At 59.6% G+C, this 115,343-nt stretch carries 100 protein-coding genes (1 of these 100 running past the window's edge); 41 read left to right on the forward strand and 59 right to left on the reverse strand.

The annotated features are described in order from the left end of the window. Positions 1-412: 412 nt before the first annotated feature. Positions 413-649 carry a hypothetical protein gene (locus tag AA105894_RS00005; protein ID WP_267309961.1) on the reverse strand — a complete coding sequence of 79 codons (237 nt, stop codon included), beginning with the start codon at positions 647-649 and terminating at the stop codon, positions 413-415. A 195-nt stretch (positions 650-844) separates the two neighbouring features. Next, positions 845-1,423 carry a hypothetical protein gene (locus tag AA105894_RS00010; protein WP_267309962.1) on the reverse strand — a complete coding sequence of 193 codons (579 nt, stop codon included), beginning with the start codon at positions 1,421-1,423 and terminating at the stop codon, positions 845-847. A gap of 834 nt (positions 1,424-2,257) precedes the next feature. Between AA105894_RS00010 and AA105894_RS00015 the strand changes: the two genes are divergently transcribed. After that, positions 2,258-5,257: a glycoside hydrolase family 99-like domain-containing protein gene (locus AA105894_RS00015; RefSeq protein ID WP_267309963.1), complete on the forward strand. Its 3,000-nt coding sequence runs from the start codon at positions 2,258-2,260 to the stop codon at positions 5,255-5,257. A 57-nt stretch (positions 5,258-5,314) separates the two neighbouring features. Here the strand turns inward: AA105894_RS00015 and moaB are convergent, their stop codons facing one another. Beyond that, entirely contained in the window at positions 5,315-5,845 is a 531-nt protein-coding gene (gene moaB / locus AA105894_RS00020) for a molybdenum cofactor biosynthesis protein B (protein ID WP_267309964.1), read from the reverse strand. A 230-nt stretch (positions 5,846-6,075) separates the two neighbouring features. Between moaB and AA105894_RS00025 the strand changes: the two genes are divergently transcribed. From AA105894_RS00025 to AA105894_RS00035, 3 genes are all read left to right on the forward strand, one after another. Beyond that, positions 6,076-6,879, forward strand: a complete 804-nt coding sequence (locus AA105894_RS00025) for an NAD kinase (RefSeq protein WP_267309965.1) — start codon at positions 6,076-6,078, stop codon at positions 6,877-6,879. Between the two features lie 46 nt (positions 6,880-6,925). Further along, positions 6,926-8,305, forward strand: coding sequence for an amidase (locus tag AA105894_RS00030; RefSeq protein WP_267309966.1), 1,380 nt, complete (start codon positions 6,926-6,928; stop codon positions 8,303-8,305). Between the two features lie 165 nt (positions 8,306-8,470). Further along, a complete protein-coding gene (locus AA105894_RS00035) occupies positions 8,471-9,649 on the forward strand; it encodes an arabinose transporter (RefSeq protein WP_267309967.1) in 1,179 nt (392 codons plus the stop codon). A 44-nt stretch (positions 9,650-9,693) separates the two neighbouring features. Here AA105894_RS00035 and AA105894_RS00040 read toward each other — a convergent pair whose 3' ends face one another. After that, positions 9,694-10,134: a hypothetical protein gene (locus AA105894_RS00040; RefSeq protein WP_267309968.1), complete on the reverse strand. Its 441-nt coding sequence runs from the start codon at positions 10,132-10,134 to the stop codon at positions 9,694-9,696. 424 nt (positions 10,135-10,558) lie between these two features. Between AA105894_RS00040 and AA105894_RS00045 the strand changes: the two genes are divergently transcribed. The 10 genes from AA105894_RS00045 to mtnK all read left to right on the forward strand — a co-directional run bounded on the left by AA105894_RS00045 (position 10,559) and on the right by mtnK (position 22,613). Next, positions 10,559-12,892: a TonB-dependent receptor gene (locus AA105894_RS00045; RefSeq protein WP_373316700.1), complete on the forward strand. Its 2,334-nt coding sequence runs from the start codon at positions 10,559-10,561 to the stop codon at positions 12,890-12,892. After that, entirely contained in the window at positions 12,892-14,061 is a 1,170-nt protein-coding gene (locus tag AA105894_RS00050; protein WP_267309970.1) for a phosphotransferase enzyme family protein, read from the forward strand. The genes AA105894_RS00045 and AA105894_RS00050 overlap by 1 nt, the downstream gene beginning before the upstream one ends. Beyond that, the gene (gene pnuC, locus AA105894_RS00055) at positions 14,061-14,633 is read left to right on the forward strand and encodes a nicotinamide riboside transporter PnuC (RefSeq protein WP_267309971.1); all 573 of its coding nucleotides are present in this window, start codon (positions 14,061-14,063) and stop codon (positions 14,631-14,633) included. The genes AA105894_RS00050 and pnuC overlap by 1 nt, the downstream gene beginning before the upstream one ends. A gap of 112 nt (positions 14,634-14,745) precedes the next feature. Then, positions 14,746-15,252 carry a GtrA family protein gene (locus tag AA105894_RS00060; protein WP_229719782.1) on the forward strand — a complete coding sequence of 169 codons (507 nt, stop codon included), beginning with the start codon at positions 14,746-14,748 and terminating at the stop codon, positions 15,250-15,252. A gap of 90 nt (positions 15,253-15,342) precedes the next feature. Then, positions 15,343-17,994 (forward strand): alanine--tRNA ligase, encoded by a 2,652-nt coding sequence (gene alaS / locus AA105894_RS00065; RefSeq protein WP_267309972.1) that lies wholly within the window; start codon positions 15,343-15,345, stop codon positions 17,992-17,994. A 135-nt stretch (positions 17,995-18,129) separates the two neighbouring features. Continuing rightward, positions 18,130-18,804, forward strand: a complete 675-nt coding sequence (locus AA105894_RS00070; RefSeq protein ID WP_188426388.1) for a carbonic anhydrase — start codon at positions 18,130-18,132, stop codon at positions 18,802-18,804. Then, positions 18,773-19,654: an endonuclease/exonuclease/phosphatase family protein gene (locus AA105894_RS00075; RefSeq protein WP_267309973.1), complete on the forward strand. Its 882-nt coding sequence runs from the start codon at positions 18,773-18,775 to the stop codon at positions 19,652-19,654. The genes AA105894_RS00070 and AA105894_RS00075 overlap by 32 nt, the downstream gene beginning before the upstream one ends. Before the next feature lie 87 nt (positions 19,655-19,741). After that, on the forward strand, positions 19,742-20,722 hold the full coding sequence (locus AA105894_RS00080) for an aldo/keto reductase (protein ID WP_267309974.1): 981 nt from the start codon (positions 19,742-19,744) through the stop codon (positions 20,720-20,722). Next, on the forward strand, positions 20,719-21,423 hold the full coding sequence (locus AA105894_RS00085) for a hypothetical protein (protein ID WP_267309975.1): 705 nt from the start codon (positions 20,719-20,721) through the stop codon (positions 21,421-21,423). The genes AA105894_RS00080 and AA105894_RS00085 overlap by 4 nt, the downstream gene beginning before the upstream one ends. Then, the gene (gene mtnK / locus AA105894_RS00090; RefSeq protein WP_267309976.1) at positions 21,420-22,613 is read left to right on the forward strand and encodes an S-methyl-5-thioribose kinase; all 1,194 of its coding nucleotides are present in this window, start codon (positions 21,420-21,422) and stop codon (positions 22,611-22,613) included. Before AA105894_RS00085 ends, mtnK begins: the two co-directional genes overlap by 4 nt. A gap of 23 nt (positions 22,614-22,636) precedes the next feature. Here the strand turns inward: mtnK and AA105894_RS00095 are convergent, their stop codons facing one another. Beyond that, positions 22,637-23,131 (reverse strand): flavin reductase family protein, encoded by a 495-nt coding sequence (locus tag AA105894_RS00095; protein ID WP_188426383.1) that lies wholly within the window; start codon positions 23,129-23,131, stop codon positions 22,637-22,639. A 199-nt stretch (positions 23,132-23,330) separates the two neighbouring features. On the opposite strand from AA105894_RS00095, the gene AA105894_RS00100 reads away from it, so the two are divergent. The 3 genes from AA105894_RS00100 to AA105894_RS00110 are packed head-to-tail and all read left to right on the forward strand — an operon-like array spanning position 23,331 to position 25,703. Then, positions 23,331-23,648 carry a DUF2849 domain-containing protein gene (locus tag AA105894_RS00100; protein WP_267309977.1) on the forward strand — a complete coding sequence of 106 codons (318 nt, stop codon included), beginning with the start codon at positions 23,331-23,333 and terminating at the stop codon, positions 23,646-23,648. Next, positions 23,645-25,315 carry a nitrite/sulfite reductase gene (locus AA105894_RS00105; protein ID WP_267309978.1) on the forward strand — a complete coding sequence of 557 codons (1,671 nt, stop codon included), beginning with the start codon at positions 23,645-23,647 and terminating at the stop codon, positions 25,313-25,315. Before AA105894_RS00100 ends, AA105894_RS00105 begins: the two co-directional genes overlap by 4 nt. Continuing rightward, positions 25,302-25,703, forward strand: a complete 402-nt coding sequence (locus AA105894_RS00110) for a DUF934 domain-containing protein (RefSeq protein ID WP_267309979.1) — start codon at positions 25,302-25,304, stop codon at positions 25,701-25,703. The genes AA105894_RS00105 and AA105894_RS00110 overlap by 14 nt, the downstream gene beginning before the upstream one ends. 5 nt (positions 25,704-25,708) lie before the next feature. Here the strand turns inward: AA105894_RS00110 and AA105894_RS00115 are convergent, their stop codons facing one another. The 6 genes from AA105894_RS00115 to AA105894_RS00140 form a co-directional block, all read right to left on the reverse strand. After that, positions 25,709-26,035: an AtuA-related protein gene (locus AA105894_RS00115; protein WP_267309980.1), complete on the reverse strand. Its 327-nt coding sequence runs from the start codon at positions 26,033-26,035 to the stop codon at positions 25,709-25,711. Between the two features lie 3 nt (positions 26,036-26,038). Continuing rightward, entirely contained in the window at positions 26,039-27,382 is a 1,344-nt protein-coding gene (locus AA105894_RS00120; RefSeq protein ID WP_267309981.1) for an acyclic terpene utilization AtuA family protein, read from the reverse strand. 107 nt (positions 27,383-27,489) lie between these two features. Beyond that, positions 27,490-29,016 (reverse strand): alginate export family protein, encoded by a 1,527-nt coding sequence (locus tag AA105894_RS00125; RefSeq protein WP_267309982.1) that lies wholly within the window; start codon positions 29,014-29,016, stop codon positions 27,490-27,492. Between the two features lie 18 nt (positions 29,017-29,034). After that, positions 29,035-30,381, reverse strand: a complete 1,347-nt coding sequence (locus AA105894_RS00130) for a dicarboxylate/amino acid:cation symporter (RefSeq protein WP_267309983.1) — start codon at positions 30,379-30,381, stop codon at positions 29,035-29,037. Positions 30,382-30,691: 310 nt separating this feature from the next. Further along, positions 30,692-31,666, reverse strand: a complete 975-nt coding sequence (glk, locus tag AA105894_RS00135) for a glucokinase (protein ID WP_188426548.1) — start codon at positions 31,664-31,666, stop codon at positions 30,692-30,694. 125 nt (positions 31,667-31,791) lie between these two features. Continuing rightward, the gene (locus AA105894_RS00140; protein ID WP_267309984.1) at positions 31,792-32,598 is read right to left on the reverse strand and encodes an SDR family NAD(P)-dependent oxidoreductase; all 807 of its coding nucleotides are present in this window, start codon (positions 32,596-32,598) and stop codon (positions 31,792-31,794) included. Positions 32,599-32,677: 79 nt separating this feature from the next. Between AA105894_RS00140 and AA105894_RS00145 the strand changes: the two genes are divergently transcribed. Next, on the forward strand, positions 32,678-33,988 hold the full coding sequence (locus AA105894_RS00145; RefSeq protein WP_373316692.1) for a hypothetical protein: 1,311 nt from the start codon (positions 32,678-32,680) through the stop codon (positions 33,986-33,988). Positions 33,989-34,048: 60 nt separating this feature from the next. Here AA105894_RS00145 and thiL read toward each other — a convergent pair whose 3' ends face one another. Genes thiL through nrdR form a run of 3 tightly spaced genes read right to left on the reverse strand, consistent with a single transcriptional unit; the run spans position 34,049 to position 36,016 of the window. Beyond that, complete coding sequence (gene thiL / locus AA105894_RS00150; protein ID WP_267309985.1) at positions 34,049-34,993, reverse strand: thiamine-phosphate kinase; 945 nt, start codon at positions 34,991-34,993, stop codon at positions 34,049-34,051. A 1-nt stretch (position 34,994) separates the two neighbouring features. After that, positions 34,995-35,507, reverse strand: a complete 513-nt coding sequence (nusB, locus tag AA105894_RS00155) for a transcription antitermination factor NusB (protein WP_267309986.1) — start codon at positions 35,505-35,507, stop codon at positions 34,995-34,997. Beyond that, positions 35,504-36,016, reverse strand: a complete 513-nt coding sequence (nrdR, locus tag AA105894_RS00160) for a transcriptional regulator NrdR (RefSeq protein ID WP_188426372.1) — start codon at positions 36,014-36,016, stop codon at positions 35,504-35,506. Before nrdR ends, nusB begins: the two co-directional genes overlap by 4 nt. A 74-nt stretch (positions 36,017-36,090) precedes the next feature. Between nrdR and AA105894_RS00165 the strand changes: the two genes are divergently transcribed. Further along, entirely contained in the window at positions 36,091-36,573 is a 483-nt protein-coding gene (locus AA105894_RS00165) for a copper chaperone PCu(A)C (RefSeq protein WP_267309987.1), read from the forward strand. Between the two features lie 228 nt (positions 36,574-36,801). Further along, positions 36,802-38,019: a porin gene (locus tag AA105894_RS00170; protein ID WP_267309988.1), complete on the forward strand. Its 1,218-nt coding sequence runs from the start codon at positions 36,802-36,804 to the stop codon at positions 38,017-38,019. A 219-nt stretch (positions 38,020-38,238) separates the two neighbouring features. On the opposite strand, the gene recQ is transcribed toward AA105894_RS00170, so the two are convergent. The 16 genes from recQ to AA105894_RS00250 all read right to left on the reverse strand — a co-directional run bounded on the left by recQ (position 38,239) and on the right by AA105894_RS00250 (position 57,447). Further along, positions 38,239-40,074, reverse strand: a complete 1,836-nt coding sequence (gene recQ / locus AA105894_RS00175; RefSeq protein ID WP_267309989.1) for a DNA helicase RecQ — start codon at positions 40,072-40,074, stop codon at positions 38,239-38,241. Between the two features lie 29 nt (positions 40,075-40,103). Further along, on the reverse strand, positions 40,104-40,502 hold the full coding sequence (locus AA105894_RS00180) for an OmpA family protein (protein ID WP_188426369.1): 399 nt from the start codon (positions 40,500-40,502) through the stop codon (positions 40,104-40,106). 95 nt (positions 40,503-40,597) lie between these two features. After that, positions 40,598-42,298: a thiol reductant ABC exporter subunit CydC gene (gene cydC / locus AA105894_RS00185; RefSeq protein WP_267309990.1), complete on the reverse strand. Its 1,701-nt coding sequence runs from the start codon at positions 42,296-42,298 to the stop codon at positions 40,598-40,600. Further along, positions 42,295-44,001, reverse strand: a complete 1,707-nt coding sequence (gene cydD / locus AA105894_RS00190) for a thiol reductant ABC exporter subunit CydD (protein WP_267309991.1) — start codon at positions 43,999-44,001, stop codon at positions 42,295-42,297. The genes cydC and cydD overlap by 4 nt, the downstream gene beginning before the upstream one ends. Positions 44,002-44,332: 331 nt before the next feature. Next, positions 44,333-44,662 carry a hypothetical protein gene (locus AA105894_RS00195; RefSeq protein ID WP_188426367.1) on the reverse strand — a complete coding sequence of 110 codons (330 nt, stop codon included), beginning with the start codon at positions 44,660-44,662 and terminating at the stop codon, positions 44,333-44,335. A gap of 130 nt (positions 44,663-44,792) precedes the next feature. Next, positions 44,793-45,254 carry a type II toxin-antitoxin system RatA family toxin gene (locus AA105894_RS00200; protein WP_188426366.1) on the reverse strand — a complete coding sequence of 154 codons (462 nt, stop codon included), beginning with the start codon at positions 45,252-45,254 and terminating at the stop codon, positions 44,793-44,795. Continuing rightward, positions 45,255-46,238 carry a lipoyl synthase gene (lipA, locus tag AA105894_RS00205; protein WP_371869853.1) on the reverse strand — a complete coding sequence of 328 codons (984 nt, stop codon included), beginning with the start codon at positions 46,236-46,238 and terminating at the stop codon, positions 45,255-45,257. An 8-nt stretch (positions 46,239-46,246) separates the two neighbouring features. Then, positions 46,247-47,650 (reverse strand): dihydrolipoyl dehydrogenase, encoded by a 1,404-nt coding sequence (lpdA, locus tag AA105894_RS00210; RefSeq protein ID WP_267309992.1) that lies wholly within the window; start codon positions 47,648-47,650, stop codon positions 46,247-46,249. A 3-nt stretch (positions 47,651-47,653) separates the two neighbouring features. Further along, positions 47,654-48,904 carry a pyruvate dehydrogenase complex dihydrolipoamide acetyltransferase gene (locus tag AA105894_RS00215; protein WP_267309993.1) on the reverse strand — a complete coding sequence of 417 codons (1,251 nt, stop codon included), beginning with the start codon at positions 48,902-48,904 and terminating at the stop codon, positions 47,654-47,656. A gap of 12 nt (positions 48,905-48,916) precedes the next feature. Beyond that, the gene (locus AA105894_RS00220; protein WP_267309994.1) at positions 48,917-50,263 is read right to left on the reverse strand and encodes a pyruvate dehydrogenase complex E1 component subunit beta; all 1,347 of its coding nucleotides are present in this window, start codon (positions 50,261-50,263) and stop codon (positions 48,917-48,919) included. A 3-nt stretch (positions 50,264-50,266) separates the two neighbouring features. Next, positions 50,267-51,289: a pyruvate dehydrogenase (acetyl-transferring) E1 component subunit alpha gene (gene pdhA, locus AA105894_RS00225; RefSeq protein ID WP_188426361.1), complete on the reverse strand. Its 1,023-nt coding sequence runs from the start codon at positions 51,287-51,289 to the stop codon at positions 50,267-50,269. A 104-nt stretch (positions 51,290-51,393) separates the two neighbouring features. After that, positions 51,394-52,305, reverse strand: coding sequence for an indole-3-glycerol phosphate synthase TrpC (gene trpC / locus AA105894_RS00230; protein ID WP_188426360.1), 912 nt, complete (start codon positions 52,303-52,305; stop codon positions 51,394-51,396). Then, on the reverse strand, positions 52,302-53,420 hold the full coding sequence (gene trpD / locus AA105894_RS00235) for an anthranilate phosphoribosyltransferase (RefSeq protein ID WP_267309995.1): 1,119 nt from the start codon (positions 53,418-53,420) through the stop codon (positions 52,302-52,304). The genes trpC and trpD overlap by 4 nt, the downstream gene beginning before the upstream one ends. Then, positions 53,421-54,017, reverse strand: a complete 597-nt coding sequence (locus AA105894_RS00240) for an anthranilate synthase component II (protein WP_267309996.1) — start codon at positions 54,015-54,017, stop codon at positions 53,421-53,423. Positions 54,018-54,058: 41 nt separating this feature from the next. Next, positions 54,059-55,531, reverse strand: coding sequence for an anthranilate synthase component I (gene trpE, locus AA105894_RS00245; RefSeq protein ID WP_267309997.1), 1,473 nt, complete (start codon positions 55,529-55,531; stop codon positions 54,059-54,061). Further along, a complete protein-coding gene (locus AA105894_RS00250) occupies positions 55,528-57,447 on the reverse strand; it encodes a peptidylprolyl isomerase (protein ID WP_267309998.1) in 1,920 nt (639 codons plus the stop codon). Before AA105894_RS00250 ends, trpE begins: the two co-directional genes overlap by 4 nt. A gap of 236 nt (positions 57,448-57,683) precedes the next feature. On the opposite strand from AA105894_RS00250, the gene tpiA reads away from it, so the two are divergent. The 5 genes from tpiA (at position 57,684) to AA105894_RS00275 (ending at position 61,853) form a co-directional block, all read left to right on the forward strand. After that, the gene (gene tpiA, locus AA105894_RS00255) at positions 57,684-58,433 is read left to right on the forward strand and encodes a triose-phosphate isomerase (RefSeq protein ID WP_267309999.1); all 750 of its coding nucleotides are present in this window, start codon (positions 57,684-57,686) and stop codon (positions 58,431-58,433) included. Positions 58,434-58,467: 34 nt separating this feature from the next. Then, a complete protein-coding gene (gene secG, locus AA105894_RS00260) occupies positions 58,468-58,842 on the forward strand; it encodes a preprotein translocase subunit SecG (RefSeq protein ID WP_267310000.1) in 375 nt (124 codons plus the stop codon). A gap of 92 nt (positions 58,843-58,934) precedes the next feature. Continuing rightward, positions 58,935-60,566, forward strand: a complete 1,632-nt coding sequence (locus tag AA105894_RS00265) for a CTP synthase (RefSeq protein ID WP_267310001.1) — start codon at positions 58,935-58,937, stop codon at positions 60,564-60,566. Continuing rightward, positions 60,563-61,390, forward strand: a complete 828-nt coding sequence (gene kdsA, locus AA105894_RS00270; protein WP_267310002.1) for a 3-deoxy-8-phosphooctulonate synthase — start codon at positions 60,563-60,565, stop codon at positions 61,388-61,390. Before AA105894_RS00265 ends, kdsA begins: the two co-directional genes overlap by 4 nt. Beyond that, a complete protein-coding gene (locus AA105894_RS00275; protein WP_267310003.1) occupies positions 61,380-61,853 on the forward strand; it encodes an OsmC family protein in 474 nt (157 codons plus the stop codon). The genes kdsA and AA105894_RS00275 overlap by 11 nt, the downstream gene beginning before the upstream one ends. On the opposite strand, the gene AA105894_RS00280 is transcribed toward AA105894_RS00275, so the two are convergent. Next, positions 61,841-62,329 carry a DUF3429 domain-containing protein gene (locus AA105894_RS00280; protein ID WP_188426351.1) on the reverse strand — a complete coding sequence of 163 codons (489 nt, stop codon included), beginning with the start codon at positions 62,327-62,329 and terminating at the stop codon, positions 61,841-61,843. The genes AA105894_RS00275 and AA105894_RS00280 overlap by 13 nt on opposite strands. 100 nt (positions 62,330-62,429) lie before the next feature. Between AA105894_RS00280 and eno the strand changes: the two genes are divergently transcribed. After that, positions 62,430-63,710: a phosphopyruvate hydratase gene (gene eno / locus AA105894_RS00285; RefSeq protein WP_023977385.1), complete on the forward strand. Its 1,281-nt coding sequence runs from the start codon at positions 62,430-62,432 to the stop codon at positions 63,708-63,710. A 112-nt stretch (positions 63,711-63,822) separates the two neighbouring features. Next, positions 63,823-64,152, forward strand: coding sequence for an FtsB family cell division protein (locus AA105894_RS00290; RefSeq protein WP_188426350.1), 330 nt, complete (start codon positions 63,823-63,825; stop codon positions 64,150-64,152). A 122-nt stretch (positions 64,153-64,274) separates the two neighbouring features. Here AA105894_RS00290 and rpmG read toward each other — a convergent pair whose 3' ends face one another. Continuing rightward, on the reverse strand, positions 64,275-64,442 hold the full coding sequence (gene rpmG / locus AA105894_RS00295) for a 50S ribosomal protein L33 (protein WP_188426349.1): 168 nt from the start codon (positions 64,440-64,442) through the stop codon (positions 64,275-64,277). Positions 64,443-64,677: 235 nt separating this feature from the next. Here rpmG and lexA point away from each other — a divergent pair, with 235 nt between their 5' ends. Continuing rightward, complete coding sequence (gene lexA, locus AA105894_RS00300; RefSeq protein WP_267310004.1) at positions 64,678-65,394, forward strand: transcriptional repressor LexA; 717 nt, start codon at positions 64,678-64,680, stop codon at positions 65,392-65,394. A gap of 42 nt (positions 65,395-65,436) precedes the next feature. On the opposite strand, the gene AA105894_RS00305 is transcribed toward lexA, so the two are convergent. Beyond that, positions 65,437-66,828: an aminotransferase-like domain-containing protein gene (locus AA105894_RS00305; RefSeq protein WP_267310005.1), complete on the reverse strand. Its 1,392-nt coding sequence runs from the start codon at positions 66,826-66,828 to the stop codon at positions 65,437-65,439. 148 nt (positions 66,829-66,976) lie between these two features. On the opposite strand from AA105894_RS00305, the gene AA105894_RS00310 reads away from it, so the two are divergent. After that, a complete protein-coding gene (locus AA105894_RS00310) occupies positions 66,977-67,834 on the forward strand; it encodes a DMT family transporter (RefSeq protein ID WP_267310006.1) in 858 nt (285 codons plus the stop codon). Positions 67,835-67,881: 47 nt separating this feature from the next. On the opposite strand, the gene AA105894_RS00315 is transcribed toward AA105894_RS00310, so the two are convergent. The 4 genes from AA105894_RS00315 to AA105894_RS00330 all read right to left on the reverse strand — a co-directional run bounded on the left by AA105894_RS00315 (position 67,882) and on the right by AA105894_RS00330 (position 73,391). After that, positions 67,882-68,331, reverse strand: a complete 450-nt coding sequence (locus tag AA105894_RS00315) for a hypothetical protein (protein ID WP_267310007.1) — start codon at positions 68,329-68,331, stop codon at positions 67,882-67,884. Between the two features lie 1,159 nt (positions 68,332-69,490). Continuing rightward, entirely contained in the window at positions 69,491-70,096 is a 606-nt protein-coding gene (gene pgsA / locus AA105894_RS00320; RefSeq protein ID WP_267310008.1) for a CDP-diacylglycerol--glycerol-3-phosphate 3-phosphatidyltransferase, read from the reverse strand. Between the two features lie 112 nt (positions 70,097-70,208). After that, positions 70,209-72,104 carry an excinuclease ABC subunit UvrC gene (gene uvrC, locus AA105894_RS00325; RefSeq protein WP_267310009.1) on the reverse strand — a complete coding sequence of 632 codons (1,896 nt, stop codon included), beginning with the start codon at positions 72,102-72,104 and terminating at the stop codon, positions 70,209-70,211. A gap of 297 nt (positions 72,105-72,401) precedes the next feature. Further along, positions 72,402-73,391, reverse strand: coding sequence for a dipeptidase (locus tag AA105894_RS00330; protein WP_267310010.1), 990 nt, complete (start codon positions 73,389-73,391; stop codon positions 72,402-72,404). Between the two features lie 78 nt (positions 73,392-73,469). On the opposite strand from AA105894_RS00330, the gene AA105894_RS00335 reads away from it, so the two are divergent. Then, positions 73,470-74,273, forward strand: coding sequence for an exodeoxyribonuclease III (locus AA105894_RS00335; RefSeq protein ID WP_267310011.1), 804 nt, complete (start codon positions 73,470-73,472; stop codon positions 74,271-74,273). Positions 74,274-74,433: 160 nt separating this feature from the next. On the opposite strand, the gene AA105894_RS00340 is transcribed toward AA105894_RS00335, so the two are convergent. After that, complete coding sequence (locus AA105894_RS00340; protein ID WP_267310012.1) at positions 74,434-75,153, reverse strand: response regulator transcription factor; 720 nt, start codon at positions 75,151-75,153, stop codon at positions 74,434-74,436. Between the two features lie 205 nt (positions 75,154-75,358). Between AA105894_RS00340 and AA105894_RS00345 the strand changes: the two genes are divergently transcribed. Beyond that, complete coding sequence (locus AA105894_RS00345) at positions 75,359-75,862, forward strand: L,D-transpeptidase family protein (RefSeq protein ID WP_267310013.1); 504 nt, start codon at positions 75,359-75,361, stop codon at positions 75,860-75,862. Positions 75,863-75,901: 39 nt separating this feature from the next. On the opposite strand, the gene AA105894_RS00350 is transcribed toward AA105894_RS00345, so the two are convergent. From AA105894_RS00350 to mutM, 9 genes are all read right to left on the reverse strand, one after another. Continuing rightward, positions 75,902-77,737: a cation:proton antiporter gene (locus AA105894_RS00350; RefSeq protein WP_267310014.1), complete on the reverse strand. Its 1,836-nt coding sequence runs from the start codon at positions 77,735-77,737 to the stop codon at positions 75,902-75,904. A 50-nt stretch (positions 77,738-77,787) separates the two neighbouring features. Continuing rightward, a complete protein-coding gene (locus tag AA105894_RS00355; RefSeq protein ID WP_267310015.1) occupies positions 77,788-79,080 on the reverse strand; it encodes an RsmB/NOP family class I SAM-dependent RNA methyltransferase in 1,293 nt (430 codons plus the stop codon). A gap of 22 nt (positions 79,081-79,102) precedes the next feature. Further along, positions 79,103-80,611, reverse strand: coding sequence for an IMP dehydrogenase (gene guaB / locus AA105894_RS00360; RefSeq protein ID WP_188426542.1), 1,509 nt, complete (start codon positions 80,609-80,611; stop codon positions 79,103-79,105). A gap of 243 nt (positions 80,612-80,854) precedes the next feature. Continuing rightward, a complete protein-coding gene (locus tag AA105894_RS00365; RefSeq protein ID WP_267310016.1) occupies positions 80,855-82,003 on the reverse strand; it encodes a hypothetical protein in 1,149 nt (382 codons plus the stop codon). Positions 82,004-82,456: 453 nt separating this feature from the next. Beyond that, positions 82,457-83,566, reverse strand: coding sequence for a DNA replication/repair protein RecF (recF, locus tag AA105894_RS00370; protein ID WP_267310017.1), 1,110 nt, complete (start codon positions 83,564-83,566; stop codon positions 82,457-82,459). A gap of 23 nt (positions 83,567-83,589) precedes the next feature. After that, positions 83,590-84,714 (reverse strand): DNA polymerase III subunit beta, encoded by a 1,125-nt coding sequence (dnaN, locus tag AA105894_RS00375; protein WP_188426335.1) that lies wholly within the window; start codon positions 84,712-84,714, stop codon positions 83,590-83,592. 72 nt (positions 84,715-84,786) lie between these two features. Then, the gene (gene dnaA, locus AA105894_RS00380) at positions 84,787-86,196 is read right to left on the reverse strand and encodes a chromosomal replication initiator protein DnaA (RefSeq protein ID WP_267310018.1); all 1,410 of its coding nucleotides are present in this window, start codon (positions 86,194-86,196) and stop codon (positions 84,787-84,789) included. 284 nt (positions 86,197-86,480) lie between these two features. Beyond that, positions 86,481-86,750 carry a 30S ribosomal protein S20 gene (rpsT, locus tag AA105894_RS00385; protein ID WP_025885973.1) on the reverse strand — a complete coding sequence of 90 codons (270 nt, stop codon included), beginning with the start codon at positions 86,748-86,750 and terminating at the stop codon, positions 86,481-86,483. Between the two features lie 135 nt (positions 86,751-86,885). Beyond that, positions 86,886-87,755, reverse strand: coding sequence for a bifunctional DNA-formamidopyrimidine glycosylase/DNA-(apurinic or apyrimidinic site) lyase (mutM, locus tag AA105894_RS00390; protein ID WP_267310019.1), 870 nt, complete (start codon positions 87,753-87,755; stop codon positions 86,886-86,888). 30 nt (positions 87,756-87,785) lie between these two features. Here mutM and AA105894_RS00395 point away from each other — a divergent pair, with 30 nt between their 5' ends. The 5 genes from AA105894_RS00395 to AA105894_RS00415 all read left to right on the forward strand — a co-directional run bounded on the left by AA105894_RS00395 (position 87,786) and on the right by AA105894_RS00415 (position 93,492). Next, positions 87,786-88,571, forward strand: a complete 786-nt coding sequence (locus tag AA105894_RS00395) for a class I SAM-dependent methyltransferase (RefSeq protein ID WP_267310020.1) — start codon at positions 87,786-87,788, stop codon at positions 88,569-88,571. 6 nt (positions 88,572-88,577) lie between these two features. After that, positions 88,578-89,780 carry a bifunctional phosphopantothenoylcysteine decarboxylase/phosphopantothenate--cysteine ligase CoaBC gene (coaBC, locus tag AA105894_RS00400; protein WP_267310021.1) on the forward strand — a complete coding sequence of 401 codons (1,203 nt, stop codon included), beginning with the start codon at positions 88,578-88,580 and terminating at the stop codon, positions 89,778-89,780. 6 nt (positions 89,781-89,786) lie between these two features. Continuing rightward, on the forward strand, positions 89,787-90,248 hold the full coding sequence (gene dut / locus AA105894_RS00405; RefSeq protein WP_188426330.1) for a dUTP diphosphatase: 462 nt from the start codon (positions 89,787-89,789) through the stop codon (positions 90,246-90,248). A gap of 206 nt (positions 90,249-90,454) precedes the next feature. Next, positions 90,455-92,158 (forward strand): ABC transporter permease subunit, encoded by a 1,704-nt coding sequence (locus AA105894_RS00410; protein ID WP_267310022.1) that lies wholly within the window; start codon positions 90,455-90,457, stop codon positions 92,156-92,158. A 14-nt stretch (positions 92,159-92,172) separates the two neighbouring features. Beyond that, positions 92,173-93,492, forward strand: a complete 1,320-nt coding sequence (locus tag AA105894_RS00415; RefSeq protein WP_267310023.1) for an ABC transporter ATP-binding protein — start codon at positions 92,173-92,175, stop codon at positions 93,490-93,492. A gap of 22 nt (positions 93,493-93,514) precedes the next feature. Here the strand turns inward: AA105894_RS00415 and AA105894_RS00420 are convergent, their stop codons facing one another. Together AA105894_RS00420 and AA105894_RS00425 are read right to left on the reverse strand one after the other, a co-directional pair. Then, the gene (locus AA105894_RS00420) at positions 93,515-95,128 is read right to left on the reverse strand and encodes a GMC family oxidoreductase (RefSeq protein ID WP_267310024.1); all 1,614 of its coding nucleotides are present in this window, start codon (positions 95,126-95,128) and stop codon (positions 93,515-93,517) included. Between the two features lie 59 nt (positions 95,129-95,187). Then, on the reverse strand, positions 95,188-96,669 hold the full coding sequence (locus tag AA105894_RS00425; protein ID WP_267310025.1) for a benzaldehyde dehydrogenase: 1,482 nt from the start codon (positions 96,667-96,669) through the stop codon (positions 95,188-95,190). Positions 96,670-96,822: 153 nt separating this feature from the next. On the opposite strand from AA105894_RS00425, the gene AA105894_RS00430 reads away from it, so the two are divergent. Then, the gene (locus tag AA105894_RS00430; protein ID WP_267310026.1) at positions 96,823-97,731 is read left to right on the forward strand and encodes a LysR family transcriptional regulator; all 909 of its coding nucleotides are present in this window, start codon (positions 96,823-96,825) and stop codon (positions 97,729-97,731) included. A gap of 56 nt (positions 97,732-97,787) precedes the next feature. On the opposite strand, the gene msrA is transcribed toward AA105894_RS00430, so the two are convergent. Together msrA and AA105894_RS00440 are read right to left on the reverse strand one after the other, a co-directional pair. Further along, complete coding sequence (gene msrA / locus AA105894_RS00435) at positions 97,788-98,333, reverse strand: peptide-methionine (S)-S-oxide reductase MsrA (RefSeq protein WP_267310027.1); 546 nt, start codon at positions 98,331-98,333, stop codon at positions 97,788-97,790. Between the two features lie 36 nt (positions 98,334-98,369). After that, positions 98,370-100,286: a CocE/NonD family hydrolase gene (locus AA105894_RS00440; RefSeq protein WP_267310193.1), complete on the reverse strand. Its 1,917-nt coding sequence runs from the start codon at positions 100,284-100,286 to the stop codon at positions 98,370-98,372. 212 nt (positions 100,287-100,498) lie between these two features. Between AA105894_RS00440 and ilvD the strand changes: the two genes are divergently transcribed. After that, the gene (gene ilvD / locus AA105894_RS00445; protein ID WP_267310028.1) at positions 100,499-102,349 is read left to right on the forward strand and encodes a dihydroxy-acid dehydratase; all 1,851 of its coding nucleotides are present in this window, start codon (positions 100,499-100,501) and stop codon (positions 102,347-102,349) included. Between the two features lie 92 nt (positions 102,350-102,441). Here ilvD and AA105894_RS00450 read toward each other — a convergent pair whose 3' ends face one another. Both AA105894_RS00450 and AA105894_RS00455 read right to left on the reverse strand, forming a co-directional pair. After that, a complete protein-coding gene (locus tag AA105894_RS00450; protein ID WP_267310029.1) occupies positions 102,442-102,885 on the reverse strand; it encodes a hypothetical protein in 444 nt (147 codons plus the stop codon). 13 nt (positions 102,886-102,898) lie between these two features. Next, complete coding sequence (locus AA105894_RS00455) at positions 102,899-104,113, reverse strand: porin (protein ID WP_267310030.1); 1,215 nt, start codon at positions 104,111-104,113, stop codon at positions 102,899-102,901. Between the two features lie 168 nt (positions 104,114-104,281). Between AA105894_RS00455 and AA105894_RS00460 the strand changes: the two genes are divergently transcribed. Both AA105894_RS00460 and AA105894_RS00465 read left to right on the forward strand, forming a co-directional pair. After that, a complete protein-coding gene (locus tag AA105894_RS00460) occupies positions 104,282-105,316 on the forward strand; it encodes a retropepsin-like domain-containing protein (RefSeq protein ID WP_267310031.1) in 1,035 nt (344 codons plus the stop codon). Positions 105,317-105,455: 139 nt separating this feature from the next. Continuing rightward, positions 105,456-106,283 (forward strand): DUF1868 domain-containing protein, encoded by an 828-nt coding sequence (locus AA105894_RS00465; protein WP_267310032.1) that lies wholly within the window; start codon positions 105,456-105,458, stop codon positions 106,281-106,283. 71 nt (positions 106,284-106,354) lie between these two features. Here the strand turns inward: AA105894_RS00465 and AA105894_RS00470 are convergent, their stop codons facing one another. The 4 genes from AA105894_RS00470 to AA105894_RS00485 form a co-directional block, all read right to left on the reverse strand. Next, positions 106,355-108,661 (reverse strand): TonB-dependent receptor, encoded by a 2,307-nt coding sequence (locus AA105894_RS00470; protein ID WP_267310194.1) that lies wholly within the window; start codon positions 108,659-108,661, stop codon positions 106,355-106,357. Positions 108,662-109,807: 1,146 nt separating this feature from the next. Next, on the reverse strand, positions 109,808-110,917 hold the full coding sequence (locus AA105894_RS00475) for an NADH:flavin oxidoreductase/NADH oxidase (RefSeq protein ID WP_267310033.1): 1,110 nt from the start codon (positions 110,915-110,917) through the stop codon (positions 109,808-109,810). A 1-nt stretch (position 110,918) separates the two neighbouring features. Further along, a complete protein-coding gene (locus AA105894_RS00480; protein WP_267310034.1) occupies positions 110,919-111,932 on the reverse strand; it encodes an alcohol dehydrogenase catalytic domain-containing protein in 1,014 nt (337 codons plus the stop codon). Further along, entirely contained in the window at positions 111,929-112,642 is a 714-nt protein-coding gene (locus AA105894_RS00485; protein WP_267310035.1) for a type 1 glutamine amidotransferase domain-containing protein, read from the reverse strand. The genes AA105894_RS00480 and AA105894_RS00485 overlap by 4 nt, the downstream gene beginning before the upstream one ends. Positions 112,643-112,733: 91 nt before the next feature. Here AA105894_RS00485 and AA105894_RS00490 point away from each other — a divergent pair, with 91 nt between their 5' ends. Further along, positions 112,734-113,645: a LysR family transcriptional regulator gene (locus tag AA105894_RS00490; protein WP_267310036.1), complete on the forward strand. Its 912-nt coding sequence runs from the start codon at positions 112,734-112,736 to the stop codon at positions 113,643-113,645. Positions 113,646-114,182: 537 nt separating this feature from the next. Here AA105894_RS00490 and AA105894_RS00495 read toward each other — a convergent pair. Next, positions 114,183-114,953, reverse strand: coding sequence for a tetratricopeptide repeat protein (locus AA105894_RS00495; protein ID WP_267310037.1), 771 nt, complete (start codon positions 114,951-114,953; stop codon positions 114,183-114,185). 204 nt (positions 114,954-115,157) lie between these two features. Next, on the reverse strand, positions 115,158-115,343 hold the final stretch of the coding sequence (locus AA105894_RS00500) for a valine--tRNA ligase (protein WP_267310038.1). 2,502 nt of this gene lie beyond the right edge of the window; the window shows 186 of its 2,688 coding nt (coding positions 2,503-2,688); its start codon lies beyond the right edge, outside the window — the gene reads right to left on this strand; it ends in the stop codon at positions 115,158-115,160.

The raw sequence follows: 115,343 nt of genomic DNA on the forward strand, positions 1-115,343 counted from the left end.
CTCTCAGGCCGGTCTATAGCTTACGCCCCTGTCTAAAAAATGGGGTCCACCTCTTTTATAATCTGCCGATTGCTCGTTGATCGTGTACGGCGTCCCGTAAAGGCTTGTCTTGCCGATCTGAGTATGTCCAATAGCCATAAGTTTATTTGCGCAGTCGTTTGCCGCTGCTTGGATCGGCAACTCAGATGAACTGCGCAATTCAGTCTTATGATTGGGAGAACATGCAACTAAGGTTGGTAAGCTCAAGAAAACTGCGCCCAATCGATAAATATTTTTGTATTCCAGCATGTCGTTTCTTAACACCTCCGCTTTTATTCCACAGAAAGTCTAACGCTGCGGAGGAGGCCCGAAAGCTCCTGCTCAGCCTGACACAGGTTGTTACATTCGAGCGTAACGAAAGATATATTAATAATCAGTTAAATAGCTCGCAACGTTGCTCTACATGAGAAACTTTATCTTTCTCCTGCCCCCGCCATGCCACCGAATAATCCGGCGCCTGATGCGCAGGCGCTCCCGGCCCCTTATGCGGCCAAAGGTTCGACCGCTTCAACTGCTCGGTGATCTTCTGGGCCAGCGCACCCATCTCCGCCCCGGTCATCTTCGCGTTCACGCGCCTTAGCTTGCCGCGGTAGTCGAGCGAGATCGACATGCGGATCCAAAGCTCCCATGGGCAATGGGTAGCTTCGAGAGCAGTTGAGAATGGACGATTTTATGACAGATCTTACACAGTGATTGCGAAATTGTGATAACGCCTTCAACAAGGTTGTTGCATTGCTGCAACTTCGTGGTCAGGCGGAATGCCTCAAGCCCAGATTCACTTCATCAGAAAGATCATCAACTTACATCAGCACATCGCAGCGTCCATTTCTCGATCTATACTTTCTTCCACAGCATAGATCGCTTTTTGCCAGAAAATATTCTTCATTAGAGAAAAAATTCCTGTGGAAGCATTCGCCATCCATCCACGCGTTGCCTTCGCTATAACTTTCGGCAAAACAATAGATAGTCCGATCATTAATATTATAGGAGATCTGGCAACACTCACGATAACCGTATTGAGATTAGCGCTACGCATGATCGACTCTAATTTCTCTCTAGTCCCAACATCTCTGACATCGTGGAAGTTGATGCTTTTTGCCTTGATGCCATGACGATTCAAGGATTGAGACATCCATATTATCCGCATCAAGGTCATTACGTGAGCATATTGGATGCTAGTATTTAACTTTTCGCGGCATAACTTATAGATAGGGTCATCGAAGGATATAGCGCCACTCTTTGCTAAATCGAAGAGATCGTCGCGTTTTTCGAAGTGCCTTTGCCTAAGATAGTCTGCGAGAGCAGTTTGAAGCGGCCCATAAACTATCGCGACCGCACCCGAGATCGCCAGAATTGTCTCCGCCGCATCTAGATATTCGTTCATCGTTTGATGTCCCTCTTCGCCGTAGTACCATCAGAGTTAATTTTAGATGTCGTCCGATGGGGATCTGAACGTTCTTCATACTCTCGCTTGTAAGGCGCGAACTTTCTCACAACGCGCTTGCGCCCAGCACGTTCGACTAGCGCCCAGATAGACGCTGCTCCCGCAAGCGTCACCGTAGCAGCAAATCTAAGATCTCCTAGCACTTTAACAACCCCGTTAACCTGAACAGACGTTGTTTGTCCGAAGGCTTTCGAGACGTAATAAGCAACCGCCCAGACTGAGAAAGCGACTGCGATACAGCGTATAAGGAGCCGTATGGTGACAAACAAATCCTCATCGCGGCGCATCCTGAGAGCCAAAAGATCACGCTTGGCTAGAGTAGTATTTGAATTTTTTGACATTGTTCCATCACATACGGGGAGGCGGTGATTGTGGTGGCATGGTTTGGCCTGTTTGGCAATTTCAACGCCTGCCTGAGATGTCGACGCTCAGCGTAGTCGATATCATTCCTCTAAAACCGCGACATGCCATTGCGGTAATTAATGTTCCACGCGGTCCTATCTCCAACATTACGGAGGCCCGCGTGATCTGAATTGCATGCTGCTCGCAGCCTGGTTGCCGACAGTCTGGCCGTCCATACCGCCATCAAGCGGCATTGACGACATCAGCCCACAAGCAAAGGGCGGCCCGAAAGCCGCCCCTGCCTATCAACACCACTTGATGAGTGCTGCGGGCCGGGATTGATACCGGCTGTCGCTGACGGACACTCACGCGCCGATGGGGCCTTTCCACCGATTAACCGTCTGACACGCTTGCTCTGGGCTGGTGAGCCGCATGATCTCGCTAAGGGAGAGCCCTCTCCCGCGTGTCCATCCACGCCGCCGCAGCCCTCACAGAATCGCACGATCCGGCTGGGCAGTACAAGAAGAAAGTTTTCCAAGCCGTATCCGTAGACAGAAGAACGTAGCGGAACCAACCGGAAAAAATCTCAATGAAATCAGCACTTATTATTCTTGGTTCAATGGGTGTCGCCTGCTCGACCGCCCTATGGAGATGCTGCTTCAGGCCCCCGAAATCGACCTGCCTTTCTGTCTGATGTGGGCGAACGAGAACTGGAGCCGCCGATGGGATGGCGGTGACAGCGATGTTCTGATTTCCCAAGACTATCGGGCGGAAGATGATGAGGCGCTGATTGCCGATTTTGGTCGCCACATGAGAGATCCACGCTATATCCGCATTGGCGAGCGTCCCCTTTTCATGCTGTACCGGCCTGGCGCCATACCGGATGCGGCAAGACGCATTGCAAAATGGCGCGCCCTGTTCCGGGAACAGGAATACATCGACCCAATCTTCATCATGGCGCAAGCCTTTGACGACAACGATCCACGTCCTTTCGGAATGGACGGTGCTATTGAGTTCCCCCCGCATAAATTATCGGTCAGCTGCACCCCTATCGAAGACAAGGTGCAAATTCTCGATGAGGATATGACGGCCCGGATCTATGATTATGGCGAACTCGTCGAAAATGCTCTAGCGGACCCTGCCCCTGACTTTCCGCTGATCCGTACCCTAGCCCCGTCTTGGGACAATGACCCGAGACGCCAGGGAGCGGGCCTCGTCCTGCATGGCTCCACACCGAGACTATATGAGCACTGGCTTAAAGAAAGCATCTCCAAGGCACTACAGAACCCGTTCATGGGGGAGCCCTTTCTTTGCATAAATGCTTGGAATGAGTGGGCGGAAGGTGCCTATCTGGAACCGGATATCCACTTCGGTTCAGCCTATCTGAATGCGACCGCACGGGCCGTGACCGGATTCCAGAGCAGACTTGGTGCACATCGTCTCCTGTTGATCGGTCACGATGCCTTTCCTGCCGGCGCCCAGATGCTTCTCCTCGCGCTCGGCACAGCATTGAAGCGCCATCATGGTATTGAGATCACGTTCGTTCTTCTCGGTGGAGGCGATCTGCTCTCGCGCTATCGACAGGTGGCGAATGTCGAGATTCTCAATCCAGGCACATCGTCCTGCATCGAGCGCCTCCAGTCGCTCAAGGCAGAAGGGTTTGCCTCAGCCATCATGAATAGCGCGGTCTCGGCAAGACTTGCCCCCGATCTTGGTCATGCCGAGCTTCCTTTTATCCTGCTCATTCATGAATTGCCGGGCATGCTTCGCCAGCATCGTCTTGAAGAGGCGCTCACTCTCGCACGCAAACAGGCACGTGCTGTGATTGTGCCTGGTGCCCAACTGACGCGACTTTGCCCCGAAGCAATCATCGCTCCTCAAGGGCTCTACAATCAGATTGCATTTTCCGGCAACGACAGGAAACGCGCGCGACTAGCATATGGTATCGACCCAGACGCGCTGCTGGTGATCGGCATCGGATATGGAGACGCCCGCAAAGGCTTCGACCTGTTCCTGCAGCTTTGGCAGATGCTCCAAAGCTCGAGCTTCACAGGCTCCGAGTACCATGCCGCCCCCGACCAGAAACCACGCCCGCTTCACTTCCTTTGGGTTGGCAACCTCGACGAGCAAATGAAGCGCAGCCTGCAGACCGATATCGAGGGCGCGTTGACAACACGGCGCTTCCACCTGCCGGGTCGGGTAGAAGACGTAAACCCCTTCTTGTCGGCATCGGACCTGTTTCTCCTCATGTCGCGAGAGGATCCGTATCCCTCCGTAGCGCTCGAAGCTCTTGCTTCAGGCTTGCCTTGTGTTGCGTTCGCCAGAAATGGCATGATCCCAGACCTCCTGTCAGAGCTCGAGCAGGAGGGCGACACACGCAATCACATCATCGAACCTGGAGATTTGCCTGCCATCGGCGCAGTCATTCTGCGTCAGACGCATGATCGATCCAACAGCCTCGCATACCGGATCAAGCGCGGCGCCGAGCTTGCAGAACGTTTCGCATTCGGTCCCTATGTTGCGCGCCTTGCTGCACTCGCCATGCCAGACCTGCCCAGCATTTCGGTCGTGGTCCTTTCGTATAATTACGCTCACTACCTGGCAGCGCGTCTGGCAACAATCTTTGCCCAGGATTGCCCGATCACGGAGATCATCGTTCTCGATGATGCCTCAAACGACGGGAGCGCCGAGTTGTCGGAGCGTATCGCCGCGTCATTCGGGCGCACGATCAAGCTAGTCGCAGGAACCAGACGAAGTGGTTCAGTGTTTGCCCAGTGGCGTAAGGCAGTCGACCTTGCAACCGGTGACTGGATATGGATTGCCGAAGCCGATGATCTTTCTGAGCCAGGATTTCTCTCCGCCCTGAGCAACATGATCAGCCAGTCGCCCGACGCGGTGATGGCCTTCTGCGACAGTCGCGTCATCGACGAAACCGGCGCGGAGATCTCGGCCGATTATCAGACCTATTACCGCAGCCATGTCGGCCATCGGCTCGAGCGGAACATGCTGATCGACGGTGAAAGCTTCACCCGCGAATATTTGGGCAAATGCAATCTGGTTCTCAATGTCAGCTCCGCCCTGTTCCGTCGTCGTGCCCTGAGTGCGGCAATGGAATCCTGTCGCGCTGACCTTGCCCAGATCCGCCTGGCAGGTGACTGGCGTCTCTATATCGAATTACTGATGCGCCCAGGCAGTCAGGTGGCCTATCTTGCCGAACCTCTCAACATTCACCGACGCCATGATCGCTCGGTAACCGGGTCGCTCGATCAGAAGTCTCATCTGGGAGAAATTGCCATGATGCATGACCTGATCAGCAAGCGTCTGGGACGTCCCCTCGATTTAATGAGAGATCAACGCTCCTATCGTGAGCTGCTGAAAAAGCAGTTCGGCCTCACAACGAGGCCGCGCAAAAAACAATACCCCGCTCCCTGAAGGCGACGGAAACAGGCATGAGCTGGCCCCGTTCCGGCTCTCGATCCGTAAGAATGCCTAGCCCCGGCTCAATCTCGGCATCAGATCGACGAAGTTGCATGGGCGGTGACGGCTGTCGAATTGCTGGCAGAGGATGGAATCCCAGCCATCGGCAACCGCCCCGGTCGAACCGGGCAGCGCGAAAAGAAACTTGCCTTTTGCGAGGCCGCCCAGAGCTCTCGACTGGATGGTCGAGGTGCCGATCTTGGCATAGGACAACCATCGGAAAAGCTCGCCAAACCCAGGAATTTCCTTTTCGATCACCCTGAAAAAAGCCTCTGGCGTCACGTCTCTGGCCGTAATGCCGGTGCCGCCCGTCGTGATGATTGCGTCGATGTCATCCCGGTCGATCCACAGACGCAGGCGCTCGACGATTTCCCCCAGCGTGTCCGGCACGAGGTCGCGCGCCGCGAGATGATGCCCGGCTTTTTCGATGCGCTCAGCGAGAAGCGAGCCAGAACGATCGGTCTCCGGCGTGCGCGTATCGGAGATGGTCAACACGGCAAAATGACAGGGCTTGAACTCAGCCTGGTTGTCGATTTCAGTCATGATCGAAGTCTTTCCCCAAAAAAGGAAGTATAGGCTTCCGTTCTGTTTTACCAAGACGCAAAGTGGCGATCAGAGCCCAACATTGTCAGGCAAGATGCATGGTTGCGAGGATTGAGCCTCGCCGGTAGGGTAGTCCGATTAATTCCAGTTCAGGTGTGCGAACAGGTGAATTCCCCGGTGTTTCCTGCTTTTACCGATCCGGCTCCGTTCCTTGAGGTCGGCGCCCCGATATGAGCATCCCCCCAGCGCCTTCGGCTCGCTTCTCCCGGCCTCCCGAACGCATCGCCTTCCTCGCGTCGCCCACCGAAATCGCCCAGAAGGCGCGGGCAAAGCTGGTCGAGAGTTATGGCGATGCCCTCCTCGATGAGGCTGAAGTCGTGGTCTGTCTGGGGGGGGATGGCTTTCTGCTCGAAGTGCTGCACAAGGTCGCCGAACACGGGATACCGGCTTACGGGCTCAATTGCGGCTCTGTCGGCTTTCTTCTCAACACGGTGTCAGATGAAGATCTGGTCACCAGGCTCACACGCGCACAGGCGTCGGAACTGCATCCTCTGCGTATGAAGGCCGTGGGGCGCGACGGCACACGCCATGAAGGTATCGCCTTCAATGACGTGTTCCTGTTCCGCCAGACGCGTCAGGCGGTCAAGATCCGCATTGAGGTCGATCAGCGCGTGCGCCTGCCGGAACTGATCTGTGACGGGGTCATCGTCGCAACACCGGCAGGGTCGACTGCCTATAACCTGTCAGCCCACGGGCCAATTGTCCCTCTGACAGCCAACCTTCTGCCTCTGACACCCATTTCGGCTTTCCGGCCGCGACGCTGGCGCGGCGCCCTTCTGCCTTCCAACGCAATCGTGCGTTTCACCCTGCTCGAGCAGGAAAAACGCCCCTGCGCCGCCGTGGCTGACTTCCTCGAAGTACGCGACATTGCAGAGGTCATCGTCAGCGAAGACCGCTCGATTACGGCAACGATCCTGTTCGACCCCGACCACGGGCTTTCAGAAAGAATTATAGCGGAGCAATTCGCGGAATAAACCCGACAGCAAAGCCACATCTCTCAACAAGAAGAAGGCGCAGCCAATGAGCAGTCCAACGATACGCCCGACCCACACCCCCTATCGTGACACGCTGGTCAGTGCGGCCATGCGCCTTACAAATGGAGAAATCACCAGCCGGGCTCTCGTCGAGCACTGCCTCGAAAAGATCGAGACCTGCGAAAACGCCCGTGCCGCCTATACAGGCGACTTCTCCGCCGACCGGGCCAGACAATATGCCGATGCGGCCGATCGCATACGCGCCAAGGGCTATGAAGCCTCGCCCTGGACCGGATTACCCATCTCGATCAAGGATCTTTTCGACATACAGGGCCAGGTCACACGCGCCGGCTCGACCATTCTGTCTGATCGCCCTGCCGCTCTCAGCGATGCCGATGCCATCATCCCGCTGCGCGCAGCCGGGTTCATTCTGCTCGGCCGTACGCAGATGACCGAATTCGCCTATTCGGGTCTGGGTCTCAACCCGCATTACCCGCAGCCCTGGAACACCCTTGTGGAAGAAGGCCGCGCCATACCCGGCGGGTCGAGCTCCGGGGGGGCCGTTTCCGTCGCGACCGGCGCCGCCCTCGCCTCGATCGGTTCCGATACGGGCGGGTCATGTCGCATACCTGCCGCTATGAACGCCCTGACCGGTTTCAAACCCACGGCAGGCCATATCAGCCGCAAAGGCATGATTCCGCTCTCACCCAGCTTCGATAGCGTGGGCAGTATCGCGCAGACCGTCGATGACTGCGCCCTGCTCGATCATATCATGGCAAGACGCACCGAAAACTGGGCACCCGTCGAGGCTGAAGAAGGCCCGATCCGCCTTCTGCTGCCGACATCGTTCGTTCGCAACGATGGCGATTCACAGGTTCTCGCGGTTTTCGAAACCGTGATGAAGCATCTAGAGGCAGGCGGTATCGAGATCGTGCGTCAGCCACTGCCAATCCTTCAGGACATAGCAGACCTGAATCTCCAGGGGCAGATTGTCGCCGCAGAGGCCTATCATTATTTCCACGACGACCTGATCCATCACCCCGAAAGCTTCGACCCGCGTGTCAGCGAGCGTATCGCGGCAGGAGAAAACACCACCGTCCAGACGCTGCGGCAGCTCTATATCGAACGACAGAAGCTCTGCGCGCGCTTCAATGCAGATATGAGCGAGTTCGATGCCCTTATCTGCCCGACCTCCCCCATTCTGCCGCCCCTGATCGATTCTTGCAGCGATGCGGCGGCTTACGGACGGCTCAACCGCCTCATCCTGCGCAACCCCTCACTGGCCAATCTGCTCGATGGCTGCTCGTTCAGTCTTCCATTTTACTGGAAGGGCTTGGCTGCCGGGCTCATGCTGACCGCCTGCCACGGTCGGGATGCCGCCCTTGCCCGTATCGCACGTCGCTGTGAAAGACGCCTCAAGGCCTGACACCAAGGTTCCCTGCATAATCCACCCGGCGTTGAGGTCGGGACGATGCCACAGGTTCGTCACCGCAGCGTTATTTGAGCCCGCCGCTCCCCGAGGGTAGCGTGCCGGGCTCTTTCTCTCTTGCTGGTGAAGCCTGTCCGCGCACGGCATATCGGGTGGAATTTCATGACCGAGACGAACCGGGTTTTCAGCCATCTGCCCTTTCTGACTGCAGCGCTTGTTCTGTCGTACATGGCTGTCGCCATGCCGCTTGCGGTCATTCCCCCCTTCGTCACTTCCTGGCCGGGTTATGGCAACGGCATTGCGGGCATAGCCGTTGGCTGCGCCTTCGTCTCGACCATTCTTACCCGAACGCTCGCTGGCGGATTTGCCGATCGCAAGGGTGGGCGCAGCGCCATGCGTCTGGGTCTCGTTCTCTATATGGCGGCCAGTGCAATCTGCCTCACCTCGGCTCTCGATCTGCTGCCGAGAGGCGCCTCTCTGGCCCTGCTGATCGCGGGACGCCTTCTGCTCGGTGTTGGAGAGAGCTATACGCTTGTCGGCATGCATGGCTGGGGCATCGGCCTGACCGGACCCAGCGGGGCTGGCAAGGTGCTCACCTGGACGGGAGCTGCGATGTATGGGGCTTTTGCCTTTGGCGGCCCGCTGGGGCTGGAAATCTATCATCTTGCAGGTTTTTCCGCACTCATGGCGGTCTGCGTCGCGCTTCCCCTGATCGGTCTGGGTATAGTCCAGCGCGTTCCTGCGGCACCGATCCTTGCAGGAGAGCGTGAATCCTTCTGGCCGGTTCTGGGCATTATCCGCCCCTACGGCACGGTCGTCGCGTTACAGGGTGTCGGGTTTGCCATACTTGGTGCGTTTCTCTCGGTCTATTTTCTTGCCGAACACTGGCGCTATGGCAGTCTGGGCCTGACCTGTTTCGGTCTTGCCTTCGTGGCAGGCCGCGTGTTCTGCGGTCATCTGCCCGAGCGTCTGGGCGGAATACACGTCGCGATGCTTTCTCTGGGCATCGAGGCGGTCGGCCAGGCCTGCATTGCTCTCGCCCCCTTTCCCGTTCTGGCGCTCGTGGGCGCCGTGCTGACAGGCGCCGGATGCTCGCTGATCTACCCCTCGATGGGCGTTGAGGTCGTCAAGCGTGTACCTGCCTCCATACGCGCCACGGCACTTGGCGGTTTTGCGGCCTTTCAGGATCTCTCTTATGCCGTCAGCGGCCCGATAGCAGGCACCCTCTCCGACTATCTGGGCTATAAATCGATCTTCATCATGGGCACCGCCTGCGCCCTGATCGGGCTTGGCCTGGTCGTCTCAATGCGCCGCCAGCCATCGAACCTGCCCGCAAAGTGACGCAGCCCCTTTGTCAGAACGCGTGCTGACGCAAGCCTGAATGCCTAGACGCCGTGCCTGAGATGGAAAAGGGCCATGTCCATCTGCGGTGGGTAGGTCAGTTCGGGGGCGCTTACCCTTGCAGGCGGCACGGTTTCTTTCGCATTCTCCGGCCCCACCACCGTCATTTCGACTGCCACGGGCTCGGGAACAGTCTCGGGCACCGTCATGGAGAGGTCTGCAGGCGGCAAGAAGTCCAGAAGGACGCTGAAATCCGGTTCGCTCAGCATCGAGGGCTTTTCGCCCTTCGCACGCTGCACGATCCAGCCAGCCAATGCCTTGCCCAAGGCTTCCAGAGCAGCCTCACGGGAAACGCCGGACTGACTGCGCACCAGCTCATTGAGATATGAGATATCGTTGTCGTTGATACGACGTGGCTTGGGGTCGTCGCTGGCTTTGATGATCCACCCGCCAACATGCGGCGCAACATTGAGATCCAGTGCCATCAAACCCTCCATCACCTTGAGGCAGATCGCCACTCACGCGGCTCGCCTCGCCTACCCGCCAGACATCGGAACTTCCCGTTCAGCTCCGTTGTCACGAAACGCCAGACATCCGAGCCTTGCCGGGCTTACTATCCTCAAAAGACGTGGCTGCAAACCGCAGACAAGCTGATCAGATCATACGATACAATCGCATCGTGGCCTTCACCGGCATTCTTCACTCTACACAGGTCTTTTACGACGGATGAACGGCCCATCACCGAACGCGGAATTCACGGCTTTTCCGGGAAAAGAAAGGGAAATTCATTGTTCTTGTAACGAGGATATGAGAACTGCTCTCAGGCAGGGCCGTGCCCTCACGCCTTTTCACAGCTGGATCATGATATTGGCATACGCACTGACAATCCCGCGCAGGTCGGTCAAACGGATCTGGCTTCTCTCCACCGTTTCGGCCCTGTGTGCAGCGCCAGCATTTTCTGCGCGAGCTGCCGATGACCCGGCCAAAACACGCAAAGCCGAGCATATTGTCGTTCGTGCCACAGAACCCGAAAAGCGCGAGGCCGAGCGTGGTGGAGGGCTCATCAAGCCTCAGCATGAAATTCGGTCAGTGAGCAGCGTCGACAGCGCCTTCATTGCCAGACAGGCACCGATTTCGACCGCCTATCAGCTTGTTTCGCTGCTTCCCGGCGCCAATGTCGCCGCCTCTGATGCGATGGGCCTCTCCCCCCAGACCACGATTTCGGTGCGCGGCCTGAATACGGATTCTATAGGCTACGTGCTCGAGGGAATGCCGCTCAATGATCTCGCCTTCTATTCGGGCTATCCCAGCCAGTTTGCCGATGGTGAAAACTACCGTCAGGTTGCCCTGAGCCAGGGCGCAGCCGATCTCGACAGCCCTGTTCTCAATGCAGCGGGCGGGCTGATGAGCCTGAGTTTCCGCGACCCTGCCCGCAAGGCCGGAGGAACGGTTTCTGCGTCCTACGGCTCCTATAACAGCAATCGTGAGTTCATCAGGCTCGATACCGGACTGATCGGCCAGACCGGATTGCGCGGGTTCGTCTCCTACTCGCATACCAGCGCAGAAAACTGGCGCGGCCCCGGCCATGACATGCGCCACCATGTCGATTTCAAGCTGGTGCGCGACATTGGCGAGCGTTCCCATGCCGGGCTGGTTGGCAGCTTCAACAGCACCGTCACGAGCTATTATCCGCAGGTCTCGAAAGACCAGTTCAGGCAATATGGCGTGTCTTCGGGCAACGCGCTTGCAAGCGGTTACGACCCGCAGAACCCGGATGAAGCCCAGCTCTACCAACGCCTCTGGCGCGCGCCCGAGCGCACGCTCTATATGGGCGCACCTGTCAGCCTTTCCCTGACAGATCACCTGACCTTGCGGGCCACGCCCTATGCCCAGGGGGCCTATGGTAATGTTCCGAGTGGCTCCACACTGCCTTTGAGCGGCCTCTATACGGGCACGCAGGCCCTGGCAGACACGCTCGTTCTGCCCAGCTCGCAGGACGGTCAGGCCATCGTGCGCGCCAATTATACCCAACGCAGCACGCGCTCGGGCTTCACCTCCGAGCTGGCATGGAAGAAAAGCTGGAACGAACTGGTCTTCGGTTACTGGTTCGATTACGGCGACGATCACGAAGTGCAATCGTTTTCTCCCGTCAATGAAAGCGGGGCTTCTGCCAATATCTGGGGTAATGGCACGGGCAATTTCGTGAGACTTGCCAATGGCAGGGTGTATCTTGCCGGCGATAATCACACGATCAGCATGACCAATGCACTGTTCATTGGCGACAGAATGAATTTTCTTGCCGATCGTCTGCTGGTCGAGCTCGGCTTCAAGGAAGTCATGGTCAGCCGCACTGGCACAAATGCTGTTCCCGGACCGCAATATCACGTGGGCAGCAACAGCGCCGTACCGTTGCCGCGCCTTGGCATGCGCTTTCAGATCACGCCGCAGCATCAGGTCTTTTTCAACGCTACGACCAATTTCCGGGCGCCCTCATTTACAGCGCTCTACAATGTCTATGACCCGACCAGCGGTGAAGCCACCACCAACGGCGCCAGTAACCTGCGCAACGAATATTCGATCTCGGAAGAGCTGGGTTACCGCTATACTGGCCCTCTCGTGACGGGCAGCCTGACCTTCTTCAACTATAATTTCACCAATCGTCAGATCGCCACACAGATCCAGATCAACAACACGCCGATTTCCTCCACGATCAATGCCGGTGGCCAGACCTCGCGTGGCATTGATGTCGAGCTCGGCCTGAAGCCATGGCATCATTTTGCGCCCTATCTCTCAGGCGAATATCTTCACGCGACCATCGATAACGACATAGCCAGCAATGGCGATCTGCTACCAACACGAGGCAAGACCGCCGTGCGAAGCCCCAGCCTGCAGGCCTCTGCCGGGCTGACTTATGATGATGGCCATGTCTTCGGCTTTGCCTCGGTTCATTATACCGGCAGGCAATATGCGACCTTCCTCAATGACGAGCGCATCAGCGACCACACGACGGGCGATATCGCCCTTGGCTATCGCTTCGCCGATATGGCGCGCTTCAAGGCGCCGTCCCTGCGGCTCAACCTCATCAATATAACCAATGAGCATTACCTTTCGGGGGTCGCAGACCCAACTCTGAATGCCCGCGATACAATGGGTCGCTATGGCACCACCATCGCCGGGTCATCACCCGATTATTATATCGGCGGCGGATTTTCGGCGCTGGCTACGGCCACTGCCGGGTTCTGATGTCAGAAGACACATCACCCGGACAGTTCGGGCTCTGGGGTAAGGAGAGCGAACGAGACTGGCCGCTTATTACACAGGATGAAGCCGCCCATGCTCTGGCGGCTTTCGCCCTGCGCGATATCACGCCAATCGAGTGGCACAGTGCCCGCCCCTTCTCGGCTGTCTCCCGTTTGGGCGACAAGACAGGCTGCGCCTGGTTTCTCAAACGACATCACAGCGCCCTGCGTAATCGCGAGGCTCTGGCTGAAGAGCACAGGCTGATTGCCCATCTTGCCGAACAGGGAATGACGGTTGCCCGTCCCCTCACAACGGAAAATGGAACCAGTGTTTTCACGCTCGGATGCTGGAACTACGAATGCTTTCCCGCCCTGGAAGGAAGAGATCTCTATCGCGATCGCCTCTCATGGGAGCCCTATCTGTCGCGTCATCAGGCATGGGAAGCCGGTCGTGGCCTCGCTGCGTTCCACCAGGCCGCACAAAGCTATAACGCTCCGGCCAGACCTGACCGCCCCCTCGTCTCATCCCTGACGCCACTGCTCGACACGCAGGGCCCCGAAATCGGCCTTGAGCGCTGGATTGCCCGCAACATACCCCTGCAAGACGCGATTGAGACGCTTGGCGGAATGGCCTCCATACTGGCGGCGCTTCGGCCCCATTTCGAGCGTGCCAAGCCTTTTCTGGAACGCCCTGCCCTGCAATGGGGGCATGGTGACTGGCACGGCTCGAACCTGACCTGGCATGGCGAGGCAGGGCACGAGAATACTGGCGCGGTGTTCGATTTCAGTATGGCTGACAAGACCACACGGGGCTTTGACATCGCTGTCGCTCTCGAACGCAGCATGATTGGCTGGATGAAACCGCACCATGCGTCAGACGGCGGCCCACCGGATTTCACCAGTGAGCTTGATCAGATCACCGCGTTTCTGGACGGGTATGACAGTGTTCGTTCTCTCTCCCGACAAGAGCGCGAAGAGATCGCAGCTTTCCTTCCCCTCGCCCATGTAACCTTCGCCTTTTCAGAAATCTGGTACTATCACTGCCTGCTTGAGAGGCCGGATCTCGCGGAAACGACACGTGACACCTATCTCATCGACCATGCCGCATGGTTTTCAGGTGCACATGGACAGGATGTGCTCGGGTTGATCGCCTCAGAAGCAAAGAAGCCCTGATGATGTCGCCCCTCGAAGCCCTTGCCGTGATCATCACAATGGCAGGAATCTGGCTGACGGCACGCCGGCGTGTCATCGGCTGGCCATGCTCCCTGCTCGCCTCGCTGCTCTATCTGGTGGTCTTTGCAAAAGCCCGGCTCTATGCCGATTCCGCCTTGCAGATCGTCTTCTGTCTCTTTCTCGCCAAGGGGTGGTACGACTGGCATCGTTTCAGACAGGTAGCCCCGGAAATCACCGTGCAGGCAGCCCCGCCTCTGGTGTTGCTGCGTGATCTGCTGATCGGGGCCGTATGCAGTGTCGCTCTCGGTACGGCCCTGCGGCTCTGGACGGGCGATGCCGCGCCAATGACGGATGCCACGCTGAGCGTCCTGAGCATTATCGGGCAAATCTGGACGGCAAGGCGCTTCCTCGCCTGCTGGCTGCTCTGGATCATGGTTGACAGCGCCTACGTCGGGCTTTTCATCCTGCGCGATCTCTGGCTGAGCGCCGGACTCTATGCGGGGCTTGTCGCCATTGCCTGGTTCGGCTGGCGGAGCTGGAAAGAATCACTGAAAAACACCACGACACGTTGAGACAAAGACCTGCACGATCAAGGTCGCGGACGAACGCGTCTTGCATCGTGCAGATCATGGCCCTACCAGCGTGTCGCCAGATCTCCCACCCGCATGAAAGGCAGGGCTCCCAGTGCAGAAGAAACGGATTTTCTATCCGCGCGCCCCGAGACAGCTCATCGGTCAGTTCATGCGCTTTGGTATCATCGGTGCCATGGGGCTGGTCTGGGATATCCTTATCGTCACCCTGCTACGCCCCGAACTCGGGCTGACAGCGGCGACGCTCATTTCCTATTTCGTCTGCGCCAGCATCAACTGGATGCTGAACCAGCTCTGGACCTTTCGGAACGTCGCTCATCGCGATCATCCCATTCTGCAATGGCTCCGCTTTCTTGCGGCCAACAGCTTCGGATTCCTGCTCAATCGAGGCACGGTCTACACGCTGTGTTTCACCATTCCGTTCTGCCTGCATCATGTCGCCGTGCCGCTCGCCGCTGGAGCGCTCATGGGGCTGCTGGCCAATTTCAACCTGTCACGCAAGCTTGTTTTCCGCGCCAAAGTGCCTGAGACACCGCTGGAACTGGCAGAGATGACGGTCGATCTGAATGTCGATACGTCCGATCGCGATCTGGAATCCTGAGCGCCCGCGCGCAAAACATTCCCTTCGCGGTCTCTTTGCTCTAGTGGAGATGCCATCTTCACGCCGCAATCGGGATTTTCTGCTCGCGCCATGACCACTTCGATCCATAACACCACAACAAATGAGCTGCGCAGCGCGTTTCTGAAGTATTTCGGAGACCATGGCCACAAGATCGTGCCTTCGGCCTCGCTGGTGCCGCAGAACGACCCGACCCTGCTCTTCACCAATGCTGGCATGGTGCCGTTCAAGAACGTGTTCACCGGGCAGGAAACCCGCCCCTATTCCCGCGCCACGACGGCCCAGAAGGTCGTCCGCGCAGGCGGCAAGCATAACGATCTGGACAATGTGGGTTATACCGCCCGCCACCTGACCTTTTTCGAAATGCTCGGCAATTTCTCCTTTGGCGACTATTTCAAGGCCGAAGCGATCGAGTTCGCCTGGAACCTACTGACCAAGGGCTATGGCCTCCCCAAGGAAAAGCTGCTGGCCACGGTCTATGCCGAGGATGAGGAAGCCGCAGGTCTTTGGCGCAAGATCGCCGGCCTGCCGGAAGAGAAGATCATCCGCATTCCGACAGCCGATAATTTCTGGCGCATGGGCGATACCGGCCCCTGCGGCCCCTGCTCGGAAATCTTCTTCGATCACGGACCCGATGTCTGGGGTGGCCCTCCGGGCTCGCCGGAAGAGGACGGTGATCGTTTCGTCGAGATCTGGAATCTCGTCTTCATGCAGTATCTCGAAGGGCCTCCGGGCACGCGCGCGCCTCTGCCGCGCCCCTCGATCGATACGGGCATGGGCCTGGAGCGCTTTGCTGCCGTCATGCAGGGCAAGCGCGACGTCTATGACACAGACGTGTTGCGCAGCCTTGTCGAGGCGACCGCCAACGCGCTCAGCACCGATCCTGATGGGGCGCTGCGCGCCAGCCATCGGGTAGTGGCCGACCATCTGCGCTCGACAGCCTTCCTGATTGCCGATGGCGTCATGCCGTCCAAGGACGGTCGCGGCTATGTGCTGCGTCGCATCATGCGCCGCGCCATGCGCCATCTGCAGCGTCTGGGCGCCACCGAGCCGGTATTCTATCGCCTGCTGCCCGCGCTGATCCGCCAGATGGGCTCTGCCTATCCGGAATTGGTGCAGCATCAGTCGCTCATCGCCGAGACCATGAAGGGTGAGGAAGAACGCTTTACCGCCCTGCTCGAGCGCGGCATGTCGCTGCTCGAAGACGAGACGGCCCGCGTCGCCGAAGGCGGCGCCCTGCCGGGTGATGTGGCCTTCAAGCTCTATGATACATTCGGCTTCCCGCTTGACCTGACCCAGGATGCGCTGCGTGAACAGGGCCGCACGGTCGACGTCGCCGGGTTCGAAGCCGCCATGGCAGAACAGCGCGCCCGCGCCCGTGCCGCCTGGGTCGGCTCCGGCGATGCCGCCGCAGAGACCATCTGGTTCGACGCCCGCGAGCGTTTCGGCGCCTCGGAATTCCTTGGCTACAGCTCGGAGAAGAGCGACGCCGAGGTTCTTCTGATTGCAAAATCCGGCATCGAAAGCGACAGCGCTGCCTCGGGTGACGAGGTTGCTGTCCTGCTCAACCAGACGCCGTTCTATGGCGAGAGCGGTGGTCAGGTTGGTGATCACGGTGTGCTGGTGGGCGAAGGCGTGCGTGTCGAGATTACCGACACGATGAAGCGCAATGGAGACCTGCTGGTGCATTACGGCCGTGTGGTTGAGGGCACGCTGCGCCCGGGCATGTCGGTAACGGCAGAAATCGACCATACGCGACGTCAGGCGGTCCGTGGTCATCACTCGGCCACCCATCTGCTGCATGAGGCGCTGCGTCGCCAGCTTGGCGATCATGTCGCCCAGAAGGGCAGCCTCAATGCGCCAGAGCGCCTGCGCTTCGACGTGTCGCAGCCCCGCCCCATCACGACAGAAGAGCTGGCACTGGTCGAGCGCGAGGTGAATGCCCGCATTCGCGAGAACAGCGCCGTCGAAACACGCATCATGACTCCCGAAACCGCCGTGGCAGAAGGCGCCATGGCGCTGTTCGGCGAAAAATATGGCGATGAGGTGCGCGTGGTCTCCATGGGGCTGGGCGACGAATCGCGTGGCGCCTATTCGATCGAGCTCTGTGGCGGCACCCATGTGGGTCGCACAGGCGAGATCGGCCCCTTCCGCATCGTTTCGGAAAGCGGCGTTTCGGCTGGTGTGCGCCGTATCGAGGCGGTCTGTGGCGTCGCTGCTGACCGTCTGGCGATCGAGGCAGACGAGCGGCTGCGTCGCATGGCCGACCTGCTCAAGGCGACTGTGGCCGAGGCACCCGACCGTCTGGCTGCTCTGGTTGAGGAACGCCGTGCGCTCGAGCGTCAGGTGTCCGAGCTGCAGAAGCGCCTCGCCACCGGTCAGGCCGATTCGGCCAGCGAGACCATCAACGGCATCACCTTCGTGCCGCGTGACCTTGGCGATGTGGCCCCACGCGAGCTGAAGAACGTTGCTGAAGCCATCACCAAGCAGATCGGAAGCGGCGTCGTCGCGCTGATCTCGACGGCCGAGGGCAAAGGCAGCGTTGTCGTGGCCGTCACCAAGGATCTGAATGACCGTTTCAGCGCGGTAGATCTGGTGCGTCTGGCCTCGGCCGAGATGGGTGGCAAGGGCGGCGGCGGTCGTCCCGACATGGCGCAGGCTGGTGGACCGCAGGCCAACAGCGAGGCGGTTTTCGATTCACTTAGAAAAACGCTTTCTGCCTGAGGCTTCATGACAAAGGGTGAACCATGCCGATCCGGCATGGACACCTCATCAAATCCACGGCATCGAAGCTGTCTGAGTTCCAGGTGTGGCGTAAAACTCACAGCAAGCCACATCCCTTTTTCAGATGAGGTCTCGATGAAAAGCGAAATCGAAAACAGCTTGATCACCCTGCTCAAGGGCGTGCAGCATTTCGACGACGAGGTTTACGAAGAGCACCGTGAGCTCTTCGAGAGCCTTGCCGAAGGCCAGTCGCCTTCCACCCTGTTCATCACCTGCTCCGACAGCCGTATCAACCCGAGCATGATCACCCAGACTGCTCCGGGTGACCTGTTCATCGTGCGCAATGTCGGCAATATCGTCCCTCCGCATGGCGAAATGCTCGGTGCCGTATCCTCGGCCATCGAATATGCCGTGCTGGTGCTCAAGGTGAAGCATATCGTCGTCTGCGGTCACTCCAATTGCGGTGCGATGGGTGCCCTGTGCGACCTGAACAATCCGAAATTCGATGCCATGCCGACAGTGCAGCGCTGGCTGCGCAATGCCGAAGCCGCGCGCGCCGCACTCGGACCGTTCAAGGCTGAGGATGCCGGTCCGGAGACAGTGCGCGAACTCGCACAGCAGAACGTCCTGCTCCAGCTCGCCCATCTGCGCACCCATCCTGCCGTTGTCGGTGGTCTGGCTGCCGGCGAGCTCGCCCTTCAGGGCTGGTTCTATGACATCGGCACCGGCCAGGTTGTCGTGATCGATGAGCAGTCGCGCAAGGAACGTACGGTACGCGATGTTCTCGGCGATCTTGGCATCACCGTCTAAGCTTCGTTACTGCCTGTTTCTCGCCGTATGGGCTCTGTCCCATGCGGCGGAAGCGGCCCCAATCAAGATCGCCACATGGAATCTTGACTGGCTGACGCTTCTCCCGGTGTCCGCCCCCCAACTACCAGCCAATATCCCTCATCGTGGTACCCGTGACTGGGCCGCCCTTTCGGATATCGCCCATCGCCTGAATGCCGATATCGTGGCGGTTCAGGAAGTCAGTGACGAAGCTGCACTCAAGCGGCTCTTCCCCTCACCTGACGACACGCTGCTTCTCACCACAGCACCAATTGCCCAGAATATCGGGCTCGTCCTGCATCCGCCCTGGCGAATGGTTGCCCACGAGGAACTGCGTGACTTCGACCGCTCTCCCTCGCATGGCGGCCATGCCCTGCGCCCCGGCCTGGATGTGACCATCACCAACGGGACACAAATCCTTCGCTTGCTGGTCGCGCATCTCAAATCGGGATGCTGGGACAGGACATGGAAGGAAAATGGACATGCCTGCCCGATCCTGCGTGAACAGATCGATCTGATCGCCAACTGGATGACCGAACGCGATGATGAAGGCGAGGCCTATGCCGTGCTCGGTGATTTCAATCGACGCCTCACAATGCACGATCCCTATTATCTGCACATGACACAGGGCATCGACCCGGTTCTGGTAACCAGCGGCTTTGCCAATCCATGCGAGGGCGGCAACTACTTTATCGATCATATCCTTCTTGGGGGTCCGGCGAGGAAATGGCTCGTCAGGGATAGTCTGCGCGTTCTTACCTACCGACCGGAAGAATCCGGTCTGACCTTGTCCGATCACTGCCCTGTTTCTGTCCGGCTGGATCTGCCCTAACCCGGCTTTTCAATAGCCTCATCGCTGCAAGATTTTGCGTGCGGCCACGCCTGATCTAGAGTTGGTTCGCAAATTGAGGAGGCTGATGTGCGCTATCGCTCTCTCGGGCAGTCTGGCCTGATCGTGTCGGAACTTGGCCTTGGCTGCAATAATCTGGGCGGTCGTATCGACAAGGCCCAGTCCTGCCATCTCGTGGATGCCGCGCTCGATCTGGGGGTAACATTTTTCGACGTCGCCGATGTGTATGGACGTCGCGATGCCCATGCCGGAGCGTCGGAAGAAGCGCTCGGCGCCGCGCTTGCAGGCAAACGCACCAACGCTGTCATTGCGACGAAATTCGGCATGAGCATGGTTTCGGGTCCCGATCCGTCTGGCCATGCCTCCGGGGCGTCACGCCGCTACATCATGCAGGCTGTCGAAGCGAGTCTGAAGCGGCTGCGGACCGACTGGATCGACCTTTACCAGCTACACTGCCCCGACCCGCATACGCCGCTCGAAGAGACACTCCACGCACTCGATGATCTGACTCGCGCAGGCAAGATACGGTATGCGGGCGTCTCGAACCTGCCTGCGTGGCAGGTCGTCGATGCCTGCCATATTGCCCGACGTGACAGGTTGGCCGGGATCATCTCCTGTCAGGATGAGCTGTCCCTTCTCGACCGCAAGGCACAGACCGATCTCCTGCCCGCGCTCAGACAGTTCGGACTCGGGCTGCTTCCCTATTTCCCGCTTGCCTCAGGGATGCTCACAGGGAAATACCGAAAAGACACACCGCCGCCTTCAGGGTCGCGTCTGGCGGCCTGGACCTATCTTCAGGACCGCTATCAAGGCGCCCCGGTATGGGAGCTGCTCGATGCACTCGCAGCCCTCGCGCAGCGCCATGAAGTAAGTCTGGCCGATCTGGCTTTTGGATGGCTGCTTCGGCACGAGGCTGTGGGCAGCATCATCGCAGGCGCCACATCGGTGGCACAGATGCAGGACAATGCCCACTCCTGCGCGGGCAAATTATCCGACGATCTGTTTGCTGAACTCAACGCCCTGCTTGCCGCCCATGAAGGTCAGTCATGAACCCGATCACGCAAAACTGGACCCTGACCACCCTCTCGCCCGATATCGCCGTCACCTGTCACGAGCCGCCGACAGTGACCGACCCGGCACTGGAGCAAGGCATAGAATCCATCTGGCAGGAGACGCGGCAGAAGCATCCCGGGCTCTATAACGGACGTGTTTTCTGCCTTTCGGATCTGACTGAGAATACCCTATCAGGGTTCTGGTGTGAGTATCGCTGGGTTCTCGCCCAGATGCGGTCTCCCGAGCTCGCCGCCCAGTTGCGCCTGCGCTCACTGGCCGTAACCGCCCTGCTGATTTGCCCTGAAGGTGTCGTTCTGGGTCGTCGGAACCCTAAATCGCTCTATCTCCCCGGCTACTGGCAGGGGGTGCCCGCCGGCAGTGTCGAGGCCCGGCCCGGTGACAAGACGATTGATCTGAAAGCGCAGCTTCTCGCGGAACTGGAAGAAGAAATCGGCCTTGGCGAGGCCGTAAGCATCAGCGGGCCTTTTCTCGCCTGCGAGCATGACACCACCCATATCGTCGATCTTGGATTTGCCATCCGGACCAGTCTGGGTTTCGCCGACATTGAGACCGCCTGGCGTGCCCGCGCCAATGATGAATATGACGCGCTCGAGTGCCACCCCTGGCACGAGATCGCCCCTCTCACATCGCGCGTTCTCCCCACGACGCGCGCCCTGCTGGAGCGTCTTGCCCCATGAGCGCCTACCGCCCCCTCACCGCCTCGACACTGATCGACTACCTCTCTTCCCTTGCCCCCATGCAAACCCGGCTCGGTGGCAACTCTGCCGACTGGACCGCTCGCGAAGTCAGTGATGGCAATCTGAACACGGTCTTCATCGTCTCCGGCCCGGCGGGAAGCGTCTGCTGCAAGCAATCCCTGCCCTATGTCCGTGTCGACCCGGCCTGGGCCATGCCGCTCGAGCGCACCCTGTTCGAGGCGCGCTGGATGCAGGCACTCAGCCCCGCTGTGGGCCATCAGATCCCGGAGCTTTATCATCTCGATGAAGGGCTCTTCCTTATCGTGATGGAGAACCTTTCCACCCATCATGTCCTGCGCAACGCGCTGATCGCCGGTGTGGCGCCTGCCGGGTTTGCCGCGCGTATCGGCGAATTTGTCGGCCATGCCAGCTATGCCACCTCATGGCGCGCTCTCGCCTTCGAGGATGTCTATGCGCTGCGCGATCTGTTCTCCCGCAATCTGGCGCTGACACGCATTACCGTCGATCTGGTTCTGACCGACCCCTATCGTACCGACTGCCCTCGCAATCGGTGGATCAGCCCGGAACTCGACGATCTGGTCGAGTCACTCCAGACAGACAGCGTGCTTCACGCAGCCGTAGAGCGAATGCAGGAGCGCTTTCTCTCAAGCAGCCAGGCCCTGCTTCATGGCGATCTGCATACCGGCTCAGTCATGATTTCGGGCGACGATGTCCGGGTGATCGACGGCGAATTTGCGCTTTACGGGCCTATCGGGTTCGATCTGGGAATGTTTCTCGCCAATCTGGCGATGAACGCTTACGCCCAGCCAGAGCATGATGACTGGATGCGCGATGAAATCGCGTTGCTCTGGTCGAGTTTCCGGCGCGCCTATCTGGAGCGCTGGGAGGCAGGCGCACAGCGCGGGGATATGGCCTCACTGACCAGACCCGCCTCCTGCGCCGCCGAACGGACACGCTTCTTCCAGCAGATCCTGCATGATTGCGCCGGTTTTGCAGGGCTCGAGCTGATCAGACGCACAATCGGCTTTGCACAGATCGCCGATTACGAGGCCGGGTCGAACCGTGAGAACGAAATCGAGGCGCGTCGTCGCGCCCTGCTGACAGGGCGCACTCTCATCCAGAAGGCCTTCCAGATCGACACAATCGAGGCACTTCTCGATCAGATTTGACAGGCTATGCGCCTGCTGTCGGCTCAGGCCCGGCGATAGGCGCGGTCGAACCAGACCAGACCGGAAGCTTCCTCACGGGTGAATTCCGCACAGAGCGGCTCGACAAAGAACACACTATGGGTGCCGATCTCCTGCGTGAGGCTGATGCGGCATTCAAGTGAGACAAGCGCCCCCTCAAGCAGCGGCATACCGATCTCGCCGGTACGCCACCGCCCGGCAGCAAAACGCGTCTCCATGTCGTAGCGCGAGCTGCCGAACAGGGTGGAAAGCGATTCCTGATCGTGGGTCAGGATATTGATGGCCAGCAGGCCGTGGCGCACCAGATGCGCATGGGTCGATGCCGTGCGATTGACGCAGACCAGAAGGGTCGCTGGATCATCCGAGACACTGCATACGGCCGAGGCGGTAAAACCGTGGCGTCCGTTTTCGCCATCCGTGGTGATGATCGTGACGGCGCTGGCAAGACGCGCCATGGCATCGCGAAAAATTTCTTTCGACAAGGGGGGACGTTCAGGCATCGTCTCGGCTCCACGCTGGGTTAACAGGTCCGGTATGCGGCAATTCTCCCCCGCCGCAAGAGGCGAAAGCGCAATTTCCTGAACAGGAGCGTGGATTAGCGCCTTGCTCCCGCCACGGTTTCCTGTGATATAAACACACGATCATCGTGGATAGTTTATAAACCACGCAGTGAAAAGCTCAAACAAGGCGGGAGCGATCATGAAACGGGCGATACGCATAGGCGCTGGCGAGGCACTCGTGCTGACGGCCAACAGACTGCTCGACGGGCTGATCGTCTGGCGCGATGCCAGTGGCAGCTGGCAGCGCTCCATCGCCCATGCTGCCATTCTCTCGCCCGAGGAATACGAATCGGCACTCGATGCTGCCATAAAATCGGCCCAGAACGATGGTGTCGTGGGCGTGTATGAGGTTGTGGTAAGGCCCGGCGCAATAGCTGCACCGGTCAGTGTCAGGGAGCGGATCAGGGCTTTCGGCCCGACAATTCATCCGCAATTTGCTACGGAGTTGAACGCATGAATGCGCCAGTCGGACTCTACCAGTATCAGACGGCAGATCGTGAGTTTCTCGCCTCGCGCATTGCCGAATTCGAGGGGCAGGTTCAGCGTCGTCTCAGCGGCGATCTGACAGAAGACGAATTCAAGCCCCTGCGGCTGATGAATGGTCTCTATCTTCAGCTCCACGCCTATATGCTGCGCGTCGCCATTCCCTATGGTGTGCTCGACTCGCGCCAGATGCGCAAACTCGCCCATATCGCCCGGCGCTATGACCGCGATTACGGCCATTTCACCACCAGGCAGAACATCCAGTTCAACTGGATCAAGCTCGAGGAAACGCCCGAGATCCTGCGGCAGCTCGCTGATGTCGACATGCATGCCATCCAGACCAGCGGCAATTGCATACGCAACGTGACCTGCGACCAGTTTGCCGGCGCCGCCGCAGACGAGCTGATGGACCCGCGCGTCCATGCCGAGATCCTGCGCCAGTGGTCGACGCTGCATCCCGAATTCACGTTCCTGCCGCGCAAATTCAAGATCGCCATTTCCGGCAGCCCGCATGACCGCGTGGCCGCGCGCTTTCATGATATCGGCATTCTTGCGCGCCCGGGCGAAAACGGACCGCTCTTCCGCATCTTCGTCGGGGGCGGTCTGGGACGCACACCTCTGGTGGGACATGAGCTTTTCGATTCCGTGCCGGAAGCCGACCTGCTGATGACGCTCGAAGCGGCACTGCGCGTCTACAACGCCTATGGCCGCCGCGATAACATCTACAAGGCGCGCATCAAGATTCTCGTTCAGGCGCTCGGCATCGACGGCTATCGCAAGGCTGTCGAGCATGAATTGTCGCTGATGAACCCTGAGCATTATCGCCTCGACCCCGAGACGGTTGCCGCCATCAAGGCCCGGTTCGCGGCGCCGGATCTGACGGCATCCCCCGATGCCGAATCACGCCTCAAGGCAGACCGTCAGAGCGACATTGCCTTTGATCGCTGGGTGCGCAGCAATACCCATCCGCATTTCGCGCCGGGTCGCATTGCGGTGACGGTATCGATCAAGCCTGCTGGCGGCATTCCTGGCGATGCGACCTCAGACCAGCTCGACCGCCTTGCCGATCTGGCAGACCAGTTTTCGTTTGGCGAGCTGCGTATCACCCATCTTCAGAACGTGGTTCTGGCCCATGTGGCGCAGGATCGCCTGCTGGAACTGTGGCAGGCACTCAATGCCATCGGGCTTGGTGACGCAAATCATGAGCTGATAGGCGATATCGTCGCCTGCCCCGGCCTCGATTACTGCGCACTCGCCAATGCGCGGTCGATCCCGATTGCGCAGAAACTGAGTGCGCGCTTTGGCGATAATGCGCTGCAGGAAGAAATCGGCAAGCTGCGCATCAATATCTCCGGCTGCATCAACGCGTGCGGACATCATCATGTCGGGCATATCGGCCTGCTTGGTGTCGACAAGCGCGGCGAGGAATTCTTCCAGATCACGCTGGGCGGGCGCGATGACGCGCTGTCCCGCACCGGCGATATTCTGGGGGCGGCCCTGCCTGAAGACGACATGGTCGATGCCATCGCCCGCATCGTCGATCGTTATCTGAGCGTACGTGAAAAGGGTGAGCAGTTTCTCGATACGCTGACACGTCTCGGCGACGCCCCCTTCAAGGAAGCAGCCTATGAAACAGTTTGATCTCGCTCCGGCCCGGCATCCGGCCCCGGCGAGTCTCGAAATTATACCGGTTGCCGAGATGACCGAGACAACACGCGCCATTCGCCTGACACCGGAATTCGATGTCGAGACGCTTGGTACGGCGCTCGATCATCTCGACCTGATTATCGTCACCTTCCCGATCTTCCGTGACGGGCGCGGCTTTACCCAGGCGCGTGCATTACGCGAGTATTATGGCTTCGCCGGTGAGATACGTGCTGAAGGCCATCTGATCCCTGATCAGGCGCAATTCCTGCGCACATGCGGTGTCGATTGTGTCCTTCTCGACGATGACGCCGACACGACGCCCTGGTTGAAGGCGCTGTCGCTCTTTCCCGTCACCTATCAGACCCGGCTCGGGCTGCGCTGATTTCCTCAGCGCAGATCTGACCGGTGTCGGTCCGGCAATGTCATGGCAAGCAGCGACGAGCTGAGGCTCTTGCCATGAATGTCGAGATTCAGGGTCCGCGTGACCCCGCCCTCGAGTGCATCATGCAGAACAAATTTGAGGGCAGCCAGTGCGGGCACCTCGAAGCGCTCCACGCGCCCTTTCACCATGTTTCCGAAATGGGCCCTGACCCGCTCTGACGTCACATAGAGACGCAGATACTCGTAATCTTCGGGCTCATAGGCGATCACCGAGATGTCGGAAATATTGCCCTTGTCGCCCGCGCGGGCATGGGCGATGTCATGCAGGATCATGGCTCAGCTCTCCAGATAATCAACGACGGTACGAACTAGCTCACGCGGTATCAGGACCGAGACGATAGCCAGCACCTCATTTGCGCTTCGCCTTGCGCCACCCCCGCCTGCGGGACCATTGAGCCAGAGCGCCTCGACCTCATGCCCGACGCGCCGGGCCATGCGCATGTCGGCCGTACGACAGGCCACGCGAATGAGAATCTCCTCCGGTTCGGAAACAGGGGCGATACGCACCCCACGGCGCACAGCGTTGACGCCGATCAGCTCAAAACGGTCTTCCGTCGTCTCGATACCGGCATCGATCAGACGCTGACGCACCATTTCAAGAGCCAGTTGCGCTCTTGCGAGAGCATTCGGACCGCAATAGCCGATCTGCCCCTCGCCGATATAGCTGTCGACATAACCGACCGAAACCTTGAGGCACTCGGGCCTTGGATGACCCTGCGCCCCTGTAACGCGAACCCTGTCCGCAGCGATCTGTTCGAACTGCACCTGACTGAAATCAGCCACGCAATCGGCTGTTGGATAATGAGCCGGATCGTGCACCTCATAGAGCGTCTGCTCTTTCAGCGTCCGCGGCGTCACCACACCCCCGCTGCCCGGCAGCTTGGTCACGATGAAACTGCCATCGGCCTCGACTTCGGCAATCGGAAAGCCGATCCGGGCCGGGTCAGGCACGTCCTTGAAACCCGGATCGGCAAAATATCCGCCGGTTGCGTGGGCGCTGCACTCGAGCAGATGCCCCATATGAATGCCCTTGCCGATCAGATCCCAGTCTTCCGGGTCCCAGCCGAATTCGTGAATCAGAGGCGCCAGAAAAAGCGACGGATCGGCGATACGCCCGGTCACGATCACATCGGCCCCCATGCGTAGCGCCGCCACCACAGCCTCGGAGCCGGTATAGGCATTGGCCGAGACGATTGTCTCACCCAGTGAAGAGAGCGTCGCACTGCGTTCCATCAGCGGGTAGTCGACCGCTTTGCACGCGTCCAGAACATCATCACCTGTGACGACGGCAATCCTCAGACCCCGCAACCCCAGTTGCCGTGCGACCTCGGCGATCTTTGCTCCCGCCGCTTGCGGGTTCGCCGCCCCCATATTGGTGATGATGGTAATGTCGCGCCGATGGCAAGGCGCAAGACAGGCCAGCATCCTGTCTTCTAGCCACTCATTATAGCCAAGTTCGGGATGGCTCTGCTTTTCACGCTGGGCAAGCGCGATGGTGCGCTCGGCCAGACATTCGAAAACGAGATAATGGATGTCTGCGCGCTCTGCGAGATCCTGCGCTGGCAGGATGCGATCGGATGAAAACCCCGCTCCTGCCGCGATTTTTACGATCTTTTTCATGCACCTTCTTTCCGAGGCTCGGAAACCAGCCGTCTCGATAACGGCGTTTCATGAGGTCAACGGTCAGGGAGGCCCTTTGGCGCATTCAAACTCTGGCGAGCTGCCTTTCAGAAACGATAATTCGCCCAGCCCGCCACAAAATCGGAGCTGGTATAGCCAGCTCGCGTCAGTGCCGGGCCAGCCTGAAGATGTTCATATCGCCCGGTGAAGCTCAATCGCGGAGTCCATGTCCAGACACCCTGCACACGGGTGGCCTGCGCGACACGACGCGCATGGGTCTTTTGTGTGCCGGAAAATGCCGTGCCATTGGCACGATAGACAGCATCTGTCAGGCTGGCCCGCCATGCAAACTGGTGCTCGACGGTCAGACGCAGACTCTCGATGGGCGAGACAGTGATATTTGGCGCCAGGGCGATCAGATTGGTGGGCGTCAGAAAGAGCTGATAGCTGTAGTAGATATTATTACCAAAGGGTGCGAGGGCATTGCGCAACGTTCCCTTGCCGAACGCCCCACCGCCACTGGCGTAGTCGCCATGCAGGCCGATGCGCGGTGCCGTGCGCGATGACCCGAGCCGATAGGTCTGGGCGAGAAATACCTGAAATGCCTCGATACGCCGACCGTCATAATGGCCACCCTGGTAATTCGCGACCCAGTCGACAGTCAGACGATCGACGTCGCCCCACAGACGCATGCCGTAATACAGACGGTCTTCCCTCGCAGGGCCACTTCCCCAGACCGCACGTCGATTGCGCAGACGCCAGACAAACGGGTCCAGAAACAGTTTGGATTTGCCCATGAAGCTTGTGGGGATCACGATCCCTGCCGTACCGCCGGAGAAGCGTATCCCCCGATCGATCACATCGTCACGCGCCCCCCCCCGCCCGAGCAGCGTATAGTGAAAATCGAAAAAATCACCGCGAAGCTTCTTGCCCCGCAGCCAGAACCGTGTGCCGTTCAGGACGAAGCGCAGCGTATTGTTATCGCGCTGCGAAGTCATGAGATTGGCGCCATCGGTAAATTCCTGACGACCGTACCGCACCCCTGCATTGAGGTTAGGCAACGGCGCATCGGCTTCGGCAAAATATTGCTGAAGCAGCAGTTTGTTGCGCATGCTGGCCGCAGGGACACCGATATTCGGCCCGGAGACACCGCCATGGGCGAGCTCGCCGAATGCGCGGAAATAGCGTGTGATATGCAGATCAGCACCGCCGACAAGGCGCATGATGTCCTGACGCTGGGCAGGCCCTTTCTTCAGATTGGGATTGCTCGTCTGGTTCAGGCGCAGGCGCATTTCACCTGAAAAGGTCAGATAGATATTCTGTTTCTTGTTGAGTGGGATGAACTTCAGACGATCCAGAAAGTCACGACGGTTCTTTGCGTCGCGCATCTTCGTCCAGTCTTCGGCCCAGCGTGAGAGGTTATAGCCAGACGTCGTCAGTCCATCGCCCGCTGCGGGCGCAGGGTAGGTACTGACGGCGGGTTCAGCAGGCGCGCGCGTCTGCGACGCAGGATCCGGCGCAGGGTTATGCCCTTGCTGCGCGAATGCAGAAGATAGCCCGCCCCACAGGCAAAGAGCGGTCGTCGCCACTCCGACAAGCCGGAGGCGCGTGAAAGGCGAATAATGATTTGCCATGGGCTCAGCCCCTGTTTCTCACTCGGGAATGACAGGTGGGGCCGCAAGGCCGGAGGCGTGACCGCCAAGAGCCTGGGCCAGTTGCTTGCGATCGAGTACGCCTTCCCATCGCGCCACGACAATTGCCGCCACGGCATTGCCAATGAAGTTCGTCAGGCTGCGGCATTCACTCATGAAGCGATCAACACCCAGAATGAGCGCGATACCGGCAACCGGTATGGTCGGCAGAATGGAGAGTGTGGCAGCCAGCGTGATGAAACCTGCCCCCGTCACACCGGCTGCGCCCTTTGATGAAAGCATCGCCATGCCAAGCAGCAGGATCTGTTGCCCGAAGCTGAGATGAATGTCGTAGGCCTGCGCGATGAAAAGCGCCGCAAGGGTCATGTAGATATTCGTGCCATCGAGGTTGAACGAATAGCCCATCGGAACGACCAGTCCGACAATGCTCTTGGGGCAGCCAGCCTGCTCCATCTTGGCCATGAGGCTCGGCAGTGCGCTCTCGGAGGATGACGTGCCTAGAACCAGCAGCAGCTCGGCGCGGAGATAGGCGATCAGACGCAGGATGGAGAACCCGGCCAGACGACCGACAAGGCCCAGAATGACCACAACGAAGATGATGGCAGTCAGGTAGAAGGTGACGACCAGTGTGGCGAGATCGGCTAGGCTGCTTGCGCCGTATTTGCCAACCGTAAACGCCATGGCACCGAAAGCGCCGATTGGTGCAGCCTTCATCAGAATGGCGACGATACGAAACGCAACTGCCGAAATTTCTTCAAGCACGTCATAAACACGCGCGCCACGCTCGCCCATCAGGGCGAGACCGACGCCCGTCAGAATGGCGACGAACAGGGCCTGCAGGATATTGCCCGTCGTCAGCGCTGAGACAAACGTATCAGGGATGATGTTCAGCACGAACTCGGTGATGCTGCTCTCATGCGCCTTGCCGATATAGCCCGCGACACTGGCGCTGTAGTCGCCAGCAGCGCCGATCTTGGCATGAATGCCCGCCCCAGGCCGGATGACATTGGCAGTGATCAGCCCGACAATGAGAGCAAGCGTCGAAAAAAACAGGAAATAGCCGAAGGTCTTCCCTGCCACGCGAGCAACGGCGCGCAGATCGCGCATGCCGGCAATCCCGGTCACGATCGTCAGGAAGATCACCGGCGGGATGATCATCTTCACCAGGCGGATGAAGCCGTCACCGAACGGGCGAAGCGCCTGCCCCGTTTCGGGGGCAAAATGGCCGATCAGGGAGCCGATCACGATCGCGAACAGAACCTGAAAATAGGTATGCTTATAGAAAGGCTTGCGTTTGGCCTCTGCCTGAACGGGCTCATGCCCTTCTGTGGTCGGAACGATTTTCATGTCTGGCCTCTATGTCCGATCACGCCTGAAATGCCGCGTTCAGGTTACATTATTGTAATTATTCTTGGTATAAGCAAAGACTGCCAGGACGCAAAAGCACATTTTCTTGACGACAGGCAAGCGCTCCTGATGAAAAGTAACGATAGTTCTTTCCAAAGAGCGAATAACGAAAAAGGCCCGACCAGAGGCCGGGCCTTTCAGCGGGAAACCGCTTATGTTTCTTTGCGTGACTACCGCCATACTTGAGAGAGCGAGGCGAAAACGCCCTGACGCTCTCTCGTATTGACGTGCCTTCTTGCCGCGTCACGTCTCAGAGCTCGGGATGATCCGAAGCAAAGGCAGCAGCAGCGCCGAAAAGACCCGGCTGCGGATGGGTGATGATCTTGACAGGCATATCGCCCATCATGCTTTCGAACCGGCCCTTTGCGACAAAGCGCTCGGCAAAGCCCGAATGCGGCAGCTTGTCAGCGACACGCAGGCCGAGACCACCGGCAATTACGACGCCCTGTGCCCGATGGGCAAGAGCGAGATCGCCAGCAACAGCGCCAAGCGACAGAAAGAAGCGCTCAAGTGCGGCAGCCGCCATCGAATCACGACCTTCCATGGCCATTTCCCACAACGCCTTGTTGTCGCGCATGGTGATGGGCAGGCCCTGCATCTCGGCGATGATTTCGTAGAGATTGGTCAGGCCGGGACCAGAGACGATACGCTCAGCCGAAACACGGCGGAAACGGCGGCGCAAAGCGCGCAGGATCTTGTCTTCAAACTCGTCGAGCGGGGCAAAATCGATATGACCGCCCTCAGTCTCGATGACGAAATACTGCCCCTTGCGACGCAGAAGACACGCAGCGCCAAGGCCCGTACCCGGGCCTACGATGGTGGTCGTCCCTTCGGTGGGCAGAGGGCGATCCGGACCACAGAGATGCTCGAGATACTGATCATCGATCTGGGCCACGGCGTGACCGACCGCACCAAAGTCATTGACGAGGGTGAAATCCTCGAGATGCAGACGCTCTGCCAGCATGGCGGGCTGGATGATCCAGGGATTATTGGTCATCTTCAGCGTTTCGCCCTGAATAGGACAGGCGATGGCGATACCGGCATAACGCGGCAATTCGCGATTGATCGTTCGACCAAAGGCCTCCCAGGCAAGGGCAAGGCTCGCATGATCTGCCGTGCGGAGAGTGGTCGCCTCGCCAAGCTCGACAACACGCCCCTGATCGACCTTGGCGATCGCAAAACGTGCGTTCGTGCCTCCAATATCGACGGTGACAATATCCTGCATCACTTGCTCCATTACATAAGGAGATGCCTGAATACGACCAGCCCCGGCTGACGATCAGGCGTTTCTTGCGGCAAGAAGTCGCAGGCAATCCAGCCTGCGTCAACTCCTGGCACCATAATTCCCGGTCAGAGCGCTTTCTGTTTGACGCGTGCCAAACGCAGGAGGCGATGAGCAATTGGCCGGGGCACCAGAATCGAGACAAGTTTGAGAAGGCTGAAAAGCCGGGGGAAGATCAACACGGCTTTCTTCCGCGCTACCGCGTCTGCAATGAGCGCCGCTGCCTTTTCGGCCGTCACCAAAAAGGGTCTCGCACCATCCAGTCTTCGGCTCATCGCGGTATCGATGTAGCCGGGTTCAATCAGTGTCACGCCCACCTTGTGAGGCGCCATCGCAGCATGCAGACAGGTGGCAAAGCGCCCAAGCCCGGCTTTGGAACTGCTGTAAGCCGAGGCAAAAGGCAGATCGTGATGCGCTGCGACAGACCCTATCATCACGATACGGCCGTTCTTTCTGGGCGCCATGACCGAGGCGGCCTCGGTCGCCAGCGTAACCGGGGAGGCATAATTGATGAGCGCGGCCTCTTTCACCGCCTCGAGCGTTTCGGTCAACGCGCCCTCAGGCCGGATATCAGAAACGCCGGCGTTCAGAACGAGCAGGTCGACAGGCTTGCGGGCATCATCCTGCCTGAACTGGGTAATTCCGGCATCGAGGTCATCCAGAGCAAGAACGTGGCAGGTGACCGTGCTGCCCCGCTGACTGCAGGCTGATGCGACGGCCTCGAGACGCTGACTGTTGCGCCCCCAAAGCGTAAGGTGGGTACCCGTCCGGGCGTAATGAAGAGCCAGCGCCCGGCCCAGACCGCCCGACGCCCCGGTGATAAGGGCATGATCGGGTGCAAACTGTCCCTTTGCAAATCGTTCTGGACGTGACATTCAGCGCGCTTTCGTCAATTAAGGTGTGTTCCGGTCAAGCCTTGAGGTCCAACCGGCCTATCGCAATAGAGAGTTTACCTTGCCGGACGCAGCAGATTCCCGCCAGATTGTCACCGACTCCCCTGTCGCTGACCGAGTGGTCACTCCCCGCTCCGTCACCAGGCCGCAAAAGGCCGAGCAGGCCAGCATGAATCCCGCCAGCCCTCCCGCTTCCGACCCTGTGCATCCTGCTTCCGACATAACCGTAAGACCGGTTATCTCCCGCAAGGAACTCAAGCTTTTCATCCGGCTCCCTCGCCTCCTCTATAAGGAGTGCGCGGGTTACATGCCACCGCTCGACATGGAGCAGAATGATCTGCTCGATCCCAAGCGTAACCGCATCTTCCGCCACGCCTCGGTTCGCTATTTCATGGCATGGCGCAATGGCGTGGCTGTTGGCCGCATCTCTGCCGTTGTGGATGGCAAGGCGCTTGAAGCCTGGGATGAGAAAATCGGCTGGTTCGGCGCTTTTGATGCCCTGCCCGAAAAATCCATCGTCAAGGCGCTGCTGGACGCGGCAGAGCTCTGGCTGCGTGATCAGGGCATGGCCCGTATGCGTGGCCCCGTGACCCTTGGCTATCATGGTGAATCCGGCCTGATGATCGAAGGTCAGACCGAAGCGCCGATGATTGGCACCCCCTGGCACCCGCCCGAATTGCACAGCCTCATCGAAGCCCATGGTTTCGAGACAGGGCGTGATCTGCTGACCTTCAAGCTCGACCTCACAGACGATCTCGACGACAGGCATATCGTCCCGGGCGCACTCAAGCCCGGCCAGGGCAAGCTGGGCGATGTGACGGTGTCGCATCTCTCGAAAAAGCAGATTACGGCGCAGGGCGAGGTTCTGCGCTCGCTTTATAACGATGCCTGGGCAGGCACCTATAATTTCGTGCCCCTTCAGTCTTACGAAATGACGGGGCTGATCGAGCAGCTCAAGCTCGTTCTGCGTCCCGAGCATTATGTGCAGATCGACCATGCAGGCGAGCCCGCTGCCATGGCGCTGATGGTGCCCAATATCTTCGACATCGTGCGCGATATCGATGGCGCGCCGAGCCCTCTCGACTGGGCAAAGCTCGGTGTCCGCCTGCTCTCCCATCGCTTCGAATCAGCACGCGTCATCTTACTTGGCGTGTCCCACAAGGTGCGCGGCACCGTGCTTGGGGCGCTCATGCCCTCTCTCGCCATCGACGAACTGATCCGCCGTCGCGCAACGCTTCCCTACAAATCGGTTGAACTGGGGTGGATCCTCGACACCAACACGCCGATGCTGAATCTGGTCAAGCGTCTGGTGCCAGAACCCAACAAGATCCATCGCATCTACGAAAAAGAGATCGATCAGACGACGCACTGAGAAGAAGGTCGTCTCCCGGAAAGCAAAAAGGCCGCCCTTTCGGAGCGGCCTTTTTACTGATCAGAAATGCTGCCATCCTTGGCGTGACAGCTTGACCTCGCGATAGGCGCTGTCGAGCAGACGCACGCCTCGACCGGGCGTGACGCGGCCAATGCGCGTCACCGGGATACCGCTCGCCTTTCCGGCTTCCTCGATCAGCCCGGCTTGTGACGGTGACGCGGTAAACAGAAGCTCATAATCGTCGCCGCCAGTCAGGCAGGTTTCGAACCAGGCAGCCCCCGCCGCACGCGCCTGCGCCGAGAGAGGAACGGTCTCGGCATCAATCTCGAGGGCAACGCCGCTTTCATGCGCCAGATGCCCGGCATCCTGAATCAGCCCGTCAGACACATCCATGCCTGAACTGGCAAAATCTTCCAGCGGGAAGCCGACGCGTGGCTGTGGCAGACGATAACGCCCCGTCAGGAACTGATCCGGGTCGGGTAGCTCGCCAAGAAGAGCCTGCAACCCGAGCGCTGCATCGCCGATCGTGCCCGTCACCCAGAGATCGTCTCCTGCTACCGCGCCAGCCCGGCTGACAGATCTGCCATGCGCCACCTCGCCGAGGATGGTCAGACCAAGCACGAGCGGCCCGCGTGTGCTGGTGGTATCGCCGCCCAGCAGATGTACGCCGTACCGGGCCTGATCGAGCGCAAGCCCGGTGCTGAAGCTCGCAAACCATAAATCGTCAAAGGATGCGGGACGGCTGATATTAAGCAGATAGGCCTTCGGGACGGCCCCCATCGCCGCACAGTCTGACAGGCTGACACGCAGCAATTTGCGGCTGATCGTCTCGGCCGGATCGTCCGGAAGAAAATGCACGGCCTCGACCAGCGTATCGGTCGAGAGGATGAGCTGCCTGCCTGACGGCACATCATAAAGGGCTGCATCGTTACTCAGCCCGAGCGCGCCCTCACCCGCAAGCGGCTTGAAGAAACGCTCGATGAAGTCGAACTCGCCGCCGCTCATTTCAGCCAGCGTCAGGCTCGTTCCGGGAAGCGGTCTCTTTTGATGCGCCGCCGTTCTTGCTGATAGCGTCGAGAACGCCATTCACCAGACGGGCCTCGTCACCTGCAAAGAAGCCATGGGCGACATCGAGATACTCATTGATCACAACGCGCGCCGGTGTGTCTTCGCCCATCTCCCACAACGCTGCGCGCAGCAGGGCCCGCAGCACGGGGTCAAGACGGGCAAGCGGCCAGTTTGCCGGAAGCGCACCAACAAGAGCCTCGTCGATACGATCCTGAGAGAGGGTCGCGCCCTTGACGATCAGGCCGAACAGACGAAAATCGGCGTCGGGCACATAGCCCTCTTCAAAACCGTCTTCCTGGCTCGACCCCAGACGATGGCGCTGGAACTGATTGATGACCGTCTCGGCATTCTCGCCACCCTGCTCGCACTGGAACAGCGCCTGAACGGCGGCAACGCGGGCAACGGTGCGCGAACGCTTGGGCGGGTTCTTGGTCTGGGCTTGGTCGGTCATTGTCCTGTTTCCTTGTCTTTCTCACGCTCACCGGGAGCAGGCAGCAGCCCTCCCTCCTCGCCGGGACGCATATCCGTCAGGAGCTTCGAGAAAGCCTCTACTTCGCGAAAATCACGATACACACTTGCAAAGCGCACATAAGCGACACCGTCGATACTGTGCAATGCATCCATTGCCAATTCGCCGATGCGTGACGAAGAAATTTCGGCCTCGCCCGATGCTTCGAGCTGGCGAACCAGCCCGTTCACGATGCGCTCCTGCCGCTCTTCCTCGACCGGGCGCTTGCGCAGCGCGATGCGGATCGAACGCGCCAGTTTGTCCCGATCAAAGGGAACACGGCGCCCATCCATCTTTGTCACCACCAGCTCACGCAGCTGCACCCGTTCGATCGTCGTGAATCGCTGTGCGCAGCCGGCACAAACACGACGACGGCGGATTGCCGCACCATCATCAGTCGAACGACTATCCTTGACCTGCGTATCTTCATGGCCGCAGAACGGACAATTCATGAGAGTTTCCCCCTGATGGGCAGATGATGGCACGAACCCGGCCTGACGGACCGGGGGCAGAAAGGAGCGTATCGGTGAAAAGAGTGCAAGCTATTCTGGCAACGCTCGTGACAGTTTGCATGACGGGTGCGGCGTTTGCCCCGTCTGGAGCATGCGCACAGACGGACGATAATAGTCTTCCGGGGCAGAAAAACGCCAATCGCGACATCACGATAGATGGCTGGATACGGCGTGCCCCGCATTACCCCGGTTTGGCCGCCGCCTATTTCACAATCGTCAACAAGGGCCACGAGGCTCATCTGATCTCTGGCGTTACATCGCCCGATTGCACCGATATCGAAGCGTTCCACAGCGAGCAGGAAGTCACGAGCCATACGGCAAGCCTCTTCTCGCATTTCACCATACCAGGTGACATGACCATGGTGTTTCCCGAAGGTGGCTATCACCTGATCTGTCGAAACTTTCCAGACACGGTCAAAGTCGGTGAAACTGTTCCCCTGACCTTCAAATATCTCGGCGGCTCCTCCACCACGGCCAATTTCAAGCTTCGCGATTAGGCCTGCGATACTGCCTCGGCAGAAACGTTATTGTAATGGGGAATACGAGAATGCGTGACCGCCCCCCCCGCCACCAGCCGCATTCTCTCCCCTATGAGAAACCTATGAAAACGGAAAGTCCTGCCTCTGTTTTCACTATGGCCTGACGGGCGAGAACACCCCTTCTGAATAGGGGTAAAGAATTTGATAGGTCAGTTCATCCAGAACCGCTGCAGGGCAGCAGCAACAATGGCGGTCATGCTTGCCGCCACAACTGCGATGCAGGAATCGGCTCATGCCGAGATCGCCCTGTTCAAGACGGCGTCCAACCCCTGGCTGCAGGGCATCAATCTCTCCGGCCTCATCGAAGGCGGCATCATGGCCAACCCGGCCCGCCCCGATAACGGCATCAATTTCGGCAATTTTCTGGGCGATCACGCCAATCAGGCGCAGCTAAACCAGATCAGCCTCACCCTCTCCAAGGCCATCGATCCGACCAAATCCGAATTCCAGGTCGGGTTCATGCTCGAGGCGCTTTACGGTTCCGACGCCCGTTATTACCACCTGCTCGGCCTGTCGAACAAAATGACGAGCGACCGGTACCAGCTCCTTCCGGCTCAGGCCCATGTCGATGTTCACGCACCGATCCTCTCAAAGGGCGGCATCGACATGCAGGCAGGCATCCTGCCCGCCCCCATGGGCGTCGAGGTGCTCGACCCGACGCTGCGTCCCTTCTACTCACTGGCCTATACGTCGCAGTATTCCGTGCCCTTCGAGCATCTCGGCGCCATGTTCCACTGGCATGTCACCCCGATGTTCGATTTCAATTTCGGCGTCGATACCGGCAATCAGACCACATGGGGCCGCAATGACAACAACAATGCCGCAGCCGGGTATTTCGGGTTCAACCTGAACGGCCTCGCCCATGGCAAGCTGAACATCGCCGAGCTCTCCCGCGTCGGACCTGAAAACGCGGTTGCCGCCATTGGCCCGCGTGCCAACACGGCACAACGCTGGTGGAATGACATCGCCGCCTTCTACACGGTCAATGACAAACTGAGCCTGACGGGCGAATTCAACTTCCTGCATGATGATGGCCTGCATGCCGAGACCTGGAGCGTTGTTACTTTTGCCGCGTACAAGATCACCCCGAGCCTGACCTTCAATTATCGTGGCGAGCTCTATCGCGATAACAGCGGCATGTTCGTCGTCAACTTCCTGACGAACCAGGCGTACATGAACGCCTTCCTTGGCGGCTATGCTCCGGTACAGACGGCGCCAGCCACCACCTATGGTGCGCTGACGCTGGGCGTTACCTACCGGCCTGATCTGGGTCATGGCGTGCGCGTTTTCGCCCTGCGTCCCGAAATCCGCTTCGACCGCTCGCTCAACGGCACCTCGCCGTTCAACGATGGCCGCAATACAGGCATGTTCACCTTCGGTGGCGATGCCATGATCGGCTTCTGACAGCAGGGGTCAGGGAGTGGCTTTGTATTTCCTGACCATCGCGCCGGATATGTCCTGCCTGCCCCGGCAAGATCCAGCATTCGGGATAGCGAGTTAAATCAGCTGACTATCCTGCTGCAGATCACAATACTGACTGGCACAACAATAAAGCACCGCAGGAGACGTTTTCTGATTGAGGCGGCGCGGTTTCAGATAACGGATATTTTGGAGCCGAAGAAGCTAGGTATCAGACAGAACGTCGATAACGGCGTCGCCATAGCGCTTCAGCTTCGATGAGCCGACGCCCTTTATGAGGGCCAGCTCTTCAACCGTCTCGGGGTTTTCACGGGCGATCTCTGTGAGGACGGCGTCATGAAAAATGACGTAAGGCGGGATTTCCTGCTCGCGCGCCTCATCACGCCGCCACTGACGCAATGCATCGAAGCGATGACGCTCCTGCTCATCCAGAGAGTCGACCAGCGTGGAGGCTGACACCCCTCTTTGGGCGCTCACCACAGGCTTAAGCGGATCGACGCGCAGACGCAGGCTCTCCTCGCCTCGTAAAAGCGGGCGGGCCGCTTCCACATCCAGCCCAAGCGCGCCGTGTTCACCGCTCATCCTGATTGCGCCACGCGCAATCAGCTGACGAATGACCCCGCGCCACCACTGCTCTGAATGCTCCTTGCCCACGCCGAAAACCGTCAGATGCTGGTGGGCATGGCGCTCGATGGCTTCGGTCAGCTTGCCCCGCAGGACGGTCGTCAGGTGCACGGCGCCAAAACGCTGGCCGGTACGATAGATCGTCGAGAGCACCTTTTGCGCGGCCTCGGTTCCGTCAAAGGTCTGGGCCGGGTTTCGGCAGTTGTCACAATGACCGCAGGGCGCGGAAAGAGCCTCGCCGAAACAGGCCAGAAGTGCCTGTGTCCGGCACTCGACGGTTTCAGTCAGCGCGATCATGCTCTCAAGACGCGCCTGCGTGACCCGCTTCTCGGTATCGGGGGCTGTCGACTGCTCCAGCCAGTGACGCGCGCGCGCCATATCCTCGCCACCATAGAGCAGGAGCGTATCGGCAGGCTCGCCATCACGTCCGGCACGACCGATCTGCTGATAATAGGCCTCAGGCGAGGCAGGCATGTCGAGATGGACCACACAGCGCACATCGGGGCGATCAATCCCCATGCCGAAAGCAACGGTCGCCACGATCACCATCGGTTCACCGCTGCGAAAACGCATAAGCGTGGCGTGCTTTTCCTGGGATGACAGGCCTGCGTGATAGGGCAAGGCGTTGAAACCGCGCTCTCTGAGGCTTTTGGCCATGCGCTCGGTCCGGTTACGACTGCCGCAATAGACGATTGCCGCGTCTTCACGATGCGGCGTGAGCGCATCCTGAACCTGCTTCGTCTCAGACCCTTTTGGCAAGGCTGCCAGAAACAGATTGGGTCGATGGAAGCTCGACGTCAGCCGCTTTGCCTCGGGCATACCCAGCGCCAGCAGGATGTCGTCCTGCGTGCGTGAGTCGGCGGTCGCCGTCAGGGCGATGCGCGGCACACCAGGGAACACGCTCGGCAGATCGGCTAGAGCACGATATTCGGGCCGGAATTCATGACCCCAGGCCGAGACGCAATGCGCCTCGTCGATCGCAAGCACTGAAACGGGGTTACGCGCCAGCCAGCGCGCCGTGCCGGGTGAGACAAGCCGCTCGGGAGAGATATAGAGAAGATCAATCCGCCCTTCTCGCAGATCGGCGCGTGTCTGGTCGAGCCGGTCGGGAGGCAGTTCGGAATGGAGCGCCGCGGCATTGACACCGAGCTGGCGCAAGGCAGCCACCTGATCATCCATCAACGCAATCAGCGGTGAGATGACGATGCCCATACCGTGGCGGCAGAGGGCTGGCACCTGATAGCAGAGGCTTTTACCCCCGCCGGTAGGCATGATGACGAGGACGTCCTCGCCCGCCATGACGGCACTGATCACATCCTCTTGCTGTCCGCGAAAGGAGTCGAAACCAAAGACGCGCTTGAGTACCGCATCCGGAGTTTCGTCAATGCCTGAAGCAGAGGGATCAGTGCCGGTCAAAGAGCAGAATGTATCGTGTTGCTGAAAGATCAGGGCGTCGAGGGATCGACTTCAATCGTCACCAGACGTGAGGCAACGCTTGCATCTTCGTTGTTCTTCGGCGGATGAGCGATCTGCGTAATCTGGGCACTGCCGATGCCGGCCTTCGTCAGGGCTGCGGCCACAATCTTGGCACGTTCCACAGACAGCATCTCATCGGCAGAGAGATTGCCGCGGGCGCCCGCATGACCGATCACTTCGACCGTCTTGGCATGATTGTCGCGCGCATCTGCGGCGGCCTTGTCAATAATAGCCTGTGCCGTTGGCGAAACCGTTGTCGAAGCGGGTTCGAAAAATACCGGATAGCGATCGCGATCGGCCCCGTTTGTACAGGCCGCGAGACCTGCGAGGGCGCAGACCGACAACATCACAGGCAGACGACGCATCATTATTTCCTTTTCGAATCGCCGTGACATCCACGGAGCCGTATTTCTGTCACTGCCGTGTGACACTCTTTCCGTCAAGCAGACCCACCCTGCGCCCCTCAGAGCGGAAGGGGATGCGCCTTGCCGCCCTCAAGCCGCCAGGCGTGATCAAGTTTCTCTACCCCGGTCAGTCGATGGGCGATGAGAATGACCGTACGCCCCTTCATTGTGCGACCGAGCGTTTCCAGAAAGGCCCGCTCGGTTGCTGAATCGAGCCCGGTTGCGGGTTCATCAAGCACCACGACCTGCGCATCCTGCAGCAGGGTGCGCGCCAGTGCGATACGTCGGCCCTGCCCGCCCGAAAGCCTCGTACCGCTCTCGCCGACCCAACTGTCCAGCCCGTCGGGCAGAGCCTGCACGGCTTCGGCAATTTCTGCCCGTTCGAGCGCATCCCACAGACGCGCATCATCAACATTCTCGCGGCCAAGCAGCAGGTTGTTGCGGATGGTATCCGCAAAAAGATGCGTTGCCTGCGACAGCCAGCCAATACGAGAACGCAGGCTTTCTGTATCGAGCGTGTCGAGCGTATGCCCTCCAAAAAGGATCTGGCCGCTCTCTGGCGCCGCCACCTTGAGCAGCAACGCAGCCAGACTCGATTTTCCGGCCCCGGAAGGCCCGATCAACGCCACATGCTCGCCCGCATGTATCGTCATCGAGAGCCCATCCAGCACCGCCGCACGGCTGCCCCCCCAGCGGAAATGGACATCGCGCAAAACGATGTCGCCTCCCTCTGGCGCCAGACAACCGGTGGCAGCGGGCTTTTCCTGATCCGCAATCGCGACCACGCGCTGCGCCGCCTGGCTTACCTGCCCGGCGAGGACACTGGTGCGCGCCAAGGTGGCGACAGACTCAAAGACGGTCCCCGTGAGGAAGACCAGCGCCACACCGGACAGAAAGCTCACACCCAACCCGGCGATACCGGCAAGAGCCAATAAAATGACCGCCAGGGCCATCTGCCCGCTGAGATAGGAAAATGCCCCTGCCCCTGCCATCGCCCGTTGCTGCGCGCGCTGGGCATCATGCAAACGGGCTTCCTCACGGATGATACGCTCGGCCAGGCGGTCTTCACCGGAAAAGGCGCGCGCCTCACGCAGACCGGTTGCCAGATCGAGCGCTGCCACACGCAGCGATGATTCAGCATGGCGCATTTCGCCGCTTCGCTTGGCCGCTCGTTGCGCTGCGAGAAGCGGAACAAGCACAGCTGCAATCAGGAAAAGCCCGGCCAGCAGGACACCGAGATGCCAGTCCTGCCTGCCTGCAACAAGAGCGAGAACAGGAAGCGAAACCAGAATGCCCAGCACAGGCACGGCGATGCGCAGATAGAGATTATCGAGGAGCTCGATATCGCCCACCAGACGGTTCATCAGATCGCCAGCCCGACGGAAGCCAAGCCCAGCCGCTGCTCCTCTGGCAAGATGGGTGAAGAACCAGACACGCAAGGCGGCAAGAGCACGGAACATCGCATCATGCGCGAAGAGCCTCTCGGCATAGCGCAACACGATACGCGCCCCGGCAAAAAGGCGCAGCACCCCTAGGGCAAGGGCCGTCCCGACAGCCAGAGCCGAAACACCGAGACCCGCATTCCACATCAGCGCGAGGCTGCTCAACAATGCGAGCGCCGATAGCAGCAGACCGAAGCCAAGCCTGCCGTAGAACGGGCGCCAGACGCTCAATATGCGTCGCAGCGCGCCGCGCCTGTTATGTAACTCGGCCTGACGGCGAGCCGTCGTGCAGGGCGTTGCCTTCATGCTGTCACTCATGCGCATGGCTCCACTGATGCGGAAAGGCCAAGCTTCAGCGATTTCGTGCCGAGCGCCTTCATCGCCTGCGAATGGGCACTGAGGATCACGGTCCGCCCTTCGGAAAGACGACGCAGTGCCTCGATAATCCCGGCCTCGGTTTCCGGATCGAGATGAGCGGTGGGCTCATCGAGCAGCAGCAGCGGCGCATCCTTGAGATAGGCCCGTCCGATCGCCACACGTTGGGCCTGCCCGCCCGACAATCCGAAGCCCCCTTCACCGATAACCGTATCGAGCCCCTGAGGCAGGTCTTTCAGAAAATGGTCTATCGCTGCGGCCTCGATCGCACGCTGCAAACGCATCTCGTCGGCATCGGGGCGGGCAAATAAGAGGTTTTCGCGCAGCGTACCCGCAAACAGAACCGGTTTCTGGCCGATCCAGGCGAGATGACGCGCAATGTCGCGACCTCGAAGCGTTGCGATATCGCGATAATTGAACTGGATGGTCCCAGCGCTCGGCTTGATGAAACCAAGCAGCAACTCGATGAGCGTCGACTTGCCTGCGCCAGACGGGCCGTCGAGCACGAGTATTTCATCAGGCGAGACCGAGAAATCGAGATCCTTGAAAACGTAAGGCGCCGCCTCATTCCAGCGATAGGAGAGCGCCTTTGCCTCGACGGTCACTACCAGAACAGGAGGCGCAAGGGCGGATAGATCGTCCGTGCCCGGCAGGGACTCACCATTTTCGATTGCTTCCATGGCCTCAGCGGCACCCGCAGCATGGGCGCGATCCTGATAGGCCAGAGCGAGCCCCCGAAAGGGAGCGAAAAACTCCGGCACGAGGAAAAGCGCAAAGAGCGTCTCTGTAAAATGCGGCGCGGGATAGATGCTCGGCGCTGCGAAAGCATCGATATGAATGAAATGCCCCTGTGTCAGCACGATCATGATGATGGCAATCACCATGGCAATGTCGATCGCGGCTGAAGAAAGAAACGCGATACGAAGAATCTTCATCGTGCGTTTGCGCAGATCATCAGCCGCACCCGACAACGCCTTGGCCTCGCGATCTGTCGCGTTTGACAAGACGATGGTCGCAATTCCCCTGATCCGGTCGAGGAACCGTGCCTGCAAACGCACCATGGCCAGAAACTGGTTACGTGAGGCCAGAGCCGCCCCGATTCCGAAAACCGCCTGGGAGACCGGAACAAGCGCGCCACAGACGGCCAGGATGAGCGCCGCGCGCGGATCGACCACAAAGACAGCCACCAGCACGAAAGCAGGAAACACCATCCAAGTCATGGAAGCAGGCAGCCAGCGGGCAAAATACCCGTCAAGCACCTCGATACGATCAACCAGCAGGGCGGCGATTTCAGCGGAGTGCTGGCGACGCAGCAGAGCAGGCCCAATGCCGATCACGGAATCCAGCACCGAGCGGCGAAGACGTTCCCGGGCGGCGATACCGGCGCGTGCGGCAAGATTTTCCTGGAAATACAGACACAGGGCGCGACATGCCGAGAGCACGGCGAAAGAAGCGATCAGGCCGAGCACCTGAGCTCCACGGGTCTGAAGCAGCGACCCGATGACGGAAGCCATACACCAGGCCTGACCGATACCGATCAGCGTGTTGAGACATCCGACAGCGACAACGGGCAATGCCGCGCGTCTGGCCGGGCCGGATTGCTGCCGGACCCAGGCCCGTACCAGTTTCTTATCTACACCGCTCATGATGGGGGGATATAGGCAATCCGGGCACGAAACGGTAGAGTTCCACCAAAGAGATTGCAGAACATTAAGGCAGCCTGCGGTGCTCACCGCCCGGAAAGCCGATGCCTGTCTCCGAGCTTTCCCCCAACAGTCCTCAGATTGTCTTACGGATCTTCCCTGCCCCGCCCGGCGCAGGTCGTTGGACGAATGACATCGGAGCCCTTCTTGCAGCGTCTGATAGCAAGCCCGACCCTCCAGCCCGCGCAGAAACGAAAAAACCCCGCCGCAATGCGACGGGGTTTCCTGCGTCCATGAACCGTCTGGAAAGGCGGTTCAAGAAAAACTGCGCCTCTTACTGGCCCGAGCTGGCCGGCATGCTGGAGGACGGCATCTTCATCGACGGGTCCATCGGCATCGGAGCAGGTGCCGGAGCCGTTGCGCTGGCGGCAGGCGCTGCTGCCGGAGCCGTCACCGGAACCGGGGTCTGTGCCTGCTGCAGGCTGCGCGCGTTGAGGTCTTCGGTTGCTTCCGAACCCTTGGCGGCCTTGGCAGCCTTGCCGCCCTTCTTGTGCATTTCGCTCTTGCTGGCATGAGCCTTGTGCGGCGCGTGCTTGGCGAAAGCAGGGGTTGCAACAACAAAGGTGGCGGCCATCAGGGTAGCGCCCAGCTTGGAAAACTTCATGTCTCTTCCTTCCGATAGTCTGAAATCTGGAAGTTCCGAAAAGGCAGAGTGCCGGTAGGGAACTTTTCGATGACCACAGAACGTAACGGAAGTGGTGCGGTTGCGCTGTCTTGAAAAAACGAGCGCGTGATCAGTCTCGAATAACCGCACCGGGCTGGGAAGAGACGCCGTAAATATCGCGGGCGCGTTTTATAAAGGCCGATACCATCAGACGCACGCCTTCATTGAAGACGACACCGATCGCGTTCTGCAGCAGGCGCGACCTGAACTCGAAATCGACGAAGAAATCGACCAGACACCCACGGGCATCGGGTGTGAAAGTCCATACATTGTTCAGGTAACGGAACGGCCCTTTCTCGTAGCGCACGCGAATGCGGTTCGGGCGTTCGAGCGAAACGCGGCTGGTAAAGGTCTCGCGGAATGGGCCGAACCCCACGGTGAGATCGGCAACCAGTTCCTGCTCGGTCCTGGACTTGACCGTGGCCTTGACGCACCACGGAAGGAATTGCGGATAGGCACCCACATCGGCCACGAGATCGAAAAGCTGTTCAGGACTGTAAGCGATCAGCCGTTGCTCGGCATGGGTGGGCATTTACTGTTTCTCCGACTGGAGCGGATCGAGCCCCAGCCTGTTTTGCCTCGCCTCTCTGAGCGCGGCGAAGTCGGAATCGGCATGATAGGAGGATCGCGTCAGCGGGCTGGCGCTGACCTGCAGGAAGCCCTTGGCACGCGCCATACGGGCATATTCGGCAAACTCATCCGGCGTCACGAATTTGGCGACGCCCGCATGTTTGGGCGTGGGCTGGAGATACTGGCCCATGGTGATGAAATCGACATCGGCAACGCGGAAATCATCCATGACCTGAGCCACTTCCATCTTCTCTTCTCCAAGGCCGAGCATGACGCCGGATTTGGTGAAGATCGAGGGATCGAGTGCCTTCACATCATCCAGCAGGCGCAGAGACTGAAAATAGCGCGCGCCTGGGCGGATAGACGGATAAAGCCGGGGTACGGTTTCGATGTTGTGGTTGAAAACATCGGGCCTGGCTTTGACCACCACCTCGAGCGCACCCGGCTTGCGCAGGAAGTCCGGCGTCAGGATCTCGATTGTGGTGGTAGGCGAGGCTTCACGAACACGCGCAATAGTCTGGGCGAAGTGCAGCGCCCCGCCATCGGCCAGATCATCACGATCGACCGAGGTGATCACCACATGACGCAGGCCCAGCTTGGCAACGGCCTCTGCCACGCGCTGCGGCTCGTCACCATCCAGCGCCTTGGGCATGCCAGTAGTGACGTTGCAGAACGAACAGGCACGGGTGCAGATCTCACCCATGATCATCATGGTTGCATGACGCTGCGACCAGCACTCACCGATATTCGGGCAAGCCGCCTCTTCACAGACCGTTACCAGCCTGTTGTCGCGCATGAGCTTGCGCGTCTCCTGATAGACCGGACTATTCGGCGCCTTGACCCTGATCCAGTCCGGCTTGCGCTGGATCGGATTGTCGGGTCGGTTGGCCTTCTCGGGATGACGGAGCGAGCCCGGCTTCCGGTGATCGATGGTGATACGCTGCATGGTCATGACTAGAAGTGGAGTGCTCCACCCCAGGCTGCAAGAACCGATTCATGCATCGTTTCCGAGATGGTCGGATGCGGGAACACTGTTTCCTTGAGTTCCGCCTCGGTCAGCTCGGAGGTGCGCGCAATCACGTAGCCCTGGATCATTTCCGTCACTTCGGCGCCGATCATATGGGCGCCGAGCAATTCGCCGGTTTCGGCGTCGAAAATGGTCTTGGTCAGGCCATCGGGCTCGCCCATGGCCAGTGCCTTGCCATTGGCCATGAACGGGAAGCGACCGATCTTGAGCTTGCGGCCCGTTGCCTTCGCCTTCTCTTCCGTCAGACCGACAGACGCCACTTGCGGACGGCTATAGGTGCAGCCCGGAATATTGAGCGGATGCAGTGGCTCGGGATCGTGTCCTGCAATCTTCTCGACGCAAATCACACCTTCATGGCTTGCCTTGTGGGCAAGCCAGGGCGCGCCAGCCACGTCACCGATAGCCCACAGCCCCGGCTCGCCGGTACGGCAGAATTCATCGACGATGATATGCGTCTTGTCGATCTTCACCTTGGTCTTTTCCAGACCGAGATCCTCGACATTGCCAACGATACCAACCGCCAGAATCACCTTGTCAACAACGAGATCATGCGATCCGGATGCCGTGGTGATCTGGGTGGAGACGGTGCCGTCCTTCTTGTTCAGCGGGCCGACCTTGGCGCCTGTCAGCACCTTGATCCCCTGCTTTTCGAACGCCTTCTGTGCCATGGCGCTGATTTCGGCGTCCTCGGCAATCATGATCCGGTCGGCAACTTCGGCAATGGTCACTTCCGCGCCCATATTCCGATAGAAGGAGGCGAATTCGACCCCGATTGCTCCGGAGCCGATGACCAGCAGACGCTTGGGCAGTTCCTTGGGGACCATCGCCTCGCGATAGGTCCAGACCAGTTCGCCATCGGGCTCGAGCCCCGGGAAGTGGCGGGCACGGGCGCCAGTCGCCAGAATGACATCGGGAGCAGCAATGCGCGTGACTTCCGCGCCTTCCTTGCTGACCGATACCACATGCTCATTGCCGTCACGACCGGCCAGTTTCGCGCGACCGTCGAACACCTTGACCTTCGCCTTCTTGAGAAGGCCGGAAACGCCACGTGAGAGCTGACGTGATACCGCGCGCGACCGGGCGACGACCTTTTCGAGATCGAAGCTCACCTTTTCGGCGCTGAAACCGAACTCGGCAAGGTTGTGCAGCTGATGGTTCAGTTCAGAAGCGCGCAGCAGTGCCTTGGTCGGGATGCAGCCCCAGTTGAGGCAGATGCCGCCCAGATGGGTGCTTTCGACAACCGCGACACTCTTGCCAAGCTGTGCGGCACGCAGGGCGGCGACATACCCGCCCGGACCGCCGCCAACGACGATCAGATCGAATTTGTCCATGGCTCAGATCACCAGACGATAGGGGTTTTGAACGATGTCACGCAGCGCGTTCAGCCATTGAGCGCCAAGCGCCCCATCGACCGCACGGTGATCGACGGAAAGCGTGGCCGTCATGACGGTCGCAACCGCAAGCTGGTCTCCACGCACGACAGCGCGTTTCTCACCCGCTGCAATAGCCAGAATACCGGCCTGAGGCGGATTGATGATGGCGGAGAACTCACGCACACCGAACATGCCCATGTTCGAGATGGAGAACGTACCACCCTGAAACTCTTCGGGTTTCAGCTTGCCATCGCGTGCACGCTTGGCCAGATCGCGCGCTTCTGCACTGATCTCACGCAAGGATTTGCGATCGGCCTGACGGATGATCGGTGTGATCAGACCATCAGGGATGGAAACAGCCATCGAGATATCGATATCGGGGAAATGCAGTGTCTCGGCTTCGGTGAACTGCACGTTCAGACCAGGGCAGCTGCGCAGCGCAAGCGCCACGGCCTTGATCATCATGTCGTTGACCGAGATCTTGAACTGCCCCTCGCCTTCACTCGGCGATGCTGCGTTGAGCTGGGCGCGCAGGGCGAGCAGCGCGTCAAGTTCGATATCAACAGCCACATAGAAATGCGGGACGTTCTGCTTGGACTCGCTCAGGCGACGCGCGATGACCTTGCGCATCGTGGAGTTGGCAACACGTGTCACCTCTACCGGTGCCGATATTGGCGCTTCGGCTTTGGCGGGTGCCGCGACCTGCGCATTCTCGACATCGCGACGCAGAATACGGCCATTGGGGCCTGTACCCTTCACGCCAGACAGATCGAGCCCCTTCTTCGCAGCGATACGACGCGCGAGAGGTGACGCAAACACGCGCTTGCCCGGAGACGCCGCAGCAGGCGTAGCATGCGAGGACACATACGGCGCAGAGGAGGTCGGAGCAGAAACTGGCTGGGCTGCCGTCTGCGGGGCAGGCTCGGCCTTCTTTGCAGGCGCCGCCTCAGCCGTTTCCGGCACGGCTTCGCCCTCTTCGACGAGGATGGCGATGGGCGAGTTGACCTTCACCCCTTCGGTCCCTTCCGGCACAACAATGCGGCCGAGAATGCCCTCATCGACGGCTTCGACTTCCATCGTTGCCTTGTCGGTTTCGATCTCGGCGATCAAGTCGCCGGACTTCACCGTGTCGCCCTCTTTCTTCAGCCAGCGCGAGACCGTTCCTTCGGTCATGGTCGGCGAAAGCGCGGGCATCAGAATATTGATAGCCATGGTCGCAGCCCCTCAGAACAGTTTGCGAACCGCGTCCACCACCCAGTCAGGCTGCGGAAGCGCATGTTTTTCGAGATTGGCGGCGTAAGGCAGCGGGATATCGAGACCGCAGACGCGCGCGGGCGGGGCATCGAGATAATCGAAGGCCTCTTCACACGCTACGGCGCAGATCTCGGCGCCGATACCGGCCACGGGCCAGCCTTCCTCGACGGAGACGATGCGGCTCGTCTTCTTCACACTGTTGACGATGGTCTCGGTGTCGAGCGGACGGATTGTACGCAGATTGATGACTTCAGCCTCAATCCCCTGCTCGGCCAGCTTGGCCGCAGCCTCGAGCGCCACACCAACCATGATCGAGAAAGCGACGAGGGTCACGTCCTTGCCTTCACGCTCGATCTTCGCCTTGCCGATCGGCAGGATGAAATCCTCATCGACCGGGCAAGGGAATTTCTGCCCGTAGAGAATTTCGTTTTCGAGCACGATTACCGGGTTCGGGTCACGAATGGCGGCACGAAGCAGGCCCTTGGCATCTTCAGACGACCAGGGGGCAACCACCTTCAGGCCCGGCACATGGGCATACCAGCTTGCGTAGCACTGCGAGTGCTGGGCACCGACGCGCGCAGCCGCGCCATTGGGGCCGCGGAACACGATCGGACAGCCCATCTGGCCACCCGACATATAGAGCGTCTTGGCTGCGGAATTGATGATATGATCAATGGCCTGCATCGCGAAGTTCATGGTCATGAATTCGACAATGGGCTTGAGGCCGGTCAGCGCTGCACCAACGGCCATGCCGGTGAAGCCATGCTCGGTGATCGGCGTGTCAATGATACGCTTCTCGCCGAACTCGTCGAGCAGACCCTGACTGACCTTGTAGGCGCCCTGATACTGGGCCACTTCCTCACCGAGCAGGAACACGTCCTCGTCACGACGCAGCTCGGCGGCCATGGCGTCACGCAGCGCTTCACGCACGGTGATGACGGAAGTCTCGCCCCATTCGCGATCCGGTGTTGCCACCAGGTCTTTCGGCTTTTCAGGCGCCTTCTCTTCAACCGCGGTCTGCGCGGCCGGGGTCTGGGCTGCTGCCGGGCCGTTTTCTAGCGCCGAAATATCCTCGCCTTCTTCGGCAATGATGGCGATCTGCGTGTTTACCGCAACGTTTTCCGAGCCTTCCGGCACCAAGATCTTTGCAAGGATGCCGCTATCGACAGCCTCGACTTCCATGGTGGCCTTGTCGGTCTCGATCTCGGCAATCACATCGCCCGAGTTGATCTTGTCACCCTGCTTTACCGTCCATTTGGAAAGCGTGCCTTCGGTCATGGTAGGCGAAAGAGCCGGCATGAGAACAGGAGCGGCCATAACTTACGCCTCCACCAGAATATCGGTCCAAAGTTCGGAGAGATCGGGCTCAGGGCTGTTCTGGGCGAAATCGGCAGCGTCATTGACGATCTGCTTCACTTCGGCATCGATTGCCTTGAACTCTTCATCGCTGGTGCCCTTGTCGCTCAGGAGCTTGTGCAGCGCCTCGATCGGGTCACGCGTGCGGCGCATTTCCTCGACCTCCGAACGGTCGCGATAACGCGCCGGATCGGACATCGAGTGACCGCGATAGCGATAGGTTTCCATCTCGAGAAGGAAGGGCCCCTTGCCTGCGCGGCAATGGGCGACGGCTTCCTGAGCGGCTTCATGCACGGCAAACAGGTCCATGCCATCGACCTTGCGGCCGGGAATTTTCCACGGTGCGCCGATCTGCGAGAGATCATGGGCGGCGGCGCTGGAGCGCTCGACGCTCGTACCCATGCCGTAGCGATTGTTCTCGATCACATAGATGCAGGGCAGCTTGTGCAGGGCGGCGAGATTGAAGCTCTCGTAAACCTGGCCCTGCTGGGCCGCACCCTCACCGAAATAGGCCACGCCCACTTCATCGGTACCGCGGTATTTATTGGCGAAAGCAAGGCCCGTACCGATGGCTACCTGGGCCCCCACGATGCCATGACCGCCGTAGAAATTCTTCTCGCGGGAGAACATGTGCATCGAGCCGCCCTTGCCGTGCGAATAACCGTCCTTGCGTCCAGTCAGCTCGGCCATCACGCCCCCCGGGCTCATGCCCATCATGAGCATGTGAGCGTGGTCACGATACGAGGTAACGATCTTGTCGCCCGGCTTCATGGCCAGCGACATGCCGACGATCACGGCTTCCTGGCCGATATAAAGATGGCAGAACCCGCCGATGAGCCCCATGCCGTACAGCTGTCCGGCCTTTTCCTCGAAACGGCGGAGCAACAGCATATCGCGATATGCCGTACGAACGGTCTCCAGTGGCAGGATCGGTCCGTTGTGATCCGCGAGCGGCTGAGCCGCCCCTTTATGGGCTTTGCCGGACATGCTGAGTATCTCCTGAGCCTGACTGATGCGCCATGCGCAATTCAGGGTCCGGTATTTACCAGTCCCGTTGCGCAAGTCCACAACCTAAGCTGTTAATATGTGCGTTAGAGCGTCCCGAGAAGGCGGCGGGCAGCGAGGCCCGGGTCTTCTTCTCTCAGGAGACTTTCGCCAACAAGAATGCCGCTTGCCCCTACGGCACCGACCCGTTTCACATCTTCGAGCGTACGAATACCGCTCTCCGAAACAAGGATGCGATCAGGGGGTACAAGCGGTGCGAGTCTGGCCGTCGTGTCGAGATCGGTGACCAGGCTGCGCAGATTGCGGTTATTGATGCCAATCAGCGAGGTATCGAGCGCCAGGGCACGGTTGAGTTCCGCCTCGTCATGCACCTCGCAGAGCACATCGAGATCGAGCCCGCGCGCCAAGGCGATCAGCTCGGCTGCCTCGGCGTCGGTCAGGGCAGAGAGAATGATCAGGATGCAGTCAGCACCAATCAGACGACTCTCATGCACCTGCCAGGGTTCGAGAATGAAATCCTTGCGCAGGATGGGCAGCGGGCAGACTTCCTTGACCGCCTTGAGATCCTCGATCGAGCCGTGGAAGCACGAGCCTTCGGTGAGAATGGACAGGCAGATTGCCCCTGCTGCCTCATAGGATTTTGCGATACCGACCGGATCGTAATCGGGGCGCAGGATACCGGCTGAAGGCGAGGCCTTCTTGATTTCCGCAATCAGGCCGACGCGCTGATCAGCCGCCATCTGCTTGAGCGCCTGACCAAAACCACGCGTCGGCACATTGACCTCACGAGCACGTGCCGTGATTTCCTTGAGCGGCATGATCAGGGCGCGCTGTTCGACATCGATACGGGTTCGCGCACAGATACGGGCCAGCACGTCGGGCATGTCACGCCCGGATACGGGAAGCGCCGTGTCTTCCTGCACGATCGTACCCGGCACCTGCACATCCGGATAGCCGGAAGGCGTGTCATGAATAGGTGTGGACGATTGATCGGTCATGTTAGTCCTGACGTGTGGATCAAAGAGGATGAGCGAACCGGCTCGGCAGGTCGGTGGCTGCCCTGCTGGGCATGAACGAGAGCAGAGAGAGCGAGCCCGCTATCAATGGCATTGGCTGCGATCTCGACATTCCTGCGCAGGAGAGTGGGGACGATCGTACCGTTTTCAAGAATGGTCGACCGCCCACCTACGTGAAGCGCCACAGCCGCATTCAGCAGGACGGTATCGCGATAGGCCCCCTCCTGCCCGGAGAGCATGTCGAGCAGCTTGCCGGCATTATGCGTGGGGTCGCCACCGGCAATATCGGCAATCGGGCGTCGCGCCAGACCGGCCATATCGGGTGTGAGAACAAGTTCGAGAAAACGCTCATCATCCCAGGCACGAATATGCGAGACACCAGCCAGCGTGATCTCGTCACTCCCGCCAAGATCGGTCTCGCCATGGACAGCCCAGACACGCTCGGCACCGAGAGAGGCCATGGTTTCAACCACAGGGCGCAGCCAGCGATCGTCATAGATACCGATCATCTGGCGGCGCACCTGCGCCGGATTGCACAACGGCCCGATGAGATTAAAAATGGTGCGAAAGCCCAGCGTCGTGCGTACTGGTGCTGCAAAGCGCATGGCGGGATGATGCAAAGGCGCCGCCAGAAAGGCGAGATGCCCGTCACGCAGGCGTCTTGCCTGCTCCTCAAGATCATCGCATGGCGCGATGCCCAGCGCCATGAGCGTGTCAGTGGCGCCGGCCCGTGAGGAAAGGGCGCGATTGCCGTGTTTGGCAACCGGAACACCCAGCCCGGCGAGAACGAAAGCAACAGCTGTCGACACGTTGAGCGTCCCCAGCCCATCACCCCCTGTACCGCAGACATCCATGGCATCTTCAGGGGCAAAAGGCAGGCTGGTCATACATGCTCGCACGGCCCTTACGGCCCCGCTCAGTTCATCGACTGTTTCACCCCGCAGCCTCAACGCCATCAGGATGGCGGCGAGCTGCTCGGCGGGGACGGTGCCCTGCATGATTCTGGAGAAAAGGGCTTCGGTCTCTTCCTGGGTCAGCCGCCTGCCCTCGGCGAGATGACGCAGCGTCTTGGTCAGGCTGCCAGCATGGGTATCCATTCAGGCCGCTTGCCTTTTCTGACGCGCTGCCCGGGCGATGTTGAGGAAGTTCGCCAGCATCATCTGACCATCTTCAGACGCAATGCTCTCAGGATGGAACTGCACCCCATGAACGGCCAGCGTGCGGTGACGCACCCCCATCACCACGCCATCTGCCGAGCGGGCATTGACGATGAGCGTGTCGGGAATCGTTTCCGGGGCAAGAGTCAGGCTGTGATAGCGCGTGGCCTGGGTCGGGCTCGCAAGCCCCTGGAACACGCCAGTGCCGTCATGAAGAATCGCGTCGACCTTGCCGTGCATCGGGCGCGGTGCGCGCACGACGCTCGCACCAAACACCTGACCGATAGCCTGATGGCCAAGACAGACACCCAGAACCGGGATCGTCGGTGCCGCTGCCTTGATGAGAGCGCAGCAGATACCGGCCTCGTTGGGCGAGCATGGACCGGGCGAGATCACGATGGCCTCCGGCTTGAGGGCCAGAGCCTCTTCAACACTCAGCGCATCGTTTCGCCAGACCGCGCATGCTTCGCCAAGCGCCCCGAAATGATGGACGAGGTTGAACGTGAAACTGTCGTAGTTGTCGATCAGCAATATCATGGCATCAAGATGGCGTCGTCTCGGGTGAAGGTCAAATTCGGTTACATTCCAGCGCTGTCGCTGGCCTGCTGAACCGCGAGTTCGGCGGCACGGAAAATGGCGCGCGACTTGTGACGCGTCTCCATTTCCTCACTGGCCGGATCGCTATCGGCAACGACACCGCAACCAGCCTGCACATACATCCGACCCTTGTTCAGAATCGCCATACGCAGCCCGATACAGGTGTCCATGTCGCCATCGGCCCCGATATAGCCGATGCATCCGGAATAGGGCCCACGACGGGTCACTTCCAGTTCGTCGATGATCTCCATCGCCCTGATTTTCGGTGCGCCCGTCAGGGTTCCGGCAGGAAATGCCGCAGAAAGCGCGTCAAGCGCGTCGCATTCCGGCCTGATGACACCCTGAACAGTCGATGAGATATGCATCACATGGCTGTAGCGTTCGACCACGAAAGAAGACGGAACGGTCACGGAGCCCATGCGGGCAACACGGCCCACATCGTTGCGCCCCAGATCGATCAGCATCAGATGCTCGGCCCGCTCCTTCTGATCCGCCAGCAATTCCGCCTCAAGACGCTCATCAGCCTCACGGTCAACGCCACGCGGACGCGTTCCCGCCAGCGGACGCACGGTGACAGCCCCTTCGCGCAGACGCACGAGAATCTCGGGGGACGAACCCACAAGCGAGAAGCCATCCATCTCGACCAGAAACAGAAACGGCGCCGGATTGACCCGACGCAGGGAGCGGTAAAGCGCCAGAGCCGGGAGGGGAAACGCCGTCTCGAAACGCTGACTGGGCACAATCTGGAAGGCATCGCCCGCAGCAATATAGTCCTGCGCCTTGCGTACCTTCGCCATGAACGCTTCCGCCGAGACGGTCGAGACTGGCGCGGCGAGCTCGGTGCCCTTGGCAAGCGTACAGGCCGCATCGAGCGACGCCTCGACCAGCGCTGTGCGGGCACGATCGAGCAGCGCCTGCGCAGCGTCGCGCGACAACCCGCCTTCTCGCATCGGCACAGCAAGATAAAGCTCGTCACGCACCGAGTCGAAAACTGCAAACAGGCCCGGACGCATCATCACGCCGTCGGGCAGATGCAGATCATCCGGTGGCGCGTCAGGCAGAACCTCCATCTGGCGCACCATGTCATAGCCGAGATAGCCGAAAACCCCGCCGATCATTGTCGGCAGCCCCTCAGGCAATTCTGCCCGGCTCTCTTCAACAAGCTTGCGCAGCGAAACGAGAGGCTTGTCGGCACTTTCCTCAAAGACAGAGCCCGGCTCGAACGGCGCAGCATTGACTGAAGCCACACCGTGAGCACAGCGCCAGACCAGATCGGGCAGCATGGCGATGACCGAATAACGCCCTCTTGTTGCCCCGCCCTCGACGCTCTCGAAGAGCAGACGATAGGGACGCCCCTCTCCTGATTGAGGCACGAGCGAAGAGAGCTTCATGAACGCCGAGACCGGCGTCAGCAGATCGGCAGCCTCAATGCTGTAGAGGAACTCCGCTGTCATTGCTGACCTGCCACACTGCTCATGACCTGCTGGAGCACAGGCATGTTCGGCACCGGCTTGAATTCGCTCTCGAGGCTATGCACGAAAACGGTCGGAACATCGCCCTGGATCGTCTGTTCAAGCTGCCCCTGCATGTTCTCACGCAGTGCCTTGGTGCTTTCCGGGCTCGCGGCTTCCGTGCCGGTAACCGTGAAGACATAGAGCGCGTCGCCGACGGCGATCATGCCGGTCTTTCCCGGTTTGGTCGCAAAAATCTCCGAAAGGAGTGCGGAAGGCAGGCCGCCATTCTGCATTCTCGAAATCGGCAGATCCTTCTGCATGGCAGCGGCGTCGGTCGTGCCTGCCACGGCCTTTTCGAGACCGCCGGACTTGCGGGCGGCAAGCATGATCGTAGTCGCGCGCTCATCAGCCAGACGCATCTGCTGCGCCTTGAGCCAGTCATGACCAACCTGCTCGCGCACGCTTTCATAGGGCTTCACATGGCCGGGTTCGATCGAGTCAACGAGCACGGCAAAGCCGCTATTGGCCGGACCATTGATCAGGGTCGGCTTCTCACCCTGCTTTTGCGAAAAGATGCGTGCGATGATTGCCTTGCGTGTCGCGTCGTCACCCGGCAGAGGCGCCACTTCGCCATCCTTGGTCAGACCCTGCGCATCGAGCGAACCCTGAGCAGGGACAGCCCCCAGATCGGTTGGCACCTGCTCGAGATCGGCGCTGCCTGCAATCGCATCCTGCAACGAGGCGAAACGCTGAGCAAGGAGCTGAGGCGCCTGTGAGCGGGCGACCTCATCGCGGATTTCAGCTTTCGCCTGATCGAAATCTGTCTTGTGCGGCGGCGTGATGGCCGTCACGCGAAACACGACCCAGCCCGTCGGCGTCTGGATTGGCCCGATGACCGAATTGGCAGCGGATGCAAAAGCTGCCTTTGCCAGTTCGGGGCTGGGAATGTCGATCTCGCGTGCATGCGGGAAAGCGACAGAAGCGGCAGACGGGTTGGCCTTCTGAATGGCCTCCCAGTCGGCATTCGCCTTCCAGGTGGTCGCCAGCGCCTCGGCGGCATCGCGGCTCTGAACGGTCAGAACCTCGATATCACGGGTCTCGGGTACGTTGTATTTCGCGCTCTCGAAATCATAGATCTGGCGAAGCTGTGCGTCCGGCACGGTGAGGCCACGCGCCACGCTCTCTGCCGAAAGCAGAACAATCTTGGCGTGGCGATATTCGGCAGAGCGGTATTGCGCCTGATGATTGTCGTAGAAACGACGCAGCTGGGCCTCTTCAGGCGCTGTCGGAACTGTCACGCCATCGCTGTCTATGCGCAGCAGATCCGTCCTGAACTGACGCGTGTTATAGGCAAGCAGCTGGTCGAGCACCGAAGCGGGCACGACCATCGTCTTGCCGAGGCCTTCCAGCAGGTCACGCGCGCCGAGATCATCACGCACCGAGTCGAGGAAAGGCTTTTCCTGCAACCCGAGCTGCCGGAGCTTGGCATCGAAAATCTTGCGGTCGAAACGACCATCCGTTCCCTGAAAAACCCGGTAGCCGAAGATCTCGTTCCGCACGAGCGCATCGGGAACCTTCATTCCATTGCGATCAGCCAGAGCCAGAACTTCTTTCTGCGCCAGAAGACGCTGCAACACACCTTGCGCCACTTCACGGCGCATGGCGGGCGTCAGCTGAGACGGATCGGTCAGCCCCATCTGCTGGGCAACGGCTGGCAGCTGGTTGCGAATGCTTCGTTCGAGTTCTTCTGCGCTGATCCTGCGTGTTGCGACCGTCACAACACTGTCGACCTGGGCCTGATTATATTTGCCCAGCATGTCGCCCACACCCCATCCCACAAAGGCGAGAAAAATGAGGAGAGCGATGAGCCGCCCGATCCAGGAGTCGACAACAAAATGCCGCAAAGTCGAAATCATACGCGCTTGAGATCCGCAATTCGCCAGGGATTGAAGCACAGGACCATAGTAGCAGACGCCCATCTTGACCAGTCTGCGCCCCTGATCACAGGCCGCCGCCTCCTTTCTGAGCTACAAGGATCACAAAAGTTGTGACACAACTGACAGGAAGATGATGCGTATTAGGGCGTTATCCCCTGTCCTGCTCACAAAGACCCGAGCTATGCAGGTCCATCGCCGGATATGGAGAGACGATCATGCGCCAGATGATTATCGGCAACTGGAAGATGCACGGCCTGCGCAAGGCGGGCACCGATCTCGCGAGCGCGATCACGACAGAAATCGGCACGATCCTCAAGGAACGCGACGTTGTTCTGGCCCCTCCCTTCACCCTTCTCCACCACCTTTTTCCCCTGCTTAGCGAGCATGGCGTGGGGCTCGGCGCACAGGATTGCCACGCCGAAATCGAGGGTGCCTATACAGGCGATATTTCCGCCGGGATGCTGGCCGATAGTGGTGTGAGCCATGTGATCCTCGGGCATTCGGAGCGGCGTGAGCACCATCACGAATATAACGCTCTCATAAAACGCAAGGTCATGCGTGCCCGGGAATTCGGCCTGTGCCCCGTTGTGTGCGTCGGTGAGAGCGGGCGCCAGAAGGAAGAAAACCTTGCTGAAGAATGGCTCGGGAAACAGATTACCGAATGCCTGCCGCCCGATTTCGACGGGATCGTCGCCTATGAGCCGATCTGGGCCATCGGCACCGGGAAGGCCGCAACGCAGCAGGACATCGAATCGCGCCTGACCTTCCTGCATGACGCGCTCGCGCGCCATCTGGAAACGGATGACAAATCGATGCGTGTCCTGTATGGCGGCTCAGTCAAGCCCGAAGATGCCGCGTCCATCCTCGCTGTTCCCGGTGTGGGGGGCGTGCTCGTCGGCGGGGCCAGCCTGTCTGCCAGATCCTTTCTCGGCATCGCACGGGCTGGACTTTCGCTGGCGTCCTGACGGCATATTTATCGTGTTTACCTGAAAGCCGGACATGACCACGCTTCTGCTCGTTCTCAATTTCTTCGTGACCATTGCTCTTATCGGCGTCATCCTCATCCAGCGGAGTGAAGGTGGCGGTCTTGGCATTGGCAGCAGCCAGGGAATGGGTTCGTTCATGACCGGTCGCGGCACGGCCAACCTGCTGACGCGCACCACAGCCGTTCTGGCTGGCGTCTTCATGGTGCTCTGCCTGCTTCTCGCCGTTCTCAACCGCGGCGCCTCGACCAATGCCGGCAGCGACATTCTGGCCCAGCCCGCCCCGGCGCCGGCCAGCTCCGCCCCGCAGACCGCCGCACCCGCAACACCGGCAGCCCCCGCTCCGGCGACCAGCCCGGCAACCGCTCCGGCCGCGCCGACGAAGCAGTGAGGCAACAGGGCGTAAAATTTCTGCCGTCAGAAGCGCTCTGACGGCAATCTTCTCGTTCCCTATCAACGCGATCCAATGTAGGAGAGCCTTCCATGACTCGGTTCGTATTTATCACCGGTGGCGTGGTTTCCTCTCTCGGCAAGGGCATAGCTTCTGCTGCCCTTGCGGCTCTCCTCCAGGCGCGCGGCTACAAGGTCCGCATGCGCAAGCTGGACCCCTATCTCAATGTCGATCCGGGGACGATGAGCCCCTATCAGCATGGCGAAGTCTTCGTGACCGATGACGGAGCCGAGACCGATCTCGACCTCGGCCATTACGAGCGCTTTACGGGAGTTCATGCCCGCAAAGCCGACAATGCGACGACTGGCCGCATCTATTCGGAAGTGATCGCCCGTGAGCGTCGTGGCGATTATCTCGGCGCGACCGTGCAGGTCATTCCCCATATCACCGATGCCATCAAGGAAGCCGTCGTTGCCGGCACCGATGGCTATGATTTCGTGCTTGTCGAGATTGGCGGTACGGTAGGCGATATCGAGAGCCTGCCCTTCCTCGAATCGATCCGTCAGCTGCGCAACGATCTGGGCCACAGCCAGACCATGTGCGTGCATCTCACGCTGTTGCCCTACATCCCGGCAGCAGGCGAGCTGAAGACCAAGCCCACACAGCACTCCGTCAAGGAACTGCAGAATGTCGGCATTCAGCCGCAGATGCTCATCTGCCGTTCGGATCGCGCCATTCCAACGAATGAGCGCCGCAAGATCGCGAGCTTCTGCAATGTGCGCCCCGAGGCCGTCATCGCGGCTCTCGATGTCGACACCATCTATGCCTGCCCGATTTCCTATCACAAGGAAGGCATGGACGATGAAGTGCTGCGCTATTTCGGCCTGCCCGTTGAAGGCGAGCCCGATCTGAGCCGCTGGACGAAAATTGTCGAGACACTGCGCCACCCCGACGGCGAAGTGCGCATTGCCGTTGTCGGTAAATATACCGCCCTGCTCGACAGCTACAAATCGCTCATCGAAGCCCTGCTTCATGGCGGTATTGCCAACCGGGTGAAGGTCCGCCTCGAATGGGTGGAATCCGAAACCTTCGAAAAGAACCCCGACTCCATTGCCGCGCTGGGTCGCGTCGACGGCATTCTTGTTCCGGGCGGCTTTGGCGAGCGTGGATCAGAGGGCAAGATCGAAGCGGTGCGCTATGCCCGTGAAAATGGTGTTCCGTTCCTGGGCATCTGCTTCGGCATGCAGATGGCCGTCATCGAATGCGCGCGCTCACTGGCTGGTCTGGAAAAGGCCTCTTCGACCGAGTTCGGCCCAACTGACGAGCCGCTTGTCGGCCTCATGACCGAATGGGCACGCGGCAACGAAATGCTGCGCCGCCGTGAACATGGCGAGATGGGCGGCACGATGCGTCTTGGCGCCTACCCGGCCAAGCTGAAGCAGGGCTCACGCGCTGCCGAAATCTATGGCACGACCGAAGTGCGCGAGCGTCATCGTCACCGTTATGAGGTGAACGTGCATTACCGCCAGCAGCTTGAGGCGACAGGTCTCGTCTTCTCCGGCATGTCGCCAGACGACGTGCTGCCGGAAGTGGTGGAATATCCTGACCACCCCTGGTTCGTTGGCGTGCAGTATCACCCCGAATACATGTCCAAACCCTTTGCACCGCATCCGCTCTTTGCGGGCTTCATTGAAGCTGCGGTCAAGAAGGCACGCCTCGCATGACCGATATCACCCTCGGCTCGCTGACCATCGGCAATCGCCAGCCCTTCACCCTTATCGCTGGTCCCTGCCAGATCGAATCCCGTGCGCATGCGCGGGAGATGGCAGCAGGGCTTGCCGAAATCTGCGGCGGGCTCGGTATTGGCTGGATCTACAAAAGCTCGTTCGACAAGGCCAATCGCACCTCACTCAAAGCCGAGCGTGGCATCGGCCTTGCCGAAGGGCTCGACATTCTGGCTGGCATCCGTGAGGAATTCGGCTGTCCGGTTCTGACCGACGTTCATGACGCCGCACAGTGCAAGCCTGCCGCAGAAGCGGTCGACGTGCTGCAGATCCCGGCCTTTCTGTGCCGTCAGACCGATCTGCTTCTGGCTGCCGGGGAAACAGGACGCGCGATCAACGTCAAGAAAGGGCAGTTCCTTGCGCCCTGGGATATGGCGAATGTTGCTGCCAAGATCGCCTCGACCGGCAATGACCGGATCATGCTATGCGACCGCGGCACGAGCTTCGGTTACAACACGCTGGTGAGCGACATGCGCGGCCTGCCGATCATGGCAGAAACCGGCTATCCGGTCGTGTTCGACGCCACGCATTCCGTACAGCAGCCGGGCGGGCTCGGTGGCTCTTCCGGTGGCCAGCGTCAGTTCGTTCCGACCCTTGCGCGGGCTGCCGTGGCCATTGGCGTTGCAGCGGTTTTCATCGAAACGCATGAAGACCCGGACAACGCGCCGAGCGACGGCCCCAACATGGTGCCGCTTTCCGAGATGCGTGGTCTTCTCTCCACCCTGCAGGCCTTCGACAAGCTTTCCAAGTCCAATGGGTTCTAAGCGACACGTCTATTCGGTCGATACCGAATGGACAGGCAATCACGGGCTAGGCACGCAATCCTGGCATGTCTATGGCCGAAATCATGATATTTCGGCTGAGGGCAAACCCGTCATCCATGGATCGGCTGATCCCAGTTTCCATGGAGACCCCACAGGGTGGAATCCGGGCGAGTTGCTGCTTGCCTCGCTAAGCGCCTGCCACAAGCTCTGGTATCTCGGCCTTTGCGCTGGTGCCGGGATTGTCGTCACCGGCTATCACGACTCAGCCGAGGCGGTGATGATGGAAAACCCGCAAGGCGATGGCGAATTTGAAAGCGCGACGCTGCGTCCCGTCATCACCCTTGCCAGCGGCAGTTCTATGGCACGTGCGCAGGCCCTTCATGATCAGGCCCACGCGCATTGCTTCATCGCTCGATCGGTCAATTTCCCGGTGATCTGCGAGCCGGTCTTTCAGATCGTATAGGGCTGCAACGGCGCACTCAGGCACGCGGCAAGGCAAAGCACCACAACAGCCGTCAGAAGGGCGCGGAACGGGAAATACCCGGCAGGCAGTGCGCCCTTGCGATAGGCAGCGCGCTCTGCCAGCAGGACCAGAATAAACCCGATCATTTCCATCAGAATACCGCCACGCGGTGCCCAGACTACACCTGCATAAATGGCGACCCAGCTCCACAGGGCAGGCAATACCCCGAAAAACAGGCGCCTCCGGTTGATCGGGCCCAAGCCCTGCGCAGGCATGATGGCGGGCTGTTCGAGAGCGAGCCCCCAATGCACGGCCCCAAGAAAGGAGAGAATGCAGCCTCCATAGGCAAGCATGGCTACGCCGATATGGCTGATCGGCCCGAGACTACCCCAGAACAGAGCAGCCATGGCGAGGCATAGAAACGGCACGAGACCGGCTATGCCGAGAAAAATGACGAGCGGTGACAGGGGTCTCACGGAATATCCATCCTCATTTCACATAACGCCAGTTGACAGCGCCGGTGTCTCGACGCCTTGTGATGCCCGAAGTTCGAACGTTCAAACAGGGAGCCCCCAAATGAGCGCCATTATTGATATCATTGCCCGCGAGATTCTGGATAGCCGCGGCAACCCGACTGTAGAAGTCGAGGTCGAACTGTCCTCCGGCGCCAAGGGCCGTGCAGCCGTTCCGTCAGGCGCCTCCACCGGCGCCCATGAAGCTGTCGAGCTGCGTGACGGCGACAAGTCGCGCTACGGCGGCAAGGGCGTTCTGAAGGCTGCCGCTTTCGCTGAAGGCGAAATTCTCGATGCGCTGCAGGGCGCCGAATCGTCTGATCAGATCGCGATCGACGAAGCCATGATCGAGCTGGACGGCACGCCCAACAAGGCACGCCTCGGTGCAAACTCCATTCTCGCCGTGTCGCTCGCGACCGCCAAGGCGACTGCGCTCGAACTCGACATTCCGCTCTATCGCTATGTCGGTGGCGTCTTCGCGCACACCCTGCCCGTGCCGATGATGAACATTGTCAATGGCGGTCAGCACGCCGACAACCCCATCGACATCCAGGAATTCATGATCCAGCCGGTCGGCGCACCGACGATCATGGATGCCGTGCGTATGGGTTCGGAAATCTTCGCCCATCTCAAGAAGAACCTGCATGCAGCCGGCCACAACACCAATGTCGGCGATGAAGGCGGTTTCGCACCGGGCCTAAAATCGGCAGACGAAGCGCTTGGCTTCATCTCGAAGTCGGTTGAAGGCGCTGGTTACCGCCTTGGCGAAGACGTGACCTTTGCGCTCGATTGTGCTGCCACCGAATTCTATCGCGATGGCCGCTACAAGATGGACGGCGAAGGCCGCGACCTCGACTCCTCGGGCATGATCGACTACCTGGCCGATCTCGCTGCACGCTACCCGATCGTCTCGATCGAAGACGGTCTGGCAGAAGATGACTGGGAAGGCTGGGCAGAACTGACTGCAAAGCTTGGTCACAAGCTGCAGCTCGTCGGCGACGATCTGTTCGTGACCAACACGGAGCGTCTGGTGCGTGGCATCGAAAGCAACACGGCCAATGCGCTGCTCGTGAAGGTCAACCAGATCGGCACGCTGACCGAAACGCTCCGCGCCATGGAAACCGCACATCGCGCCGGCTATAAGTGCGTCATGAGCCATCGTTCGGGTGAAACCGAAGATTCGATCATTGCTGATCTCGCAGTCGCCACGAATTGCGGTCAGATCAAGACAGGCTCGCTGTCGCGTTCCGATCGTACGGCAAAGTACAACCAGCTTATCCGTATCGAAAACGAACTGGCTACCGCAGCCCGTTACGCAGGCCGCTCGATCCTTCCGCGCGCCTGATTTTAATGAAGGGGAGCGAATTTCGCTCCCTTTCCCAAATCCCCGATTGTAAGCGGCGCAGCCCTCAGGGTAGGGTATCTCCCAACAGCCCGCTTGCAACCGTGGAGTTTCCGTGCAGATCGTTCGTGCCATCCGCCGCGTCGTGCGCGCCGTTGTACCCCCTGCCCTGTTTCTCGGGCTGACGGCCTATTTCGGATGGAACGCCCTACAGGGCGATCACGGTCTCAAGGCCTATCACCAGCAGCTCAAGCTTATGGATCAGGCTATTCAGGCCCAGAAAGATGCTGACGACGAGCAAGCTGTCTGGAAGCGCCGCATCACCAGCCTCAACGAACGCGCCCTCGATGCCGATATGCTCGATGAACGCTCGCGAGCCATGCTGAACCTCGCCCGCACCGGCGATACCGTAATTCCCTACGGTCCGCACGAGAAGCTTTACTGACTTTCTGAAGCAGCAGCTTTGCCCAGGAAAACCAGCGCTATCCTGACGGGCTTATCCAGAAAAGCAGGCATAAAAAAAGCGGCTCTAAAGCCGCTTTTTCCATTTATCGCTGATGCCTGATCTTACTTGATCTTGGCTTCGCGGAACGCAACGTGCTTGCGGACGACGGGGTCGTACTTGCGCACTTCCATCTTGCCGGTAGCCGAACGGGCGTTCTTCTTGGTGACGTAGAAATATCCGGTCTCTGCGGTCGAGACGAGACGGATCTGAATGACGTTGGTCTTTGCCATGGGGTCCTCGCAAACTGATCTGTCGCTGCGCGCGACATGAACGGCAGCGTTTTCAAGCTGGGGCCTAAATGCGTGGATTACGCGCGCAGGTCAAGTGTTTCCGGTAAAACGGTGGATTAATTTTGATGTGCCGGGGAAAAAATCTTGAAGAGATCGAAGCGAGAACTTAATAAGAACATAGTGATTCCGGGCTGACGCGGTCTTAGGCCGCCCCAACCCTGGAGAGAGGAACCCCATGCTCACGCGCAAGCAACACCAGCTCCTGCTTTTTATCGACTCCTATCTGAAGCGGACCGGGTTTTCTCCCTCTTTCGACGAAATGAAGGAAGCGCTTGATCTGCGCTCGAAATCGGGAATTCATCGACTGATTTCAGCCCTTGAAGAGCGTGGTTTTCTTCGTCGTCATCATCACCGCGCCCGCGCGCTTGAGATTGTGCGCCTCCCGGTCACAGAGGCCTCGACCACACCGGTCATTCAGGCTCCGGCCTCTGAGAGCGGCAGCTTCCCCCGCCTTGCCCATAGTCAGGAACGGGCTGTTTCCGCTTCCGTCGAAGCCAGCCAGACGCCCGTTGTCGGCGTACCGCTCTATGGCCGCATTGCTGCGGGCCTTCCGATCGAGGCCTTCCGTGATTCGGGCGAACAGATCGACATTCCGGCGGGCCAGCTGACCAATGGGCAGCATTACGCGCTTCACGTATCCGGCGATTCCATGATCGATGCCGGCATCCTAGATGGCGATACGGTGATCATTCGTCAGGGTGAGACAGCAGAAAACGGACAGATCGTGGTGGCACTGGTCGATGACCAGGAGGTCACGCTCAAGCGCCTGCGTCAGAAGGGCAAGTCTATCGCCCTTGAGCCTGCAAACACTAATTATGAGACCCAGATCTTCCCGCAGAATCGCGTGCGTATCCAGGGCGTGCTGATCGGATTGTATCGTCAGTACAACTGAGGCGGAACGCTTGTTGGCTGCAGGCTGTCCGTCAGCGAACGCCTAGCCTGACGAGGCGCTGCGTCCCAGCAGAACTGCCAGTTGGCCGATGATATTGTTCTCGGCCATTTGAGCGACGTTGAAGCGCATGAATCGGGATGTCTCGCCAGAGACGCTGAAGACTGCCCCCGGGGCGAGCACAATCCCCTCTTCCAGGGCGTTTCGCGCCAGATCTGTAACATCGCAGCCAGCAGGCATCTCACACCAGAGACTGAAGCCCCCTTCAGGCATGATGACAGGTTTGATCCCGAGTGATCCCAGCTGCGCAGCCCCCTCCTTGCGCGCCTGAGCCAGACGACAATGAAGCGCCTCCATGTGACGGCGATAGGAGCCGCCAGTCAGGACGTGTTTCACGATCTCCGCTGCAACAGGGCTGACACCGGCGAAGCCAGTTGCAATCAGCAGATCTCCGAGCCTCTCGATCATCTCTGAAGAGGCGGCGATGTAGCCACAGCGTAGTGAGGCAGAGAGGGTCTTCGAGAAAGAGCCGATCCGGATGACACGGTTAAGCCCGTCTAAAGGGGCAAGGCTCGCAAAGGGGCGTGGCGCAAAATCGGCGAAGATGTCGTCTTCGATTATCGTGACGCCATGCGCCTTGGCCAATGAGAGTATCTCATGCGCCTTGTGCAGCGTGATCGTGCAGCCCACCGGGTTCTGTAATCCGGAATTGGTCAGGTAGAGCCTCGGCGCTTCCTGCCTCAGCAATCTGGCAAAAGCATCAAGGTCAGGGCCATCTGCAAGGCAGGGAACGCCTATCACCCTTACGCGATGCACAGCCAGAAGCGCCCGGAAATTGAAGTAGCAGGGATCATCGACCAGAACCGTATCGCCGGGGCTGAGCATCAGACGGCAGACCAGATCGACCGCCTGCGTGCCGGAACTCGTCAGCAGGATCTGCTCTGGTGCCACATGCAGCTGATCTTCAGCCCAGCGTCGCGTCAGCAACTGGCGCAAGGACAACGAGCCTCTGGCGGGCCCATAGCCGGTCAGCAATACGCCCTCCTCTCGCGACATCGCGCGAAGCGCATGGCGAAGAGCGGGTAGTGGCATCCAGGATTCTGGCAACCAGCCGCATCCGGGCTGCATGATCGAAGGATCGGCTTCAAGGGCCTGACGCGACACCCAGAACGGATCCACCGCGTGATCGCGTTTCGTGTTCGGAGCGGCACCCGCGAGCGTGCCGCCCGCGACAAAATAGCCTGACCCGGGTCGCGCATGAATCATCCCTTCCGCAACGAGGCGGTCATAGGCCTCGGCGATGGTCGAAGGAGAAAAGCCATGCTGACTGGCGAGCCGACGTATCGAGGGCAAGCGCTCACCTCGCGCCAGACTGCCTGAGGCGATACGTGTGCGCACAGCGGCAATGACCGTCTCGGTCCGGTTTTTTTCGCGCATGGGAGCCCGCAAACTGTATGGCTACTGAATGCCGTACAGTTTTGCCCAACTGTGCTGAACTGTCCATGGTCTGCCGAACAGGACGGCATCAGAGTGACCGCTCGGAAGAGGGCGTGAATCGCCCGTCAGGTACAGGCGGAAAAGACCCATGAAACAATCGAGCGGCTATGTTAGTGGTATGATCGGCATAGCGATCTTCAGCGGCTCGCTACCGGCAACGAGGCTTGCAGAGACTGGCTTCCCACCCCTGTTTCTGACCGCGGCACGTGCTGTCATCGCCGCCCTGCTCGCCATCGCTCTTCTCACCGTATTCCGGCAGAAAAAGCCGGAGCGCGATGCATTGCTGCCTCTCGCGATCGTCGCCCTAGGCGTGGTCATCGGCTATCCCCTGCTCTCAGCCTGTGCCTTGCAGCATATCGAGGCCGTGAGATCTGCCATGTGGACAGGGCTTTTGCCTCTGAGCACGGCGGTGTTTGCGGTTCTGCGCAATGGCGAGCATCCCTCGCTCCGATTTTGGATCTTCTCGCTCTGCGGCGCTGCCGCTGTGCTGTTCTACGCGCTGACCCAGACCCATGGCGGATCGCTTATCGGCGACGGATTGATGCTGACTTCGATCCTCGTCTGTGGGCTTGGCTATGCTGAAGGCGCCGCCTTGTCGCGCCGACTGGGTGGCTGGCAGGTGATCTCCTGGGCGCTGATCCTTGCCCTGCCGCTTATGAGCGTGCTGGCACTCGCCAACCATCCCGTCAACTGGGGTCAGATCTCCCCCTCAGCCTGGGTGTCACTGTTCTATGTTGCCCTTTTCAGCATGATGCTGGGCTTTGTGTTCTGGTATCATGGCCTGGCTCAGGGTGGCATCGCCCGTATCGGGCAGTTGCAGCTCCTGCAGCCTTTCGGCGGGCTGGCACTGTCAGCACTCGTTTTGCATGAGGTCATTCCCCCCCTGCTGGTCGGGGTTACATGCCTTGTTCTGTTCTGTGTCTTTGGCGCGAGACGCGCCGCCTGAAAACGGAGGGGGCGTCGTCCGGCGGACGCGCCCCCTCCTTCCCGATTTCAATGAGTTGCCGGCTTGTCTTTCGTCACACGCACTGTCCCATCAGGGTCGATCTGTGTGCTGGTGCCATCACCATTGGGGATGATGATCGTACCGCTTCGACTGGGCGAAATATATTTATGGGCGTTATCTTCAACAGAAGACGAAAGCGACGGACGAGCCGCCCCACGCACGCCGTTGACCACGCCGTCATGCTCGCCGATGGCAAGCGATCCGCCATCGCCGAGCTGGGTTCCGCTTGCGTCCAGACCTTTCGTCATTGAGCCGAAATAACTGTTCGTGTCAGACATCGCATCGCGCAACCCGTTGGGTGAGCCTTCGACATCACGCAGAGTGGGCAGAGGCTGAGGCGCGCCCGGCCAGATATTGCCACTCTCCGGCAGGATCGGCATGGCGATATAGGCGTGGCCCTTCACTTTCTCCAGATTTTCCGACTGGCCTTCAGGCATATTCGGATTGGCTCCAGGAAGGGTCGCCGTATCCTGAATAGATTTCCCAAAACCGGAACAGCCACTCAAAAAAAGAGGGATCGCTAAAAGAGCGGCCTTTCGCATCATTTACTCCAGAGATGTCTGCCCTGCTCTTTTAAGCGTTAAGATCGTCCAACGCCAGATACAGAACATGTATAGACCGGAATACTTGCCTGCCTGCTTCAAAGCCTTGCAATTCTCTCATCTTGAGTTTGTATCTGCGTGAAATCCGTCAGGCGAAATCCGTCAGAAACGGAGGTTGCTCAATGAAACGGAAGCTGTCGCAGTGTGCGCATGGGTTGACTAACCTCCGGATCTATCGCCTCAGGCGTAACTCAACTGCGCCAAACTGCTCCCCTGCCCCGATCGCCCGGAACTTGTCACCTTTGAGCCGTCAGGCCAGAGAGCGCATGAGGCTGCGTAACAACGCCATGAACACAGGCGCCCTCGAGACCCAAACACATGTAACAAGCCAAAGTATTGATAGCCGTTGATTGAGTAAATTTCCTCAATCCGGCTGGTCGGGGATATGGGCGGCGTTTTGTGCCGGACCAAGCAACACATACGGATCTCACTGAGAAAACCGGCGTTTCACAGCAACGGGCGGGCTCTCCCGCTGGTAGGTTTTTATCGTGCAGCAAAGACCGATGCGCCATCTCGCTTTCCATGCGCCTATTCGTGCCTGCAGGCTCTCCAAACGACGTTGAGAGGCCAGAAGCGCCGAGCAACTGCACGCGCCATATCTGCCGAGACGCCGGTGGTCGACATCAATTAAGGCGGGGTCTGACGCGCTCTTCCCTGCACCGAGCAAGAAACGTGCTCTACTCGCTATCAGCGGGGTGTTTCCCATTTGAACGACGCCGTCAGGCGACCATAAACTCCCACAAATGTGCCTCAACTACCGCCAAGGCGAGTGTCGACGCATATGGCCCTTCAGGCAGAGCCACCTACTTTATTGGACAGGACGTAGGTCGCGCCGCAGATCAGCAACACAGGAAAAGCCGCTCAGCATGGCATAGGACATGCTGGCAGGCCCCTGAGATTTCGCTCATCCAAGGCAAGGTCAGCAGATAGAAAACCACGGTGCTTGGCCGGGACGCAAAGGCCTGCCGAACCCCTCTTTCCCCAGCTCAACAGCTCAATGACTGACCTTGGCAGAAGCGCCATCGGGACGGTTCCCCATCATACGAGACAGCCCCGTCACAAGGTAGCCCCAGCCACTCAGGACGGTCGGGATCACCGAGAACCACAACAGGACGGCGCCGAGGGTGGAGAATGAGATGCCACCTAGCCCGATCAGGCGCGGCATGGCATCGCCGGCCAACAGGCAGCCGATTGCCACCATCTGGATGCCGGTCTTCCACTTGGCCAGACGCGTCGAAGGCAGGGTCGCGCGCTGACTGGCCATGAACTCGCGCAAGCCGCTGACCATGATCTCACGTATCAGAATGATGATCGCTGCAAAAAGCGCCCCGTCTACCAGCCGCCCATAGCCCGCCAGGGCGAGCAGCAGGGCACCAACGAGCAGCTTGTCGGCGATGGGGTCCATCATCCGCCCCAGCTCCGATCCCTGTTTCCAGCGCCGCGCCAGCATGCCATCGAGATAGTCGGTAATGCAGGCCGCGATATACACTATGCAGGCAAGTCCATCCATCACCGGACTTGCGAAAGCAATCAGGGCAATCAGCACCGGTATCGACGCGATACGCAGCAAGGTCAGGATATTGGGCAGATCTGTCAGCATTAATCGTTCCTGAAGCCGCTGTAGAAGCCGCTGGGGGCGTTGCAGAGCCTCGAAATGGGAATCATGCCCCATGATAGGATGGTGTTACCGCACCATCATAGTCACTCTGGCTTCATTGCGGATGAAAAAACGCATAAATCGTGCGCGCGGTTTCGGAATTGATGCCCGCCACCGAGATCAGTTCCTCCTCGCTCGCACCACGCACACCACGCACCGAGCCAAAGCGATTCAGGAGAGCGCGTTTCCTGACCGCACCAATTCCGGGCACGCTGTCGAGCTCGGAAGTCTTGATGGCCTTGCTTCGCCCTGCCCGATGGGTCGTGATTGCAAAGCGATGCGCCTCGTCGCGGAGCCGTTGCAGGTAATACAGCACCGGGTCGTTGGGCGGCAGCTGGAATGGCGCACGTCCCTCCTGAAAGAACCACTCACGCCCTGCATCGCGATCCGGGCCCTTGGCAATGGCCACGATCGGAATATCACGGACATTGAGCTCTTCCAGCACGGCTCTGACTGCGTTGAACTGGCCGAGACCACCATCGATCAGAAGCAAATCGGGCCAGTCCTGCGGACGCTCATCCGGGGTATCGGGATCCCGCTTGCCGAATCGCCGCTCCATGACCTCTCGCATCATGCCGAAATCGTCGCCGGGCGTAACAGGGCCCTTGATGGCGAATTTGCGATAGGCGCGCTTGGTGAAGCCTTCCGGCCCTGCCACCACCATGACGCCATAAGCGTGCTGTCCCATGATATGCGAGTTGTCGTAAGTCTCGATACGCTCAGGAGGGGCCTCAAGCCCGAAGACAGATGCCACGCCGTCAAGCAGCTTGCTGACCCCGGCACTCTCTGCAAGACGGCGCTCGAGCGCCTCACGCGCATTGGTCTCGGCATGGCGCACGACATCGCGGCGTTCACCACGCTGTGGTTGCAGCAACTCGACCTTTCGGCCCCGCCTGAGGCTGAGCGCCTCTGAGACCAGGTCGAGCTCGGCGGGATCGCAATTGAGCAGGATCTGCGGCGGTGGCGGCTTGTCGTCGTAGAATTGCAAAAGAAACGCACTGAGAATATCAGCTGCCTGATCGTCATCAGCATGTTCGGGATAAAAGGCCCGGTTGCCATTGTTGCGGCTGTTACGAATAAAAAAGACCTGAAGACAGGTCTTTCCTGCCTGCTGCCACAAGGCAATGATATCAGCGTCGCCGATAGAAGCCGGATTGATGATCCCGGATTCCTGCATACTGGAGAAACCGCGTATCCGGTCTCGTATCGCCGCGGCCCGTTCGAATTCGAGCGCTTCCGAGGCCTTCTCCATTTCCTCGACGAGCGCCTTCTGAACATCCGTGCTCTTGCCGGAGAGAAACTGCTTCGTCTCCTCGACCAGTTCGCCGTACTCCCCGGGGGTCACCCGGTCGACACAGGGCGCCGAGCAGCGTCGGATCTGGAACAGCAGGCAAGGGCGCGTACGCGTCGAAAGCACTGAATCGCTGCACGAACGCAGCAGAAAGCTGCGTTGGATGAGATTGAGCGTCTGATTGACCGCCCAGGCCGACGCAAAAGGTCCCCAATAGGTGGCATCCTTGATCGGTCTGCCACGCTGCTTGGTAATCTGCGGAAACTCATGACCCTCGGTGAGCATGATCCATGGATAGGATTTGTCGTCCCGCAACAGGATATTGAAGCGCGGCTTCATCTTCTTGATGTAATTGGCCTCGAGGAGCAACGCCTCGGCCTCTGTGCGTGTCGTCACAATCTCCATGGAGCATGTGAGGCTGACCATGCGGCGCAGGCGCTCCGGCAGCTGGTTCAGACGCAGATAGGATGACACGCGCTTCTTGAGACTGAGGGCCTTGCCGACATAGAGCACCTCCCCCTTGGCGCCGAGCATACGATAGACGCCCGGCGACAATGGAATGGTCTTCAGCGCCTCGCGAATGGCGTCTGGGCCCTGTCTGGGGCCACTCTGGTCAGAGAGGCCCGCGCCAATATCACCCGCTTCGTTCGCGTTGCTCATGGATGCGAGCCCGATGCCATGATGGCGCCAACTTCATCCACGGAACATGTGGATAAGTCTGTGGGGGATCGCGTGACAAATTGATGACGGGCGCAGTTTGGCGCGCTTTGCGACGCTTTGCCTAATTTTTGGGCATCGAATGGTAAGGCACTGAAAATTAACAATTTTGCCAATCCGTATGGAAGAAACCGCGTCAAGACCTTGGAATCACAGGGTGTCAATACCGGAACGGGCCGGAAAGTGGACAAATTTTGCATCCCGCCACACAGAACGATCCTGTTTTGTTCGAAGTTCCGTTCAGCGTGCCTCCGCCTGCTCAAGCACGCGCAGAAAATTGCCTCCCCAGATGGCCGCAAGCTCGCTTTCAGCGAACCCCTCCCGGCGCAGCGCCTCCGTGACCGACGCGGTCTGCGATGCATCCGCCCAGCCCTCGATCTGCCCCCCACCGTCGAAATCGGAAGACACGCCCACATGAGCTACGCCGATCAGATCGGCCACGTAGCGCACATGACGGGCGAGATCCGCCACATTGGCCCTGCCCTGCGCGCTGGGCTTGAGGAAAGACGACATGGCCGTGATCTGGATTACGCCTCCCGCATCACGAAGACTGAGCAGCTGTTCGTCATCCAGATTCCGCGGATGATCGCACAGGGCGCGTGCGCAGGAATGGCTGGCGACGATCGGCCGCGAAGACAGGGCAACCGCCTGCATCATGGTGGTTCTCGCTGCGTGGGAAACATCGACCACGATGCCCGTCTCATTCATGCGCGCAATGACGGCCCGCCCCAGCGACGAGAGCCCGCCATGCAGAGCACGATCATTGCCAAGCGCAGGAAGAGGAATCGCGGCATCGGCCAGATCGTTATGGCCATTATGGGTCAGGGTCATGTATCGCACGCCATAAGCGGCCAGTCGGTCGACACGGGAAAGATCGCCCCCCAGCGCATGACCGTTTTCGACAGCGGGTATGACTGCCACGCGCCCTGAAGCCACCGCCTCACGCACTGCCTTGACTGACGCGCAGACAGACACAGCCTCACTGCCAAGGCCATTGATCACCTCAAGCATCGCCTGAACACGCTCCCAGGCCTGCTGGCGCGGCGCGTCTTCAAGACGGGTCTGGGGAATATAGGCGGCAAGGCAGACTGCCTTGAGGCCACCAGCACGAAGTTTGGGCAAATCGACCTGGCGGTCGGCTGAGCCGGTTTCGAAATCGTTCCGGTCGGGCCAGGGGATATCGATATGGGAGTCGAGTGTCAGAAGCTGGTCATGAATATCGCGTGTCATGATTGCTTAAATGGTCTGTTGCAACGCCCCCGCAAGGGGTATTCCTCCTCCTCCTGCCAATTTGAAAGGCCCTGTCCCATGCGACTGATGACGTGGAATATCAATTCGTTGCGGTTGAGACTGCCTTTGCTCCAGCGCCTGGCAGAAGAACAGCGCCCGGACATCATCTGCCTGCAGGAAACGAAAGTGCCGGACGCCCTGTTTCCTGCCGAGGCGCTGCGCGAAATGGGCTATCCACACCAGCATTTCCTCGGGATGAAGGGCTATAACGGGGTTGCCATTCTCTCACGTCACGCCATGACCCCGCTTGAGGCCGTGCCCGACTGGTGCGGCAAAAGCGACACGCGCCATGCCGGCATTCTGTTCGAGACCAGCACAGGGCCAGTCATCCTGCATGATTTCTACGTCCCTGCCGGAGGCGACATTCCCGACCCGGCCGTAAACGACAAATTCGCTCACAAACTGGCTTTTCTCGAGGAAGTAACCTGTTGGTTCAAAGAGAACACGCCGGTGCGTTCGATCGTGGTCGGCGACCTGAACATCGCTCCGCTGGAACATGACGTCTGGAGCCATAAACAGCTTGCCACGGTCGTCAGTCACACCCCGCCAGAGATCGAAAGGCTGAAAGCCTGGCAGGATACCGGCTTCGTGGATGCCATGCGGCTGGTCGTACCAGCGCAGGAAAAGCTCTATACGTGGTGGTCTTACCGTAATCGCGACTGGAACCTCTCCAATCGTGGCCGCCGCCTCGACCATGTCTGGCTGACACAGGATCTGGCGCCCGCCCTGAAGGGAATGGAAGTACTCAGGGACGTGCGCGACTGGGCGAGCCCATCGGACCACGTGCCCGTAATGGTCGATCTCGATCTGACCTTCGCCTGAGGTGTGCTGCCCCTCGCCGAGGATCAATATCCGGTCGATAAAGGGCATCATGCCCCCGACATGGTGACGCCAAACAGACAAACCCGCTAAAGGCCCTGATGTGAAAAAACCCGACTCCTTGCGGAGCCGGGTTTTCCATCAGTCAGTCCTGGCTGGTTTCTCAGCTCATCAGGGCGTCGCTGCCTTCAGGATTGAGGCGATAACCGCCCCCTTCCGTCAGAAGCAGGGAGGCATTTGCCGGATCGGGCTCGATCTTCTGGCGCAAACGATAGATATGCGTCTCGAGCGTATGCGTCGTGACAGCGGCGTTATAGCCCCAGACTTCGTTCAGCAGCACCTGACGCGCAATCGGGCGATGCCCGGCGCGATAGAGATATTTCAGGATTGCCGCTTCCTTTTCCGTCAGGCGGATGCGGCGGTTCTTCGCCGGCTCCTGCAGGATCTTGGAAGAAGGACGGAACAGATACGGCCCGATCGGAAAGACAGCATCTTCGCTGTTTTCAAACAGACGCAGCTGGGCACGCAGACGGGCCAGAAGCTCGGCGATGCGGAACGGCTTGGCGACATAGTCGTTCGCCCCGGCATCCAGCCCTCGCACCACGTCGGCTTCGTCATCCGATCCGGTCAGGATGATGATGGGCATGCGTATACCCTGACGACGCAGCTCGGCGCAGAAATCGCGACCATCGCCGTCGGGCAGGGTAACGTCGAGAAGAATGGCATCGACACGCACATCGGTAACGCCGAGCTTCTCTTTCGCTTCGGCAACGGAGGCAGCCTGAATGGGCTCGAACTCACCCTCGAGCTTGAGTTGTTCGACCAGCAGTTGGCGAAGCGTATCATCATCGTCAACAATCAGGACAGGACGCGGACCAGGCATGTATAACCTTCTCTCACCATCTTTGGGGTAACACCCCTGAGCCAAGACCACACCCTTCAATAGTGAAGAAAGGGCCTTGTTTTACCCGTGAGACTTACACGGATATCGTGACAACGCCAATGCGACTGATGCCAATCCACTGATGGATACCGGCGTTTAGACGTAATTTACCCTTAAATTAATGTTCAGGCGTGAGGTTTGTGACATGCTCGTCATATTAAGACATGGTGAAGGGCGCACCGGGACACTTTTCGTCAATAATCACCCCCTTCCAGCCCTGATTGGGGCCGGCGGGATCCGATCGGACAAGTCAGAAGGCGACCAGGCCACCCCCACCGGGTTTCTTCCGTTCCGTCAGGTTTTCTATCGCGCCGATCGTGTTGTGCGCCCTCAAACACGCCTCCGCATTGAAGCGCTCAGCCCTGATGATGGCTGGTGCGACGACCCCGATCATCGCGATTACAACAGGCACATCTCATTGCCGCATGAGGGCAGGCATGAGCGACTTTGGCGCGAGGACCACTGCTACGACCTCTGTGTCGTCCTCGGCTGGAACGATGATCCGGTCGTGCGCAATCGTGGCTCTGCCATTTTTCTCCATATGCCGCCAGAGAGCGGCGTTACGGAAGGCTGCATCGCGCTGAAAGAGGCCCTGCTCCGCGAGCTGATTGCTTCAGGTGCGACAGGCATAGAGGTGCAGGCGGGCTGAAAGCCCGTTGACAGGGCACTCGGCGCCAAACCAGGCCCCTCAGCGGCGCTCGCCTTCCGCACTCGCCTCATCCACGGATTCGACGGGCGGCGCCATATAGACCAGCAGATCGCCAAGCGCAGGAGTTACGGGAAACTGATCTTCTGCCGACCGGATGGAGATGGATTGCCCACGCCGGATCGACAGGAAATCGAGGCGGTTCGGCACCGATCCAAAGGAGGCGGCACTGGCTTCATCTGCCATTGCAGTAGCGAAGCGCCAGCCTTTTTCGAAAAGCATGTCGATAAGTGTGAAGTTCCAGGACGGATCGCCAAGCAGCTTGCCACGCGCATCGCGCGAGAGACCGTGATAGAAATCGAGCCGTGCTACACCGGGGCTGATCTGGAAAACACGCTGGCGCCCCATGTGAGGCGCCATATGGGCGCAAACAAGGCCGTTATAGATAGCATCAGCCGTCGTCGAGATGAGATAATCGGCTGGGCGCTCTTCCAGCGCCTCTTCACCATATTGAGAAAGCAGCTCCGCCCGCAGGACCGGCACCCCCTGACGCATGGCCGGGATAAGCGTGTTAGACCGGTTATCGACCAGCAGGATGGGAATGCCCGAGGCACTCAGGCATTTGGCAAAATCGATCGACCAGGAAGACGCCCCGACAATGGCCAGGGCTGGCTCATTGGAAAGCGTCAGCTTGAGCCAGCGCGCGATGGGGCGCAGCGAGAACCCGTGAAAGATCATCGTGCCGCCAATAATGGCGAAGACGGCAGGCATGATCAGATCGGCACTGTGATAGCCCGCATCGGTCATGCGATAGCCGGCGGCACCCGCTACGGCGGCGGCGACGATACCGCGAGGAGCGATCCAGGCGACAAACAGACGCTCCTGCCATTTCAGGCCGGTGCCAATGGTCGACAGGAAAATCGCCAATGGCCGCACGCCGAACATGACAGCCGCAGTCAGCAGGCATATCGGCAGTGAGAGATGGGCCAGCACTTCGCGATGCAGGTCAGCCGTCAGCATGATGAACAGGACAGCGACCACGAGGACGACGAGCGATTCCTTCATGCGGCGCAGCTCGGAAAGACCCGGGACATGCAGATTGGTCAGGGCCATGCCGAACACGGTGGCACCGACAAGCCCGGCACCTTCCATGCTCATATTGCACACGCTGAAAATGAGCAGAGCCAGCGTCAGCAGCAAAGGCGTCTTGAGCGGCTCGGGCATGAGATCGCGCACGAACAGATAGCGCACGAGATAGGCCGGAAGAATACCCACCGCCAGAGACTCTGCGGTCGACGCCAGCAGATCGGGCAATACCGTTGTCAGAAACACGTCCGTGCCAATAGGCACGCGGGTCGCCACCACCTGAAGCACCACAGCGGCCAGAATGGCGCCTATCGGATCGTTGATGATCGCTTCCCAGCGCAGGAAGGCCGCGACACGCGGCTGCAGCTTGTTATGGCGCAGCAGAGGAAGCACGACGGTCGGGCCGGTCACGGTGATAATCGCACCGAAAAGCGCGGCCACGCCCCATTCCATATGAGCGATATAATGGGCTGCCGCCCAGCCAAGCCCCCAGGAAATGGGCAGGGCCAGCATGGTGAGGCGCGTCACCCCCTCGCCGGCTTCGCGCAACTGTCGAAAATCGAGAAGCAATCCGCCTTCGAACACGATGATCGCGACCAGAAGCGAGACAAGCGGGCGAAAGATCCAGCCCAGCGCGGCAGACGGATGCAAAATGCCAAGGCCAGGTCCGAAGATCAGGCCAAGGGCAAATAACAGAACGATGGCAGGAAGACGAAAACGCCAAGCAACCCATTGCGCGCCGATGCCCGCCCCAAGGGTGAGCAGCAGCCCGATAAATATTGTCAGCGCCATAACTCTGCCCTCACCCCTGCCCGGTCAAAAAATCACGCCCAATGACGTGCTCACTGCGCCTTGCGCTGCAGAACGGCGGCAAAAAAGCCATCGGTCTCATTGCGATGCGGCGTGAGCGCAAACCCGCTCTGGCTGCGCAGCGGTTCGGGCAGCATGTCTCCGCCCGCCGCCACGCGCTCAAAGCGGTCATTGCGCGCGAGAAACGCAGAAACCTGCGCTTCGTTTTCTTCGTTCAGCAGTGAGCAGGTCGCATAGACCAGACGGCCGCCCGGCTTCACGAGAGTCGAGGCACGATCAAGGATATCGGCCTGCTTGGCCTGCAATTCGATGATGTCCTGTTCGACCAGTCGGATGCGGGCGTCAGGGTTGCGGCGCCAGGTTCCGGTCCCCGAGCAGGGAGCGTCAACCAGAACGCGATCAAAGGCCCCAGCACGGCGCTTGACCCATTTATCGCCGCTCACCAGCAGATGGCGCTCGACATTGTGAACCCCGGCGCGACGCAGGCGCTTGACCGCCCCTTCAAGGCGTGGCGACGAGACGTCGCAGGCCACGATCTGCCCCTTGTTCTCCATCCCCATGGCAATAGCGAGCGTCTTGCCCCCTGCACCGGCACAGAAATCGACCACGCGCTCACCCGGCTTCGCATCGAGCGCCCCGACGATGAGCTGGCTGCCCTCATCCTGAATCTCGATAATGCCTTCACGGAAGCTCTGGGTCGCCGTCACCGGCTGACGGCCCGGGAGACGCAGCCCCCAGGGTGAGAGCGGTGTGGGCGTGGCTGTGATCTGCTCATTACGCAGCGAGCGGATCGCCTCGTCACGATGTACCTTGAGAAGATTGGCGCGCAGATCGAGCGGCGCTGCGCCGTCGAGCGCCGACATTTCCGTTTCCAGCTCGGGGCCGAAAGCCCGCTCCAGATAAGGGTGTAGCCAGTCGGGATATTCCAGACGCACCGGCCCGGGCATATCCGGGTCGTTCAACGCCTTTCCGCCAAGAGCAGCGAGCGCCGCGTCTTCACGCGATGTCAGGTGGGATTGCGCGAAACGCTCACCATTGAACAGGTTGCGCACCGTGCCGATCTCTTCGCCACCAAGCATAAGCGAGGCTGCGCAAAGCGTGCGAGGGGAAGCCCCACCCGGAATATCGCGCAAATGCCAGTGCAGACGGCGCCACTGACGCAGCACGTCCCAGATACGGGCCGAAATGACCCGTCGATCGCCGCCACCAATATAGCGGCGATCACGGAAATACGCATTGGCCGTCGCATCTGCGGGACGGCGGGGGGCAGCCTCGATGGCGCAAAGCAGATCGATGGCGGCTGAGAGTCGAGCGGCGGGAGTCATGCCCCGCGCTTACAAGTTTTTGTCAGTCCTGGCGATAGTTAGGTGCTTCACGCGTGATGGTCACGTCGTGAACGTGGCTTTCACGCAGGCCTGCATTGGTGATGCGGCGGAAGCGCGTGCGAACCTGAAGATCAGCAATCGTGGCCGAGCCCGTATAACCCATACCAGCCTTGAGACCGCCCACGAGCTGGTGCACGACAGCCGCCATGCTGCCCTTGAACGGTACCTGACCTTCGATACCCTCGGGCACGAGCTTCAGCGAGTCTTTGACCTCGGCCTGGAAGTAGCGATCGGCCGAACCGCGCGCCATCGCGCCGAGCGAGCCCATGCCGCGATAGGCCTTGTAGGAGCGTCCCTGATGCAGGAACACCTCACCGGGGCTTTCCTCACATCCGGCGAGAAGCGACCCGATCATCACGACATCGGCGCCAGCACCAATGGCCTTGACAATATCGCCCGAAGTACGAATGCCACCATCGGCGATGCCGAAAATACCCGCCTCGTGGCAGGCTGCAGAGGTTTCCATGACAGCCGAGAACTGCGGCACGCCTACACCTGCCACCACACGCGTGGTGCAGATCGAGCCCGGTCCGATGCCGATCTTCACGCAGTCAGCGCCGACGCCCGCAAGGGCAATGGCGGCTTCGGGCGTTGCGACATTACCGGCGATGACCTGAATTCCCGGATGGCGCGCCTTGAGCGTTGCCACCGTGTCGAGCACGCCACGGGAATGGCCATGGGCCGTGTCAACGATGACGATATCAACGCCAGCCGAGACAAGCGCCTCGGCGCGGGCCAGACCATCGGCACCGACACCGATCGCAGCAGCACAACGCAGGCGACCGAACTGGTCCTTGATGGCGAGCGGATGCGCTTCGGCCTTGTCCATGTCCTTGACGGTAATCAGACCCGTGCAGCGATTCTGGTCATCAACCACCAGAAGCTTCTCGATACGATGGCGATGCAGCAGATCCTGCGCCGTGGCAGCGTCAGCACCATGACGCACCGTCACAAGCTTGTCGCGTGTCATCATGTCGCGCACAGGGGTCGACAGATCGCTGGTAAAGCGCATGTCACGATTGGTCAGAATGCCGACCAGTTCACCCGTGCCCGGCATGACGACGGGCAGACCGCTGATACCGTGCTGCGCCATGATGGCATGCACGTCACGCAGAGTCTGATCAGGTCCGACCGTTACCGGATTGACGACCATGCCCGATTCGAAGCGCTTGACGCGGCGCACATGCTCGGCCTGCTCTTCAACCGAGAGATTCTTGTGAATGACGCCCATGCCGCCCTGCTGTGCCATGGCAATCGCCATCGCGTCTTCGGTCACGGTATCCATGGCAGAAGAGAGCAGCGGAATGTTGAGTTCGATGGAGCGTGTCAGACGCGTGCGCGTCGAAGCCTGGGCAGGGAGCACTTCCGAAGCCGCAGGCTCGACCAGAACGTCGTCAAAGGCGAGGGCTTCACGGATGCGGTCATGCGACACGCTGCGCGACGCATAAGAACCAACACGTTCCCCAGCCATTCCGGTCGGTGTTTCATTGGTCGTGGTCATCTGCCGCTGCCTCCCCGCAAATCAATCAGGAAAGCCCGCGGCTTTCCTACCGTTGGCGCGTCCTCTTAGACCAAACCGGTCCGTGTTGAAAACAGGAGATTGCGTTACCGCCCGCAATTTCATTGATTTGCCACGCGGAAAACGCGACAGGGCACGTCCGGCTCACAACCCGGCGCACCAGCCATGACCGACCAGTTCTGAACGACAGTCTTCTCAGGCGACAGCAGGAAGAGGCGCCACAGTAAATTCGCCGCGCAGGAACTCGCGTATGGACTGCGCTGCGCGATGAGACGCGCCGCGACGCGGCTGAGAGCCGAAAGTCTCGTGAATCACCTGCTCCTGACGCGCACGGTACAGCACATGACGCGACTCCGCTTGAGCCAGGGCAGGAAGGATATCTTCCTCACGCTCAACCACGTCACCGAGCGTCCAGTGACGGAAATGAGGGTCATCCCGCCAGGCAACGCCATGTGGATTGAGAAAGACACAGGGGCGCGGCCGGATCAGGAATTCATATACCTGACTGCTTACATCACCGATATAAAGCGACGCCCGGGCCGTATGGGTCATGTCGAGCAACGCGGAGGAAGCAGCATCGAGACTGACGCGCCCGCCTACTACGCTTTCGAACAGACGGCGACGCCCCCCGAAATCCTTGTGGAAAATCTTGATATGTGGCGCGATCAGGAGATCGTATCGATCAAGCTGGTTTACCGCGTCGACAAGCGGGTGAAGGAACCTGCCATAGGATGACAGACCCTTCTTGTAATGCGGGTTGTATAGCGCAACCGGTTTTCTGGCAGCGAGTGACGGCTCCTGACAGCGCTCCTTGCTCACCGCGTCGAATTTCGGATAACCGACAATTCTGGTTTGCGCTGCCGTCGCCAGCCTCTTCGCCAGAAAACTCTCGGCAATCTTCGGCCCGGAGACGAGGGAGAGGTCGAAATGGCGGATGAGATGCTCATCATTCACGGCACGATCGCCAGCACCGTGCTGGATCAGAATGAGCGCCGGGCGAACCAGCCCCATCTCCCGCAGAAGTCCCGCTGAATATTCCGTCGCCACCACAGCATCAAACTGCTCCAGCTGCGCCACGTTTTCACGCATGACGACTTCACGCTCGGCGTCGAGCCGGCGCAACCGCCTGAGCAGGGCCGCCTTCAGGGGCATTTTCAGAACACCGCGTTCGATCCTGCCGCCCAGATTGTTCTCACGGCGGATGGCCTCCAGATGCTGGGCTGTTTCAGGGAAACTGACAAATTCGGTGACCGACATATTCGGGAATTGCGCCAGAGCCGATGAAACGGCGGCGACGTGGTAGCATTGATAAGGCTCTGCGACGTAGAGAAACGCAATCTTCATACGAGCCTTATCCTCTTCCCTTGAGTTGATAGCACCCCTTTATAGGTCGAAGATTTATGACAATAAGTAACATTAAGATGCAGTGCTTGACTGCCTGACCTTCGGAGGCCGCATTCAGCGTGAACGCCACAAGATTGTTTATGGCAGACATAGAAATTACAGGATAATGACTTCCCATATATCAGGAATTACCATAAAAATTTTCTATCCATCATATCATTACAGGTAAACTTCTAATCTCCCCCGACGCCATAACCCAAAACCCGCGATACAAAACCGTTGGGGATCTCTCCGTGATGGAAATGTGAGTTTCATTACTTTTGAGACAGACAATAGAGCCCCACCGCACCGAGAGACGCCTGAACAAAGACGTTGAATAATGCGAACACTGTAACCTTACGGTTACAATGTTCTGACAGCAACCGATCGCGCGGAGTATCCCAGGGGTTCCCCCTATTGCTCCAAGAATCGCCCTGAACTGACCTCACGATATTCGGCATGGTCACCCAGAACGCCAAAGGCCTCTCTGTCCGTCCCGGTCATGAAAGCCGTAATTTCACGGTCACGCAGAAAACGAAGCAAGGCGTCGCGCCTTTCTGCATCGAGATGGTTGAGCGGTTCGTCGAGCAGGATCAAAGGCGCCCTGCCCGCTTTTCCCGCAGTCAATGCCGCATGGTTCAGCATGACATGCACCAGCATGGCCTTTTGCTGACCACTACTCGACAGTGCTGCCTCTCGCCCTGTCAATGCGTCCTGCAATGACAGATCAGCGCGATGGGCGCCGAAGGACGTGCTGCCCTTCTGGGCATCCTCCCCTCGCGAGCGTTTCAGCGCCGCCCGCAGACTGTCCTCAACCGCGAGCGCCGGCTGCGATGCCAGATCCCTCTCCACATCGCAGACAAGCTGCAAACGGGCGACCGGAAAAGACGTGTCATCGGTCACGGGAACACGATTCATCGACTCGACCAGCGCCATGCGGGAAGCGGTCAGAGCCACGGCATGCCGGGCAATGCTGTCTTCAAGACCATCGAGCCACGCCGTCTGATCTGGCCGGGTCGCCAGCAGGCGGTTACGCTGTGTCAGAGCGCGCTCGTGAGCGGCACTCTCGCGCGCATGATTCGGATCAAGAGCAAGAACCAGCCGGTCGAGAAACCGACGACGTCCGGAAGCCGGATCGCTGAACAGGCGATCCATCTGTGGCGTCAACCAGATGGTAGAGAAATGCGGGGCAATCTGGGCCCGATTACGCACGACCTCGCCATCGAGACGAAAGACGCGACGTGAGGAGTTCGCAGGATCGGCACCGGTTGCCAATTCGAGTGCATCGTCGCCATCGCGTGCGAGGCGGGCCATGACGCCCCAAGAATGCCCCTGATGCCGCTGGATCTGCGCGTTCATGGCACCACGCAGGCCTCGGCCAGGCGCCAGAAGCGAAAGCGCTTCAAGCAGATTGGTCTTGCCTGCCCCATTTTCGCCAGTGAGAACAACGAGGCGACTTTGCGGCGCCCATGCCAGACGCTCATAATTGCGAAAATCAGTGAGGACGAGCCTGTCTATACGCAAATCAGGCCCGCCATTCCCGGAATTCAGACGCGCATTGGCATCAGCACGTAAAGCGCTGTCGGCAGATTGGTATCACGCACGAGCGTCGGTGCCGCGCTATCGGCGAAGGCAAACTCGGCCTCGACGTCGATCTGGTCGGTGATATCGTTGAGATAGCGGGCCTGAAAGCCGATTTCGAGCGACGGGCCATCATAGGAAACGCTGGTTTCATCCAGCTCTTCCTTGGCCATACCCTGATCGGGGCTGATCGCGGAAAGCGTCAGCAGGTTGGTCTGGACAGCCAGCTTGACCGGGCGCGACCGCTCCTGGCTGATCGCAGCAACGCGCGCCACAGCATCGGCAAAGGCCTGCTTGTTCACACGGAGAAAGCGGTCATTGTTCTTGGGAATGACACGCTCATATTCCGGAAAAGTGCCGTCGATCAGCTTTGAGGTCAGCATCACTGCGCCGACGCGAAACTGGATACGCGTGTCGGACAGGCTCACCTGCACCGTGCCTGCCCCCTCATCGAGCAGCTTGCGCAGTTCGGCAACGGTCTTGCGCGGAATGATGACGCCCGGCATATCGCCAGCGCCTGCCGGCAGATCGGTTTCCACACGGGCCAGACGATGACCGTCGGTCGCGACGGCGCGCAGCTTGGGGCCGTCACCATCCTTGGCAACATGGAAATAGATACCGTTCAGGTAGTAACGCGTCTCTTCGGTGGAAACTGCAAAACGCGTGCGGTCAACCAGACCACGCAGAACGGCAGCCGGGATCGAGAATTCATGCGGCAGATCGCCCGCCACCATCGACGGAAAATCCTCGACGGGCAGAACATTCAGGCTTGTGGCATAACGACCGGCGCGCAGAGCCAGCGGGGCATCGCCACCGCCATGATCGAGCTCGACCATCGAGCCATCGGCCAGTTTGCGCACGATCTCGTAGAGCACGCTTGCCGGTGCCGTAACCGCACCATCACGCGCCCCTTCTGCCGCCACTTCCTCGACTACCGCAATTTCCATGTCGGTGGCTGTCAGACGCAGGAGATTACCTTCGATCGACAGCATGACATTGGCGAGAATGGGAATGGTGTTCCGCTTCTCGGCGACGCTCTGGATATGGGCAAGGGCACGGATCAGCGTAGTGCGGTCAGCCTGAAATTTCATATGATCGTAGACCCTCGAACACCCGAATAACAAAAAATCATACTAGCAGAGCCGCCAGTTGCAGCAAAGAGATCAGCCTTCAAGCATGCGACGCAGAAGCTCGACATCCTCGGCAAAAGCGACATCACGCTCCATCAGTTCCTGCACACGCGATACGGCGTGCATGACCGTCGTATGGTCACGATTGCCGAACTTACGCCCGATCTCGGGGAGGGAGCGGCTGGTAAGCTGCTTGGCCAGATACATGGCCACCTGACGCGGGCGGGCGACAGCACGCGCACGACGGGCAGACGACATATCCGTCAGACGGATATTCCAGTGTTCGGAAACCTTGCGCTGGATTTCCTCGATCGTCACGCGGCGATCATGCGCCTTGAGGATGTCATGCAGCACATCCTGCGTGCTTTCGAGTGTCACAGAACGCCCGAAGAGATTGGCGTGAGCAATAAGGCGGTTCAGCGCCCCCTCGAGCTCGCGCACATTCGATGTGATCTTATGCGCGAGGAACTCCAGCACCTTGGCAGGAACCGCGACACCAGAGGCAAGCGCCTTCGCTTCCAGAATAGAGATACGCAGCTCGAATGTTGTCGCATGAATATCGGCCACCATGCCGCAACCCAGACGGGTGCGCAGACGATCTTCGAGACCAGACAGATCGGAAGGTGACTTATCGGCGCTGACCACGATCTGGCGACCGGCATCGACGAGGGCATTGAAGGTGTGGAAAAACTCTTCCTGCGTGTTGTCCTTGCCGATCAGGAACTGAAGATCGTCGATCATCAGCACGTCAACCGAACGCAGCTGCTCCTTGAACTCCATAGTCGATTGCGAGCGAATGGCCGCAATGAACCGGTACATGAACTTCTCAGCCGACATATAGGCGACGGACACGCGACCACCGCTGGTCAGTTCGGAGCCGATGGCATGCATCAGATGCGTCTTGCCAAGCCCTACCCCACCATACAGGAAGAGCGGATTGAACCCGGGGCTGGATGGCTTTTCAGCCACACGACGCGCGCAGGCATAGGCAAATTCGTTCGGCTTGCCGACAACGAAACTGTCAAAGGTAAACCGCGGGTCGAGCGGCGCAGCCAGGTCGTGACGTGCGTCCTGCACGCTGGCCACCTGGGCAACAGGGGCCTCGATCTCGACCGCAGGCACGGCCGCTTCTACTGCGACTGGCGCCGCCAGCGCATCACCGACACGCTGCACCTGCAGCTCTACATGATGGACAGCACGATTTTCGTTGCGCCACAATTCCTGCAGGCGGTCACCATACTGGCCGCGCACCCAGTCACGCAAAAAGCGCGTAGGTAGAAAAAGCGTGATTTCATCTTCTTCGAGGGGGCCGAGCACGATCTGCTGCAGCCAGGTACGATATTCGACATCGCCAACCTCGACCCTGAGACGCTCGCGCACCTTGACCCATTGCGATGCCAGAACAGGCTCCGTGCCTGTCGTGCAGGATACCGTCTCCGTCATTGCGGGAAGATCCGTATGAGACCCTTCGTCTGCCATCACTCCCCCGAGTTGCAATAAAAGAAACGACAGGAGCCGTCACGACCGCGCAAAACGCCCCGTTCGATCCCCCGGTTGAGGGCAGACAGGATAGGGCAAACGGACCGGGAGAGGCAAGCTTATCCGATCAGCCCGGAAGCGGATGACCGGCGAAAAAAAAGAACGGACATGGCGTTGTCGCCACACCCGTTCTTTCTTGTAGTCTCAGACCAGATATCCCTGGAGACCAAGGATATCCATATGCCTGATCAGGCCGAAGCCAGAGCCTTGATGCGAGCCGAAAGGCGCGACAGCTTGCGGCTAACGGTGTTGGCAGCAAGGACGCCCTTGCCAACAGCGCGCTGCATTTCCGGCTGCGCGGCGCGCAGGGCATCATTGGCAGCGTTCTTGTCACCCGAAAGAATGGCCGTTTCGACCTTCTTCACGAAGGTGCGGACGCGGGACATACGGGAAACGTTACGCTCACGGCGACGCTCGTTCTGACGGATGCGCTTGCGCGCAGAGGCGGTGTTAGCCATTTCTACTCTTCAGCCCTGTTCTGTTCGGCTTGTTAGGTTGCCTTGCGACAACAATAAAGCATGCCAGCCAATCATCTCTAAAAGAGACGCAGAGCCAGCGGAGGGCTCGCCTTTAGTCCAGTTTGACGCTGCCAGTCAAGCGTCCTCTAAAGAAAGTGGCGGTTGAAGCCGCGGGCAGTAGAAACTGGAGCGCCCCGCCTGCACTACGCGACGAATTCCGTGACAGGCGGGATAGCCCGGGCATTCGGGGCAAGGCTCACCCTCCCGGCCGTATACCTGATGCAGCTCCTGAAAAGCGCCAGGTTTTCCCTCGGAATCAACATAATCGCGCAAGGTCGAACCACCGGCGCCTATCGCCTCCCTGAGCACCGCTGGCGTCACTTCGGCAATGCGCGTTACTTCATCGACAACAAGCGATGCGGCCCGCCTCTCCGGATTGATCCGGGCACGAAAAAGAATTTCCGACACATATATATTGCCGAGCCCTGCGACAACATGCTGATCGAGCAGCATCGTCTTGATGGGCGAGCGTTTGCCCATCAGCCTTGCCACGAGATAGGGGGCGTCGAATCCCGGCAAAAGAGGATCAGCTCCGAGCTTCGCCAGAAGCGGATGCTCACGCTCACGCCCTGAATCCAGCAGTAGAAAACAGCCGAAACGCCTCGGATCGACAAGACCGACCCGTGTCCCGTCATCGAGCGTCAGGATGACATGCTCATGACGCAGCGGCAGATAGGCTGCCCCTTTGCGCCGGGAATGGGTAATGCGGATACGCCCGCTCATACCAAGATGAATGAGCAGCGTCGGCCCTCGCATGAGGGCAATCAGCATGTATTTGCCAAGACGCGTCGCAGCGCGGATTTTCTTCCCATCCGCCCTTATCGAGAGATCATCAGGCACGGGCCAGCGCAGATCACTTCTGACCTCCGTGCTGATGATACGGCGGCCATCAAGGGCCGCTCTTAATCCGATGAGGATGGTTTCAACTTCTGGTAGCTCTGGCATCTTGGGTGCCGACACTATATCCAGAGAACCATGACCGACAACGCATCATTTCCCCGTCCCGAATCAGCCAGTGGCGAAAGGGAGGAGACCACCGATTTCGGATATCGCTCCGTTCCGAAAGCCGAGAAGAAGCCGCTGGTACGCGCCGTCTTCGACAGCGTAGCGGGCCGCTACGATGTGATGAACGATGTGATGTCGCTCGGCATCCATCGTGTCTGGAAGCGCATCTTCATCACCACCCTCGCGCCGAGGCCCGACCTCAAGCTGCTCGATCTGGCTGGTGGCACGGGCGATATCAGCTTTGGCTGGCTGAAGAACAATGGCGGTCCGGCGCTGCTGACTGACATCAACGCTTCCATGCTCGAAGTCGGGCGGTCGCGTGCGGCCGCCAAGGGCTATCTGAACAATATCGAATTCTCGGTTGTCGATGCCGAGGCGATTCCGCTGCCCGATCGCAGTGTCGATCGCGTATCCATTGCCTTTGGCCTGCGTAACTGCACAGACAAGAGTGCGGTTCTGCGCGAGGCCCGCCGCGTGCTGCGCCCGGGTGGCAAGTTCTGCTGCCTCGAATTCTCCCGCGTGCAGGTTGCGGCCCTCGCCCCGATCTATGATGCCTGGTCGTTCGGCGTTCTGCCGAGAATGGGCCAGATCATCGCAAAGGACGCCGAGAGCTATCGTTACCTCGCAGAGAGCATCCGCACCTTCCCCGAGCAGGACGTGCTGGCCGAAATGATGCGTGAGGCAGGGCTTGAAAAGGTGAGCTACCAGAATCTCTCCGGCGGGATCGCAGCGATCCATTCCGGCTGGAAGCTCTGATCTCTCATGCGCGCCCGGATCATCCTGATCATAGGCGGTGGTATTGCCGCCTATAAGTCGCTGGAACTGATCCGGCTGCTGCGCAAGCGTGACATCGCGGTCGAATGCGTGCTGACCGAATCCGCCACCCATTTCGTGACCCCGCTTTCGGTGCAGGGACTGTCGGGCGCGCCGGTCCATACGGCACTGCTCTCTCTGGCTGAAGACAGCCAGATGGACCATATCGCGCTCTCACGCAGTGCCGATCTGCTGGTGGTCTGCCCGGCAACGGCCAATCTTGTGGCGCGCATGGCCAATGGCTTTGCCGATGATCTGGCCACGACGCTTCTTCTGGCAACCGACACGCCCGTTCTGGTCGCCCCGGCGATGAATGTGCGCATGTGGCAGCACCCCGCAACACAGGAGAACCTTCGCCTCCTGCGTACACGCGGCTGCCTGTTCGTCGGTCCGGATGAGGGCGAAATGGCCTGTGGTGAATTCGGCCCTGGCCGCCTGAGCGAGCCGGAAGCCATCGCCAGTGCCATCGAAGACGCCCTGTTTCCGCACAAGCCCCTCTCCGGGCGGCATGTTCTGGTGACGGCAGGCCCGACCCATGAGCCTATCGATCCTGTGCGATTCATCGCCAATCATTCTTCCGGCAAGCAGGGCTACGCCATTGCCGCTGCCTGTGCGCAGCTCGGAGCACAGGTGACGCTGGTCAGCGGCCCAACGTCCCTGCCCTGCCCTGCTGGCGTCACGCGCGTCGATGTTACGACAGCGGTCGAGATGCTTGCTGCCTGCAAAGCTGCTCTGCCCTCAGACTGCGCCATCTGCGCAGCGGCTGTCGGCGACTGGCGCGTGGCGGAAACGGCGGCTCAGAAACGCAAGAAAGAAGGCGGTGCGCCTCCGGAACTCACTCTGGTCGAAAACCCGGATATCCTCGCCACGCTCTCGCAGCCAGGTACGCTTCGCCCATCGCTCGTCATCGGCTTTGCGGCAGAAACGGAGACGCTGGAAGCCCATGCCGTCGCCAAGAAGCGACGCAAGGGCTGCGACTGGATGCTGGCCAATGATGTCAGCACCGGAACCAATGTTTTCGGTGGCGATCAGAATCGCGTTCTTTTTCTGGATGGCGATACCGTCGAGCCATGGTCCGCAATGGCAAAGACGGACATCGCCAGATCTCTGGCCGCCCGTATCGCGGCCCGTTTTTCTTCTTCCCCAAGGTAAGGCTTCATGTCACCGCTTCCCGTTGAACTCGTCAGGCTTCCCCATGCAGAGGGTCTGGACCTTCCCCATTATGCCAGCAGCGGTGCAGCAGGCATGGATCTCCTCGCGGCCATCAACGAAGATGTCGTGATCAGATCGGGCGAACGCGCCTTGATCCCGACCGGGCTCAGAATCGGCCTGCCTGCGGGATACGAGTTGCAGATACGACCGCGCTCGGGGCTCGCCCTCAAGCATGGCATCACGCTTCCCAACACGCCGGGCACAATCGATGAGGATTATCGCGGCGAGATTGGTATCATCGTGCTCAATACGGGCAAGGAAGATTTCGTGATCTCACGCGGCATGCGCATCGCCCAGGCTGTGCTCGCCCCCGTCATTCGTTTGACATGGGTTGAAGTTTCTGAACTGGATGAGACCTCACGTGGCGCTGGTGGCTTTGGCAGCACGGGTATCGCCCGCGCCTCCTGAGGCTCTCTGCCCTCTTTCATACCGTGGCCGACCGGCAGATTCTGACCGATCGATACAGGGCTTTTTGATACCAGGTTTCTGAGCCTGAACCGGCCGGTCTCGACTGGTTGCGTGCAGGCTCTGAGTGGCAGGATGCCGAGTTTTCATCTGTTTCCGCGAGGATTCAGGAACAGCCTGGCCGAAAGCCAGACACAAGGAAGGAGCACATGTCGCCATTACGGGTGCGACGCGGCACACGCGGAGCGGATCGAAGATCGGGGCTTACGGCATCGCTCGTTGGCACGCTTATCGTAGTCGCTGCTCTGGCGCTGTTCTCGCGCTTCCTGCCGTCACGGCTGACCCCTTTCCATCATGGCGGGCTGATCACGCCGCATTTCCGCTCGCTGGCGGGGTTGCAGGTGCTACTTGGCGATTTCGGGCATACGGCTCTGCGCATGATCGGAGCAACGCTCATCGGATCGCTCCTGGGGGCTGTTCTGGCGCTGCTCGCAGCCAAGCTGCCTGTGCTGCGTGGTGCGGTCGGGACGGCTCTGGGTGGCATGCATATGGTGCCCCTGCTCTGCCTTTTGCCTTTTCTGCGCCTTCTGGGTTTCGAGGTCGCGGCCATCGGGACGACGTCCCTGTGTTTTGCCGCGCCCATTGCCACCGCAGCACTTGGAGCCTGGACGCAGATACCCCGCACGCTCGATGAGGCGACACGCGGCCTCGGCCTCACCAGCTGGCAGCGCCTCTGGCGGCTGGAGGCGCCTTTCGCCATTCCCGCAGGGGTGACCGCTCTGGCCCGCGCCATGCCGCTGGCCTGGTGCGTTCTGATTGCCACCGAAATGCTGCCGGTCAATGGCGCATTGTCATCGCGTCCGGGTCTGGGCGCCCATGCGGCACAGGCAGCCGCCATCGGCTCGCTGTGGCAGACGGTTATCGCGGCAATCCTGATCGGCATTCTCGCCTTTCTGTATGATTCCTGCCTCGTTTTCCCTTGGCAGATCTGGGCCGATCGCTATCGACTGCATCCTGTCTTCGACGGCGCGCCCGATCCCTGGATGCTTAAATTCTGGCGACGCACGCGTCTGCTCAAGCGCGCAGGCGAAAGACTGCGCCGCGCACTGGCCTGGCTCGGCGATATGAGATGGGGAGGAACAGGTTTTCGCCCTGTCATTCACAGCGTTTCGCCCTCGCCACTCATCGGCCTGTCTTCGGGTATCTTTCTGCTCCTGATCGTTGTCGGCTTTTTCTATCGTCATCATGCCCTCGCTCTTGGCGATCTCGAGATCGTTGTCGAGCAGAGCCTCATTTCGGCCCTGCGCATGACAGCCGCCCTGGTGCTGGCGATCGCTCTCTGGCTGCCTCTTGGGGTATGGCTCGGCCTGTCTGCGCGTCGTGCCGCTATAGCCCGCGTCACGGCCCGGTTTCTGACGCTTTATCCAAAGAACATACTATTCCCCGTTCTGTGCCTCGCCCTGACGGCGCTGAATTTCTCGCCGCTTGTCTGGCCGCTGATCCTTTGTTTCTTCTTCGTGCAGGGCCTGCTTCTCGCCCAGATCCTGCGCGGCATGCGCAGCTATCCTGTCGACCTCCTGCAGGCAGCCCGAAACCTGCAGATCAGGGGCTGGCTCTGGTGGAGCCGTGTGCTGCTGCCCGGCCTAGCGCCTGCCCTGCTCGAAGCTGTCAGCACGGCCTCCATGACCGGATGGACAATCCTGATACTCGCCGAACGCTCGTCATGGACCCTGCAGAACCGCGACGGCAGCGGCATTGGCGCCTATGTCGCCCATGCCATTGAGACAGGCGATCTGCCGCGTGTCGTGCTGGGCGCCGCCGTGCTCACGCTCTGCATTGCCCTTGGTGAGATTCTGGTCTGGCACCCCCTGCGTGTGCAAATACGCCGACGCATCCTCCCTCCTCAGAACTGACCATGGAGCCTGACATGCAGGAAATCCTGCTCTCGATCCGCAATTGTCTTCAGGTCTATCAGAAGCAGAGCAGCACCGACCTGCCGGTGCTCGAGGATGTGAGCTTCGATCTTCACACAGGCGAGATCGTGGGCCTTGTCGGGCGCTCCGGCTCAGGAAAGAGCACGCTACTGCGCATCGCGTCGGGACTGATACCGCCCAGCGCAGGCGAGATTATCTGGAAAGGCGCCCCTCTCGCCGGACCGACACCCGATATCGCCATGGTTTTCCAGTCCTTCGCGCTGTTTCCCTGGCTGACCGTACAGCAGAACATCATGCTCGGCCTTGAAGCCAAACGTCTGCCACGGATCGACTGCGAAAGGCGCTGTGACGACCTGATCGACCTGATCGGACTGAACGGCTACGAGAACGCATTGCCGAAAGAGCTTTCCGGCGCGATGCAGCAGCGCGTGGGGCTGGCACGCGCGCTCGTCATGGAGCCCGACCTGCTGCTCATGGACGAGCCTTTCTCGTCGCTCGACATGCTGACAGCAGAAAACCTGCGTACGGATCTGATCGAACTCTGGTCCGAAAATCGCCTGCCTACGCGGGCGATGATGCTGGTCACGCATGACGTCGAAGAGGCCGTGCTGATGTGCGACCGCATCCTGCTGTTTTCGTCCAATCCGGGACGGGTGTCGCATGAATTGACCGTGCCCTTCCCTCATCCGCGCAACCGCGACGACGCCGAATTCAGGCAGTTTGTCGACCATATCTACACGCTCATGACACGCCGCGCACCGATCGTCTCCGAAGCCAGTCTGGAAAGCGGCGCGCCAGCTCCCGCGCCGCATCCCATGGCGCTGGTGCTTCCGCCGATCCCGATCAATGTGCTCGTTGGCCTGCTCGAGACCCTGGCTGCAGCCCCGCTCAACGGGCGCGCCGACCTGCCCCATCTAGCCGAAAGATTGCAGATGGCGCTCGACGATCTCTTCCCGCTGGGAGAGTCTCTGCAGCTGCTGGAACTGGCCGAACTCGAAGACGGCGATATTCTCATGACAGAGGCAGGCATTCGCTTCGTTCAGGCCGATCAGGACGAACGCCGCGAGATCATGCGCACCGCCCTGCTGCATCACATACCGCTCATCCGCTCCATTCGCGCCGTTCTGGACGAGCGCTCGGGCCATCGCACGGGGGCTGACCGTTTCCGTGAGGAGCTGGAGGCCACGATGTCACCCGGCTATGCCGAGCAGACCCTCATGACCGCCACAAACTGGGCGCGCTATACCGAGCTTTTCGACTTCGATGAAGAAGCCGACCAGTTCATGCTGGACCGTGAGGCCGGAGGATACTGACGCTCGCCCGGCCTGACCGGTTTCAGGCAAGGCAGAGATCGTCGATCATCATATCAGTCCCGTGGCGCGCAAGGGCCATGGTCGGTGCGTTGGTGTTGCCGCTCGTGATATTGGGCATGATGGAGGCATCAATCACGCGCAGGTTTTCAATACCGTTCACGCGCAAACGGCTATCGACCACTGCGCGGTCGTCGCTTCCCATGCGACAGGTGCCGATCGGGTGCCACATGGTAATGGCAACACGTCTTACCCATTGTTCGAGTTCAGCGTCGCTCTGACGCTCGATTCCCGGCTCGACCTCTGCCGTAAGAATGCGCTGGAGCGAAGGCTGTGTCATGACGTCACGCATGTAGCGCACCGATTTCACGGCGAGATCGAGGTCTTCTTTCTCACCGAAGAAGTTCGGATCGATCTGTGGCATCGCGCGAGGATCGATCGTCCTGAGCGTGATGCTGCCCCGGCTGCGCGGGCGCAGCACGACCAGATCGAACGTGACCCCCGCCTGCTTGCCTGACGGACTCAACCCGTCCTCTGAGATGATCGGCGCGTGATAGCACTGGATGCTCGGCTCTGCTGCCGGGTCCTGCGGATCGAAATAGGACACGGTATCGATTGCATTGCTCGCAGCCGGGCCGGTTTTCGTCAGCAGATAGCGCAGCCCTGTTGCCAAGGCCCCCAGTCCCTGGGCTGAACGCTGATAGCCAAAACCGTCGCGACAGAAAGCCTTCAGCGGCACGATGGGGTGGTCCTGAAGATTCTGCCCCACTTCCGGTGAGTCATGGCGTATCTGCACCCCGAGCCCCGTGAGCTGGTCGGCTGCACCTATGCCTGACAGCATCAGAAGCTTTGGCGTATGGATCGCGCCTGAACTGACGACAACCTGCCCGGCGAAAAGCCTGTGACGCTTCCCCCGGCTCACATATTCCACGCCGATGGCGCGCCCCTTGTCGATCAGGATGCGGGTGACAGTTGCGCTGGTGCGGAGTTCTACACGTCCGGTCCTGAGTGCAGGACGCAGGAAGGCATCGGCCGCGCTGCAGCGACGCCCATCGGCATAATTGCCCTGAACGGGGGAGACACCACGCTGGCTCTCGCCGTTATAATCCGGATTGTAGGGCAGACCTGCTTCCTGAAAGGCTTTCAGACAGCCTGCATTTAGCGCGTTGATCCCTTTGGGCAGGGAAATCCTGAGAGGACCGTCAATCCCGTGGAAACGATCATGGAACGTGTCGTTGCATTCCTGGGCCCGGAAATGACGCAGCATGGTCTCGAAATCCCAGGACGCCCCCTCACCCGCAGCTTCCTGCCAGCGATCGAAATCCTGCTTTTGCCCTCTGACGTAGCACATGGCATTGATTGAGGAGCCACCCCCGACCACACGCCCGGAGCGATAGCGTCTTGTGGTGCCGTCGAGCTGCTTCTGGGGCGCCGTATCATAGGCCCAGACATGCCAGTCCTTTTGCAGGATCTTGGCAAAGCCTGCAGGAATATGGATCAGCGGGTCGAAATCATTGAGCCCGGCTTCGAGAACGACCACAGAAGCGGTGCTGCGCTCGGCCAGGCGACCGGCCACGACACAGCCTGCCGCGCCGGCACCGATAACGATGACGTCGCAGGTTTTTGCCTGTTTCGGCATGAGACTATCCTTGGCTTGAAAAGAGGCTCCCGCCTGAGGCGCGGGAGCAGGCACCGGGTTCAGATCGGATAGGCTGGCGGTGTGTCGCGCAGCGTAACCCATTGCCACTCCGTGAATTCATCAAGATTGGCCGGACCACCTATCGCGGCGCCATTACCCGAAGCACCGAAACCGCCGAAGGGATTGACCACATCATCACCCACGGTCTGGTCGTTGATATGCAGCAGCCCTGCATGAAGCTGATCGCCCACGCGCATGGCCCGTCCTACATCCCGCGAGAAGACGGCAGCCGACAGACCGTAATCAGTCATGTTCGCCAGGGTGATTGCTTCGTCCTCAGTGCTGAAACTGGTCACCACGGCAACCGGGCCAAAGATCTCCTCATCGAAGGCGCGCATGCCGGGGCGCACGCCTGACAGGACGGTCGGCTGGTAGAAAAGCCCTTCCCCCTTGCCGCCAGCCTCCAGAACGGCCCCCTGGGCAAGCGTGTCATCAACGATCAAGCGAACATGGTCTGCCTGACGCTGATTGATCAGCGGCCCGTTGAACACCTCTTCAGAGACCGGATTACCGGTCTTGATCGCACGCGCCTTTGCGGCAAGCGCGTCGATAAATCGCGCAGCGATGCTCTCATGAACGAGCACGCGCCCTGTTGCCATACAGATCTGTCCCTGATGGAGGTAGGCGCCCCAGGCCACATTGGTTGCTGCGGCGTCGATATCGGCATCGTCGAGCACGATCAGTGGGTTCTTGCCACCAAGTTCGAGCGATACCTTTTTCAGATGGCGCCCGGCCAGCTGGCCGACGGCACGACCGGCCCCTGTTGATCCAGTAAACTGGATCATGGCGATATGCGGGTCGCAGCAAAGCGCTTCACCCACTTCGCCTCCGCCCGGCAGGACATGCAGCAACCCTTTGGGGAGACCGGCCAGCTCGAACAGGCGGGCAATGACATGCCCCCCGCAGATTGCCGTGCGCGGATCGGGCTTGAGAATGACGCCATTACCAAGGGCGAGCGCAGGCGCAACGGCCCGCATGGCAAGATAAAGCGGGAAGTTGAACGGTGAAATGATCCCGATCAGCCCGCGCGGCTTGCGTCTGGCGCTGCTTCTCTGATCCGTGACACTTGGCAGAACGAGCCCCTGCGCCTGTTCGGGCAGGGTCGCCGCCAGCCAGAGCGCCTTGACCGTCACCGCAATTTCGAAATTCGCCTTGAGCTGGGCACCACCGCCCTCACGCACCAGCCAGTGAGCCGCCTCGGCTGCATGGCTTTCAAGCAGGGCCGCCGCTTTCGCAAGCACAAGGGCGCGCTCTGCAGGATCGGTTGCAGCCCAGAGCTTCTGCGCGCTGCTGGCCCGCTTGGCGGATTGCGTCACCTGATCGGGGTCTGCCAGCGCAATCTTTGCCAGAGTTGCCCCCGTGGCAGGCTCGACCACAGCGGCGGTCAGGGCGCGTGTCTCCCACTCTCCTGTAAAGAGGCATCCTTCGAGATGACTGCTTTCCAGGAATGGTGCCTTGTTTGTTTCAAGCTCGACGTTCATCACCATGTCTCCTTGTCTGGCCACGAGACATGCCGAAAAAACCCATATTCCGGGAAAGACCAACTTGGTCGCTTTCTCAACCTTTTGGGTATAATGCCCTGTTGGCAGGGAATTCTTGCCGCTCTCAAGCCGGATCAGGGGTGTAAAGAAACCGTGATAGAGCTTCGCAAGCTGCGTTATTTCCTGACGGTCGCCGAAGAGCGCAATTTTTCCAGTGCCGCGAAACGCCTGAATATGGCTCAGCCGCCCCTGAGCCGGCAGATACGCGAACTGGAAGACGAACTGGCCGTCGCTCTTTTTGACCGCAGTTCACGACCACTAAGCCTGACAGCAGCCGGTCAGCTTTTTTTCGAACAGGCGAGCCAGATCCTCAGCAGCCACGAGAGACTGAAAACGACCATGGCGGATTTCAGCCAGTCGCGCCGCCCGCGTCTTTCTCTTGGTATCGTGGCATCGGCGTTTCATCTGCGCCTGCCGCATCTCATCCGGCACTACCGTCACGCTGCACCAGGCATTGCGCTATCGATCCATGAGATGAATTCGGCTGAACAGGTGGCCGCGCTGATCGATGGCCGTATCGATATCGGCCTCGACCGCACCGAGAGCAACGAACCCGAGATACGCAGCATCATTCTGAGAGAAGAGCGGCTCGTACTCGCCGCCCCGGCAGATTTTGCCGGATCGCAGAGCGATCCTTTCGATCTCACCCGTCTGACCGATGAGACACTTATTCTCTATCCGCGCGATGGCGGCCAGAGCTATGCGCAGAAGACCCTGACCCTTCTCAGGCGTCACGGTGTCATACCACCCAATCTGATCCAGGTTCAGGAAATGACGACCGCCCTGTCACTCGTCGCCGCAAGGATGGGGCTCTGCATCGTCCCTGTATCGGCGCGTGCCATTGGCCATCCGGAGATACAGTTTCTGTCGACACGCCAGAGCATTACCTGCCCGGTGACGCTCAACATGCGTGCCGAACCGCCTTCAGAAGCCATACGGGCCTTTCTGAAGGCGCTTGGCGAGCTTTATGTCGAGTGGGGTTTCGGGGCTCTTGCCCTCTAGGGCGAAAAGAGCGGTAGGGAGCCTGTCCAGCCTCGCAGCCGAACCGCCCCCTGGCCTCAGGCCTTGAGGCGGTCGCGATACATCTTGCGCGCCTTGGCCACTTTCGGCGCCACGACGGCGCTGCAATAAGCGGTTTCGGGGTTGCGGGCGAAGTAGTCGTGATGCTTCTCCTCCGCCTCCCAGAACACGGCGGGGCCTGCAATCTCGGTCACGATCGGATCGGGCCAGATGCCGGACGCCTCGATTTCCTGCGTCACCTCACGCGCAATGGCATCCTGCGCCGGATCGAGGGCAAAGATCACCGAGCGGTACTGCGTACCGACATCATTACCCTGGCGGTTGAGCTGCGTCGGATCATGCGTTGTGTAGAATACGCGCAGGACATCGGCAAAGCTGATCTCCTGCGGGTCGAACACGACCTCGACCACTTCGGCATGGCCGGTGGCACCCGAGCAGACCTGCTCGTAGCTCGGGTTTTCGCGCCGACCGCCCGCATAGCCCGGCTGAGCGGATTTGACGCCGCGCAGCCCGGTGAAGATGGCCTCGGTGCACCAGAAGCAGCCGCCCCCGATGAGGGCTTTTTCAAGATGGGTTTCGCTCATGGGGGCCTCGCTTCGTCTTGGAAATGATGGACGAACCTACTGGTTCACGACAGGAAGATAGATGCTGCTGGCCTGTGCCCCGCCGCGCGAGATCGACTGCGTCGCGGCTTTGTAATCACCGGGTTTGGCCTCGAAGATATTCGACACATAGGTCTGGGGATTACGGTCGTAAAGGGGGAACCATGACGACTGGATCTGAACCATGATGCGATGCCCGGGCAGGAAGACATGGTTCACCGCAGGCAGGGTGAATTTATATTCCTCGACCTTGTTCGCGGGAATGGCTTCCGGGCGGGCGAAGTCATGACGATAACGCCCACGGAAGATATCCATCGAGACCGAAAGCTCGTATCCGCCCATCTCTGGCCGGTCGGCGGTAATGCCCGGATAGACATCGATGATCTTCACGACCCAGTCTGCATCGGTGCCGGTTGTTGCGGCAAACAGATCGGCCGTCGGCACGCCTGACACACGCACCGGATGATCCAGAACGGGTGTCTCATAGGTCAGGACATCCGGGCGGGATTCAGCAAAGCGCTGATCGGAAACAAGCCAGGGCTTCCAGCGTGCGCCATCAGCAAAGCTGTAGGGGCGCGTCATGAACGGCACCGGATGCGCCGGATCGGACACATAGCTGTCCGTGCCGGGCCTGGCGCGCTCGAAGCTCAGACCGTTGCCTTCTCTCAGATAGAGACGCTCGCCCGTACCGATGCAGGTATCGCCGCAATTGCCGAGCCAGCCGCGCAGATGATCCCAGCGATTGTCACCGGTGTTGTAGATGATGGCATCATCGAAATTGACCTTGGCACTGCCCGGCTTGAGGTACTGGTCAAAGAAGGGACGCATGACATTGGCACGATACCAGAGCGCCGTATCGCCATTGAAATGCAGCGGACCAAGGCTCGAGCCATCATAATTGACGCCGCTATGGCGCCACGGCCCCATGACGAGAATATTCGGCACCTTGGGGTGGTCCTTGCGCAGCGCCATCCAGCTGTGAATTGCGCCCCACATGTCTTCCTGATCCCAGAGCCCTTGCTCCCAGATCGTCGGAACAGTGAGCGGACGCTTTGCCAGCAGCTTGTCGAGCGCCTGATCCTGCCAGAGCGCATCATAGGCCGGGTGCGCCTTCATGCGCTGCCACCAGGGAAACTGGTCGAGGCCGGCCTTCGTCGCAAAATCACCGGCGGAGCCTGCCTGAAGGAAATTGGTATAGTCATCGGCATCATGACGGGGGATGGCATCGCCCTCACCCTTCTGCGTCATCTGCATCGTGAAATAATCGAAGCTGCCCTGACGGAACGCGCCGTAATGATACCAGTCATCTCCCATCCAGCCATCGACCATCGGGCTTTCCGGGGCCGCAACCTTGAGCGCCGGATGCGGGTCGAGCAGCGCCATGACAACCGTCCATCCCTCATAGGATGACCCGGTCATGCCAACACGCCCGTTGCTCTGCTTCACATTCTTGATGAGCCAGTCGATCGTGTCCCACGCATCGGTCGTGTCGTCGGTCTTGCTCGGGTTGAGCGGGCCGATCGGCGGGCGCGTCATCACATAATCGCCCTCGGAGCCATATTTGCCGCGCACATCCTGAAAGACGCGAATATAGCCGCCATCGACAAACACGCCGTCGCCCTGGGGCAGCAGGTTGCGCATTTCTGAAGCACCGGACACCCGGTCAGCACGCGCAGACGCATGATAGGGGGTGCGCGTCAGCAGAATAGGCGCCTCATGATCCTTTGCCGCCTTCGGAATGACGATGACCGTATGCAGCTTAACCCCGTCGCGCATCGGGATCATGACATCCTGCTTGATATAGTCGCGGCCGGTCTGTGGCATCTGCACATGAGCCGGAATATCCGAGCCGCGCTGCACCATATCGGGGGTGACAACGGGGCCGTTCGATGCCTGGGCAAAAGCCTGTGAAGCCCCCAGCAGGCAGGATGTCATCAGCAACAAAGATCGGGTCAGATTTCCACAACGCACGCAATCAATTCCTTGGTCGACTTCTCGATGCGGGGATGATTGAACAGACTTCCCCTTGCGGCAAGCGATTGGCCACGTTATTTCGCACAGGGTAATAAAAATACGCCCAACGGTCGTTTGCTATTGCATTTCATGCGCAACACGCCCACCCCTTCCAGCAGTTCCGGATCAGCCTCATGCCTGCCTATCGTTCCCGCACCACCACCCACGGCCGCAACATGGCCGGTGCCCGCGCGCTCTGGCGCGCCACGGGCATGACGGACAAGGATTTCGGCAAGCCCATCATCGCGGTTGCCAATTCCTTCACGCAGTTCGTGCCGGGCCATGTGCATCTCAAGGACATGGGCGCGCTGGTTGGCGGCGCGATTGCGGAAGCTGGCGGCATTGCCCGCGAATTCAACACCATCGCCGTGGATGACGGTATCGCCATGGGCCATGGCGGCATGCTGTACAGCCTGCCCTCGCGCGAGCTGATCGCTGACTCCATCGAATATATGGTCAATGCCCATTGCGCCGATGCGCTGGTCTGCATCAGCAATTGCGACAAGATCACGCCCGGCATGCTCATGGCCTCGCTGCGTCTGAACATTCCAGTCGTGTTCGTCTCTGGCGGCCCGATGGAGGCCGGCAAGCTCGATGGCCCCGGCATCAACCGCAAGCTCGATCTCGTTGACTCCATGGTCGCTGCGGCCAACCCGAAGGTTTCGGATGCTGAATCCGAAGCCATCGAGCGCTCAGCCTGCCCCACCTGCGGCTCGTGCTCAGGCATGTTCACTGCAAACTCGATGAACTGCCTGACCGAGGCTTTGGGTCTTTCCCTGCCGGGTAATGGCAGCCTTCTGGCCACGCATGCCGACCGTCGCGAACTGTTCCTCGAGGCCGGTCGTCTGGTCGTTTCGCTCGCCCGTCGCTGGTATGAACAGGATGATGCGACAGCCCTGCCGCGCAGCATTGCGACCAAGGCTGCGTTCGAAAATGCCATGACACTCGATATCGCCATGGGCGGCTCGACCAATACCGTTCTGCATCTTCTGGCGGCGGCACGCGAGGCCGGGGTCGATTTCCACATGGCCGATATCGACCGCCTGTCACGCAAGGTGCCCAATCTCTGCAAGGTCGCGCCCGCGAAGAACGACGTGCATATGGAAGACGTGCATCGTGCCGGCGGCATTCCGGCCATTCTGGCCGAACTCGATCGCTGCGGCCTGATCGACACAACAGCGCATACGGTTCATGCCCCGAGCATGAAGGAGGCGCTGAAGAAATGGGACGTGCTTGAAGGGGACGAGCAGGCGAAAACCCGCTTCCTCGCTGCTCCGGGCGGGGTGCGCACCACCGAGGCGTTCTCGCAGTCGAGCCGCTATTACGAGCTGGATACCGACCGCAAGGAAGGCGTTCTGCGCGACCGCGCCCATGCCTTCTCGCAGGATGGTGGTCTGGCCGTGCTTTACGGCAATCTGGCCGAAGCCGGTGCCATTGTGAAAACCGCCGGTGTTGTCGACAGCCTTCTGACCTTCACGGGCCGTGCGCGCGTGTTCGAGAGCCAGGAAGCCGCCGTTTCGGGCATTCTGGCCAACGAGATTGTCGATGGTGATGTGGTGGTCATCCGCTACGAAGGCCCCAAGGGCGGGCCGGGCATGCAGGAAATGCTCTATCCGACCAGCTATCTCAAATCGAAGGGTCTGGCCGAAACCTGCGCGCTGATCACCGACGGACGGTTTTCGGGCGGCAGCTCGGGGCTCTCGATCGGACATATCTCGCCAGAAGCTGCGGAAGGCGGTCTGATCGGCCTGATCGAGGATGGTGACCGGATCGAGATCGATATCCCGAACCGCGTGATGCGCGCTCTGGTCGACGATGCGGTTCTGGCCGATCGTCGTGAGCGCATGGAGGCTCTGGGCGCCGATGCCTGGACACCGGATCGTGTTCGCGAGGTTTCCCCTGCCCTGCGCGCCTATGGTCTGCTGACAACCAGCGCCGCCAATGGCGCCGTGCGCGATCTCAGCCAGATTACGCGTCGCTCCTGACAGCCCCGTGGGGCGGCTCGTGACCGAGGCGGGATGGAACTCCCATCCCGGTCATGACCGCACCCGGAACGCGTCGTCTGATAAGGACGGACTTACTGGACAGGCGCGCAATGCGCGCTTGTCTCGGCATCGTGCAGGGTCACACGCTGCTTTTCGAGACTATCGAGCGTTTCCTTTACCTCGCTGTCGCTCTCGATCCCTCCTTCGGGAGTCCAGAGCGCACCCTGCATGATCCCGAAACCCGGCAACGGGTCAAAACGCACAGCCAGCCCCGGATAACCCGGCGCATTGGGCGGCAGACGTGGCTCGTGCCGTCTCTGGCTGATGCGATGGATGAGCCGTTCTTCCTTCTTGAGCATACTGACACAGGCAAGATCCTGTGCCTCGACCGGCACCGAGGATAACAGCAACCCGGCGAGAACCAGCGCCGTCGCGCCCAGAAGAAACGGCCAGCAGTTCCCCCCGGCGTGATTTCGCCTGTCTGTTTTGTGCTTCAGGAAACGGTCATGTGAAAATGAACTCGAGCGCATCATCATGATCTCTGTCTCCTCAATACTGCATCTGCATGCCAAGCAGGAACGCATTTGATTGCGCCCCGCTGGCGGGCGTGTAGCGGGCAAAATCGAAGGTGAAACGCAGGTTGTGGCCATCCATTACATAATTGGCGCCAGCATCGAATTGCCTGGTCTTGGGATTACCGGCCCCGTACAGATCCTTCGCATAACGAAATTGCTGATAGCGCAGCAAAGGCTGGATGCGCCCCCAGCCTACACGCCAGGGAATGAGATAGGCGGTGCTGACCAGAAAGGCGGTCCCTGCATTGATCCCGCCGATATTGCCGTAATCGGCCTTGTGATTATTGAATCCCGGCGCGATATCGCGCACGCCGTCCGTATGATACTGATAATAGGCTGCTTCAAGCGTATAGACCCCATATCGGGCTTTCTGGCCGATGCGCTTTTCGAACAGACCGTCGACATTCCAGGCCTTGTAATCACCACGCTGCTGGGCTGAGCCGACACCATTGACCTGATATTGCCCGGCGAGACCGATCGCCAGAATATCCGCTTTTCCATAATAGGTGCTGGCGGTGTAATAAGCGGGCGAAGGCTCCGGATCGAGGAAGTTGTATTCGATACGCCCGGCGAACAGCGGATTATGTCCATCGCCCGATCCGCCATCAACCCAGTTATGCCCTTTATAAATACCGGCCATATAGCGAAAGCGGTCATGAACCAGCCTGCCCCACACGGTCGCGCCATCATTACGGCCTGACCACATTCCCGGATATTGCGCGACCATTGGAAACGCGTAGGTGCTCAGGAAATAGGGGCCATCGAGGTTGGAGCGGTCGCTGCCGGGCAGCATGCGGCCAAGCCAGAGATTGACGGCCTTCATGGGCTCGAACTGAAGTATCCCGTCGAGCACGTTCCAGTTGCCGTCACGAATACGCTCCACATTGAGCGTCGCCTTGACCATATGAATGATCTGCCCGCCCATATAGACGCGCAAATCACTCGCCGCTGCGGCACTGCCACCATCAGGGGTAGAGAGATCGGCTGTCATATACTGCCCCCTCACCCCGACCCCCATGGTGAAGGACTGCTCGGGCCCGAGATTGACCGTGATTGCCGCCTGAGCCGGGCTTGCCTGCAACAACAGACCAGCGAGTCCGCCGCAAAGGCCTGCCGTCACCCGCAGGGTCGCTTGCCCCCTCATCGGGCGTTGCGCCGTCTTCGATGCCCTTGCCGTCGCCAATGTCATTATGCCCTCTCCCATGCCGATACGGGCCATCTGACCTCGAGAGAACATTACGGTTTGAGATCATTCCCAATAAATGCGTAGAATTACTTAGTGGTCTGTCTGCCACGGCTTTTCCGCCGGGCTACGCTCTTCCTTGCGCAGCCCGATTACGCGCGGGGGAACGCGACAATGAGCCGAAAACACCTTCTGAATTCCTTGCTGACACTGCCCCTCGTTCTCGCCTTGTCCTGTGGCGCGAGAGCGCAGGAAAAGACGCGCCTTTCCGTGGCCGAAGAGACGGCCGATCGCTGTGTCGCAGATGCCGCGATTCTGCCTCTCCTCGGCGGCCCCGCCGATGCGCCGATCATCCCGGTGACAATCGATGGTCACCCCGCCGCCATGTATGTCAGCCCCTTGTTCGGGCATGTTTTTGTGCATAATGCGGGCGATATCTGGTTCAATCAGGGCTTGACCCGCCCGATGACTGCTCAGGACAATGTGCAGGTCCTGAGCGAAACAACCAGAATGGACACGCTGCAGATCGGTCCGATCACGCTGCATGACCTCATTGTCGAGCGCCTAGATGGCGAAGCACACCAAAGCGTTTCGGGCCGCCCCCTTGTCGGGTTGATCGGACGCCCTCTTTTCCGGCGGCTCCTTCTGATGCTCGACGTGCCGCATGAGAAACTCGGGATCATGGTCTGGCGAAACAGCCCGGAATGCCGTTCCGGGCCATCTGGCCTTTTCACCCTCGCACCCCAGAGCCTTGCGATGGATGATCGAGCCCGGGTGATGGCGCAGATCGACGGCAGGAAAATACGTCTCACGCTCGATCCCGATCTGGGTATGAACACGCTGCCTGTCTCAGACCGGGCCAATAGCGCCACGACAGACGATCTGGCCCGCGACCCCCGTGTCGTCACCCGTTTCGGCGCGATCACACGCGGGGTGCGCCATAGGTTCCATTCTTTTCAATTGGGCGAAAAACAACTGGGCCCAACAGAATTTCTCGTCCTGGAAAATATCAATGAGGGCATGCTTGGCGCGAGCTTTTTTCAGCATAATGTCGTGTTGTTTGACTTTCCTGATGGCCGGTTTCTTTTTTCACCGAGCGAGCCTCGCGTTTTTCAACCCAATCTCGGGTTACATTTCGACGAGACCCATCAAGGCTTTACCAGCGTTCAGGAGAATGGTGCTTCCGCCGTCGGCAAGCGGGCAAAATAGGCTGTTAAACGCTTGTTTGTGACGATCTTGCTTCAGATGTCGCAAACATGTCACCCACGATTGCGCTTTGTCATGGCATGAAACCGCATCCTTTCAGAGTGAGGCATTTATCGGCCTCCCGGGATTCGAGAGAGCCTTCATGCGTCGTGTCTTTCCCTCTGCCGCCGGATCTTCGATACGTCGTCGGGATATCCTGCTTGGCCTCGGTGCATTAATGGCGTGCGGTGCCGCCCCTGCCGTTGCGGCACTGGAAAAAGAAACCCCCGCCTGCGACACCGGGACCAAACCGGAAGGCGGAGACCGTCAGGGAAAATTCGATGCTAAGGGCCAACCGCTGATCTGGCCGGGCAACACGATCATCTGCCCCTTCAACGCGGCAGATCCACTGGCGCAGGCCATGCTCGAAATGAACAGCCTCATCGAGCGCGAATGGCGCGACTATATCACGCCTACGCCCCCATCGAGCTATCACATGACCATTCTCGGTGGGGTCGATCCGGAGCAGCAGGCGAAGGCAAACTGGCCATCCGGCATCAATACAGCGTTGCCCATCGCAGACACCGCGCCGATCATCCGTGATCGTCTTGCCTCAAGACGGTTCGATATTCCCGATAAAATCGAAATGGAAATCGATGCGGACCGTTTTCATGCGCCGCTCGTGGGCGTGCCGCTCAGACCGGCCAATGCTGCCATGGCGACCGCTCTTTACGATCTGCGCCGACAACTTGCAGAGGCAATCGGTTTTCATCCCGATAACCTCATGACATTCATGTTCCATGCGACCTATGGCTACAAGATCCGCCATGTCCCACGGGCGCAGAAGGACGTGCTGCGTCGTCAGGTGCATAACTGGCGCCGTCAAAACGCGGACAAACTCGGCACCATCGTCATTCCGCCACCGGTCTTTTGCAGTTTCGAGACGATGTTTGCCTTCAAGCCGCTTCTGACCCTCGCGCGCCGGGCCTGAAACAGAAAAGGCCGCCCGATGAATTATCGGGCAGCCTGTCATTCTGGAAGCAGGATCTGGCCCGCAGGGCTTCAGTAGGTGAAAGCGATGCTTCCGAGGAAAGTGCGCCCTACCGATGGTGTCGCACGGTCACTGAAGAGATTGGAATAGTTCAGACGGTTCGCCAGGTTGTAGCCATTGAGCGCCAGACGCCAGCGATGACCGACCATATGCGACACCACGGCATCCCATTCTGTCGTATGGGGCACGCGTGCGGTGTTGGCGGCATCGAGCCAGACGGAGTCACGCCAGGTCAGACCACCGCCGAAAGTCAGGTTCCAGGGCTTCTCCTGGGCAATCGTATAGGTGCTCCAGATGGTCGCCATGTTCTTTGGGGCGTACTGGATGCGCTTGCCGATATCGGCGGCCGTCAGTGATCCCGTCGTCGTGGCATCATAATAGGCGTAAGTACCGATCAGGCTCCAGTTGCGCGTGATCTGACCTGACAGACTCAGCTCGACACCCTGGTTGCGCTGCGTGTCGCTCGACGAGGTAACACTGCCCGTCGACGGATCTGTCATAAGCGCATTGCCTTTTTCCAGCCGGAAGAGCGAGGCAGTCGCACCCAGTCGGCCGTGCAGGAATTGCTGCTTGATGCCAATTTCGTAAAGGCTCGCCTTTTCCGGCTTGAAGCCTTCCGTCGAGGTCTTGAGCGGCTCGGAGCTGTTCGTCACATAAAGGCCAAGCGGCGTGGTCGAACGCGCCCAGTTGAAATAGACCATCGTGTTGTCGCTGGGCGTGTACATCAGGCTGACGGTCGGGTTGATGGTATTCTGCTGCTGCGAAAGCCGGGTATCGGCTGCCGTTGCCCCCTCGGTTGCTGCATAATGGCTGTTCCAGTGATCCCAGCGGAAGCCACCGCGAATGGAAAACCAGGGTGCAAGCCACATCTGCTCGGACAGGAAAGCCCCGACATCAGTCGCATCACCGGTTTTGTAGAGCTTGCGCCCTGCCCCGCCCGACAGATTGACGAGATCATATTGATATTGACCCAGGCCCCCGAGCAACAGCCCCGGCTGTGTGTGAGACGGGTTGATCATGCTCGTCGTATCGGTGCGCGTGCCGTTCACACCATTGAAATTATAGGCGTAATTGGTGCGGCGATCATAGATATGCTCGACATCCCAGCCAGCAATGACCTGATGACGAATAAAGCCTGTCCTGAAATTCGCTCTTGCAGAAAAGACGTTCTGGACCGACCAGTCATTCTGCTGATAGGGCTCGGGGCCGCCAAGATGGCCACGCCGATTGATCTGCGCTGCAGACGGATCGGTGAAGAAGAGCTTCTGGCAGGTGGCATCACACCCCGGCTGTGAAGCCGAGAAATAACGGTCATAAAGCCCGCCACGCAGATCGTCGGAAATGGTGATATGCTGGCTGATTTCAGAATTCAGCCGTGCCGTCAGCATGTTCACATTCGACACGTCCTGATCGTAATTGGTGCCATACCAGCTATGACGATCGAGGCCGTATTCCGTTGCCGGGCGACCGATTGTGCTACCGGGCTTGGTGACGATCGGCACGCCATAATCGGGAATTCTGTTGTCTGACTGGTGGAAATATTCGAGCGTGAAGCTGGTCTTCTTGCCAAGTCCAAACCCAATGGAGGGCGCGAGCCCCCAGCGATGGGAGTAGATGTTGTCGCGACCAACGACATTGTTTTCGTTACCCATACCGGTAATACGCACGGCGGTGGATTCGCCTATCTGCTTGTTCACATCGAGCGTGCCGCGATAATATTCGCCCGATCCGCCTGAGAACTGCGCATTATAGGTGTCACCAAGATGCGCCACCTTGGTCACGATATTGATCGCGCCGCCCGTCGTGCCATTACCGAATACTTCAGAAGACGGCCCCTTGATGACCGAGATGTGGTCGTAATCGAAGCTGTCACGCGTATAGACACCGAAATCGCGAAGGCCATTTTCATAGATATCGTTCTGGGCGGCAAAACCGCGGATCAGGAACTGATCGCCTGCCATTCCCCCCTCGCCCTCGCCAACCGATGCCGTGATGCCCGGCACGTTGCGCAGCGCCTCATCGAGTGACTTGACGTTCTGCTGCTGCATCAGGATCTGCGGCACCGCATTTACGGTCTGAGGCGTGTGCATGATGTCATCGGGCATACGGCCAAGACCGATCGGCTCATGCAGGATGTTCATTGCTGCACCATGCACGATGAGGTGCTCATCCACCCCGTCCTGCTGCGTAGCCCGGGTCTTGTCAGCGCGTTTCTTCTTCGCCTCCTCCTGCGATTCCTCCCGGGTTTTCTTGCGATGCACGCTGCCATCGTCGCTTTGCGCCGATTGGGCGTGAGCCGCCGTGCAGGCAAGGGTCATACCGACCAGCAGGGATACAGGATGGGAAGGGCGAACCCATTTCACTGACAAAACGCAGTCTCCACGCAAAAAAGGGAATCAATTTGTGCAATTGAGAATAATTCCTATCTTTCGTGACAAAGTGCTGCAACCGGCTCGCAATCGCATCACGCCTCTTTATGTCGTTGTGTTGCTTGAATGCGACACTGCATGTCAGCCTTCGCACATGGCGATTTTCGGCGGTCCATCTCGTGTTTCCGAAGTCCTCTCATGAGAAGCGACACGCCAGACGGGGCCGCTTTGAGCTGCGTCATGATACGGAATGGTGCACAAACACGTCTGAAAAGCGGCGTGACAGACCGGCCTGTCATGCTTCACCGCATCGCGCTACCCTAGGGCGCAACTGTTTGAAGTACATCATTTCTTTCAGTTGGTTGTTTTTCTTGTTGCTGCCCATCTGTATCGGGACCAGCATTACTTACTCATGCGGGCGGGACCTGGCGGCAAGACTTCATGAGTCCGCAGCTTCAGACCGGAGCCGTCGCTGCCATTGTCCCAATTGCGGAAATAACCTTCGAATATCGAATGCCAACTGCCGTCTAGGTAGTCGTGACCCCAGCGTTTCGACCCCGCCCGTCAGCGAGGACTCCTTTATGAGAATAGGCCGTCGGACCAAGCGAACGGGAAAACGCAATTGCGATCTGCGCTTTGGCGCATCAGGTCGCGGTCACATCCTCGACGGTATCCCGGATGATTGTGCCGAAGGGAGTAGTTCGAGAGATGTTGGGGAGGTTCGTTTCCCCATCACTGTCAGAATGCCGGAGGCGGCGATGCCTCGTCTGCCCTTTTTCGACATGTCCAGACAGGCCGATGCGCGTTCCGGCCTCATCCTGCTGATATGAGGCTCGCAGTTTTGGCCGCTGAGTGCCCCAACCTGAAATATCATCAGCGCATGAAGCCCGGAAAGAACCGCCCTTCTTCCGTATCGCAGAACTTACGAGGCGCGCAGGAGGACCGGGATCGCGGCCTCCTCGCTCAGGGACTGGTCCGGCTTTGCGCTGCGCTACGATAATGGCCGCCCCGTTCCTTCTCGTCTGTCTGTCAGGCCGCCTTTCTCTTGTATCGATCATGAGTCCTGAAGCAGGCCCGACAGACAATACGATTTCCCTATTCCTTTGCTGCGGGACGGTAGCGTTCAAGCCAGTGAGCGTATGAGGGCGGCAGAACCCAGGATGGCCGTTCGAGACCAAGTTTCAGTGCTGCTGCATAGGGCCAGTGTGGATCGGCGAGATGCGCGCGCCCGACCATCACGAGATCCATCTGCTTTTTCTCGACAACACCATTGGCCAGAAGCGGCGTATCGATCCCCCAGGATGACGCCACAGGCAGACCCGTCTCGCGATGAACCCTCTCGGCAATCGGCGCCAGAAATGCAGGGCCCCAAGGGATCTGCGCGTCAGGCGTCGAAAAACCGACGCTGACATTGAGCATATCCAGCCCCTCCGCCTTGAACTGGCGCGTCAGGGTGATGGCCTCCTCAAGTGTTTCCTCGTCCCGACCATCGAATTCGATAACCCCAAAGCGAGCGGTCAGCGGAAATGTCTCGGGCCAGATCTTGCGGACCGCACGGAGCGTTTCCAGAAGAAAACGGCTCCTCCCCGCCAGATCGCCGCCATACTCGTCGGTACGCTGATTGGCGTGGATCGAGAAAAAGCTTTGCGCGAGATAGCCATGGGCAAAATGCAGTTCCAGCCATTCGAACCCGGCCTCAATGGCGCGCTGCGTGGCGGCGACGAAATCCGCCTGCACCCGCGCGATGTCCTCATGCGTCATTTCCTGCGGAACCTGAGGCAGGTTCGCGCCAAAGGCTGTGGCTGAAGGAGAAATCGTTTTCCACCCGCGCGGATCGCCCTCGGCAATATGATCATCCCCCTCCCAAGGGCGATTGGCGCTCGCCTTTCGTCCCGCATGGGCAAGCTGTATCCCGGCCACCGCCCCGGCGGCCTTGATTTCACGCGCAACACTGGCCATTCCCGCAATCTGGCGGTCATCCCACAAACCTGCACATCCGGGCGTAATGCGTCCCTCGGGTGAAACAGCCGTGGCTTCCACGATAACAAGACCGGCGCCTCCACGGGCGAGGCCCGCGTAATGAGCCGTGTGCCAATCGGTTGTGTAGCCATCGACCGCGACATACTGGCACATCGGGGGCACCGCGATGCGATTGCGCAGAGGCATATTCTTCAAAGTGAAAGACGTAAAAAGAGCGGGGGTCATGTCATGCTTCCTCAACGGATGAGACGCGTATCAGCGCCTTGCCGGAAAACTGCCGATGTTCAAGGTCATTCAGGAGTGTCGGCAGATCACTGAACTCACGGATGATCATGTTTTCAGGAACGAGCGCCTGCTCTGCCAGACAGGCCATCAGCCTATGACCGGTGGTTGTCAGATCGTGCCAGTCTGCATCGTCGCCATATTCATGCAGTCCACCCAGAGCGACTTCATGAACCGAAAGACACCGGGTAAACGGCGGATCAGGCCATTCAGTCAGCCTGTTCTGAATGCACACGATATGCCCGTTTGCCTTGAGTGCCGGAACCAGCGCCGCGGCATGATCCGCGCTCACACAATCGATCACCGCGTGAAAACGTTTTTCCAACGCGTCCGGCAGCGCCACACCCGAGGGTAAAGGCCCCCGAACACAATCCTGTACGCCCATGGACCTGAGCCGCATCCAGTGCCGCTCGTGACACATGGCCGTCAGGGAGAAACCCCGAGCTACGGCAAGCTGGACAAGATAATTACCGACACCGCCGCCTGCACCGGCAATGAGCAATCCTGCCCCTGCCCGGCTCGGCAGTTTGGCTAATGCCAGCGACGCTGTCAGCGCGGGACAAGGCACGCTCGCTGCGGTTTCAAAATCCAGTGTCCGGGGGATCCCGATAAGGGCACGGCGACGCACAGGCGTATATTCCGCATAGCTTCCCGGGCGCATCAGGCTCTGGTGATACGCCACGCGTCGGCCCAGCCACTCGTCATCAACCGCTCGACCAGTCGCCACGACAATGCCGACACCATCGACACCGGGAACATGTCCCGGCGCCCAGGGAGCCAGACGCGCACCCAAAGCTTTCCAGTCAACCGGGTTGAGCCCGACAACATGGTTGCGGACAAGAACCTCATCGGGCTGAAGCATCGGGCGGGATACAGAACGCAGCACGAGGCTCAGGGCCGATGATCCCTGCTCCCAGCACCAGGCCTGATAAGCATCGGGAACCGGATAATGCGTCATCTGGCCCCCCTGCCTTCTGCCAGAACTGACAGGACCTCTTGCGCGACCAGCGCGGATGACTGGGGGTTCTGACCGGTTATCAGCCTTCCGTCCCGGACCATGTAAGGCTTGAAATCTGCGCCCTTTTCGAACACGGCGCCTTCTTCCCGAAGTCTGGTCTCAAGCAGGAAGGGCACGGTCGCTGTCAGCCCGGCGGCCTCTTCCTCGCTATCCGTGAAAGCACTGATCTTTCTGCCTTTCACAAAGGCGGTTCCATCCGGGTTGCGGAGTCCGGTCAGGCTGGCTGGCCCATGGCAGACCGATGCGACAACCTTGCCATCCGACCAGGCACGCAGGATCAGACTCTGAAGCGGGGTATTATTGGGCATGTCCCACATCACGCCATGACCACCCGGAATGAAAACGGCGTCATAGCCATCAACGGAGATACCGGTGACCCTGCGGGAATGATCCAGATCGCTCACAGCACGCCGATCTCTCAGAAAGCGCTTTACGCTCTCAGGATCCTTGTCGTCATTCTGGATGGATCGCGGATCGACCGGGATCTTTCCGCCTGCAATCGAGGCGATATCGACCGTCGCCCCCGCATCGCGGAAAATATAATAGGGCGTGGTCAGTTCCTCGAACCAGACACCTGTCAGGTGTCCGGAAGTGCCAAGAGCGGCGTGAGACGTCACGACCATCAATATCTTGAACAAAGGATGCGGCATGGCAAATCTTCCAGCAGGAATCATGATTTGCATCAGGATGGCATCACCGCCAGAATAAATCCAATAGCCACAAAATATGGACCCCATAAAAATGGGTGATATCAGAACTCTCGATCTCAATCTGCTGCGTGCGCTCGACATGCTTCTTGAGGAAGGCAGCGTGACACGGACGGCCGAACGGCTTGGTGTGACGCAGCCTGCGGTCAGCAATATGCTCACCCGTCTTCGCGATCATTTTGGCGATCCGCTTCTGGTCCGGACGCAGCGCGGCATGACCCCAACCACCCGTGCGCTCGATCTCGTCTCACCGCTCAAGCGTATCCTGTGCGAGATCAGCACGCTTTGTCAGCCGGATGCGTTCGATCCGGTCTCTGCGTCATTCGTGGTTTCAGTTGCTGCAACCGACTATGCGCTTCAGGTCGTTCTGCTGCCGTTCATCGCCCGCTTGCGGCATGAAGCACCGGGTATCACTGTTGCGGTTTACCCGCTCCATGATTGTCGGCTTCAGGAGCAGCTGGAGAAAGGTCAGCTCGACATGGCGCTGATCACGCCCGAGACCTGCCCGCCCGATATGCTGTCACTGACGCTGTTTCATGAGGAATATATCTGCGCGGCGCGAAAGAACCATCCGGACGCAAACGGGCAGATGACGCTGGATCAGTATTGTGCTGCCGATCACATCATCGTCTCCTATGAAGGCGGCCAGCTCTGCGGCGCGACTGACAGACAGCTGAAAGCCCTTGGCCGCAGACGCCGTGTAGCCCTGTCCGTCCCGAATTTTTTGGCATTGCCAGAGCTTCTGCTGAAAACGGATCTGATCACGATGGCGCCACGCAGGCTTCTGCTCGGCCGCAGAGACCTTGCCCTGTTCCCTCCCCCCAGCCCGTTGACGGTTCCCGGCTTTGATAAGATTCTGGCGTGGCACTGCCGCACGGATAGTGATCCCCGTTACCGGTGGGTGCGAGAACAACTGCGTTCGATGAGTGATGATAGAGGGCTCTGAACACCTTCGTCGCCAGACAGCCGATCAGTCCCGAACAAGGCCTTTTTCAGAAGCAGCATTGGCGCGATATCGTGACGGAACGATCATGGTGCAGGGCAATCTGACCGACCAGCAAGGGCCATGACTGTCTCACTTCGGCCACCCGAGCCTGATTGGATGACCAAGCAGGGTCTCGGAGATACGTTTTCGGGCGGCGAAAGGTCTCGATCTCACTGGTGAGCGGCAAATCAAGGACTGAAGAACTGCCAACGCTTCCCATTCAAAGACCTTAGATGCAAAGGATGGTAGTCGTTCGCGACTCTCGGCCCGGTCTTCCCGTCACGCGAAATCAGTAATGTGCTTCAGAGCACAGACTGCCGCAGCTGAGCGCTTGAGACGCGGTCGGATAGCGATCAGGCCATCTCATGACGTCGCATCGCAACACGTCACGCCACGAAAAAGACCAACCTGACGGTCACAGACTTCCTCGCGCATCCGCGACGTGCTCAACAATTCTTCCGTTCATCTGGACCGGAAGAAGCGCTTATCCCCTGCGCTTCACTCGGCTTTTGAGATGCCGAGTTCCTGAAGACGATGTGCCACCTGAATCATCAGCGCATCACCTCGTTCTGCCTTCATGGGCTGTATCTGGCGCTGCATTGCGAGAAGGATGTCAGAAGTAGCGTCGACCACAGCCCTGTCCCACCAGTCGAAAGCCTCTTCCTCACGGCCCATGGCGCAAAGGGCTGTCGCATAGTTATGCTGACCGCGATAATCGCCGCCCTCGGCCGAGCGCCGATACCAGTCAAGCGCCAGCGCCGGATCCCGCGGTGTATGCCAGCCTTCCTCGATAAAGCGCGCAAGCAGATTCATCGATTTCGCATGACCGCGTTCGGCACCGCCGCGAAAAAGCGAGAGGGCGCGCGGCAGGTCAGGCTTCATGCCGATACCGCGCATGACCATGATCGCGAGATTATAATTACCCCACAGATCGCCGAGCCTGGCGGCTTTTTCGTATGCCTCGGCAGCAGCAGCATGATCGACCGCGCCGCCCCAGCCAAAATGATGGCACCGGCCAAGCATGTTCAGCGCCGGAGCATAGCCCGCGGAGGCGGCTATCTCATACCACTGGCGTGCACGTGCGAGATCAGGAGGCATATAGATGCTTTTGAGCAGGATATCCCCCCATCGTACCTGCTCTGCCACATGGCCTTGCTGCGCCCTGTCCCTGATCTCCCTGATCATTTCCGGCAACTCCGGGGCTGGCTCAGGGCGTCTGCGCCGGCGCTTTGGCGAAGAGGGTAGCAGGCGCAGGATACGTGTCACCATGGGCTCGACCAATCAACAGCATGAGAACGTCAGATAAAGCGGGACCCTGCCGATTTAGAGATGATGATAATGTTTCGCAACTTTGCGGTCAGGCAAAAAAAGGGAGCCATTGCGACGGCTCCCTTTTCTCTAACGACATCCTGTTTCACGCTGATCTTCCACGCCGGGAAATGATCCGCGTCAGAACAGACGCTGCGTCTCCCATCAGGCAGCAGAAAGACGAGCCAGGGCCGCCTGCAGACGGGCGCGGTCATGGGTGAAGCTGGTCAGGCGGTCACGATTTTCTTCGACCACTTCCGGCTTGGCGCGGGCCACGAAATCGGCATTGCCGAGCTTGCGCTCAACCTTGTCGATTTCCTTGCCCAAACGATCGATTTCCTTTTCGAGGCG

The organism is Asaia spathodeae NBRC 105894, from assembly GCF_025994195.1.
Classification (GTDB): Bacteria; Pseudomonadota; Alphaproteobacteria; order Acetobacterales; family Acetobacteraceae; genus Asaia; species Asaia siamensis.

Excerpts from the sequence above, each read along its gene's own strand:
- AA105894_RS00005 (WP_267309961.1), bottom strand. The coding sequence starts at position 649 with ATGTCGATCTCGCTCGACTACCGCGGCAAGCTAAGGCGCGTGAACGCG.
- AA105894_RS00010 (WP_267309962.1), bottom strand. The coding sequence starts at position 1,423 with ATGAACGAATATCTAGATGCGGCGGAGACAATTCTGGCGATCTCGGGT.
- AA105894_RS00015 (WP_267309963.1), top strand. The coding sequence starts at position 2,258 with ATGATCTCGCTAAGGGAGAGCCCTCTCCCGCGTGTCCATCCACGCCGC.
- moaB (WP_267309964.1), bottom strand. The coding sequence starts at position 5,845 with ATGACTGAAATCGACAACCAGGCTGAGTTCAAGCCCTGTCATTTTGCC.
- AA105894_RS00025 (WP_267309965.1), top strand. The coding sequence starts at position 6,076 with ATGAGCATCCCCCCAGCGCCTTCGGCTCGCTTCTCCCGGCCTCCCGAA.
- AA105894_RS00030 (WP_267309966.1), top strand. The coding sequence starts at position 6,926 with ATGAGCAGTCCAACGATACGCCCGACCCACACCCCCTATCGTGACACG.
- AA105894_RS00035 (WP_267309967.1), top strand. The coding sequence starts at position 8,471 with ATGACCGAGACGAACCGGGTTTTCAGCCATCTGCCCTTTCTGACTGCA.
- AA105894_RS00040 (WP_267309968.1), bottom strand. The coding sequence starts at position 10,134 with ATGGCACTGGATCTCAATGTTGCGCCGCATGTTGGCGGGTGGATCATC.
- AA105894_RS00050 (WP_267309970.1), top strand. The coding sequence starts at position 12,892 with ATGTCAGAAGACACATCACCCGGACAGTTCGGGCTCTGGGGTAAGGAG.
- pnuC (WP_267309971.1), top strand. The coding sequence starts at position 14,061 with ATGATGTCGCCCCTCGAAGCCCTTGCCGTGATCATCACAATGGCAGGA.
- alaS (WP_267309972.1), top strand. The coding sequence starts at position 15,343 with ATGACCACTTCGATCCATAACACCACAACAAATGAGCTGCGCAGCGCG.
- AA105894_RS00070 (WP_188426388.1), top strand. The coding sequence starts at position 18,130 with ATGAAAAGCGAAATCGAAAACAGCTTGATCACCCTGCTCAAGGGCGTG.
- AA105894_RS00075 (WP_267309973.1), top strand. The coding sequence starts at position 18,773 with ATGTTCTCGGCGATCTTGGCATCACCGTCTAAGCTTCGTTACTGCCTG.
- AA105894_RS00085 (WP_267309975.1), top strand. The coding sequence starts at position 20,719 with ATGAACCCGATCACGCAAAACTGGACCCTGACCACCCTCTCGCCCGAT.
- mtnK (WP_267309976.1), top strand. The coding sequence starts at position 21,420 with ATGAGCGCCTACCGCCCCCTCACCGCCTCGACACTGATCGACTACCTC.
- AA105894_RS00095 (WP_188426383.1), bottom strand. The coding sequence starts at position 23,131 with ATGCCTGAACGTCCCCCCTTGTCGAAAGAAATTTTTCGCGATGCCATG.
- AA105894_RS00100 (WP_267309977.1), top strand. The coding sequence starts at position 23,331 with ATGAAACGGGCGATACGCATAGGCGCTGGCGAGGCACTCGTGCTGACG.
- AA105894_RS00105 (WP_267309978.1), top strand. The coding sequence starts at position 23,645 with ATGAATGCGCCAGTCGGACTCTACCAGTATCAGACGGCAGATCGTGAG.
- AA105894_RS00110 (WP_267309979.1), top strand. The coding sequence starts at position 25,302 with ATGAAACAGTTTGATCTCGCTCCGGCCCGGCATCCGGCCCCGGCGAGT.
- AA105894_RS00115 (WP_267309980.1), bottom strand. The coding sequence starts at position 26,035 with ATGATCCTGCATGACATCGCCCATGCCCGCGCGGGCGACAAGGGCAAT.
- AA105894_RS00120 (WP_267309981.1), bottom strand. The coding sequence starts at position 27,382 with ATGAAAAAGATCGTAAAAATCGCGGCAGGAGCGGGGTTTTCATCCGAT.
- AA105894_RS00125 (WP_267309982.1), bottom strand. The coding sequence starts at position 29,016 with ATGGCAAATCATTATTCGCCTTTCACGCGCCTCCGGCTTGTCGGAGTG.
- AA105894_RS00130 (WP_267309983.1), bottom strand. The coding sequence starts at position 30,381 with ATGAAAATCGTTCCGACCACAGAAGGGCATGAGCCCGTTCAGGCAGAG.
- glk (WP_188426548.1), bottom strand. The coding sequence starts at position 31,666 with ATGCAGGATATTGTCACCGTCGATATTGGAGGCACGAACGCACGTTTT.
- AA105894_RS00140 (WP_267309984.1), bottom strand. The coding sequence starts at position 32,598 with ATGTCACGTCCAGAACGATTTGCAAAGGGACAGTTTGCACCCGATCAT.
- thiL (WP_267309985.1), bottom strand. The coding sequence starts at position 34,993 with ATGAGCGGCGGCGAGTTCGACTTCATCGAGCGTTTCTTCAAGCCGCTT.
- nusB (WP_267309986.1), bottom strand. The coding sequence starts at position 35,507 with ATGACCGACCAAGCCCAGACCAAGAACCCGCCCAAGCGTTCGCGCACC.
- nrdR (WP_188426372.1), bottom strand. The coding sequence starts at position 36,016 with ATGAATTGTCCGTTCTGCGGCCATGAAGATACGCAGGTCAAGGATAGT.
- AA105894_RS00170 (WP_267309988.1), top strand. The coding sequence starts at position 36,802 with ATGGCGGTCATGCTTGCCGCCACAACTGCGATGCAGGAATCGGCTCAT.
- AA105894_RS00180 (WP_188426369.1), bottom strand. The coding sequence starts at position 40,502 with ATGATGCGTCGTCTGCCTGTGATGTTGTCGGTCTGCGCCCTCGCAGGT.
- cydC (WP_267309990.1), bottom strand. The coding sequence starts at position 42,298 with ATGAGTGACAGCATGAAGGCAACGCCCTGCACGACGGCTCGCCGTCAG.
- cydD (WP_267309991.1), bottom strand. The coding sequence starts at position 44,001 with ATGAGCGGTGTAGATAAGAAACTGGTACGGGCCTGGGTCCGGCAGCAA.
- AA105894_RS00195 (WP_188426367.1), bottom strand. The coding sequence starts at position 44,662 with ATGAAGTTTTCCAAGCTGGGCGCTACCCTGATGGCCGCCACCTTTGTT.
- AA105894_RS00200 (WP_188426366.1), bottom strand. The coding sequence starts at position 45,254 with ATGCCCACCCATGCCGAGCAACGGCTGATCGCTTACAGTCCTGAACAG.
- lipA (WP_371869853.1), bottom strand. The coding sequence starts at position 46,238 with ATGCAGCGTATCACCATCGATCACCGGAAGCCGGGCTCGCTCCGTCAT.
- lpdA (WP_267309992.1), bottom strand. The coding sequence starts at position 47,650 with ATGGACAAATTCGATCTGATCGTCGTTGGCGGCGGTCCGGGCGGGTAT.
- AA105894_RS00215 (WP_267309993.1), bottom strand. The coding sequence starts at position 48,904 with ATGGCTATCAATATTCTGATGCCCGCGCTTTCGCCGACCATGACCGAA.
- AA105894_RS00220 (WP_267309994.1), bottom strand. The coding sequence starts at position 50,263 with ATGGCCGCTCCTGTTCTCATGCCGGCTCTTTCGCCTACCATGACCGAA.
- pdhA (WP_188426361.1), bottom strand. The coding sequence starts at position 51,289 with ATGTCCGGCAAAGCCCATAAAGGGGCGGCTCAGCCGCTCGCGGATCAC.
- trpC (WP_188426360.1), bottom strand. The coding sequence starts at position 52,305 with ATGACCGATCAATCGTCCACACCTATTCATGACACGCCTTCCGGCTAT.
- trpD (WP_267309995.1), bottom strand. The coding sequence starts at position 53,420 with ATGGATACCCATGCTGGCAGCCTGACCAAGACGCTGCGTCATCTCGCC.
- AA105894_RS00240 (WP_267309996.1), bottom strand. The coding sequence starts at position 54,017 with ATGATATTGCTGATCGACAACTACGACAGTTTCACGTTCAACCTCGTC.
- trpE (WP_267309997.1), bottom strand. The coding sequence starts at position 55,531 with ATGACAGCGGAGTTCCTCTACAGCATTGAGGCTGCCGATCTGCTGACG.
- AA105894_RS00250 (WP_267309998.1), bottom strand. The coding sequence starts at position 57,447 with ATGATTTCGACTTTGCGGCATTTTGTTGTCGACTCCTGGATCGGGCGG.
- tpiA (WP_267309999.1), top strand. The coding sequence starts at position 57,684 with ATGCGCCAGATGATTATCGGCAACTGGAAGATGCACGGCCTGCGCAAG.
- secG (WP_267310000.1), top strand. The coding sequence starts at position 58,468 with ATGACCACGCTTCTGCTCGTTCTCAATTTCTTCGTGACCATTGCTCTT.
- AA105894_RS00265 (WP_267310001.1), top strand. The coding sequence starts at position 58,935 with ATGACTCGGTTCGTATTTATCACCGGTGGCGTGGTTTCCTCTCTCGGC.
- kdsA (WP_267310002.1), top strand. The coding sequence starts at position 60,563 with ATGACCGATATCACCCTCGGCTCGCTGACCATCGGCAATCGCCAGCCC.
- AA105894_RS00275 (WP_267310003.1), top strand. The coding sequence starts at position 61,380 with ATGGGTTCTAAGCGACACGTCTATTCGGTCGATACCGAATGGACAGGC.
- eno (WP_023977385.1), top strand. The coding sequence starts at position 62,430 with ATGAGCGCCATTATTGATATCATTGCCCGCGAGATTCTGGATAGCCGC.
- rpmG (WP_188426349.1), bottom strand. The coding sequence starts at position 64,442 with ATGGCAAAGACCAACGTCATTCAGATCCGTCTCGTCTCGACCGCAGAG.
- lexA (WP_267310004.1), top strand. The coding sequence starts at position 64,678 with ATGCTCACGCGCAAGCAACACCAGCTCCTGCTTTTTATCGACTCCTAT.
- AA105894_RS00305 (WP_267310005.1), bottom strand. The coding sequence starts at position 66,828 with ATGCGCGAAAAAAACCGGACCGAGACGGTCATTGCCGCTGTGCGCACA.
- AA105894_RS00310 (WP_267310006.1), top strand. The coding sequence starts at position 66,977 with ATGAAACAATCGAGCGGCTATGTTAGTGGTATGATCGGCATAGCGATC.
- AA105894_RS00315 (WP_267310007.1), bottom strand. The coding sequence starts at position 68,331 with ATGCCTGAAGGCCAGTCGGAAAATCTGGAGAAAGTGAAGGGCCACGCC.
- pgsA (WP_267310008.1), bottom strand. The coding sequence starts at position 70,096 with ATGCTGACAGATCTGCCCAATATCCTGACCTTGCTGCGTATCGCGTCG.
- uvrC (WP_267310009.1), bottom strand. The coding sequence starts at position 72,104 with ATGAGCAACGCGAACGAAGCGGGTGATATTGGCGCGGGCCTCTCTGAC.
- AA105894_RS00330 (WP_267310010.1), bottom strand. The coding sequence starts at position 73,391 with ATGACACGCGATATTCATGACCAGCTTCTGACACTCGACTCCCATATC.
- AA105894_RS00335 (WP_267310011.1), top strand. The coding sequence starts at position 73,470 with ATGCGACTGATGACGTGGAATATCAATTCGTTGCGGTTGAGACTGCCT.
- AA105894_RS00340 (WP_267310012.1), bottom strand. The coding sequence starts at position 75,153 with ATGCCTGGTCCGCGTCCTGTCCTGATTGTTGACGATGATGATACGCTT.
- AA105894_RS00345 (WP_267310013.1), top strand. The coding sequence starts at position 75,359 with ATGCTCGTCATATTAAGACATGGTGAAGGGCGCACCGGGACACTTTTC.
- AA105894_RS00350 (WP_267310014.1), bottom strand. The coding sequence starts at position 77,737 with ATGGCGCTGACAATATTTATCGGGCTGCTGCTCACCCTTGGGGCGGGC.
- AA105894_RS00355 (WP_267310015.1), bottom strand. The coding sequence starts at position 79,080 with ATGACTCCCGCCGCTCGACTCTCAGCCGCCATCGATCTGCTTTGCGCC.
- guaB (WP_188426542.1), bottom strand. The coding sequence starts at position 80,611 with ATGGCTGGGGAACGTGTTGGTTCTTATGCGTCGCGCAGCGTGTCGCAT.
- AA105894_RS00365 (WP_267310016.1), bottom strand. The coding sequence starts at position 82,003 with ATGAAGATTGCGTTTCTCTACGTCGCAGAGCCTTATCAATGCTACCAC.
- dnaN (WP_188426335.1), bottom strand. The coding sequence starts at position 84,714 with ATGAAATTTCAGGCTGACCGCACTACGCTGATCCGTGCCCTTGCCCAT.
- dnaA (WP_267310018.1), bottom strand. The coding sequence starts at position 86,196 with ATGACGGAGACGGTATCCTGCACGACAGGCACGGAGCCTGTTCTGGCA.
- rpsT (WP_025885973.1), bottom strand. The coding sequence starts at position 86,750 with ATGGCTAACACCGCCTCTGCGCGCAAGCGCATCCGTCAGAACGAGCGT.
- mutM (WP_267310019.1), bottom strand. The coding sequence starts at position 87,755 with ATGCCAGAGCTACCAGAAGTTGAAACCATCCTCATCGGATTAAGAGCG.
- AA105894_RS00395 (WP_267310020.1), top strand. The coding sequence starts at position 87,786 with ATGACCGACAACGCATCATTTCCCCGTCCCGAATCAGCCAGTGGCGAA.
- coaBC (WP_267310021.1), top strand. The coding sequence starts at position 88,578 with ATGCGCGCCCGGATCATCCTGATCATAGGCGGTGGTATTGCCGCCTAT.
- dut (WP_188426330.1), top strand. The coding sequence starts at position 89,787 with ATGTCACCGCTTCCCGTTGAACTCGTCAGGCTTCCCCATGCAGAGGGT.
- AA105894_RS00410 (WP_267310022.1), top strand. The coding sequence starts at position 90,455 with ATGTCGCCATTACGGGTGCGACGCGGCACACGCGGAGCGGATCGAAGA.
- AA105894_RS00415 (WP_267310023.1), top strand. The coding sequence starts at position 92,173 with ATGCAGGAAATCCTGCTCTCGATCCGCAATTGTCTTCAGGTCTATCAG.
- AA105894_RS00420 (WP_267310024.1), bottom strand. The coding sequence starts at position 95,128 with ATGCCGAAACAGGCAAAAACCTGCGACGTCATCGTTATCGGTGCCGGC.
- AA105894_RS00425 (WP_267310025.1), bottom strand. The coding sequence starts at position 96,669 with ATGAACGTCGAGCTTGAAACAAACAAGGCACCATTCCTGGAAAGCAGT.
- msrA (WP_267310027.1), bottom strand. The coding sequence starts at position 98,333 with ATGAGCGAAACCCATCTTGAAAAAGCCCTCATCGGGGGCGGCTGCTTC.
- AA105894_RS00440 (WP_267310193.1), bottom strand. The coding sequence starts at position 100,286 with ATGACATCCTGCCTGCTGGGGGCTTCACAGGCTTTTGCCCAGGCATCG.
- ilvD (WP_267310028.1), top strand. The coding sequence starts at position 100,499 with ATGCCTGCCTATCGTTCCCGCACCACCACCCACGGCCGCAACATGGCC.
- AA105894_RS00450 (WP_267310029.1), bottom strand. The coding sequence starts at position 102,885 with ATGATGATGCGCTCGAGTTCATTTTCACATGACCGTTTCCTGAAGCAC.
- AA105894_RS00455 (WP_267310030.1), bottom strand. The coding sequence starts at position 104,113 with ATGACATTGGCGACGGCAAGGGCATCGAAGACGGCGCAACGCCCGATG.
- AA105894_RS00460 (WP_267310031.1), top strand. The coding sequence starts at position 104,282 with ATGAGCCGAAAACACCTTCTGAATTCCTTGCTGACACTGCCCCTCGTT.
- AA105894_RS00465 (WP_267310032.1), top strand. The coding sequence starts at position 105,456 with ATGCGTCGTGTCTTTCCCTCTGCCGCCGGATCTTCGATACGTCGTCGG.
- AA105894_RS00470 (WP_267310194.1), bottom strand. The coding sequence starts at position 108,661 with ATGACCCTTGCCTGCACGGCGGCTCACGCCCAATCGGCGCAAAGCGAC.
- AA105894_RS00475 (WP_267310033.1), bottom strand. The coding sequence starts at position 110,917 with ATGACCCCCGCTCTTTTTACGTCTTTCACTTTGAAGAATATGCCTCTG.
- AA105894_RS00480 (WP_267310034.1), bottom strand. The coding sequence starts at position 111,932 with ATGACGCATTATCCGGTTCCCGATGCTTATCAGGCCTGGTGCTGGGAG.
- AA105894_RS00485 (WP_267310035.1), bottom strand. The coding sequence starts at position 112,642 with ATGCCGCATCCTTTGTTCAAGATATTGATGGTCGTGACGTCTCACGCC.
- AA105894_RS00490 (WP_267310036.1), top strand. The coding sequence starts at position 112,734 with ATGGGTGATATCAGAACTCTCGATCTCAATCTGCTGCGTGCGCTCGAC.
- AA105894_RS00495 (WP_267310037.1), bottom strand. The coding sequence starts at position 114,953 with ATGGTGACACGTATCCTGCGCCTGCTACCCTCTTCGCCAAAGCGCCGG.